Below are 99,650 nucleotides of genomic sequence, written 5' to 3' on the forward strand. Positions count from 1 at the left end.
CACATCTGATGGCAAGAGGCCCGAAGGTCCCCCTCTTTGGTCTTGCGACGTTATGCGGTATTAGCTACCGTTTCCAGTAGTTATCCCCCTCCATCAGGCAGTTTCCCAGACATTACTCACCCGTCCGCCGCTCGTCACCCAGAGAGCAAGCTCTCCTGTGCTACCGCTCGACTTGCATGTGTTAGGCCTGCCGCCAGCGTTCAATCTGAGCCATGATCAAACTCTTCAATTTAAGTTTGATGTTCGTGAATTAAACTTCGTAATGAATTACGTATGTTCACTCAGAGACTTGGTATTCATTTATTGTCCGAAGACATTAAGAATCCATGTCACTTTGAGTGCCCACACAGATTGTCTGATAAATTGTTAAAGAGCAGTTGCAACGCGGCGTTAAGCTCACCGTTGCGAGGTCCCGTATATTACGTTTTCCTCATTCAGAGTCAAGTGATTATTTTCGCTTTTCTCTGCCGGCGTTCATCTCTGAACCCCGCTAACCCGGCGGCCTGTAAGCCGTTGTTCCGTGTCAGTGGAGGCGCATTATAGGGAGTTCTCAGACGTTGACAACCCCTCTTTTAAAAAAAACTTTCAACCGTCTCTTTTTTGCTCAAAACCGTGCTACAGCGCCAGTTTTTCGAGCGTTTCAAAGCCATAACGGCGTAAAACGGGTAAAAGTTGCTCAGTCTCTTTCGTGATGGCCATACAAAACGCGATATTCGCATCGGTAGATTTCGCATCCGGCGCTTCATGCTCCAGCAACCAGGCCGTACGACGGGCAATAGCCGCACCGGAATCCACAAGGCGTGTCCCCTCCGGCAGCACCTCCAGTAGCTCTTCCTGTAATAGCGGGAAGTGAGTACAACCCAGCACAACGGTATCCGGAGGTTCGGGCATCCGCAGCCACGGACGTAGAATACGACGCAGCTCCTCGAGTGATACCGCCTTGCCATGCAGCTTCGCTTCAGCCATCTCCACCAGCTCAGCCGAACCCAGCATCGCTATCTGGCATTCGTTTGCAAAACGGTCGATCAGCTCGCGGGTATAAGGACGCTTTACCGTACCTCGCGTGGCCAGCAAGCCCACAATGCCGTTCGCCGTCAGACGCGCGGCAGGCTTTATTGCAGGAACGACGCCCACAACCGGGAACTGGAATTTTTCACGCAGGGCGGGAAGAGAAACGGTGCTCGCCGTATTACAGGCGATGACGGCCAGCGCAAGGGGATAGCGCTTTTGTACCGCAGTGACGATTTCCACCACACGCTCAACAATAAAATCTTCGCTCTTTTCCCCGTACGGGAAAGCGACGTTATCGAAGGCGTAGATGTAATGGAGATCCGGCAGAAGATGCCGAATCTCATCATAGACCGAAAGCCCACCGACGCCGGAATCAAACACCAGCACGGTGGGACGCGGATTAGAAGGTGTAGCTGCCAGACAAGGTGTATTCCCGTCCTGCAGTTTGGTAGCCATAAACTGTCTCGTAATCTTTATCGAACAGATTGGCTATTTTACCACGAACTGTGAGATGTGAGGTGACAGGATACGAAACTGCGACATCCCACAGACTGACACCGCCCATTTTCACGCGTTCTGACGAATAGGTGTCTGGATCAATCGCGACATCATAGCGGGTGCCCAGATAACGATAGGCAAGGTTCCAGTCGAGATCCCATACCTGCCAGTCAAGCTGGTACTTAACCTGCTGTTTAGAACGGCGGGCCAGTACTTCGTTGGTTTTGGCATTACGCGGGTCGACATAATCATAGGAAATCTGATGTCCGACCGGGCCAGTATCGAACTGTGCCGTCGCTTCCACACCTTTAATACGTGCTTCGTCAACGTTGTAGTAACGATACGTATGCGGATCGCTGCTAATAAGATTATCAATGTCATTGCGATAACCGGTGATACGCCAGTTGACCGGTCCCGTCAGGCCTTCAAAGCCCCCTTCCCACTGCTTACTCTCCTCCGGTTTAAGGTCCGGATTACCGTAAGAGGCACTGTGGATTTGGCTCATGGTCGGTGCTTTAAAAGCGGTACCGTAGGAGGCAATGACGCGATAGCCCTCCACAAACTCCCACGCTGCGCTGGTTTGCCACGTGCCATGGTTGCCGAAGTTAGAGTTATCGTCATTACGCGCCGCCGCTTCCAGCGTCACGCTGCTGAACTGCTGCATCGCCGAAACAAAGACGCCGGTATTGCGTTGCTCGTAACCTTTCTCCAGATAGCCCGTTCCAGCCTGGGTCTTCTGCTTTTGCCAGTCCAGACCTGCGCCAATGTTGCCGTGACCGACTTCTACGGTGTTGAGCCATTGGGTGGTGTACTGCTTCACGTCATCCATGGTGGCGGAATCAGCGTAACGCCCTTTCTTCGGATCATAGTTCTGATCTTTACTGCGACCGTAACCCGCCACCAGCTGTGACTGGAAAATCCCCCGGTTGTAACGCAGACCGGTATCCCAGTTCTGGCTGTAGAGCTGGCGAGTATCAGGTCGTCCATCCACCATAAAGTTGGCGTCGTAGTGATCGTAACCGTCATACGCGGTGCGGTTGTCATAACCAAAGCCACGGAAGAAGCCGCTCACGCTGTCGGTAATCTGCTGTTCCACGGAGCCGTACAGCGATTTACTCATAAAGCCATCGCGGTCAGGCTGGCGCGGCGCATCTTTTGCAGCGATGTCAAAACCCCGGGTATAGGTGTAGTTACCGGCCATGGTGATTTTGGTTTTATCCAGCACCTGCTGGAAGGCGCCATCATAGGTCTGGTAACCCTTAGAGCCAACACCCGCTGAGATTTCTGCACCCGGCTTATCACGTCCGGTAATGATGTTAATCACGCCACCAATCGCGTCGGAGCCATACAGGGCTGAACGCGGACCACGGATGTACTCAATACGCTGAATCAGCGAGGTCGGGATTTGGCTCAGATCGGGAACGTTGCTGATCCCGGCGTTATTCAAAGGAATACCGTCAACCAGCACCAGCACATGGCGAGATTCCGTTCCGCGAATAAAAGTCGAAGAGTTCGAGCCCATTCCACCGCTTTGCGCGATATCCACGCCTGGCAGACGTGACATGATTTCCACCACGCTCTTTGCCTGCCAGCGCTCAATGTCTTCACGCGTCACGACGGACGTCGGTGCCAGAACAGTTTTTGCCGGTTGTTCAAAACGATTTGCCGTCACCACCAACGAGTCGGCGCTGTCCTGCGCCCAGCCCGAAAATGCCGTGACGGACAACGCCGTCAACAGCGATACTTTTTTAATCATTGTTAAAGCATCCACAATATAAGAAGGATGCCGCAGGCCTCATCGATAGCACGCGATGATGAAACCAAATGCGACGTGATCCCGGCAGGTCTTCGGGCTAGGTGGCTATATAAGGATGAAGACTTCCCATTTACACAGTGTCTACAACGCTCATCCCGCCAGTCTTTACCGCTGCGCGTCAGCTCCAGATTTACACTGGATTCCCTTTTCACTCTCAGGAGACCGGAAACAGAATGCTACAATTAGACACGTATGGATGTCCAGACAGCTATTGGCCATTAAATCTGGACATCCCCTGAACAATGCCTACAATCGCCGCGTAATTCTTTATCACTCAGGACGCATCATGACCCCAGAACACCTCCCGACAGAACAGTACGACGCGCAGCTGGCAGAGAAAGTTGTCCGCCTGCAAAGTATGATGACGCCTTTCAACGCGCCCGTTCCCGAGGTGTTCCGCTCTCCTGTCAGCCACTACCGCATGCGCGCCGAGTTCCGCATCTGGCACGACGGTGACGACCTGTACCACATCATTTTCGATCAGCAGACAAAGTCCCGTATCCGCGTGGACAGCTTTCCGGCGGCGAGCGAGCTCATTAACCAGTTAATGACGCTGATAATGGACGGTGTGCGTAACAATCCGGTACTGCGTAACAAGCTTTTCCAGATTGACTACCTGACCACGCAAAGCAATCAGGCGATTGTCTCTCTCCTGTATCACAAAGCGCTTAACGACGAGTGGCGCGAGCAGGCGGAAGCGCTGCGCGATGCGCTGCGCGCGCAGAACATCAACGTTCACCTGATTGGCCGCGCGACCAAAACCAAAATCATGCTGGATCAGGACTACATCGACGAGCGCCTGCCGGTAGCGGGTAGAGAGATGGTTTACCGTCAGGTCGAGAACAGCTTCACCCAGCCGAACGCCGCGATGAACGTGCAGATGCTGGAGTGGGCGCTGAAGGCGACGGAAGGGTCAACGGGCGATCTGCTTGAGCTCTACTGCGGTAACGGCAACTTCTCGCTGGCGCTGGCGCGTAACTTCGATCGCGTGCTGGCAACGGAAATCGCCAAGCCGTCGGTGGCCGCCGCGCAGTACAACATTGCCGCCAACCATATCGACAACGTGCAGATCATTCGCATGGCCGCTGAAGAGTTTACCCAGGCCATGAATGGCGTTCGCCAGTTTAACCGCCTGGAAGGTATCGATCTGAAGAGCTACCAGTGTGAGACGATTTTTGTCGACCCGCCGCGCAGTGGCCTGGACAGCGAAACAGAGAAGATGGTGCAGGCGTACCCGCGTATTTTGTACATCTCCTGTAACCCGGAGACGCTGTGCAAGAATCTCGAAACATTAGGCCAGACGCACAGTATTGAACGTCTGGCGCTGTTCGATCAGTTCCCGTATACGCACCATATGGAGTGCGGTGTACTCCTCACGGCGAAGTAATATGGCCTTGTAGGGCAGGTAAGCGAAGTGCCACCTGCCAAAAAAGCCGGATGACGCTTCGCTTATCCGGCCTACAATGACAAAACCCTTTACTCTGGTAACTGGCTCTTACGGCTACGCATGCGCGAGCCAATCCAGAACACCAGCGCCACAGACAGTACCGCAGGGAAGAAGTTAGAGCCGATATCCGGATATTCCGCGCGAACCACGGTGCTGTACAGCAATACGCCCAGAATAAAGCAGGCGGCGGCCAGCCCCGGTAACCCCACCGGCATGGTGCGGTTCAGGTAGCGTTGATGCAGGCAATAAACCGTCAGCACCAGCGCAATAAGCGGGAAAATCGAAAACGGCACGATTGAGCTAAAAATAGCGGCAAACGTACCATTAATGGATAAGCCAGCGATCAATGCCAGCAACAGCGTCCCTTTATCCTGACCTGACTGTTTCATTACTCACCTTCACTCTTCGGTTTGATGTGCCAGTTTCTCTTGTTCACGGCGATACCAGTAGTACGCGCCTTTGGAGATCATCCTGAGCTGTAATACCAGTCGCTCTTCGAGCTGCTTGCGTTGTTCAATGCTGACATCCAGCGCTTCGGCACCCGCGCTGAATACAATCGTCACCATCGCCTCGGCCTGTGCTTCAGTAAACGCACGCGGCATATGGTTTTCGAGTTCAAGATAGTCGGCAAGTTCCGCGATGAAGTGCTGAATTTCGCGCGCGACGGCGGCACGAAACGCTGCCGAGGTGCCCGAACGCTCGCGCAGAAGCAGACGAAACGCGTTGGGATTGTTGCCGATAAATTCCATAAAGGTCGACACGGAGGTGCGGATCACGCTGCCCCCTTTGGCGATACGCTGACGCGCCTGGCGCATCAGCTGACGCAGCATCAGGCCGCTCTCGTCGACCATGGTCAGGCCCAGTTCATCCACATCACGGAAGTGACGATAGAAGGACGTTGGCGCAATCCCGGCCTCGCGTGCGACTTCGCGCAGGCTCAAACTGGCAAAACTCCGCTCGGCACTCAGTTGACTGAATGCGGCTTCCACCAGCGAACGCCGGGTTTTCTCTTTTTGTTGTGCTCTTACGCCCATCACGATAGTTGAATCCTTCCAAAGGCCTGATGGCACTATACCAGAGAATAAAATTAATCTGTTTGCCTGGCTTTGTGAATGATTGTTTACGTGCGGTTTGTGCTCCACTGCCGGAAAAAAGCACAACGATAATTGGGTTACTCTGGCAATGATGTTATGATTCTGTTGCTTTTATGTATAAGAACAGGTAAGCCTTGCCATGCCACATTCCTACGATTACGACGCAATAGTTATTGGTTCCGGCCCCGGCGGCGAAGGCGCTGCTATGGGTCTGGTGAAACAGGGAGCCAGAGTAGCGGTCATCGAGCGCTACCATAATGTCGGCGGCGGTTGCACCCACTGGGGCACCATCCCTTCGAAAGCCCTCCGCCACGCCGTTAGCCGCATTATCGAATTTAACCAGAACCCTCTTTACAGCGACCATTCCCGACTTCTTCGTTCATCTTTTGCCGACATCCTGAATCACGCGGATACCGTCATTAACCAGCAGACGCGTATGCGTCAGGGGTTTTATGAGCGTAACCACTGCGAAATTTTGCAGGGCAACGCGCATTTTGTGGATGAACACACCCTGGCACTCGAATGCCACGACGGGTCGGTTGAAACTATTACCGCTGAAAAATTTGTGATTGCCTGCGGTTCACGCCCATACCATCCGGCCGACGTGGACTTCTCGCACCCGCGCGTCTACGACAGCGATTCGATTCTGAGCCTGCACCATGAACCCCGCCACGTCATTATCTATGGCGCAGGAGTTATTGGCTGCGAATATGCGTCGATCTTCCGCGGAATGGACGTCAAAGTTGACCTGATCAACACCCGCGACCGCCTGCTGGCGTTCCTCGATCAGGAAATGTCAGATTCGCTCTCCTACCACTTCTGGAACAGCGGCGTGGTCATTCGCCACAACGAAGAGTACGAGAAGATCGAAGGCTGTGACGACGGGGTGATCATGCACCTGAAGTCCGGCAAGAAGCTGAAAGCAGACTGCCTGCTGTACGCCAACGGCCGAACCGGCAACACCGATTCCCTGCAGCTGGAAAATATCGGACTTGAGACCGACAGCCGCGGTCAGCTGAAGGTCAACAGCATGTATCAGACCGCCCTGCCACACGTTTACGCGGTCGGCGACGTGATTGGCTACCCAAGCCTGGCCTCAGCCGCTTACGACCAGGGACGCATTGCCGCACAGGCGCTGGTAAAAGGCGAAGCGACGGCGCATCTGATTGAAGATATCCCGACGGGCATCTACACCATCCCGGAAATCAGTTCCGTAGGGAAAACCGAGCAGCAGCTGACGTCTATGAAGGTGCCTTACGAGGTGGGTCGTGCGCAGTTTAAACATCTGGCGCGGGCGCAAATCGTGGGGATGAGCGTGGGAACGCTGAAGATCCTGTTCCACCGCGAGACGAAAGAGATCCTCGGGATTCACTGCTTTGGTGAACGCGCCGCGGAAATCATTCATATCGGACAGGCGATAATGGAGCAGAAAGGTGGTGGTAACACCATTGAGTACTTCGTTAACACCACCTTTAACTACCCGACCATGGCGGAAGCCTACCGGGTAGCGGCACTAAACGGCCTGAACCGCCTGTTTTAACGCGCTGTCGAAATGGCCATCCATCGAACCACGGATGGCCTCTGCCAGCTGCTCATAGCGGCTGCGCAGCGGTGAACCCGGACGATATACCAGGCCGATAGTGCGACGCGGCTCCGGCTTGATGCACGGCAAATAGACCACGCCATCACGCTTACGCTCGCGCGGCACGGCCAGCGCAGGCAGCAGCGTTATACCGCTTCCCGCCGCGACCATGTTACGCAGCGTTTCCAGGCTGGTTGCGCGGAAATGGGTATCCTCATCCGCACCCGCTTCGAAGCAGAAGCCCATCGCCTGGTCGCGCAGGCAGTGGCCATCTTCCAGCATCAGCAGCTTTTCACCCGCCAGATCGGCCATCGGCACGCGATCGCGGTTCGCCCACGGGTGATCTTCATAGATCGCCAGCATCATCGGCTCATCGAACAGCGGCACTTCAATAAAGGCTTCACTCTCTTTTACCAGTGCCAGAATGGCGCAGTCGAGCTTGCCGCTATCTAACTGCGCCAGCAGCTGATGGGTTTGCGCTTCGTGCAGGTACATTTCGAGTTTCGGGAACGTCTGGTGCAGCATCGGAATGATGTGCGGCAACAGGTACGGGCCAACGGTTGGGATCAGGCCAATATGCAGCGGGCCGGACATCGCCTCCCCCTGCTGGCTTGCCATTTCCTTGAGCACTTTGACCTCGCGCAGCACGGTGCGCGCCTGATCCACCAGCAGAAGACCTGCCTGTGTGAACAGAACCTTACGACTGGTGCGCTCCAGCAGCATCACGCCCAGCTCGTCTTCCAGCTTGCGGATCTGGCCACTCAGCGTGGGCTGGCTGACGTGACAGGAATCTGCCGCGCGGCGAAAGTGACGATGCTCGGCTAACGCTACCAGGTATTCAAGATCACGAATATTCATTATTCATCCTCCGTCGCCACGATAGTTCATGGCGATAGATAGCATAGCAACGAACGATTATCCCTATCAAGCATTCTGTTGAATAATACACCACATAGACGAGGCGGCACGTGTTTGACCCTTGACGTCCCCGCACCGTCAGCGAGTTTCTCTCAAAACTCGAACAACTAAAGCCAACGTGAACTTTTGCGGACCCCGTGGTCCGCTTTTTTTTGCGTAAAAAAGCCCGGCGCTAAGCCAGGCTCCGTTTTTCTCCCTCTCCCTGTGGGAGAGGGCCGGGGTGAGGGCACCAGCCCGCACGGTTCAAACCAGCCGGTTTTTCGCATCCGCAATCGCCTGCGCCACCTGCTTCGGCGACACGCCGCCTTTCGCGGCACGCTTGTCCAGACAGGACTGCAGCGCCAGAATCGGATACACATCATCCCCGATAACCGCGCTGAACTTCTGCAGATCGGCCAGCGCCAGATCCTCCAGCGGTTTACCCTGACGAATGGCTTCCACAACCGCTTCACCGACAATATGGTGCGCTTCACGGAACGGTACGCCCTTCGCCACCAGATAATCCGCCAGTTCGGTAGAGTTCGCATAGCCCTGCTGCGCCGCTTCCTGGCAGCGCGGACGTTTCACCTGAATGCCGTCCAGCACAAGCGCGCCCATATGCAGACAGTCCAGCCAGGTGTCGAGCGCGTCGAACAGCCCCTCTTTGTCTTCCTGCATGTCTTTGTTGTACGCCAGCGGCAGCCCTTTCAGGGTCATCATCATGCCGGTCAGCGCACCCTGCACGCGACCACATTTGCCGCGGATCAGCTCGAGCGCGTCCGGGTTTTTCTTCTGCGGCATCAGGGATGAACCTGAGGTCACGCGGTCGGACAGCTCGACGAAGCCCGCTTCACCGGAGTTAAAGAAGATCAGGTCTTCGGCAAAGCGCGAGAGGTGAACCATCCCGATAGACGCATTGGAGAGCAGCTCCAGCACGTGGTCGCGGTCGGAGACGCTATCCAGGCTGTTACGGGTGGCGGAGGCAAAGCCCAGCCAGCCTGCCAGTTGTTCACGGTCGATTTCATACGCCGTACCCGCCAGCGCGCCGCTGCCCAGCGGGCTGACGTCCAGACGTTTCAGGGTATCCTGCAGACGGCTTTCGTCACGCGCCAGCATCTCTACGTAGGCCAGACACCAGTGCGCAAAGGTCACCGGCTGCGCGCGCTGCAGGTGGGTATAACCCGGCATCACCGCGTCCTGGTTGTTCTGCGCGGTTTCCACCAGCGCGCTCTGCAGCTGACGGTTGGCCGCCAGCAGTTCGCTAACGGTATCTTTACACCACAGCTTCAGGTCGGTGGCGACCTGATCGTTACGGCTGCGCCCGGTGTGCAGCTTTTTACCCAGCTGGCCGACTTTGTCGATCAGTTTGCCTTCCACCCAGCTGTGAATATCTTCGGCATCGCTCTGCAGGATTTGCTGCGGATCCAGACGCACCTCTTCCAGCAGATTGTTCAGCGCTTCTTCCAGCTGTAACTGTTCGTCTGCGGTCAGTACGCCTACCGTTACCAGCGCTTTGGACCAGGCCACAGAGCCGACAATATCCTGTTCGGCCAGGCGGTAGTCGAAGCGCAAAGAGTCGTTGAACTGTTTGAACCGCTGATCCGCTGCCTGTGTAAAACGCCCACCCCAAAGTGCCATAACATGCTTCCTTAATATCTTTGAATTTCATTGCCCGGTGGCGCTGCGCTTACCGGGCCTACAAAACATTAAATCGATTACGCTAAAATACGCGTGCCAATCGGCGTGCCGTTAAACAGCGCCGGAAGCTGCTCCGCGTGACGCCATGAGGCGATATCCACCGGGCGGCCCAGCGTGCGTGCCGCATCCAGCGCGGCGTTCACTTTGACGATCATGCCGTCGGTGATGATGCCCTGAGCAATCAGCTGCTCGGCTTTCTCAGCCGTCATTTCCGCAATGCGCTGGCCTTTACCGTCCAGAATACCGCTCACGTCGGAAAGCAGGATCAGGTCCGCACCCAGCGTTGCCGCCAGCGCGGTCGCCGCCTGGTCAGCGTTAACGTTCATCAGCTCGCCCTCTTCGGTCACGCCGATGGAGCTCACCACCGGCAGGAAACCGCCTTCCAACAGCGTGTTAATCAGCTTAGGCGAACCTGGCTGCGCCAGTCCAACATGACCGAGCGCTTCGTCGAGCTGGGTCACTTTTACGCTGTCGCCATCGCCCAGATAGAGGCCCACGGACGCAATATGGTGTTTCTTCGCCCACGCCAGCAGCGTTTTGTTCGCCGTACCCGCCAGCGCGCCGGTAATGATGTCAATCTGGTCAGCAGGCGTCACGCGCAGGCCGTTCTTCTTTTTCACCGGCAGGTTGAGCCCTTTCATCAACTCATCCACCACACAGCCACCGCCGTGCACAATCACCAGCGGACGTTGATGTGATTCGCGATAGTTCACCAGCGCGGTAAACAGACGCTCCAGCGCTTCTTCGCTGTCCAGCAGTACACCACCGAGTTTGATAATTAATGGGTTCATCATCACACCTTAAATAAGAGCCTGCGTTTCCGGGAAACCGAAACGAATATTTGCACACTGCATTGCCTGTGCGGCAGCGCCTTTCAGTAAGTTATCTTCTGCGGCCACCACGATGAGATGCTCACCCTGAACGGCAAAGCCGATATCGCAGAACGGCAGACCGACCACGTTTTTCAGCGCCGGCACGCCTTTGTCGTACAGGCGCACCAGCGGTTTATCCGCATACGCCTGCGTGAAGACCTCACTCACCTGCTCTTTGGTCACGCCCGGTTTCAGGCGGCAGGTGATGGTTTCGAGGATCCCACGCGGGAAGCTGCCCAGGTGCGGGGTGAAAATGACGTCCGCGCCCAGATGCGTCGTGATTTCAGGGTGATGACGGTGATTAAACACGCCATACGGCTGAAGGCTCACTTCGCAGAAGCTATTGGAGATCGCCGCCTTGCGTCCTGCACCGCTCACGCCGCTGGTGGCGTTGATCACCGGCCACTGGTTCAGATCCAGCAGACCCGCGTCGATCAGCGGCTTCAGGGAAAGCTGCGCCGCCGTCGGGTAGCAGCCCGGAACGGCAATCAGGTCCGCTTCTTTCAGTTTATCTGCGCTCCACTCCGCCAGGCCGTACACCGCTTTTTCAAGCAGATCCGGGTGCTGATGGGTGAAACCATAATATTTTTCGTAAAACGCGCCGTCGTTAACGCGGAACGCGCCGGAGAGGTCGAAGACCACGCAGCCGGCCGCCAGAAACTGCGGCGCCAGGTCGTGGCTGACCTCATGCGCGGTGGCTAAAAACACCACGTCGACGCCGTCGGTAAACTCGCTGATGTCAGACATGGGCTGCAGCGGCAGATCGACCAGGCCCTTAAGCTGCGGATGCAAATCGGAAATTAACTTTCCTGCATCATTGCTTTGCGCTGACACGGTCAAAGCGGTTATGGTCATATGTGGATGGCGATTCACGTAGCTTACAAGCTCTGCGCCCGCATAACCGCTAGCGCCTACAATCAGCGTATTCAACATCGGGTTCCTTTATGCTCAACGTTAATGTATTTTTATTCACATTTATTGCATGAATATTGATACTATCACGACCTAAGGTGTGTCAACAATGAAAATGAACTTACCGCCATTTATCGAGATCTACCGCGCCCTGATTGCCACACCGTCCATCAGCGCAACGGAAGAAGCGCTGGATCAGAGCAATGAGTCTTTAATCAATCTGCTGGCGGGTTGGTTTAGCGATCTTGGGTTTAACGTTGAGGTTCAGCCCGTCCCCGGCACTCGCCACAAATTTAACCTGCTCGCCAGCACCGGAACCGGTGCGGGCGGCCTGCTGCTGGCCGGTCATACCGACACCGTGCCGTTTGACGATGGCCGATGGACGCGCGATCCGTTCACCCTGACCGAGCACGACAACAAGCTCTACGGTCTGGGCACCGCCGACATGAAAGGCTTCTTCGCCTTTATCCTCGACGCGTTGCGTGACGTGGACGTGACGAAGCTGAAAAAACCGCTCTACATTCTGGCGACCGCTGATGAAGAGACCAGCATGGCGGGCGCGCGCTACTTCTCTGAAAACACGTCGATTCGCCCGGATTGCGCCATTATCGGTGAGCCGACGTCTCTGCAACCGATCCGCGCGCACAAAGGCCATATTTCTACCGCCGTGCGCGTGCTGGGCCAGTCCGGCCACTCCAGCGATCCGGCGCGCGGCGTGAACGCCATCGAGCTGATGCATGACGCCATCGGCCGCATCATGACCCTGCGCGACGATCTGAAAGAACGCTATCACTACGAGGCGTTCACCGTGCCGTATCCGACGCTGAACCTCGGCAGCCTGCACGGGGGTGATGCCTCCAACCGTATCTGCGCCTGCTGCGAACTGCACATGGATATCCGCCCGCTGCCGGGCATGACCCTGAGCGATCTTGACGGCCTGTTGAATGAGGCTCTGGCCCCGGTGAGCGAGCGCTGGCCGGGTCGCCTGACGGTCTCCGAACTGCATCCGCCGATCCCGGGTTATGAATGCCCGCCGGACCATCAGCTGGTTGAAGTTGTGGAAAAACTGCTCGGTGAGAAAACCGACGTGGTGAACTACTGCACCGAAGCGCCGTTTATTCAGACGCTGTGCCCTACCCTGGTCCTTGGCCCTGGCTCCATCAACCAGGCGCACCAGCCGGATGAATATCTGGAGACCCGCTTCATCAAGCCCACCCGCGAACTGATTACCCAGGTTGTGCATCACTTCTGCTGGCATTAAAAACTGCCCCTCACCCTAACCCTCTCCCCAAAGGGGAGAGGGAATTTGAACACCCTCTCCCCTTTGGGGAGAGGGCAGGGTGAGGGGAGTAAATCCCGCGATCTCCGTCACATTCCCATAAGCATCTCTTATCTGACGCAATGCGAATTAAATTTCGTAAATTGCCCGCATTTATTCGTTTGCTGAACCGTTTTCGCAGCAATTGACGACGGGGGTTTTACGTGGCTTTATAAAGGGAGATGACAAAATAATGTCCAGAAGATTTTCGCCTGGGCATAAACAAAAATGATGGGGTGACTGGGTTTTTATGAACGAACAATATTCCGCGTTGCGTAGTAATGTCAGTATGCTCGGCAAAGTGCTTGGAGATACCATCAAAGATGCGTTGGGGGAGAACATCCTCGACCGCGTTGAAACCATCCGCAAGCTGTCTAAATCTTCCCGCGCCGGTAACGAGGCCAGTCGTCAGGAGCTGCTCACCACCTTGCAGAACCTCTCTAACGATGAGCTGCTGCCCGTTGCACGCGCCTTCAGCCAGTTCCTGAACCTGGCCAACACCGCTGAGCAATACCACAGCATTTCGCCAAACGGCGAAGCGGCCAGCAACCCGGAAGTCATTGCCCGCACCCTTCGTAAACTGAAAGACCAGCCAGACCTCAACGAAGCCACCATCAAAAAAGCGGTGGAGTCGCTTTCACTGGAGTTGGTGCTGACCGCACACCCAACCGAAATTACCCGTCGCACCCTGATCCACAAAATGGTGGAAGTGAACAACTGCCTCAAGCAGTTGGATAACAAAGACATTGCCGACTACGAACGCAACCAGCTGATGCGCCGTCTGCGCCAGCTGATTGCCCAGTCCTGGCACACCGATGAAATTCGTAAGCATCGCCCCAGCCCGGTCGACGAAGCCAAATGGGGCTTTGCGGTGGTGGAAAACAGCCTGTGGGAAGGGGTGCCTAACTACCTGCGCGAGCTGAACGAGCAGCTGGAAGAGAACCTCGGCTACCGCCTGCCGGTCGATTTCGTGCCGGTGCGCTTCACCTCCTGGATGGGCGGTGACCGCGATGGCAACCCGAACGTGACCGCGGAAATCACCCGCCACGTCCTGCTGCTGAGCCGCTGGAAAGCGACCGATCTGTTCCTGAAAGATATTCAGGTATTGATCTCCGAGCTGTCGATGGTTGAAGCAACGCCGGAACTGCGCGCGCTCGCCGGCGAAGAAGGCGCCAGCGAGCCGTACCGTTTCCTGATGAAAAAGCTGCGTGGTCAGCTGATGGCCACTCAGGCCTGGCTGGAAGCACGCCTGAAAGGCCAGCGCCTGCCAAAACCAGAAGGCCTGCTCAGCCAGAACGGACAGCTCTGGGAGCCGCTTTACGCCTGTTATAAATCACTGCAGGCCTGCGGGATGGGTATCATCGCTAACGGCGAACTGCTCGACACCCTGCGTCGCGTGAAGTGTTTCGGCGTGCCGCTGGTGCGTATCGACGTACGTCAGGAAAGTACCCGTCATACCGAAGCGCTGGGCGAGCTGACCCGCTATCTCGGCATCGGCGATTATGAAAGCTGGTCCGAAGCTGACAAGCAGGCGTTCCTGATCCGCGAGCTGAACTCGAAGCGCCCTCTGCTGCCGCGCAACTGGGAGCCAAGCAACGAAACCCGCGAAGTGCTCAACACCTGTAAAGCGATCGTTGATGCGCCGAAAGGATCGGTGGCCGCCTATGTGATCTCCATGGCGAAGACCCCGTCCGACGTGCTTGGCGTTCACCTTCTGCTGAAAGAAGCGGGAATCGACTACGCCCTGCCGGTCGCCCCGCTGTTTGAGACCCTCGACGACCTGAACAACGCCAACGACGTGATGAGCCAGCTGTTGAACATCGACTGGTACCGCGGCTTTATTCAGGGCAAACAGATGGTGATGATTGGCTATTCCGACTCCGCGAAAGACGCGGGCGTGATGGCGGCATCCTGGGCGCAATATCAGGCGCAGGACGCACTGATCAAAACCTGCGAGAAAGCCGGTATTGAACTGACCCTGTTCCACGGACGCGGCGGTTCAATTGGCCGTGGCGGCGCACCGGCGCACGCAGCGCTGCTGTCGCAGCCGCCGGGAAGCCTGAAAGGCGGCCTGCGCGTCACCGAGCAGGGCGAGATGATCCGCTTCAAATACGGCCTGCCGGAAGTGACCATCAGCAGCCTGTCGCTCTATACCAGCGCGATCCTGGAAGCCAACCTGCTGCCACCGCCGGAGCCGAAAGCCTCCTGGTGCCATATCATGGACGAGCTGTCGGCTATCTCCTGCGATCTGTACCGCGGCTACGTGCGTGAAAACAAAGATTTCGTCCCTTACTTCCGCTCAGCCACCCCTGAGCAGGAGCTGGGTAAACTGCCGCTGGGCTCACGTCCTGCGAAGCGTCGCCCAACCGGTGGCGTAGAGTCTCTGCGCGCGATCCCGTGGATCTTTGCCTGGACGCAGAACCGCCTGATGCTGCCCGCCTGGCTGGGTGCCGGTGCTGCGCTGCAAAAAGTGGTGGAAGACGGCAAACAGAACGAACTGGAAACCATGTGCCGCGACTGGCCATTCTTCTCTACCCGTCTGGGAATGCTGGAGATGGTCTTCTCGAAAGCTGACCTGTGGCTGGCGGAATACTACGACCAGCGTCTGGTGAAACCTGAACTGTGGGCGCTGGGTAAAGAGCTGCGCGAACTGCTGGAAGGCGACATCAAAGTGGTGCTGGACATCGCCAACGACTCACATCTGATGGCGGACCTGCCGTGGATTGCAGAGTCTATTCAGCTGCGTAACATTTACACCGACCCGCTGAACGTCCTGCAGGCAGAACTTCTGCACCGTTCGCGTCTGGCGGAAGAAGAAGGGAAAGAACCGGATCCGCGCGTTGAACAGGCGCTGATGGTGACGATTGCGGGCGTTGCGGCGGGTATGCGTAACACCGGCTAATGCTTTATGCCCGGCGGCGCTGCGCTTGCACGGGCCTACGTTAAGTAGGCCAGGTAAGCGTTAGCGCCACCCGGCAATACCCTGGTATCCACCATGCACCACGACATTACCCGCATCCTGACGGACCTGATCAACAGCACAACGCCGCTGCGTCAGGTGCATTTTGCAAACCCAGCGACCTCAGCCCCCGAACTTGCCTTGCAGGTCGATTTTCCGCGTCTGGAGATTGTGATCGAAGGTTCGATGAAAGACCAGGCTGCCTGCGTTTTACAGCAGGGTGATGTTTTATACGTCCCGGCTGGCGGCTGGAATAATCCACAATGGCAAGCCCCCGCAACAACGCTGAGCATCCTGTTTGGCAAACAGCAGCTTGGGTTTAGCCTTTTGCACTGGGACGGTGTAGACGTTCGTAACCTGGCGAAGCAGCACGTTGCCCGCCGCGGTCCGCGCATTGGCTCGCTTCTCTTACAGACGCTCCATGAAATGCAGATGCAACCGCACGAGCAGCAAACCGCGCGGCTGATTATCGCCAGCCTGCTTAGCCACAGCGTCGACCTGCTGGGGAGTCAGATCCAAACCGCCTCCCGCAGTCGGGCTCTGTTTGAAGCGATTCGGGTCTATATTGACGAACACTTCGCCACTCCGCTTACCCGGGAATCCGTCGCGCAGGCGTTTTATATCTCCCCAAACTACCTGTCGCATCTGTTCCAGAAAACGGGCGCAGTGGGTTTCAATGAATACCTGACGCATACCCGGCTTGAACACGCGCGCCAGCTGTTGAAAGGGTATGATTTAAAAGTGAAAGAGGTGGCGCATGCCTGCGGATTTGTCGACAGCAACTACTTCTGCCGGTTATTTCGCAAGAACACGGAGCGTTCGCCGTCAGAATACCGTCGCCAGTATCACAGTCAGCTCACCGGAAAGGCAGCTAGTCCAGAATGACCTGAGTATGCTGCGGAGCGGATAGCATTTTACGCACCGCTCCCATCACCTTTTGTGGGTCACGTAAAAAGGCGTTAATACCGCACTTCACGTAGCGCGTATGCTCGAAACGTTCACTGCCCGCCAGTTCGATATCAGTAATGAGCAATACGACATCGGCACGCCGGATGTCCTCTTCCGTAAGCTCGCTCTCAACGCCCAGCGCTCCCTGCGTCTCGATGTTAACGCTCCACTTCTCCTGCTGGCAGAGCTTTTCCAGCCGTTCGGCAGCCATATAGGTATGTGCGACGCCACTGACGCACGCGGTCACCGCCACCAGATGACGTCCCGCTATCACTGTCATGTTCAGCCTCCCAGGGTAACATTGAAACCTTCGAGCTCGGCCAGTAGACGCATCGCTGACACCTCATCTTCTGTCGGCGGGCTCGCTTGCCGCATTCCCCACTTCTGCCCCAGCAGGCGGTATTTTGGCTCCCCATACTGATGGAAGGGCAATAAATGCAGCTGCCGTATTCCTGAAGGTAGCAGGAAAGCCAGCACGCGCGCCATGTTCGTTTCGTTAAGCGTATAGCCAGGAATAAGCGGGACGCGGGGAATCACGTTTATCCCGTCAGCCACCAGCTGACGGAAATTATCCAGTACTCTGGGAAGATTCATTGCCACAATTGATTGGGCCAGCGCCGTGTCCATGATCTTCAAATCAAACAGCACTTCATCACACTGGCGCGCCAGCGGCATTAGTCGGGACAACGGCGCATCGCCTGCCGTTTCGATGGCCGTATGCACGCCGAAACGACGCAACCTCTGTAGAAACTTTGTCGCGAAAGGCGCCTGCAGCAACACTTCCCCGCCCGAAAGCGTCACCCCGCCTCCCGAGGAACGAAAGAAGACATCGTCTTTCATTACCTCGTTTTCCAGCTCATCCAGGGTCACATCTCTTCCGATATGCCCGAAGGCACCGGACGGACATTCATCTGCGTCCCGCAGGCAGGGAACACAGTGCAGGCATTTACTTTCCCGACGCACCGTTTCGATTTTCGGCGAGATCGACTCCGGATTCGCGCACCACGGACAGCGGTGAGGGCAGCCTTTAAAAAAAACTACCGTGCGGATGCCGCGTCCGTCATTTAATGAGTAGCGCTGGATATTGAAAATACGCGCCACGTCGACGCGCGTTTCAACCACGTCACAGCTGATGCGCTGTGCGGCGGATAATGTCATCCTGGATCTCCTTCGATAGCTCAACAAAGAAGGCGCTGTAGCCTGCAACGCGTACCACCAGCCCGGCAAAATCCTGCGGACGCTGTTGCGCTTCACGCAGTGTTTCCGCATTCACCACGTTGAACTGGATATGCTGCAACTTAAGCTGGGTGAAGGCGCGAAGGAAATCCGCCAGCTTTTGCAGCCCGGCATCGCCTTCCAGCGTCGCAGGGGTGAATTTAACGTTTAGCAGCGTGCCATTAGATAACAGATAGTTATCCAGCTTACTTACCGATTTCAGTACCGCCGTCGGACCCTGCATATCTTGTCCAAGCATCGGCGAAAGCCCACCGTCTGCCAGTTGTTCCCCGGCAAAACGGCCATCGGGCGTTGCCCCCACCACCGCCCCCAGCGGCACGTGTGCCGATACGGTATAAGAACCCGGGGTGAACTGCCCGCCGCGCGGGTTGCGGTATTTTTCGACCTCTTTACAGTAGTGGCGCAGCAGTTCAGCGCTGATGTTGTCGACATCATCGATATCATTGCCGTATTTTTCGAAGCGATTGATCAACCGGGCGCGGATTTTTTTGCCCTCAGGCGTAGCAAAGTTAGCGTTTAACACGGCTAACAGCGCGTCAAAACTTAAGCGCTGCTGTTCAAAGACCAGCCCTTTCAGGGCGTGCAGCGAGTCGCTCAAATTCGCTATCCCGATGCCCTGCACGCCGGAAAAGTTATAGCGCGCGCCACCGTCGGTGATGTCTTTCCCTGATGCTAAGCAATCGCTGATAAAAGAAGAGAGCAATGGCACCGGAGCCCAGTCACGATGGCCGATATCGCAGATATTGCTCCCCTCAACCATCAGCGCAATGTAGTGATTAATTTTGGCGCGAATATGCTCCAGCAAGCCTTCATAACTCAGCGCTACGTTGCCTTCGTTCTCCTGCATCGCGATTTCCATCACCTTCAGCAGGTTAAACATCGCGATATCGTGCAGACCGTAGGTTTTACCCGGAATTGACAGCTCTACACAGCCAACCACCGCGTAGTCGCGCGCATCTTCCAGCGACACTCCCCTGTTGAGGAAGGCAGGCACCACCACTTCATCGTTAAAGATCTGCGGGATGCCGGTACCCAGGCGGATCGTCTCCGCCGTTTTAAGCAGGAAGGGCCGGTCGATAAGTTCGTTAACCCGCACGCCGAGGTTCGGTTGAGGAAGCTGAACGCTCTGGTAAGCATCCAGACACAGGAAGGAGAGCACGTTAACCGCGCTACGCCCGCTCTCCGTCAGGCCGCCCAATAGTGCGGTATACCCGGTCGGGAACCCGGCAAAATAGCGGGCGCTGCTGGTGGAGCGTAAAAGCACCACGTCATTGCACTTCACCCACAGCGATTCCAGAATCTCTTTCAGGAACGCGGGTTCTTCGCCCTGTGAGAGCGAGGCCTGATAAAAGGGCAGCATGTACTGGTCAAAGCGCCCGATGGAGAGCGAGCTGGCGTTAGATTCATACTGCAAAATGACGTTCATGTACCAGAAGAGCTGACACGCCTGCCAGAACGTTTGCGGCTTATGCTGCGCGTTGTGGCGCGAGATTTCTGCCATCTTCCGTAATTCTTCACGCCGTGAAGCTTCATCACAGACGGTAGCAAGGGTTTCAGCCAGCGCGGCGTAGCGCAGAATATGACGCTGGGACGCTTCAAGCAGAATCAGTGCGGCGGCATAGAACGTGTTCTGCGCATCGCGGGCGCAGTGTTCGCGCAATTCCTCCACCAGCACACCCAGGCCGTTATTGAGCAGGCGCGGATAATCAATAATGATATGCCCCTGCCCTTTGTCCGTTTGGTTGACGCTGAAAATTTGCGTCCCCACAGCGGCTTTCACCTCATCCGTCATCTGGCTGTTAATGAAATCCTTCATCGACCGTTTTTCCCAGTAGGGATACAGCACGTCACGGTAGATCTGCTTATCCTCATCGCTGATTTCAAAGCGATCCTGCGGACGCGTGGCAAACTGGTCCAGCTCCTTAAGCAGCCAGTAGGGATCCATCTCAGGAGACATAATGCCCGCACGCGGTTTAACGGTCCGGTTTCCGGCAATCAGTTCCTCATCACGAATCGCGATGTTCACATGGTCAAGAATGTACGCCGTGGCTTTTGCACGCCTGAGGATAACCGGTTCGCCCTCCGTCTGCTTATGGCTGGCGGTATAGAGCAAAGCACGCTCAAGCGAGATTTCACGTGGGCTGGCAAAAAGTGCGTCTTTCAAACGCTGGGTACGATTCGTCATGAGGGAACTCCTGTAACGGAAAACGAGCCCGCCCCGAAGGGCGGGAGAGCGTCAGGCGGTTTGCGCCAGGTGGGCATCAATTTTGTTCATGATGGCGTCAGCGCGTTTCACCGCGTCGCTGATGTTGACGCGCACGATGGTTTTCCCGGTAAAACGTTCTTCGAACTTAATGCCAATATCTTTGGTCAGGATCACCATATCCGCTGCGGCGATATCCTCAGCATTCAGTTCGTTCTCAAGACCAATCGACCCCTGCGTTTCAACCTTCACTTCCCAGCCTTTGGCTTTAGCGGCGCTTTCCAGCGCTTCGGCCGCCATGTAGGTATGAGCAACGCCTGACGGGCATGCGGTTACTGCGATAATTCGGGCCATGTTCTCTTCCTCACTCAGTTAATTTCGAAATCCAGATCCAGGTCGTCCTCTTTTTCATCGACCTGTTTTGCATTCTTGCGGGCAATACTCTTCAGCACGTTGACGCTAATGGCAGTCACCACAGCCCCTAAGGCAACCGCCGCGATGTAGCCCAGTTTGCCCTCCACCACAGGGAGAACGATAAGCCCGCCCCATCCGGCATAACATTGCGCGCCCATCACGGCAGCCGTCACTGCGCCGCACGCGGATCCCAGCATGATGGAGGGAATGACACGCAGAGGGTCGGCTGCGGCGAACGGAATGGCCCCTTCGGTGACCCCCACGCAGCCCATCACTAATGCAGCCTTGCCCGCTTCGCGCTCTTCACCGGTAAAATTCTTGCGATTAATCAACGTCGCCAGGCCTAAGCCCAGAGGAGGCACGCAGATGCCTACCGCCGCAATCGCCACCACGGTGTAGACGCCCTGAGCAACGCAGATCAGCATGAAGGCATAGGCGACTTTATTAATCGGGCCGCCCATGTCGAAGGCCAGCATCAACCCCATGATGATGGCCAGCACGACGATGCTGCCCTGCTGCATCCCTTGCAGCCACTGGGTTAAGCCCGTCGTCAACGCACCAACAGGTTCGCCCAGACCCCACATCATGATGCCCGCGGTAACAAAGGTGCCGATGATAGGGATGATGAAGATAGGCATGACGGAGCGCAGGACTTTCGGGACCGGCAGTTTTTTCAGATACCAGACCACAATCCCGCCGAGGATCCCGGCAATAATGGCGCCGAAGAAACCCGCACCGAAGCTGTTACCAACCCACGCGGCAATAGCACAGGGAGCAAGCGCGGCGCGCTCGGCAATGGAGTAGCCAATATAGGCGGCCAGGAAAGGCACCATCAGCGTTAACCCCGCCACGCCGATATCGAATAGCTTTTTGAGGTTGGGATCGGTTGCGGCATCCGGTACCGCGCCCTTGCCGTACAGCATGACTGAAACCGCCAGCAAAATACCGCCCGCGACCACGAACGGGATCATGTGCGACACCCCGGTCATCAGATGCTGCCGCGTGTTCTTGAGAATATGCACCAACTCTTTCATATGTCGCTCCAGGCCTAAAACCATAAAGATGTTGTGGCAAACAATAGGCAATCAGGAAGACGGCGGACAGGAGACAAAAAGGCCATTTACTGGATTTTTGTAATGTCGAAATGAAAATGCGATCCGCCTCGACATTTCGAAGCACTCCGGCGCTAAGCAAAAATTAATAACCTGTGAGTCAAATCTCACTTTTCGCGTGATATTACATTTATCCAGTGTTTGGCATATTTGTCACATGGCGCGCATCATCACCACGCTCGTATGCTGTTCCCCAATGAATGTTGATTGCTTTCAGGAGTGTGTATGGCTCTGGTAGTGGAATTTACCTGTGAATTACCCAACGGGGTTCACGCGCGTCCGGCAAGTCATGTGGAGACGCTGTGCAATACGTTTATCTCACAGATCGAATGGCATAATCTGCGCACCGACCGAAAAGGGAATGCCAAGAGCGCACTGGCACTTATTGGCACCGACACGCTGGCAGGCGACGCCTGTCGTCTGGTGATCCACGGTGAAGATGAGCAGAGCGCCCATCAACAGCTGGAACAATGGCTCCGGGAAGAGTTTCCACACTGTGATGCGACGCTCGCAGAAGCCATCAATATTGAGCGCGATCCGCTGCCAGAATCCCTCGCGCGCCTTAATCCAACGCTTTTCCGCGCCCTGCCCGTTTGCAGCGGTAGCGCCCAGGGCGTGTTGACCTTGCTGACCTCGCTGGATCTCAATGCACTGACGGATTTACCCGACGCGAAAAACGTGGAAGAAGAGCAGTCAGCGCTGGATAGCGGCCTCACCCTGCTGGTGAAAAATATTGAGCTGCGCGCGCTGGACAGCGACAGCACCGCCAGCGCCATTCTTGAAGCCCATCGTTCGCTGGCTACGGATACCTCTTTGCGCCAGCATCTTCTTGCGGGCGTAAGCCAGGGGCTAAGCTGTGCGCAAGCGACAATCGCCACAGCCAACCATTTCTGCGATACGTTCTCTCGTTCCAGCAGCAGCTACTTACGGGAACGTGCGCTGGATGTGCGCGATGTCTGCTATCAACTTTTACAACAGATTTATGGTGAACAACGCTTCCCCGCACCGGGACAGCTCACTCAACAGAGTGTTTGTCTGGCTGATGATCTTACGCCCGGCCAGTTCCTGGAACTCGATAAAACCTTACTTAAGGGGCTGCTGTTAAAAAGCGGCGGAACCACCTCGCACACCGTCATTCTTGCACGTTCCTTTAATATTCCGACGCTGGTGGGCGTCGACAGTGAAAGCCTGCTGCAGTGGCGCAATAAATCCGTATTTATTGATGGAAATGCCGGTGCGGTCGTGGTCAACGCCAGCGATGCGGTGGCACGCTACTACCGCCAGGAAGCACGAGTACAACAGACACTACGCGAGCAGCAGCGTATCTGGCTCGATCGGGAAGCCAGAACCGCCGATGGCCTGCGCGTTGAGATTGCCGCGAACATCGCCCACGCGGTGGAAGCGCAGGCAGCATTCGGGAACGGCGCCGAGGGCGTTGGCCTGTTTCGCACCGAAATGCTGTATATGGACCGCAGCAGCGCACCCGGTGAAAACGAGCTGTACAACATTTTCTGTCAGGCGCTGGAGAGTGCAAACGGGCGCAGCATTATCGTGCGCACCATGGATATCGGCGGCGATAAGCCGGTGGCGTACCTGAATATCCCGGCCGAAAACAACCCGTTCCTCGGCTACCGCGCCGTACGCATTTACGAAGAGTATGCAGCGCTTTTCACCACCCAGCTTCGGGCGATCCTGCGCGCCTCTGCTCACGGCAGCCTGAAGATCATGATCCCGATGATCTCTTCTATGGAAGAGATCCTGTGGGTGAAAGAGAAACTTGCCGAAGCGAAACAGCAGCTCCGGGCTGAACATATTCCATTTGATGAAAAAATCCCGCTCGGCATCATGCTGGAAGTGCCTTCGGTAATGTTCATCATCGATCAGTGCTGTGAAGAGATTGATTTCTTTAGCATCGGCAGCAATGACCTGACGCAATATCTGCTGGCCGTCGACCGCGACAACGCCAAAGTCACACGCCACTACAACAGCCTGAACCCAGCCTTCCTGCGGGCGCTGGATTACGCGGTGCAAGCCGTCCATCGCCAGGGGAAATGGATTGGCCTGTGCGGCGAACTGGGTGCAAAAGGTTCGGTGCTGCCATTGCTGGTGGGTCTGGGTTTGGACGAACTGAGCATGGGGTCGCCCGCCATTCCGGCAACCAAAGCGCGTCTGGCACAGCTTGATAGCCGCGCCTGCCTCCAGCTGCTGAACCAGGCCATGGCGTGCCGCACCTCGCTTGAAGTGGAACACCTGCTGGCACAGTTCCGCATGAATCAGCAGGACACGCCGTTGGTCACACCTCGCTGTATTTCGCTGGACAATGACTGGAACAGTAAAGAAGAGGTCATGAAAGGGATGACCGATAACCTGCTGCTCGCCGGACGTTGCCGCTACCCCCGCAAGCTGGAGGCCGATCTGTGGGCGCGCGAAGCCGTATTCTCTACCGGTCTTGGCTTCAGCTTCGCCATTCCGCACAGCAAGTCTGAGCACATTGAGCAATCCACCATCAGCGTCGCACGCCTGAAATCGCCGGTCATGTGGGGCGATGAAGAAGCGCAATTCATCATCATGCTGACGCTGAATAAACACGCCGCGGGAGATCAGCATATGCGTATTTTCTCCCGTCTGGCACGCCGCATCATGCATGACGATTTCCGCAGCGCGCTGGTCAACGCCAGCTCAGAAGAGGCCATCGCCTCCCTGCTGCAACACGAATTAGAACTCTGAAACGAGGAAGAGTAATGGAACTGTATCTGGATACCGCCAACGTGGCGGAAGTTGAACGTCTGGCGCGCATCTTTCCTATTGCGGGCGTCACCACCAACCCGAGCATCATCGCCGCCAGCCGCGAATCCATCTGGGACGTGCTGCCGCGTCTGCAAAAAGCCATCGGACCGGAAGGCACGCTGTTTGCTCAAACCATGAGCCGCGATGCCGAAGGCATGGTGGCGGAAGCCAAACGTTTGAGTAACGCCATACCGGACATCGTGGTGAAAATCCCTGTCACGGCTGAGGGCCTTACCGCGATCAAGGCGTTGAAAAAAGAGGGGATAACCACGCTGGGGACCGCCGTTTATAGCGCTGCACAGGGCTTGCTCGCCGCACTCGCAGGGGCGAAATATGTCGCGCCGTACGTAAACCGCGTTGATGCGCAGGGCGGTGACGGCATTCGCATGGTGCAGGAGCTGCAGTCTCTGCTGGAACTGCACGCGCCGGAAAGCAAGGTGCTGGCCGCCAGCTTCAAAACGCCGCGTCAGGCGCTGGACTGTCTGTTGGCGGGATGCGAGGCAATCACGCTTCCCTTAGACGTAGCGCAACACATGCTCGGCACGCCAGCGGTAGAGTCAGCCATAGAGAAGTTTGAGCAGGACTGGAAAAACGCGTTTGGTAACCTCAACCTCTAAGGGAGAACTGTTATGGACCGTATCATTCAATCGCCGGGGAAATATATCCAGGGCGCTGATGTGCTTACCCGTCTCGGCGACTACCTGAAACCCCTGGCCAATCGCTGGCTGGTGGTCGGCGATAAATTTGTGCTGGGTTTTGCCGAAGAGACCCTGCGTCAGAGTTTTAAAAAAGCCGAACTGCATGCCGAAATCGCGCCGTTTGGTGGTGAATGTTCACAAAATGAAATCGATCGCCTGAAAAAGCTGGCCGACAGCGCCGACTGCCTGGCAGTGCTGGGCATTGGCGGCGGTAAAACGCTGGATACCGCCAAAGCGCTGGCCCATTTCATGGACGTACCCGTCGCTATTGCGCCAACTATCGCCTCCACCGATGCGCCATGCAGCGCCCTTTCCGTCATTTACACCGACAGCGGTGAGTTCGATCGCTACCTGATGCTGCCTCACAACCCGAACATGGTTATCGTCGATACCAAAGTGGTAGCGGGTGCGCCGGCACGTCTGCTGGCCGCCGGGATTGGCGATGCGCTGGCGACGTGGTTTGAAGCACGCGCCTGCTCGCGCAGCGGTGCGACCACCATGGCGGGCGGCAAATGTACGCAGGCAGCACTCGCGCTGGCCGAGCTGTGCTACAACACGCTGGTTGAAGAGGGTGAAAAAGCCATGCTGGCGGCGGAACAGCATGTGGTTACACCGGCGCTGGAACGCATTATCGAAGCCAACACCTATCTCAGCGGCGTAGGCTTTGAAAGCGGCGGGCTGGCGGCAGCACACGCTATTCATAACGGCATGACGGCGGTGCCGGACGCGCATCACTTCTATCACGGCGAAAAAGTGGCGTTTGGTACGCTGACGCAGCTGGTACTGGAAAACGCGCCGGTAGAAGAAATAGAGACCGTCGCCGCGCTTTGTCACAGCGTTGGGCTGCCGATCACCCTGGCACAGCTGAACATCAAAGAGGATATTCCGGCCAAAATGCGTCTGATCGCGGAAGCCTCCTGTGCCGAAGGAGAAACCATCCACAACATGCCCGGCGGCGTAACGCCGGATCAGGTCTATGCGGCACTGCTGGTAGCCGACCAGTATGGGCAGCGGTTCCTGCAGGAGTGGGAGTAAATAGCGTGAATAAAAATCCCCGCATCAGCGGGGATTTTTTTGCCCGTAGGCCGGGTAAGCGTTAGCGCCACCCGGCACAAGGGTTACTGCAGATCAAACCGGTCCAGATCCATCACCTTCGCCCATGCGGCAACGAAGTCGCGGACAAACTTCTCATGCGCATCATCGCTGGCGTAAACCTCTGCCAGCGCACGCAGGACGGCGTTCGAACCGAAGACCAGATCGGCGCGGGTGGCGGTATATTTCACTTCACCGCTGGCGCGATCGCTTCCGGCAAACAGCTCATTGGATTCGTCGGTCGCCTTCCACTGCGTGTTCATGTCCAGCAGGTTCACGAAGAAATCGTTGCTCAGCACGCCCTCGCGGTCGGTGAACACGCCATTCTTGCTGCCATCAAAGTTGGCACCCAGCACGCGCAGGCCGCCGATCAGCACCGTCAGCTCCGGCGCGGTCAGCGTCAGCTGCTGGGCTTTGTCGATCAGCAGTGACTCCGTGGTGGACACATCCACCTGCGCACGGTAGTTGCGGAAACCATCGGCAACCGGTTCGAGCAGGTTAAACATCTCGATATCCGTCTGATCCTGACGCGCATCCACGCGGCCTGGGGCGAACGGTACGGTGACGTACACGCCTGCGGCTTTTGCGGCCTGCTCAACGCCTACCACGCCCGCCAGCACGATGATATCGGCCAGTGAGGCTTTGTTGGTGGTGCGCTGAATAGCTTCCAGAGCCGGCAACGCGCGAACCGCCGCGGCGTTCACATCCCAGTCGCGCTGAGGCGCCAGCGCCAGACGCGCGCCGTTAGCGCCGCCACGCTTATCGCCACCGCGGAAGGTTGAAGCTGACGCCCAGGCAACGGAAACCAGTTCGCTCACGGACAGACCAGAGGCCGCAATTTCCGCCTTCAGGCTTTCAATGTCTTCTTTCGACGGATTGAACACCGCCTGCGGCAGCGGGTCCTGCCAAATCAGATCTTCTTTCGGCACTTCCGGGCCAAGGTAACGCGATTTTGGCCCCATATCACGGTGGGTCAGTTTGAACCACGCGCGCGCGAAGGCTTCGTTGAAGGCCTGCGGGTCGTTCAGGAAGCGGCGGGAAATTTTCTCGAATTCCGGGTCAAAACGCAGCGTCAGGTCGGTGACCAGCATGGTAGGTTTGCGTTTTTTCGACGGGTCGAACGGATCGGGCATGATTTCCGGTGCATCTACGGCTTCAAACTGAATCGCCCCTGCCGGGCTGCGGGTCTGCACCCATTCGTATTTGAACAGGTTTTCGAAGAAGTAGTTGCTCCACTGCGTCGGGGTTTGTGACCAGATGACTTCCAGACCGGAGGTAATGGCATCAGCACCCACGCCCGTGCCGAGCGTGCTCGCCCAGCCCAGGCCCTGCGCTTCAATTGGTGAGGCTTCCGGGTCGGTACCCACGTGGGTGGCTTCACCCGCGCCGTGAGTCTTACCGAGGGTGTGGCCGCCTGCAATCAGCGCGACGGTCTCTTCATCGTTCATGCCCATGTTGCCGAAGGTCGCGCGAATCGCTGCCGCCGCTGACAGCGGTTCACCGCTGGCGTTTGGCCCTTCCGGGTTCACGTAGATCAGGCCCATTTCGGTGGCGGCCAGAGGACGCTTCGCCAGCGCTTCCGGATCGCGGTGGGTCAGCCAGGCTTTTTCATCACCCCAGTTTACGTCCAGATCCGGTTCCCAGACGTCTTCACGCCCGGCACCGAAACCAAAGGTGCGGAAGCCGGAGTTCTCCAGCGCCACGTTACCCGCGAGGATAAACAGGTCAGCCCAGGAAATTTTTTGTCCGTATTTTTGCTTGATGGGCCACAGCAGACGGCGCGCCTTATCCAGGCTCACGTTATCCGGCCAGGAGTTCAGCGGCGCAAAGCGCTGTTGACCGCGTCCTGCGCCACCGCGTCCGTCAACGGAGCGATAGGTACCCGCGCCATGCCAGGCCATACGGATAAACAGGCCCGCATAGCTGCCCCAGTCGGCAGGCCACCACGGTTGGGAGTCGGTTAAAAGTGCTTTGAGATCGCCTTTCAGCGCGGAGTAATCAAGCTTGCTAAATTCTTTGCGGTAGTCAAAGTCTTCACCCAGCGGGTTCGAACGATTGGAATGTTGGTTAAGAAGATCGATGCGGAGTTGTTTTGGCCACCAGTCGCGGCTGCCTGTACCTGCGCCCGCGCTGTGATCGACGCCGCCCTGATGGAACGGGCATTTGCCGACTGATGCCGCTTTATTGGTTTCGTCTGACGTGCTCATCGCTATGCTCCCTTTTACAGTGTTACCGTTACGATATACGCCCTTGTTGATAAGGTATAGTTGAGATAACCCACAGATTCGATAGTTAAATCCGTTTAATTTCTCATGGAAAATACATGAGTTTTGTACGTCAAAGGCAGCATTGCTGATATGGCAGGAAAATAAAACCCTTATAAATCAAAAAACCCTCCGAAGAGGGCTCTTTTTTGTTACACGCCTGGTCTAACGCCGAGCGTGTGGCATATGGCGTAACTCATCTCAGCACGGTTCAGCGTGTAGAAGTGGAAATCCTTCACCCCTTCACGACTTAAGATCTTCACCATGTCCATCGCGATATTTGCGCCCACCAGCTTGCGTGTTTCCGGGTCATCGTCCAGCCCCTCGTACATTTTAGACATCCAGAGAGGAATACGCACATTGGTCATATCAGCAAATTTCTTCGCCTGTTTGAAGTTAGAGACCGGCAGAATACCCGGGATAATTTCAACGTCGATGCCCGCGGAGACGCAGCGGTCACGGAAGCGCAGATAGCTTTCCACATCAAAGAAGAACTGAGTAATGGCGCGGTTTGCGCCGGCATCCACCTTACGCTTGAGGTTAAGCAGATCGGCCTGAGCGCTTTTCGCTTCCGGATGCACTTCAGGATAAGCGGCCACGGAGATATCAAAGTCCGCCACCCCCTTCAACAGCCCCACCAGATCGGCGGCATACATGTCCGGCTTACCGCTCCCAGGAGGCAGGTCACCGCGCAATGCGACAATATGACGGATACCGTTATTCCAGTAATCCTGGGCGATGGCGCGCAGCTCGTCGCGGGTGGCGTCGATACAGGTGAGGTGCGGGGCCGCTTCGAGACCGGTGCGATCTTTGATGCCTTTAATGATGCTGTGCGTACGGTCACGCTCGCCGGAGTTCGCACCGTAGGTCACGGAGACAAACTTCGGTTTCAGGCTGCTGAGACGATCGATAGAGCTCCAAAGGGTTTGCTCCATTTCACTGGTGCGCGGCGGGAAAAATTCAAAAGAGACGTTAATCTGGCCGTTTACTTCGGCCAGGCTCTGATTCAGTGCTTCCCGCTGGTTGGCGTGAAAAAAGCTCATACCTTACCTCTATCAATCGCGTGTCATTGTCTGTTGTGTTGTGAACTTCTATACGTTTAGACGTCCAGATGTAAAAATGACGGAAAAGCGGAGGGACGTCAATAGAAATAATCAACAATAACGGTGAGGTTTGCTCAGGGAATATGAGAAAAATTCAAGATGAGGGTGAGTGCGGTCTGATGCCCTCACCCTAACCCTCTCCCACAGGGAGAGGGAAATGCAGATGTTACAGCAGCTTAGCCAGACGGTTGATGTCGGACTGGATGGCCCCGGCGGTGACATCGCGCCCCGCGCCCGGACCGCGGATCACCAGCGGGTTATCGCGGTACCAGCGGCTTTCGATGGCGAAGACGTTATCGCACGGCAGCAGCGCCGCCAGCGGATGTTCAGGACGCACCGCCTCGACACCGACTCGCGCTTTTCCGTTGGCCTCGAAACGCGCCACGTAGCGCAGCACCAGCCCCATCTCGTTCGCCGCTTCCAGACGCTGCACCATTTGCTCGTTAAGCTCTTCTCCATTTTCAAAGAAATGGTCCACAGAACCTTCTTCACAGCCGGCAGGCACCAGCGATTCGACGCGTACGGAATCCGGTTCGATGTCATAACCGGCTTCACGCGCCAGGATCACCAGCTTGCGCATCACGTCTTTACCGGAGAGATCAACGCGCGGATCGGGTTCCGTTAAGCCCTGCTGCCACGCCTGATCCACCAGGTCGGTGAACGGAACGGTGCCGTCAAACTGCAGGAACAGCCAGGAGAGCGTGCCGGAGAAGATACCACTCAGCGCCAGAATGCTGTCGCCGCTTTCAATCAGGTCACGCACGGTGTGGTTAACCGGCAGGCCAGCCCCTACCGTGGCGTTATAAAGCCAGTGGCGCCCCGTTTTTTCAAACGCGTCGTGGATCTGGCGGTATTTATCGGTACTGCTCGCCCCCGCCAGCTTGTTCGCGCTGATAACGTGGAAACCGTGGCTGGCGAAATCAAGGTACTGATCGGCAAGCTGCTCGCTGGCGGTCACGTCCAGCACTACCAGGTCATCGTAAGGGTGCGCGCGCATCCACAGGAACAGCGACTCTTCATCCTGCTCTACGGCTTCATCATTAAAGAAGGCAAGCGCGCGGCTGGCGTCCAGCCCTTCGTAGTTCAGCAGGCTGCGGCGGCTGTCCACGACGCCCGCGAGAATGAATTCGAATCCGGTACGCGCCGAGAGCGTGACCTGTTCGCGGGCGAACAGCTCCAGCCAGCGGGAACCGATGTTGCCTTTACCAAACAGCACCAGGCCGATGCGCTTTTCCGCGCGGAACAGGGAGGTATGCAGACCCTGAATCAGGCTTTCGGTTGGCCCTTTGCGCAGAACTGCCACCAGGCTGATACCCTCTTCCGACTGCCAGGTGAACTCCACCGGCTGGCCTTTCAGCTGCTGCCAGAAGCGGTGGCAGTGCAGTGGGTTACGGGTGACGCCCGCGCCCACCATCGCCACCAGCGCCAGCCCCTGACGCAGGCGAAGCTCGCCCGGCAGGCCCGCTTCATCCAGAATTTTCAGGGCACTGTCCGCCACTTCAGCGGTATAGCAGAACTGCAGCAGCTGGCGGTCATTGTGAACGCCAACGGCCAGCGGGCGCACCTGAGCACGCTTTAACACCAGGTCGATCTCTTTATGCGCCAGTTTGAAGTCCTGGCCCGCAGGCACCTGGAACTCAATCAGGCAGATGTCGTCGTGGCTGGTGACAATACGCGCGCCCGTACCGGAGGCCAGCACGCGTTCAATACGGGTAGAGCCTTGATCCGGGGTGTAGCTGCAGCGCAGCTGGAGGTCGATATCGCTGCCGGAAACCGGCTGCAGCGTACGCGCGTGCAGTACCGGCGCCGCCAGACGCGCCAGCTCGCTGGCTTCGTCGAGACGCAGCAGCGGCAGCAGACAGGCATCTTTCACTTTACGCGGGTCGGCGCTGTAAACACCGGCCACGTCGCTCCAGATGGTGACGCGGGACACGCCCGCCAGGGCACCGATTTGCGTTGCCGAGTAGTCGGAGCCGTTACGGCCCAGCAGCACGGTTTCACCCGCGTTGCTACGGCTGATAAAGCCGGTGACGACAATACGTTTGCCCGGATGCTGCACCAGCAGCTGTTGCAGCAGCGGATAGGACAACCCTTCATCCACCTGCGGCTGCGCGGCGCGTTCGGCGCGCAGGAAATCACGCGCATCGAGCCAGGCCGCCTCCACGCCCAGGTGTTGCAGCACCGCGGCCATCAGGCGCGCGGACCACACTTCACCGTGGCCCACCACTTCGGCATACACCGCATCGGTGATCCCGCTGTCCAGCAGGGCGGCCAGACGCTCAAGGTCATGGGTAAAGGCACTGATCAGCCCGTCCGCCACGTCCGCAGGCAGCAGGCCGGCAATCAGCTCGCTCTGGTAACGGCGTAAGGACTGTTGCACCTGATGCGCAGAAAGGCGATCGGTCTGGCTCAGTTTCAGCCAGCTAATCAACTGGTTGGTGGTGCTGCCCGCCGCCGAGACAACCATCATGTCACCCGGCTGTGAATATTCCGTCATGATCCCTGCGACACGCAGGTAACATTTCACATCAGCAAGACTACTACCACCAAACTTGTGCAGCTGACGACCCTTCGCCCCTGCCTGCGCTATCACACTCATGATTACCCCTTGGCTGCGATCCGGAAGCCATTTTCCAGATCGGCAATTAAATCTTCAGAATCTTCAATACCGGTTGAGATCCGCAGCAGCGTCTCAGAAATCCCGGCGGCGGCACGTGCTTCCGGTGCCATACCTGCGTGCGTCATGGTCGCGGCGTGGGAGATCAAGCTTTCAACCCCACCTAAGGATTCCGCCAGCGTAAACAATGACAGCCCGCTCAGGAAGCGACGCAGCGTTTGCTCGTCACCGTCCAGTTCAAAACTTAACATCGCGCCAAACCCTTTCTGCTGGCGCGCGGCAATTTCGTGCCCCTGATTTTCCGGTAGCGACGGGTGATAGAGCTTCTTCACCAGCGGCTGGTCTTTCAGGAAATCGACAATCGCCTGGGCATTGCGTTGCGCCACTTCCATGCGCGGCGACAGCGTGCGGATGCCGCGCAACAGCAGATAGCTGTCGAAGGCACCCGCGGTGACGCCAATATTATTGGCCCACCATGCCAGTTCGGTGACAACGTCGGGATCTTTGGCAATCACCACGCCCGCTACCACATCAGAATGGCCGTTCAGATATTTAGTGCATGAATGCAATACCAGATCGGCACCCAGTGCGAGTGGGTTCTGAAGGGCCGGACTGAGGAACGTATTATCCACTACACTTATCGCTCCCGCATCCCTTGCGAGCTGACAAATTTTCGCAATATCGACAACGCGCAACAATGGATTGCTTGGACTTTCCACCAGAACCAGCTTTGGCTTCTCTGCCAGCGCCTGTTTCAGCGCCTGTTCATCGTTTTGATCGACAAACAGTACGCGATAGCAGCCGCGTTTTGCCAGGCTATCAAACAGGCGATAGCTGCCGCCGTAGCAATCGTGCGGCGCAACCAGCAGGTCACCTGGTTTCAGGAACACGGTGGTCACCAGGTGAATGGCGGACATCCCCGTATTGGTTAATACGGCGCCTGCGCCACCTTCCAGCTCGGCCAGCGCGCGCTGGGTCACGTCACGCGTAGGGTTGCCACGACGCGAGTAATCATGCGCGCGGGGTTCATTAAATCCGGTGAAGTTGTAGGTACTGGAAAGATGAATGGGCGGGACAACGCAGCCGTACTGCTCGTCATCATTTAATCCGCTACGCACTGCGATAGTGGCCTGTTTACGCGTCATGGTGAGGGCTTCCTGGCGAATGAGGTGAAAAGTCAGGCACCAGAGTAAACATTGAAAGTATGGACGTCAATACATCTGGACATCTAAACCTCTTTGCGTATAGATTGAGCAATGCGCAAATAGCCGTTAAAATTATATGCTTTAGTGCACGCTGCAGCGGCAATATCCGTGCCACGGTATCGTCTCTACGGTAAACTAGGCAAGATTGCGGTTCAAAACGAGTGGTTACAGGTTTTGCACCTTTAGATAAATGACTGAGAGGATTAAAGGTATCTCATGGCTGAATGGAGCGGCGAATATATCAGCCCATACGCTGAGCACGGTAAGAAGAGTGAACAAGTAAAAAAAATTACGGTTTCTATTCCTCTGAAGGTGTTGAAGATCCTCACCGATGAACGTACGCGTCGTCAGGTGAACAACCTGCGCCACGCAACCAACAGCGAGCTGCTGTGCGAAGCGTTTCTGCATGCGTTTACCGGTCAACCGTTGCCGAACGATGAAGATCTGCGTAAAGAACGCAGTGATGAAATCCCGGAAGAGGCGAAGGTGATCATGCGTGAACTGGGTATTGACCCGGAGACGTGGGAATACTGAGAAGCGGATACAAAAAAGGCACCTTGCGGTGCCTTTTTTTCGGGAAACTTATTTAGCGCCCGGGATGCTGAAACGCTTGTTGAAGCGGTCAACACGGCCACCGGTTGCAACATCACGCTGCTTACCAGTGTAGAACGGGTGGCATTTGCCGCACACGTCCAGGTTCAGATCGTGACCCACGGTAGAGCGGATCTGGATAGAGTTACCGCAAGAACAGTTTGCAGTAATCATTTCGTATTTCGGGTGAATATCTTTTTTCATGGGAGAACCTCAGTTAAGGCCGCGTCGCTCTTCCAGCCCTAACGCCAGACACCACGCGATGTTGATTGTAAGTTCTTTGGCGTAAAGTACACCAAAGGCGGCGAATCATACAGAATTTGACCAACGTATGCAAACTGATCCGCACGCCGCATTCACTAATGTGTATACTAACGCGCCACTTTTCAAGTCAGGAAGATTCGATGCCCGTCGCTCACGTTGCCCTGCCCGTTCCGCTTCCCCGCACCTTTGACTACCTGCTGCCCGACAGCATGAGCGCCAAAGCGGGCTGTCGCGTGACCGTGCCGTTTGGCAAACAGCAGCGCGTGGGAATTGTTGTCTCCGTCAGCGATCGAAGCGAACTGCCGCTCAATGAACTGAAGTCGGTGGTTGAGGTGCTCGACAGCGAGCCCGTTTATTCCACCAGCACCTGGCGACTGCTGCTGTGGGCGGCGGATTATTATCATCACCCCATTGGCGACGTCCTGTTCCACGCCCTGCCCATCATGCTGCGCCAGGGCAAAAGCGCCAGCCATGCGCCGATGTGGTACTGGTTTGCTACGGAAGATGGACAGGCCGTCGACATTAACAGCCTCAAGCGCTCACAGAAACAGCAGCAGGCCCTGGCGGCGCTGCGTCAGGGGAAAATCTGGCGGCATCAGATCGACGAACTTGAAGTCAGCGAAACGGCGCTACAGGCATTAAGAAAGAAAGGGTTGAGCGACCTGGCAAGCGAAGCGCCTGCCCTTTACGACTGGCGCGAGAGTTTCTCCGTTTCAGGGGATCGCCTGCGTCTGAATACCGAACAGGCCACCGCCGTGGGCGCGATTCATAGCGCCTCCGATCATTTCTCCGCCTGGCTGCTGGCGGGCGTGACGGGCTCCGGCAAGACGGAAGTCTACCTGAGCGTGCTGGAAAACGTGCTTGCGCAGGGCAAACAGGCGCTGGTGATGGTGCCGGAAATTGGCCTGACGCCGCAAACCATCGCCCGCTTTCGCGAACGCTTTAACGCGCCGGTTGAGGTGCTGCACTCCGGCCTGAACGACAGCGAACGCCTCAGCGCCTGGCTGAAAGCGAAAAACGGCGAAGCGGCGATTGTGATCGGCACCCGCTCGTCGCTGTTTACGCCGTTTAAAAATCTTGGCGTTATCGTGATCGACGAAGAACACGACAGCTCCTATAAACAGCAGGAAGGCTGGCGCTATCACGCCCGCGATCTGGCTGTTTATCGCGCCCACAGCGAGCAAATTCCTATTATTCTCGGCTCCGCCACGCCTGCGCTCGAAACGCTGCACAACGTGCGCCAGCGTAAATACCATATGCTGCGCCTGACGCGTCGCGCGGGGAATGCCCGTCCGGCCATTCAGCACGTACTGGATCTGAAAGGTCAGCAGGTCCAGGCCGGGCTTGCGCCTGCACTGATTACCCGCATGCGCCAGCACCTGCAGGCGGGCAATCAGGTGATCCTGTTTCTTAACCGTCGCGGATTTGCACCTGCCCTGCTGTGCCACGACTGCGGATGGATTGCCGAGTGCCCGCGCTGTGACCACTACTATACCTTCCACCAGGCCCAGCGGCATTTACGCTGCCACCACTGCGACAGCCAGCGTCCGGTGCCGCGCCAGTGTCCGTCATGTGGCTCAACGCATATCGTGCCGGTGGGGCTGGGAACGGAACAGCTGGAACAGGCCCTTGCGCCCTTCTTCCCCGACGTGCCCCTGTCCCGCATCGACCGGGACACCACCAGCCGCAAAGGCGCGCTGGAACAGCAGCTGGCGGAAGTGCATCGCGGCGGCGCACGCATCCTGATTGGCACTCAGATGCTGGCAAAAGGCCACCACTTCCCGGACGTGACGCTGGTCGCCCTGCTGGACGTGGACGGCGCGCTGTTCTCGGCAGATTTCCGTTCAGCCGAGCGCTTCGCTCAGCTTTATACCCAGGTGGCAGGGCGCGCCGGGCGTGCCGGTAAACAGGGCGAAGTGGTATTGCAAACGCACCACCCGGAGCACCCGCTGCTGCAAACCCTTCTGCACAAAGGCTATGACGCCTTTGCCGAGCAGGCGCTGGCCGAACGCCAGACCATGCAGTTGCCGCCGTGGACCAGCCACGTCATCATCCGCGCGGAAGACCACAACAACCAGCAGGCGCCGCTTTTCCTGCAGCAACTGAGAAACCTCCTGCAGGCCAGCCCGCTGGTGGATAATCAGCTGTGGATTTTGGGCCCGGTGCCGGCACTCGCACCAAAACGCGGCGGACGTTTTCGCTGGCAAATTTTGCTCCAGCACCCCTCTCGCGTTCGTCTTCAGCACATCGTCAGCGGCGCGCTGGTGCTGATTAACACCCTGCCCGAGGCGAGAAAAGTGAAGTGGGTACTGGACGTCGATCCCATTGAAGGCTGAAGCTGGATCGAAAAATTTAACGCTCCTCACACTTTTTATGAAAATTCTGTAACCGATTCCATTAACTATCTGTAAAAATGGTGATGTCAGAAGTTCGGTGTTCAGGCGAGGAGAAGACGTTGAAGTCCAGGAAAGAGGTTGCACCGGCGACCATGAAAGACGTTGCCCAGAAAGCGCAGGTCTCTACGGCAACGGTATCCCGCGCATTAATGAACCCGGATAAAGTCTCCCAGGCGACCCGTAACCGAGTGGAGCAGGCTGCGCTTGAAGTGGGCTATTTCCCACAGGCGATGGGGCGTAACGTCAAACGCAATGAGTCGCGCACCATCCTGGTGATTGTACCGGACATCTGTGACCCTTTCTTCAGCGAGATTATCCGCGGTATTGAAGTCACCGCAGCGGAACAGGGTTACCTGGTGCTGATTGGCGACTGTGCTCACCAGAACCAGCAGGAAAAAACCTTCATCGATCTCATTATCACCAAACAGATCGACGGCATGCTGCTGCTTGGCTCTCGCCTGCCGTTTGATGCCAGCATTGAAGAGCAGCGTAATTTACCGCCGATGGTCATGGCCAACGAGTTTGCGCCAGAGCTGGAGCTGCCGACGGTCCACATTGATAACCTCACCGCCGCATTCAACGCCGTAAACTATCTCCAGGAACTGGGGCATAAGCGTATTGGCTGTATTGCCGGACCGGAAGAGATGCCGCTGTGTCACTACCGCTTACAGGGCTACGTTCAGGCGCTGCGCCGTACCGGCGTCACCGTCGATCCGCACTACATTGCGCGCGGTGATTTTACCTTCGCTGCGGGTGGACAGGCGCTGGAGAAACTTCTGGACCTGCCTGAGCCGCCAACCGCCGTATTTTGTCACAGCGACGTGATGGCGCTGGGTGCATTATCGTATGCCAAACGCCGCGGCCTTCGCATACCGAAAGATTTATCGATCATCGGATTCGATAATATTTCGCTTTCGGAGTTTTGCGATCCGCCGCTCTCAACGGTCGCTCAGCCGCGCTATCAAATCGGCCGCGAAGCGATGCTTCTGCTGCTGGATCAGCTTCACGGTCAAACAGTTAGCAGCGGCTCGCGGTTGCTGGACTGCGAACTGATTGTTCGCGGCACGACCCAGGCATTGACTTAAAGTAAACGTCTTTCGGATACCCTTATCTGGTCAAAGCCCCGCCGCTTAAGTAACATGGCGGGCTGACGAACGAATAAATACAGCGAAACGATAGTGGCACAACGAGATTATGTACGTCGCGGCCAGCCGGCACCTTCGCGACGCAAAAAGAGTAGCTCAAGGAAAAAGCAACGTAACCTGCCTGCTGTCTCGCCAGCAATGGTCGCTATTGCTGCGGCTGTAGTCGTCGCCTTTATTGGTGGCCTGTACTTTATCACGCACCATAAAAAAGAAGAGTCTGAGGCGCTTCAGGCCAGTAAAGTCGCCGGAAACGGCCTTCCTCCGAAGCCTGAAGAGCGCTGGCGCTATATCAAAGAGCTGGAAAGCCGTCAGCCTGGGGTACGTGCGCCAACCGAACCTTCTGCGGGTGGTGAAGTACAGAATGCGAATCAGCTGACGGATGAACAGCGTCAGCTGCTGGCACAAATGCAGGCCGATATGCGCCAGCAGCCTACGCAGCTGAACGAAGTGCCGTGGAATGAACAGACGCCGGCGCAGCGCCAGCAAACGCTGCAGCGACGTCAGGCACAACAGCAGATTCAGCAGCAACAGCAGCAACAGCAGCAACAGCAGCAGTGGGCGCAAACCCAGCCGGTGCAGCAGCCTAAAACGCAGCCGCGGGTAACGGAACAGCCATACCAGCAGCAGACGCGTACGGTGCAGTCTCAGCCTGTCCAACAGCAGCCGAAAACGCAGCCGCAGAAACAGGCGGCTCAGCCGTATCAGGATCTGCTCCAGACGCCAGCGCATACCACCGCGCAGCAGCCGAAAACGCAGCAGGCCGCGCCGGTCACCAAAGAGACCGAAGCGCCGAAGCAGACGGCCGAGAAAAAAGATGAGCGCCGCTGGATGGTACAGTGCGGTTCGTTCAAAGGTGCCGAGCAGGCGGAAACGGTACGTGCTCAGCTGGCCTTTGAAGGGTTTGATTCGCGTATTACCACCAATAACGGCTGGAATCGCGTGGTGATTGGTCCGGTCAAAGGCAAAGAAAATGCCGATGGCACCATTTCGCGCTTGAAAGTCGCCGGCCACACAAACTGCATTCGACTCGCCTCCGGGGGTTGAAACCCCCGAAATCCCCCCCATCTATCATTTAATTCAGCCCTGAGCACAGGCTCAGGGCTTCTGTTTCCCGATTCTGTAACCAGGGGGTCTGCTCGTGACAACAATAGTAAGTGTACGCCGTAACGGCCATGTGGTAATCGCCGGTGATGGCCAGGCCACGCTGGGTAATACCGTCATGAAAGGCAACGTGAAGAAAGTGCGCCGTCTCTACAACGACAAAGTGATCGCCGGTTTTGCAGGCGGCACGGCGGATGCCTTCACGCTGTTTGAACTGTTTGAACGCAAACTGGAAATGCACCAGGGTCATCTGGTGAAAGCTGCCGTTGAGCTGGCGAAAGACTGGCGTACCGACCGCATGCTGCGCAAGCTCGAAGCGCTGCTGGCGGTAGCCGATGAGACCGCATCGCTTATCATCACCGGTAACGGTGACGTGATTCAGCCGGAAAATGACCTGATTGCCATCGGCTCTGGCGGCCCTTATGCCCAGGCTGCAGCCCGCGCGCTGTTGGAAAATACCGACATGAACGCGCGTGATATCGCGGTGAAGGCGTTGGATATTGCAGGTGATATCTGCATCTATACCAACCACAACCACACCATCGAAGAATTGACCTCCAAAGCGTAAGGATCTCCCATGTCTGAAATGACCCCACGCGAAATTGTCAGCGAACTGAACAAACACATTATCGGCCAGGATAACGCCAAGCGCTCCGTGGCTATCGCCCTGCGTAACCGCTGGCGTCGTATGCAGCTTGACGAAGAGCTGCGCCACGAAGTCACGCCGAAGAACATTCTGATGATCGGCCCGACCGGCGTCGGTAAAACCGAAATCGCCCGTCGTCTGGCGAAGCTGGCCAACGCGCCGTTCATCAAAGTTGAAGCCACCAAGTTCACCGAAGTGGGCTACGTGGGTAAAGAAGTGGACTCCATCATCCGCGATCTGACCGACTCGGCGATCAAAATGGTGCGCGTCCAGGCGATCGAGAAAAACCGCTATCGCGCGGAAGAGATGGCCGAAGAGCGTATTCTCGACGTGCTGATCCCACCGGCAAAAAACAACTGGGGCCAGGCAGAACAGCAGGCGGAACCGTCCGCTGCGCGTCAGGCGTTCCGCAAGAAGCTGCGTGAAGGCCAGCTGGACGACAAAGAGATTGAGATCGATCTCGCTGCCGCACCAATGGGTGTGGAAATCATGGCGCCTCCGGGCATGGAAGAAATGACCAGCCAGCTGCAGTCCATGTTCCAGAACCTGGGCGGCCAGAAGCAGAAAGCGCGTAAGCTGAAAATTAAAGACGCAATGAAGCTGCTGATTGAAGAAGAAGCCGCGAAGCTGGTGAACCCGGAAGAGCTGAAGCAGGACGCTATCGACGCGGTTGAGCAGCACGGTATCGTGTTTATCGACGAAATCGACAAAATTTGTAAGCGCGGTGGCAACAGCTCCGGCCCGGATGTGTCCCGCGAAGGCGTTCAGCGCGACCTGCTGCCGCTGGTTGAAGGCTGCACCGTCTCCACCAAGCACGGCATGGTGAAAACGGACCACATCCTGTTTATCGCATCAGGTGCCTTCCAGGTTGCCAGCCCGTCGGATCTGATCCCGGAACTGCAGGGCCGTCTGCCTATCCGCGTTGAGCTGCAGGCGCTGACCACCGAAGATTTCGAACGTATCCTGACTGAGCCAAACGCCTCTGCTACCGTACAGTACAAAGCGCTGATGGCGACCGAAGGCGTGAACCTCGAGTTCACCGAAGACGGTATCAAACGTATTGCCCAGGCTGCATGGCAGGTGAACGAAACCACCGAAAACATCGGTGCGCGTCGTCTGCATACCGTGCTGGAACGCCTGGTCGAAGATATCTCTTACGACGCGAGCGACCTGAACGGTCAAACCGTTACCATTGACGCAGAATATGTGAGTAAACATCTGGATGCGTTAGTGGCAGATGAAGATCTGAGCCGTTTTATCCTATAATCGCGGTTACTGGATTCTCATCACGTTTAATGGGGGCTAATGCCCCCATTTTTATTGGCTAAATACTTATGACTGACATCAGCCGTACTCAGGCGTGGCTCGAAAGTCTGCGCCCTAAAACACTTCCTCTGGCCTTTGCCGCGATTATCGTCGGCACCGCCCTTGCCTGGTGGCAGGGTTATTTTGATCCGCTGGTCGCCGCGCTGGCATTGATTACCGCCGGCCTGCTGCAAATCCTCTCCAATCTCGCCAATGACTACGGTGACGCGGTAAAAGGCAGCGACAAGCCGGACCGCATAGGGCCACTGCGCGGAATGCAGAAAGGGGTGATTACCCAGGCGCAGATGAAGCGCGCGCTGATTATCACCGTGGTGTTGATCTGCGCATCCGGCCTGGCGCTGGTGACGGTGGCGTCTAAGACTCCCAGCGATTTCATTGGCTTCCTGGTGCTGGGTTTACTGGCCATTATCGCGGCCATCACCTACACCGTCGGCACGCGACCTTACGGTTATATTGGGCTCGGTGATATCTCCGTACTGGTTTTCTTCGGCTGGCTGAGCGTGATGGGAAGCTGGTACCTGCAGGCGCATACGGTGATCCCTGCCCTGTTCCTGCCCGCGACCGCCTGCGGCCTGCTGGCAACGGCGGTGCTCAACATCAACAACCTGCGCGACATCGACAGCGATCGCGAGAATGGCAAAAATACCCTGGCCGTGCGTCTGGGGCCGGTGAATGCGCGCCGCTATCATGCCTGCCTGCTCACTGGCGCGCTGGTTTGCCTGGCGCTGTTTAACCTGATTTCGTTGCAGAGCGTGTGGGGCTGGCTGTTTGTGCTTGCCGCGCCGCTGCTGATTAAGCAGGCCCGCTTTGTGATGCGTGAACGTAGCCCGTCCGCCATGCCGCCGATGCTGGAGCGCACGGTAAAAGGCGCGCTGCTGACTAACCTGTTGTTCGTCATCGGGATTGTATTAAGCCAGACGCTCAGTTAGCTGACAAATATCAATTAACAATTGATGATTTTGCCAACAACGCATTTCGCACGATATACTGAACACATTCGCAGCAACTGAGCGTTAAACCTATGAAATACGATACCTCCGAGCTTTGTGACATCTACCAGGAAGATGTCAACGTCGTTGAACCGCTGTTCTCCAACTTTGGTGGGCGGTCGTCGTTTGGCGGACAGATCGTCACGGTGAAATGTTTCGAGGACAACGGGTTGCTGTACGATCTGCTCGAACAGAACGGCCGCGGCCGCGTACTGGTGGTCGATGGCGGCGGTTCCGTGCGCCGTGCATTGATTGATGCTGAGTTGGCCGGCATTGCCGTCCAGAATGAATGGGAAGGCCTTGTGGTGTACGGCTCCGTGCGCCAGGTGGACGATCTGGAAGACCTGGATATCGGGATTCAGGCCATCGCGGCCATACCGGTAGGGGCGGCGGGTGACGGCATCGGCGAAAGCGACGTGCGCGTTAACTTCGGCGGCGTGACCTTCTTCTCCGGCGACCATCTCTACGCCGATAATACCGGCATTATCCTTTCCGAAGATCCGCTGGATATCGAGTAGTAAAACCGTAAGCGTGAACCATAAAAAAACCGCCAGCAGCAATGTGGCGGTTTTTTTTGTCCCTCGGGATTCGCGGTCCGTTGGGAAGTTTTGCAACCTTTAACCAGGATTTTTATCTTACCCTGGTTCAAATCTCAGGTAACCCCATCGACCCTTTATAAATTCCTAATTAACTATTAAAACCTTAACTACGCTGCTGCTGCTCATTATGATGCATCGTCCCTTTCCGCCATCTCGCACATGGGCATCGGTCCAGGGAAAGGTGTATTCACAACCGTAAAGCAACCTTTAACCGGGCTTGTGTCCACCGACTTATCACCGGTGGTGAACGGTGGAGCGGTTAGCTGCAGGGACCGCATAATGAAACGCTATTTATGTATCGCGTTCATTGTCGCCAGCGTACTCGTTGTAAAGAGTGATGAACCGAATGTGTTCGTTGCTTTTGCTATGACAGCGCAGGACAAGTAGCGTTAAGGCCGCCTCTGGCGGCCTTTTTTATAACTGGCATAAAAAAAGCCGGGTAGCGGCATCGCCTTACCCGGCCTGTTCAGTTCATCCCAATGGGAATCAGACTTCTTCCATACGTCCCAGCAGCGCCTGCAGGCGATCCTGCCAGCCGTTCTGCTGTTCGCGCAGCTGGTTGTTTTCGCGCTCCAGTTCTTCACGGCCGTGCTGCGCGTTCTGAACTTCCTGCGCCAGGCTGTTGTTCTTCTCTTTCAGCTCTTCAATTTCCATCTGCAGCAGGGTGATGGTGTCAATCGCCTGCTGTACTTTCGATTCCAGTTTCTCAAACACTTCTAAAGACATGATGCTACCTCTCCTGAATTGCAAGGCGACGCTTTAACATAAACGCGCACGACATATACCGTCGATTGTATGGAGCGCGGCGCTCTGTGTCCAGCGACACACCGCGCAGATCGCGGTTTGCAACACTTTTAGGTCTGGTCCTGGTGCGTTCGCGTCATATACCCCTAAATTGTTAACTGATTCGTTAATGAAATGATTCAGCTCACATTCCTGTACCGATCCTGCACTGCTGCAAAAATGTGCTTTATGGCGCGAAAACGCTCATTTTATTGACGCAGACCACACATTTTGATTTCGATATTTCTCGTTTTTGCTCGTTAACGATAAATTAACACTATGTCTACAGGGCATCGTGGCTGTCACGGGCGGCCATGCTAACAATAAACATCAATTTCTTCAGGATTCCGATTATGAGTCAGACATCAACCTTAAAAGGCCAGTGCATTGCCGAGTTCCTTGGTACCGGGTTGTTGATATTCTTCGGAGTGGGCTGTGTCGCTGCACTGAAAGTGGCGGGTGCCAGTTTTGGTCAGTGGGAAATCAGTATCATCTGGGGTCTGGGCGTGGCGATGGCCATCTACCTGACCGCAGGGGTGTCTGGTGCACATCTTAACCCGGCGGTGACAATCGCACTGTGGCTGTTCGCGTGCTTCGACGGACGCAAAGTTGTTCCTTTCATTCTTTCTCAGTTTGCCGGCGCGTTTTGCGCAGCGGCGTTAGTTTACGGGCTTTATTACAATCTTTTCATCGACTTCGAACAGACGCATCATATGGTACGCGGCAGCGTCGAAAGTCTGGATCTGGCAGGCATCTTCTCAACCTACCCAAACCCGCATATCAATTTTGTGCAGGCGTTCGCAGTTGAAATGGTGATTACCGCTATTCTGATGGGCGTTATCCTGGCGCTGACCGACGACGGAAACGGCATTCCGCGCGGCCCGCTGGCCCCCCTGCTGATTGGCCTGCTGATTGCTGTGATTGGCGCCTCCATGGGCCCGCTGACCGGCTTCGCGATGAACCCGGCACGTGATATCGGACCAAAAGCGTTCGCCTTTATCGCAGGCTGGGGCGACGTCGCCTTCACCGGCGGCAAAGACATTCCTTACTTCCTGGTACCGCTGTTTGCGCCGGTTGTCGGGGCTGCGCTGGGTGCGTTTAGCTACCGCAAATTAATTGGTCGCCATTTACCGTGCGACACCTGTGTGGAAGAGGAGAAGGAAACGACTTCTACCGCACAACAAAAAGCTTCGCTGTAATCTGACTACGGGACACATACCATGACCGAAAAAAAATATATCGTTGCGCTCGACCAGGGCACTACCAGCTCCCGCGCTGTCGTAATGGATCATGACGCGAACATCGTCAGCGTGTCACAGCGCGAATTTGAGCAAATTTATCCTCGTCCAGGCTGGGTAGAACACGACCCGATGGAGATCTGGGCGTCACAAAGCTCCACGCTGGTCGAAGTGCTGGCGAAAGCCGATATCAGTTCCGACGAGATTGCCGCGATTGGTATCACTAACCAGCGTGAAACGACGATTGTCTGGGAACGTGAAACCGGTAAGCCTATTTACAACGCCATCGTCTGGCAGTGCCGCCGTACCTCTGAGATCTGCGAACAGCTTAAGCGCGACGGCATGGAAGAGTACGTGCGCAGCGCCACCGGCCTGGTGGTTGACCCGTATTTCTCCGGCACCAAAGTGAAATGGATCCTCGACCATGTGGAAGGTTCACGCGAGCGTGCTAAACGCGGCGAGCTGCTGTTCGGTACCGTTGACACCTGGCTTATCTGGAAGATGACCCAGGGACGCGTTCACGTCACCGACTACACCAACGCCTCGCGCACCATGCTGTTCAACATCAACACCCTGGAGTGGGATGACAAGATGCTGGACGCGCTGGATATCCCACGCGCGATGCTGCCTGAAGTGCGCAAGTCTTCAGAAGTGTACGGTCAGACCAACATCGGCGGTAAAGGCGGCACCCGTATTCCTATCGCCGGTATCGCCGGTGACCAGCAGGCGGCGCTGTTCGGCCAGCTATGCGTCAAAGAAGGGATGGCGAAGAACACCTACGGCACCGGCTGCTTTATGCTGATGAACACCGGCGAGAAAGCGGTGAAATCAGAAAACGGCCTGCTGACTACCATCGCCTGCGGCCCGCGCGGCGAAGTGAACTATGCCCTGGAAGGTGCGGTGTTCATGGCCGGCGCGTCTATCCAGTGGCTGCGCGACGAGATGAAGCTGATCAGCGATGCGTTCGATTCCGAGTACTTCGCGACCAAAGTGAAAGACACCAACGGCGTGTACGTGGTACCTGCGTTCACCGGTCTGGGCGCACCGTACTGGGATCCGTATGCACGCGGCGCGATTTTCGGCCTGACGCGCGGTGTGAACTCTAACCACATTATTCGCGCCACCCTGGAATCCATCGCCTACCAGACGCGCGACGTGCTGGAAGCGATGCAGGCTGACTCCGGCATTCGTCTGCACGCCCTGCGCGTGGACGGCGGTGCGGTCGCGAATAACTTCCTGATGCAGTTCCAGTCCGACATTCTGGGCACTCGCGTTGAGCGTCCTGAAGTGCGTGAAGTGACGGCGCTGGGCGCGGCGTATCTTGCCGGTCTGGCGGTAGGCTTCTGGCAGAACCTGGACGAGCTGCAGGAAAAAGCGGTGATCGAACGCGAATTCCGCCCGGGCATTGAAACCACCGAGCGTAACTTCCGCTACAGCGGCTGGAAGAAAGCGGTGAAACGCGCCCTGGCGTGGGAAGAGCACGACGAGTAAGCCCCCCAAAGGGGAGAGGGGACTTAAAACCCCCCTCCCCACTCTGTGATAAACTTCGTGCAATTCCTTTTGATTGCACGAGTACCTCATGAAACGTGAACTTGCTATCGAGTTTTCCCGCGTCACCGAAGCGGCCGCCCTTGCAGGCTATAAATGGCTGGGTCGTGGCGACAAAAATACCGCAGACGGCGCAGCCGTCCATGCCATGCGCATTGTCCTTAACCAGGTCAACATCGACGGCACCATCGTGATCGGCGAAGGCGAGATCGACGAAGCGCCAATGCTCTATATTGGTGAAAAAGTCGGTACCGGCAAAGGCGATGCCGTGGATATCGCCGTCGACCCGATCGAAGGTACGCGCATGACGGCAATGGGTCAGGCCAATGCCCTGGCAGTGCTGGCCGTGGGCGATAAGGGCTGCTTCCTTAACGCGCCGGATATGTACATGGAAAAGCTGATTGTCGGGCCTGGCGCAAAGGGCGCAATCGACCTCAGCCTGCCGCTGGAAGAGAATCTGCACAACATCGCCAAAGCCCTGGGCAAACCCCTTAGCGAACTGACCGTGACGATTCTGGCCAAACCGCGCCACGACGCCACCATCGCGCAGATGCAAAAGCTCGGCGTGCGCGTGTTTGCTATTCCTGACGGTGACGTTGCCGCCTCAATCCTGACCTGCATGCCGGACAGCGAAGTAGACGTGCTTTACGGCATCGGCGGCGCGCCGGAAGGTGTCGTCTCTGCGGCAGTGATCCGCGCGCTGGACGGCGACATGCAGGCCCGTCTGCTCCCCCGCCATGAGGTGAAAGGCGACAGCGAAGAGAACCGCCGTATCGGAGAAAACGAGCTGGCGCGCTGCGAAGCGATGGGCATCGAGGCCAATAAAGTGCTGGCTCTGGACGAGATGGCCCGTAGCGACAACGTTGTCTTCTCCGCGACCGGCATCACCAAAGGCGATCTGCTGGACGGTATCACCCGCAAGGGCAATATGGCGACCACCGAAACGCTGCTGATCCGCGGTAAATCGCGGACCATTCGCCGCATCCAGTCTATCCACTATCTCGACCGCAAAGACCCGGACGTACAGACGCACATTCTGTAAAACCGTTTGATCGATAGAGCTTTCCGGCCCTGACGGGCTGGAAATTGTCACCACAAGTACGGAAGATAGAACAGAGAAACAGCACAGGAGAAGATCATGGCGGACTGGGTAACAGGTAAAGTCACGAAAATAGAGTTCTGGACCGATACGCTATTTAGTCTCACCGTCCATGCTCCCGTCCACCCGTTTAAAGCCGGGCAATTCGCCAAGCTGGGGCTGGATGTCGACGGCGAGCGCGTGCAGCGCGCCTACTCTTACGTTAACGCGCCTGATAACCCGGATCTCGAGTTCTATCTGGTCACCGTTCCGGACGGTAAGCTCAGCCCGCGTCTTGCCGCCCTCAAGCCCGGCGACGACGTGCAAATTGTGAGTGAAGCGGCAGGCTTCTTTGTGCTCGAAGAGATCCCTGATTGTGACACGCTCTGGATGCTGGCAACCGGCACGGCCATCGGCCCTTATCTCTCTATTTTGCAGTACGGCAAAGATCTGGAGCGCTTTAAAAACATCGTGCTGGTGCACGCTGCGCGCTACGCTGCAGACCTGAGCTACCTGCCGCAGATGCAGGCGCTGGAACAGCAGTACGGCGGAAAGTTAAAGATTCAGACGGTGGTCAGCCGCGAAACCGTAGCAGGAGCGCTTACCGGTCGCGTGCCGGCGTTAATTGAGAGTGGAGCCCTGGAAGACGCGGTGGGTTTGCCGCTGAACGCTGAAACCAGCCACGTCATGCTGTGTGGCAATCCGCAGATGGTTCGCGACACGCAGCAGCTTCTGAAGGATACCCGGCAGATGACGAAACATCTTCGCCGCCGGCCGGGCCATATGACCGCCGAACACTACTGGTGATCAGCGGTACTTCACCTCAACGGTATCTTTACCGTATTTGTTTTCGCTCTGGGTGCCAATAAACGCGCCCAGATCGACAATCATCATCACGAAGATGACCGACGGCAGCAGCCTGCCCACGACCCACGGCAGGATGGACGGCAGCATCGCCCAGTTTCCCGCCACCAGCATCCACGCCAGAATAATCAGAAATGCCCACGCGCCGGAACGTCCGCGATCGTGCAGCCGTTTCACGACGACAGCCGCCGTTGGCCATAGCAGACAGACCAGCGCGAAGGCCGCCGTTTGCGTGCTTAGCCATGCGTTATAGGCAACGAAAAACAGAAGCAGCATGGCGACAATCCACGTCACCATCCAGATCCAGAAATCACGGCGTCCAATACGCCCTTTGAACGAAAACAGCCACTGCTGTATGGTCATGTAAGGTTCCTTATTATCGTATAGCGCGCATTTTACCCTGGAGTTGTGACCTTTTGACAAGCCGACCAGATATCGTTTTAATCATGAGCACTTACGGCCAGGGGCAATGTTGATGAAAAGTTCGGCACGTTCTCTCTTCCTGTGTTTAGCGCTGCTCAGCGTGGGTTATCCCCTGCACGCCGCCGAAAGCACTGCCCCGACCACAGCTCCGTATCTGCTGGCGGGCGCGCCGTCGTTCGATCAGTCCATTAGCCAGTTTCGTGAAACCTTCAATCAGGCCAACCCTACGCTGCCGCTGGATGAGTTTCGTGCCATCGATGGCCCCCGCGACACGCCTACCCTGACCCGTGCGGCAAGCAAGATTAACGAGAATTTGTATGCCTCCACGGCGCTGGAGCGCGGGACGTTAAAAATCAAAAGCATGCAAATCACCTGGCTGCCAATACAGGGGCCAGAGCAGAAAGCCGCTAAGGCGAAAGCGCTGGAGTACATGAGCGCGGTATTGCAGGCCTTTACTCCGGCACTGACGAAAAAACAAAGTCAGCAAAAGCTGCAAAAACTCCTTACCGCCGGGAAAAACAAGCGTTACTACGCCGATACCGAAGGCGCGATCCGCTATGTTGTAGCGGACAACGGCGAAAAAGGACTGACCTTCGCTGTTGAACCGATTAAGCTGGCACTATCTGACACTCTCGACGGGGCGAATTAATGACAAAAAGCAAAGCCTTTCGAGGGAAAATCTCTATACTGATTCACAGACCATGCTGCCCGACAGGGTGGCCATATTCCTTAATTCGCTTATTGAGCGTGGAGAATTGAAATGCGACATCCTTTAGTGATGGGTAACTGGAAACTGAACGGCAGCCGCCACATGGTAAACGAACTGGTTGCGAACCTGCGTAAAGAGCTGGCTGGCGTGACGGGCTGCGCGGTTGCTATCGCTCCGCCGGATATGTACCTGGATCTGGCTAAACACGCCGCTGACGGCAGCCACATCATTCTGGGCGCGCAGAACGTTGACGTTAACCTGTCTGGCGCGTTCACCGGTGAAACCTCCGCTGAAATGCTGAAAGATATCGGCGCGAAATACATCATCATCGGCCACTCCGAGCGTCGCACCTATCACAAAGAATCTGACGAGTTCATCGCGAAGAAATTCGCCGTGCTGAAAGAGCAGGGTCTGATCCCGGTTCTGTGCATCGGTGAAACCGAAGCTGAAAACGAAGCGGGCAAAACCGAAGAAGTGTGCGCACGTCAGATCGACGCTGTGCTGAAAACCCAGGGCGCGGCAGCGTTCGAAGGCGCGGTAATCGCTTACGAGCCAGTCTGGGCGATCGGTACCGGCAAATCAGCAACCCCTGCGCAGGCTCAGGCGGTTCACAAATTCATCCGTGACCACATTGCGAAAGCCGACGCCAAAGTCGCTGAGCAAGTGATCATCCAGTACGGCGGTTCCGTAAACGCCTCCAACGCTGCTGAGCTGTTCACCCAGCCAGACATCGATGGCGCGCTGGTTGGCGGTGCATCCCTGAAAGCGGACGCTTTCGCGGTGATCGTTAAAGCGGCAGAAGCGGCTAAACAGGCGTAATTGCCTTTGTGGCGGGTGGCGCTTGCGCTTACCCGCCCTACAAAAACGCTACAACTTACCTAACACGCTAAACCACAGATAATCCAGCGGCAGCAGCACCAGATAAGTTGCCACCGCCAGCGCCAGACAAAGCACCATCCCCGCCCTTGCAGGCACCTTCCCGAGCCCCATCGCCACCACAATCGGCGACGCCTGATACGGCAGCAGCGGCGTAGAATAGCCCAGCACCTGAATCATGATCACCGACAGCAGCGGGAAGCCGGTCGCGTCCGAGAAGCTCTGCGCCAGGGTGGTGTAAAGCGCCGGCACGCCGTTGGCGGTCATAATGAAGTTGAGTGCGGTGGTAATACCGGTCAGCGCCAGGAAACTGGTGAACGGTCGGTCTGCATTCAGCGGCATAATGCGGAGCAACGCCTCGCCCACCGCCGTTCCGATACCGGTTTGGGTCACGACGATCGCCAGCCCCAAAATACCGGCAACGTAGATACAGGTGCGCATATTCACCCCCGCAGAAAACTCCTCCCCGGTGATAAAACCTATACGCGGCAGCATAACGATGACCGACGCCGCCAGCCCCGTCCACGCGGGTCCCACGCCGTGCCAGCTCTCCGTCACCCACATCCCCAGCACCACCGCCAGCAGCCAGGCGAGACGCTTTTCGTCCCGCCCCATAGGCTCAGACGGCGCCTGTTCCTTCGGCGGTTTCGGGCTACCGGGAAATAGCCAGCAGATCAGGCCAATCAGGATCAGACCTTTGAGAATGCCCAGCACCGGCGTGTGCAGCAGCAGATACGGGACATAGTTCAGATGGATGCCGTACGAGCCTTCCGCCGCACCGCTCATCACCAGATTAGGGACGTTAGCGGGCAGAATCGTCGCCGAAAGCTGGAAAGTCCCAAACCCTACCGCCAGCGCCAGACCAAACCAGGCGCGGGAGCCGTCGGCGATACCGGCGCGTTTTGCCATCGCCGCGACAATCGGCATCAGCAGCGCAATACGTCCCATGTTCGACGGCATCACAAACGCCAGCGCATAGCTCAGCAGCACCACGCTCGCTACCATTAATACCCAGGAGTCGGTGAGCTTTGACGACAGCGCCCGGGCGGCCCTGTCCGCCAGTCCGGTTTTACGGATCGCCACGCCGAGCACAAAGCCGCTGAATACCAGCCAGAAAGCCGACGAGGCAAAACCGCCGAAGATGACCTCCGGCGGGGCGATTCTGGCGGTCATCGCCGCCGTGAAGAACAGCAGCGCGGTTATGAATTCCGGCAATAGCGACGTCGCCCACAGAACGATGGTGACGCCAACGATCAGTGAGGGTAGCAGCAGAGGATACGTTAACCAGAGCGACATACCTGTCTCCTGTAGAATTTTTCAGCAAGTCTACGGTGACAGGCAGCCCGAGTAAACGCGATTTATGGTGGGGTTACTTCAGGATAGCGCATTGATGATCCTGCAATTCCTCTGCCGACGCGCGGTTGAGCATCAACAGATTGCGCTCGGTCGCCAGCAACACAAACGAGCCATCCGACTGCTGCGCCATCGCCAGGGCAAAGCGCCCCATATGGTCGCGCGCTTCCGGCAGCTCTTCAGCCAGCATTATGAACGGGCTGCGCTGCACCAGTTCATTTTCCGTCACCCGGCGAGCAAGATACTCATGTCCTTCCAGCCCTCCGGGAAGAGGCAGCCACTGGGTGCTGATTTCTCCCTGTGCCGCGTTGAGCTTCTCGCGCACGTCCGGGCGCAGGCAGGAGATATGAATATGGAAATGGTTCTGCGTGCGCCCTGTCGGCGAGTTAATCGTCAGCGAAATGGCGCTGTCAGGCACCTCGGAGCCGCGCTTCAGGGTCATAAAGCTGCGCGACTGCCAGGCCAGCCAGAAAAAGTTCGGAGTATGAGATTCGGTCAAAAGCGGGCTTTCGGTGCCGTTGATGCGGTAGGTTGGCATCAGCAGGTACTGCAGCGGCCCGTTGCGATCTTTAAACACCACGTAGCCTGCGTCCGTTTTCACCTGCGCACACGGTGCCGGGTTACGGTTCTGGATCTGATTCGGCACACACTGGTCGAGAACGATATGTCGCAACGCATTCGGATTACCCGCTTTCATCCAGTACACACCGCCAGCTGCCAGGGCGATGACAATGAGGAGCAATAAGATAATTTTTTTCACAACGCGTTCCCTGTTTTCAATAGAGGCAAAAGAGTAACGCAAAATGATGACCAAATAAAAAACCCGGCGGATTTCTCACGCCGGGTCACCGTGTCATGGGCTAATGAGTTAGCGCTGGCTGATCTGGTCGAAGGTGCCGCCGTTAGAGAAGTGCTCTTTCTGCGCTTTGGTCCAGCCACCGAACTCGTCATCAATGGTGAAGAGTTTCAGTTTAGGGAATACGCTTTCGTATTTCTTCGCAACGGCCGGATCGCGTGGACGATAGAAGTTTTTCGCCGCAATTTCCTGGCCTTCTGGCGAGTACAGATACTTCAGGTAGGCTTCCGCCACCGCTTTGGTATCTTTCTTCTCAACCACTTTATCGACCACGGAGACGGTTGGCTCAGCCAGAATTGATTCGCTTGGGGTCACGATCTCGAATTTGTCTTTACCCAGTTCGTTAGTGGCCAGCAGGGCTTCGTTTTCCCATGCGATCAGCACGTCGCCAATCCCACGCTCGACGAAGGTGTTGGTGGCGCCACGCGCGCCGGAGTCCAGCACCTCAACGTTTTTATACAGCGCTTTCACGAATTCCTGCGCTTTGGCCTGGTCGCCATTGTTATGGTGCAGCGCGTAGCCCCATGCGCCCAGGTAGTTCCAGCGAGCGCCGCCAGAGCTTTTCGGGTTAGGCGTGATGACTGATACGCCCGGCTTAATCAGGTCATTCCAGTCATGGATCTGTTTAGGGTTGCCTTTACGTACCAGGAAAACGATGGTCGAGGTGTATGGCGCGGAGTTATCCGGCAGGCGTTTGATCCAGTTTTTGTCGATACGGCCACGCTCGGCGATCGCGTCAACATCGTAGGCCAGCGCCAGGGTCACCACGTCGGCTTCAATCCCGTTGATAACGGAGGTCGCCTGCTTGCCAGAACCACCGTGAGACTGGCGAACCACGACGTTGTCGCCGGTTTCCTGTTTCCAGTGTGCTGCAAACGCTTTGTTGTATTGCTCGTACAGTTCACGCGTCGGGTCGTATGACACGTTCAGTAACTGGATGTCCTTAGCCAGAACGCTGGTCGATGCCAGCAATAATGTTAAACCCACGCCCCATTTATTCATCGCCCAGCTCTCTTGTGTAGTGTTTTGATGAATGCAGCGTGCCAGAAAGCGAATCGAGGATTAAAGAATAAAAAAAGATTGGCTATAACGTAGTGGAATAAAAAAGCGTGTACACATAAAAAAGCCGGGTGGCGGCTTCGCCTTACCCGGCCTACGAACCGTGCTTTTGTAGGCCCGGTAAGCGCAGCGCCACCGGGCAAAAAACGCCGATCAGTACAGTTTTTTCGCGCAGTCCAGCCAGTCACCTTTGAACGGACGCTTCATGTTTTCAATCGCATCGATGATGTCATGGTGAACCAGTTTTTCGTTCTGAATACCGACGCAGCGGCCGCCGTGACCCTGCAGCAGCAGATCGATAGCGTACGCGCCCATACGGGACGCCAGAATACGGTCGTAAGGGCCTGGGGAACCGCCACGCTGGATGTGACCCAATACGGTCGCGCGGGTTTCGCGTTTGGTTTCGGCTTCGATGTACTTCGCCAGCTCGTCAACGTCACAGATGTGCTCGGTGATAGCCACGATCGCGTGTTTTTTACCTTTCGCGATGCCCGCTTTGATTTCAGCCACCAGATCTTCACGGCTAAATTCGACTTCTGGCACGACGATAAATTCGCAACCGCCCGCAATGGCTGCCGCCAGCGTCAGGTCGCCGCAGTAACGGCCCATCACTTCAACGATAGAGATACGCTGGTGAGAAGACGAGGTGTCACGCAGACGGTCAATCGCTTCAACAACGGTACCCAGCGCGGTAAAGAAGCCGATAGTGTAGTCAGTACCTTTGATGTCGTTGTCGATGGTGCCCGGCAGACCGATGCACGGGAAACCCATTTCGGTCAGACGTTTTGCACCCATGTACGAGCCGTCACCACCGATAACCACCAGGGCGTCCAGGCCGCGTTTCTTCATGTTTTCGATAGCCACTTCACGAACGTGTTCATCACGGAATTCCGGGAAGCGCGCAGAACCGAGGAAAGTACCGCCACGGTTGATCATGTCAGACACGCTGTAACGGTCGAGCTGAACCATACGATCTTCATACAGGCCCAGATAACCGTCATAAACGCCAAAAACTTCCAGGCCTTCCGTCAGCGCTGCACGGACAACACCACGAATTGCCGCGTTCATGCCCGGCGCATCACCGCCGCTTGTCAACACACCGATTTTCTTAATCATGACTACCTCTGAACTTAGGAATGCAAAATTGAAATCTGTTGCCGGAAGAAACTTATCGACCAACGAATACTGCAAATAGTATATCAATCCCTTCCAGCTGAATTGATTCAGGTCAGACCAAATGGCGGTAATTTATACACAAAATGCTGGCCTGGCTCACTTTTTTACAACGAATTACGAAAGCCCAACATGACCGGGTACAACCGAGCAGGGATCCTGGTGAATGATGACGTCTGAACCAGGAAAACGCTGCAAAATCGCCTGCTCGACCTGCTCAGCTATCACGTGAGCCTGAACCAGTGGCAGGTTGTCTTCCATTTCAATGTGAATCTGAATAAAGCGGGTCGGCCCTGACTGCCGCGTTCGAAGATCGTGTGCACCGCTGACGCCGGGCCAGGAGGTCACGATAGAAAAAATTTCATTACGTTCTGAGTCCGGGAGGGCGCGGTCAAGCAGTGATTGCACCGCTTCATACCCCATCCGCAGGGCGCTATATAAAATATAGATACCAATCCCTAACGCAAACAACGCATCGGCCCGATGCCAGCCATACCAAGCCAGACCGAGCGCAATAAGAATAGCCCCATTCATCATAACATCAGATTGATAATGAAGCATATCTGCCCGTACAGCCTGACTTTGCGTTTTGCGCACAACCCAGCGCTGGAACGTTACCAGAACAAGTGTGCATATAAGCGCGACAATCGTCACAACGACGCCGACGCCGGGATCGTTCATCGGTGTCGGTGAGACGAGATGCTGAATGCCGGTGAGAAACAAGAACAGCGCAGAACCGGATATAAACATACTTTGCGCCAGCGCGGCCAGCGACTCCGCTTTACCGTGCCCAAAGGTGTGCTCTTCATCCGCTGGCTGCAGCGAGTAACGCACCACCAGCAGGTTGGTCAGCGAGGCGGCAATATCCACCAGCGAGTCCACCAGCGCCGCCAGAATACTGACCGAACCGGTATACCACCACGCGAAAACTTTGATGACCAGCAAGCACGACGCCATTACCGTCGCGGCCATGGCGGCCCGGTTTACCAGTCTTCCATAGGATTGATTCATAAACGCTCCTGTCATGTCATGCCGCTAGTATAACGGAAGCATGTGGAGTCGAAGGATGAATAAACGGTTAACAAATCAGAATGCGGGGCAAAAAAAACCCCCACATCATGTGGGGGAAGACAGGGATGGTGTCTATGGCAAGGAAAACAGGGTTTACTGGTTACTACGGGTACTGCTATTGCTACTGAAAAACGTCGTTTCTGAGCTTCGCTGCATCCGTGCAACCTCACGCAGCTGGTCCATTCGCTGCTGATGTCTGGTGTTCAAAACCGCTTGCTGCTCGGGCGTTAGCAGGTGGAACATCTGGTTGCGGACCTTCGCCATTTCGACCTGGCGGGCAACCTGTTCCTGTGCCATTTTTTCGGCCTGAGCGCGTACAGCGCTTTCGTCAAAATTTTCTGCGGTGACAAGGCGATGCATTGTCTCCATTTCGCTAACATTAACAGGGGGCTGGTCGTGTCTCGCCCTCTGCATCAGATCTCGCATCTGTTGACGCTGATGTTCGGTTAAACTTATGCCGTCAAACATATGGCTTTGGCTGCTGTTCTGCGTTGCGCCCTCTTGTAAGGGACTGTTATCGCTGATGATAGCTTCAGCAGCCTGGCTAAACGCACTGAACGCCAGCGTTGAGGCCATGACGGCAGCGGTAACTTTGCGCATCACTTGCTCCCAAAATCTTTCGTGTCGCGATTCAACGAGAGACAGTCTACGATTCAGGCTGCAAACATGCGTCAGGGGGTGTAAAACAACGTAAAGTCATGGATTAGACAGCCTTGATGTCGTAATTTCTGCCTCGGAGGTATTTAAACAATGAATAAAATCCTGTTAGTTGATGATGACCGAGAGCTCACATCCCTTTTAAAGGAGTTGCTCGACATGGAAGGTTTCAACGTCCTGGTTGCCCATGATGGCGAGCAGGCGCTGAGTCTCCTTGACGACAGCATCGATTTACTTTTGCTCGACGTGATGATGCCGAAGAAAAACGGCATTGATACGTTGAAAGAGCTTCGCCAGACACACCAGACTCCCGTTATCATGCTGACCGCACGCGGCAGCGAACTCGATCGCGTACTCGGCCTTGAGCTGGGCGCAGATGACTATTTACCGAAGCCGTTTAACGACCGCGAACTGGTCGCCCGTATTCGCGCGATCCTGCGTCGTTCCCACTGGAGCGAGCAGCAGCAGAATACCGACAACAGCTCACCTACCCTTGAAGTCGACTCACTGAGCCTGAACCCGGGCCGTCAGGAAGCGAGCTTTGATGGCCAGACGCTGGAACTCACCGGCACGGAGTTCACCCTGCTGTATCTGCTGGCACAGCACCTCGGCCAAGTGGTCTCGCGTGAGCATTTAAGTCAGGAAGTGTTGGGCAAGCGTCTGACCCCGTTTGACCGCGCCATCGACATGCACATCTCTAACCTGCGCCGTAAGCTGCCGGAGCGTAAAGACGGTCACCCATGGTTTAAAACCCTGCGTGGTCGCGGTTATCTGATGGTTTCCGCTTCATGATAGGAAGCTTAACCGCCCGCATCTTCGCCATCTTCTGGCTGACGCTGGCACTGGTTTTAATGCTCGTACTGATGTTGCCAAAACTCGACTCACGCCAGATGACGGAGCTTCTCGACAGCGAGCAACGTCAGGGCGTGATGATCGAGCAACACGTGGAAGCCGAGCTGGCAAACGACCCGCCGAACGATTTAATGTGGTGGCGCAGATTATTTCGCGCTATCGACAAGTGGGCGCCGCCCGGACAACGCCTGCTGCTGGTGACCAGCGAAGGCCGCGTCATTGGGGCCGATCGCAATGAAATGCAGATTATCCGCAACTTCATTGGCCAGGCGGATAACGCCGATCATCCCCAGAAGAAGAAATATGGCCGCGTAGAAATGGTAGGGCCTTTCTCCGTCAGAGACGGAGAGGATAATTATCAGCTCTACCTGATCCGTCCGGCGAGCAACTCCCAGTCTGATTTTATCAACCTGCTGTTTGACCGCCCTCTCCTGCTGCTGATTGTCACCATGCTGGTCAGCTCGCCGCTGCTGTTATGGCTGGCGTGGAGCCTGGCAAAACCGGCGCGTAAGCTGAAAAATGCCGCCGATGAAGTGGCGCAGGGTAACCTGCGACAACACCCTGAACTGGAAGCCGGACCGCAGGAATTCCTTGCCGCCGGGACCAGTTTTAACCAGATGGTGAGCGCTCTCGATCGCATGATGACCGCACAGCAACGTCTGCTGTCGGATATCTCGCACGAACTGCGTACCCCGCTTACACGCCTGCAGCTTGGCACCGCGCTGCTGCGCCGCCGCAGCGGTGAGAGCAAAGAGCTGGAGCGTATTGAAACAGAAGCTCACCGCCTGGACAGCATGATCAACGACCTGCTGGTCATGTCGCGTAATCAGCAGAAAAACGCGCTGGTCAGCGAAACGGTGAAAGCCAATCACCTGTGGCACGAGGTGCTGGACAACGCGGCGTTCGAAGCGGAACAGATGGGTAAATCCTTCACCGTCAACTTCCCACCGGGTCCATGGCCGCTGTACGGTAACCCCAACACGCTGGAAAGCGCGCTGGAGAATATCGTGCGTAACGCCCTGCGCTACTCGCACACGAAGATTGAGGTGGCGTTCTCGGTGGATAAAGACGGGATCACCGTCATTGTCGACGACGACGGTCCTGGCGTCAGCCCGGAAGACCGCGAGCAGATTTTCCGTCCGTTCTATCGTACCGATGAGGCGCGCGACCGGGAATCGGGGGGTACGGGGCTGGGCCTGGCGATTGTGGAAACCGCCATGCAGCAGCACCGTGGCTGGGTGAAAGCCGATGACAGTCCGCTGGGTGGATTGCGATTGACCCTCTGGCTGCCGCTGTACAAACGTTCATAACGCCCTGTCCCCGGCGTTTGCCGGGGACAGCTGACCTTATACCTCCGCGGTGACTGCCGCGCGGTTCTGCTTTTTGATCCGTTTCACCAGCAGCGTTGAGCAGACGAATCCCATCAGGCTGAACGCGATCATCACGCTAAAAACATAGTTGTAGCCTGCGATACCGGTGTGGGTATCCAGCAGCCAGCCATAAAGCGTGTAAGCAAACATGGCGGGCATGTAACCGATGATGCAGCCAAACGCCATTGCCGAGCCGGCATACTCACGCGGAGTGCCAATCTCATCCATCGGCGCGAAGAAAATGGCGCGCTGCGAGAAAATAATCGCCCCAAAACCTAAGGTTGCCGCCATCCCGATATAGACGTTCATCGATTGGTGGGGTAGCTGCATAAAGACAATCATCGCCGCGGCGGCAATCAGGAAGGTCCACTTCAGGTAGACAGTAGGCGATTTTGCCACTTTATCCGCCAGGAAACCGCCCACCGGTCCCCCCACCATTTTCAGGGCATACTGGTTGATAATGCCGTAGGCTCCCACCAGCGCAACCGGAAGCATATAGATATCTTTGAGGAAAGGGATAAAGTATGTCAGCCCGCAGTAGGCAGCGTACACGAAGAAAATGCCAAACGCGACTAGCCAGACGTTGGCGCAGGAGAGGATATGTTTGATCCCCTTGAGCACCTCCATGTTGGCACTCCCCTTTTCGCTGCCTTTGACCTTGTCGTCATCGACAATGAAGTAGGTGATCACCCCTGCGACCAGGGTAATCAGCGTGTAGTATAACAGCCCCGCCTGCATGCCCGCTTTGCCTTCCCCGAAGTGCACAAAGACGAACAGTGCCCCGGAGGCAACAACCACGTCCACCACGCCGCGGCCAGCCTCAAGAAAGCCAAACATACGCCCCTGTTCCTCCTGCGTACCCAGCAGACGCACCGCTTTCAGCAATACTGGCCAGTAAACTACGTCAGCGAAAAAGGCCATCGCCGCAAAACAGAGCAGATACCCGGTAAATGACGGCAGCGTGGATAAGTAGAGGCCGCACAATCCCACGCCGATTAAACCAAACGGCAGCAGTATTTTTTTAGAGTAACGATCGGCAATATACAGAGAGAGGAACAGGCCCGTTGTCTGGACAATAGTATATACCGTAAAGCTTAAACCAATTTGGGTATTGGTTAATCCCCAGTCATTTTGCATAGGTACATAAAAGACATCTTTCATACTGGAAAGTTTGAATATCGTCCCGCCGCCTAAAATCAAAAAGCAGAGTCGTGCCCATTTATTCATGAACATAATTAACACCCTTAGCGTAGGTTGAGAAAACGTTCTCAATCAGAAAATGAATGCAATAATCCTCAGCCAGCTCAAAATGAAATGGCCTTCATGTTGACGTTCTTTTTTAACGATCTAAATACTAGTCAGGTTGTTATAAATTTTTGACACACGTTACGTATATACTGAATTTGAGAAAGGGCGTGATGTTTTTCCTCCGCAAGACGGGCATCTACCATCGTGCTGTCGGGCAATGGGGTATAGCTCGCATTTCGCCACGGTATCCAGGGGTTATTCCCTTCATCGTCGAAACGGAACGCAGGAGCATAATATTCCACCTCTTCTTCTAAGCCAAAAGAGGTGACCTGGGGTTGCTCATCACCTAAAAGTAGTAATCTTTTTAGCATCTCCTCCACAGGTAGATCACCGTATCCGGTACGACAGGCTTCATGTCCCCAACCTTTCCCCTCGTTAATAATCCGCGCATCTTTAATATGCACCTGGGTAATCAAGGGGGCCATAACCTCTAATGCCGCCAGCGGCTCTTCGTTGGCATTAATCATATTGCCAAAGTCGAACAGGATGGAGAGGTTTTTCATCCCGCTGTTTTTCACCAGCGTCACCAGTTCATGACCCTGTAAATCTTCATGTTGTTCAATAGTAAAACTCAGGCCGCAATCGTCATAACGAGATAAATACGCAATATCACTGGCAATTTTATCGAGCACGTCTTTCAGATACCCTTCATAACGCGGGTAGAAGCGCACCGAGGTCGCTCCCGTCGCCAGGGCGATACGGATCGCATCATCCAGCGTCGCTTTATCCGAAGCGCTGGTTTCAATATGAATATCCAGATGATAGCCTTGCGCTTTTTCTTTAAACGTGCGTAACTGTTGGTCATTTAATTTTTGCAGGGATTGCGTTTCACCGTCTTCGACATGAATTTTTACCCCTTTTAATTTCTGCTGATACGCTATATCTAACAAATCACCCGGCAATACGCGTTCATAGCGCATATTTAAATGAAACGCGTAGGCGTGCAGATAGAGAGGTATATTTCTCGCACGTTCTGCCAGCCGCACTTTATCAATATTTTTCATTTTCTTCTCATTCATCATGAATAACGAGTTCCACTGATTCAAGGCGCCAGTATTCAAAATCGACCTGCACCACTTTTTTATCCCGTGTCGCTCGGTGTTTTTCCACCAAAATTCCGTAAGTATTCGGTGCCACACCCAGTTCTTTGCAGGCCAGCTCCGGCATATTGACCGGTTTGAAGATCATCTCTTTAATGGTTAAGGTATGACCGAATTCATCTTCCCAGACGCTGGCAAACGACTGGTTTTCCAGTTTATGGATATATCCCGGCGCGGTTTCTGCATCAATATATGACTCGTGGTAAAAAACCTTATGTTCATCGAGCCCACACCATCCTGTTACCCGATAGCAATTCTCAGACGCGGGAAACACCCTCTCAACCTGATGCGGTACGCTCTCCATGCTCTCACGGGATAAATAGCCCCAGGAGGGATTTCGCCCCTGGGCACGGGCTTCCGCATTAAAACTGGAGAGGGATTTTGGGTTATAGATAAAGCGCTTAGCAGAAATAAACCAGCCGCTGCGGTTCTTTCTAAATATCCGTGCACCCACCTCCAGCTCAATCAGCACCTGCCGTAAGGTCATGCGTTTGGCATCCAGCAGTTCGCACAACTCGCGCTCAGACGGTAGCTTCGAGCCAGCCGGTAAGTTTTGTTCACTCAGCCAGCGTTCAAAACGTTCCCTGAGCACATCCACGTAGTTTTTTTCTTTCATCCCACACCATCTGGTTTAAACCAATTTGATCATAAGATATTTGAGCCGGAAGAATTCTCAAGTGTTTTTACATGGCCAACACTTTTTTTGTGGGCCATGTATCAGGAATGAAGCAAGGAAAGGTTGAGTACGGTGTAAAAGAAGGGAGCATCCCCCGTTAGCACGGGGGAGACGAACGAAAGAGAAACCTATTTACCCCATAACCGACGGGCATTGTCTTCAATTTTGTTACTGAGCCGCCGTTTTTGCATGGTGCGCGTCCAGCTGGTCGACAACCCCGCCGCCGACAGCAGGCGGTGATACTGTTCGTCATCAAACGGCATATGCCAGGCAATGGCGCAGGCGTCATAAACAGACACATCGCTCAGGCGTGATGCCAGCTCAAGCGGTGCGTCCGCTGAAACCTGCCCAGCCAGCACCACACGGTACAGCCAGCCGGTTTTACCCGCGTTTTGCATCTGAGCCGACATGTCATGAATGCTGAAATGGTAGTTGAGCTTGAAGCACGGCGAGCGCGGCTGCGTCACCTGAATCAGGGCATCGCCCCAGCGGTAAATATCACCGATAAAGACGTTTTGCTCGGTCAGCCCTTCGGTCGAGAGGTTCTCACCGAACGCGGGCGCGACAAACAGATCCGCCTGTTCGGGGAATTCGACTTTCCAGTGCTGATAGTGCTCGCGCGGGTAGTGGCACAGCGCGCGCTCGGGCCCGCCGTGGATTTTCTTTTCGGCCTGCTCGTCACCCGCCAGCCCGAGGTCGGTAAGCGTCAGCTCACCGTCGACCTGAATTTTAGCGATGGCGCTCGGGCGACTGCCGTCGTACTCCCTTACCTTGCCTGTAAACACGTTCACCGGGTAATGCATTGCTGCCTCCATTACGCAGATACAAAAAAAGCGAGTCATAAGACTCGCTTCTCACAGGCGTCAACGCAACCTTATTTTTTAGCGGCGAAACGTGCTGCAGCTTCGTCCCAGTTCACCACGTCCCAGAAGGCTTTGATGTAGTCCGGGCGACGGTTCTGGAATTTCAGGTAGTAAGCGTGTTCCCACACGTCCAGACCCAGGATTGGGAAGCCCGATGCGCCAGAGATCGCTTCACCCATCAGCGGGGAGTCCTGGTTAGCAGTAGAAACCACCGCCAGTTTGTCACCTTTCAGAACCAGCCACGCCCAGCCAGAGCCGAAACGAGTAGCCGCGGCTTTTTCGAACTCCGCTTTGAAGTTGTCCACGGAACCGAAGTCGCGCTCGATAGCCGCTTTCAGGTCGCCCTGCAGGGTGGTACCGGTTTTCAGGCCTTTCCAGAACAGGCTGTGGTTAGCGTGGCCGCCAGCGTTGTTACGCAGAACGGTTTTCTTGTCCGCTGGCAGCTGGTCCAGCTTGGTGATCAGCTCTTCAACAGGCAGGTTAGCGAACTCTGGCAGGCTTTCCAGCGCGGCGTTCGCGTTGTTCACATAGGTCTGATGGTGTTTAGTGTGATGGATTTCCATCGTCTGCTTGTCGAAATGCGGTTCCAGTGCGTCGTAGGCATACGGCAGGGATGGCAGTGTATAACTCATAATCCTCTCCATTATTGTCGGGCGGCACAGCTGTTAATGCCGCGTAAGCAGTTGGTTCATTATAGTTAATTAAATGATATTGAAAATGATTATCAATGCCGTAGTTTTTATAAGGTTATTCACATTCTGACAAAAGCCAAAATGGGTAATTCACTCAGGAGGTTAACGGAAGATGCTGCCGCGAAGACGACAGCATTGTCGGGTTAGTTTTGTTCCGCCACCAGCAGCGCGTAAGTGTCTGGCTCCAGGGCTTTAAAGATGTGCGGCTGGTCGGCGGGATAACAAATGTAATCCCCTGCGCCGAGCTCTTCCGCCGCGTCAAGCAGGCCAACCAGCGCCCGACCTTGCGTCACAATAATATGTTCAACCGAGCCCGGCGGATGCGGCTGTGAAATACGGTCTGCACCCGGCTGGGTCATCAGAAGATAAACATCGCGGCGCGCGCCGGGGGGGCATGCGGCCAGTAAAATAGCCTCGTAATTAGCCTGTCCGGCGACCACTTTCGTCCCTTCACCGCGGCGGATCACCTGTGTGGTCGGCAACTGCGGCTCAAGCAGGCGGGCGAAAGGAATATCCAGCGCCACGCAAAGCGACCACAGCGTTTCCAGGCTAGGGTTACCGTTGCCGGACTCCAGCTGGGAAAGGGTGGATTTTGCGATCCCGGCACGGCGGGCAATTTCCGCCAGTGAAAGCCCGGTTCGCAGGCGTTCTCGCACCAGACTTTTGGCGATCAGGCTGATCGGCTGCGTCATATAACGGCCTCTTGTTCTATAAAACGAACGAATCGTTCGTCTTGAAAATCAGTTTCGTTGCGTTCATTATAATGGATACACGTTCGATATGGCTAAAATTGTATGAAGCATCATCTCTCTTGCCTGAAAGGCGACACCATAAAAGCAATTATCCTGGTCTGCCTCGCGGTGGGCGTGGTGGGGATGTCCTACGGCTCCCTGGCGATGGCCTATGGTTTCCCGGTCTGGGTACCGTTTGTACTCTCCATCACCGTACTCGCGGGCGCGTCAGAGTTTATGTTTATCGGCATTGTGGCAAGCGGCGGTAACCCGCTGGCGGCCGCAGCCGCGGGGTTGCTGGTCAACGCGCGGCACGTGCCGTTTGGCGTGACGGTGCGTGAACTGGTAGGCAAGCGCGGTCTGAGCCTGTTGGGCTGCCACATTATGAACGACGAAAGCGTGGTGTTTGGCCTGTCGCAAAAAACCGCCGAGCAGCGGAAGGCCGCCTACTGGCTGTGCGGCTTAGGCGTCGCCATTGTCTGGCCGCTCGGCGCGCTGCTGGGTGCAATGGTTGGCAAACTGTTACCTGACCCGGAGACCATCGGCCTGGACGCGGTATTTCCGGCCATATTGCTGGCGCTGGTGGTTCCCGCATTTAAAAACCGTACCACGCTAATCCGCGCCTGCAGCGGGGCCGCGCTTTCACTGGCTGCCGTACCGTTTGCCCCGGTAGGATTACCGGTGCTGCTCTCTTTACTGGGTCTTGCTGCGAGGAAAAAATAATGGGAAATATGACGTTTTTTATTCTCGGCATCGCCATTTTGTCTGCGGGAACGTACCTGATGCGTCTTGGCGGGGCGAAACTGGGCAGCAGGCTGGCACTGTCAGAACGCTCTCAGGCGCTGCTTTCGGACGCGGCAACAGTGCTGCTGTTTTCCGTGGCGCTGGCGACCACGTTTTATGAGGGCGAACATTTCGCAGGAATGGCGCGCGTGCTGGGCGTGGCGTTTGCGGTGTTTTTGGCCTGGCGGAAAATGCCGTTAATTGTGGTGATCGTGGCGGCGGCAGTGGTAACCGCGCTGCTGCGCGTGGCTGGCATAAACTAAAAAAGCGCCCCGGGGGCGCTCTTTCGACGGTGTGACAGCTTATTTCGTCAGTTCAGCGGTCATGTGTACGCGGTTACCTGAGAACGCCTGGGTAATTTTGTAAGATGACGCGCCGGCTTCCTGAGCCTGAGCCGCGATTTTCGCTTCTGCGCCGTCAATGGTTGACGCGGTTGCGGTCACGGTCTGAGCAGCGAAAGAACCGAAAGAAGTAGCCAGAGCGATTACAGCGACAAAAGTTTTGATGCTTTTCATAATATAAACCCTTTCATTAAGTTGTTTAGGTAAGGCACCGTGCCTTGATGAGATAAATACTAGACCTCATCATGAACAACTAAAAGCGGAAGGATTTGCTATTATCATTCAAAATTATTGATTAAGAATTAATCGCTGTGGATGGGTATAAATGGTTGCCCTTCCCGGCTTGCAGAAGCCCACCAGCGTCAGGTTACAGCGCTCCGCCACCTCCACCGCCAGCGTCGTTGCGGCTGAGACCGCAAACAGAATTTCCACACCGCACATCGCGGATTTTTGCACCATCTCGTAGCTGGCCCGGCTGGAAACGAGAGCCGCCCCCTGCTTCCAGACGTCACTTTCACGCGCCCGGCGCCCCAGCAGCTTATCCAGCGCCACATGGCGGCCAACGTCCTCATGCCCACCGGCAATCTCTCCCGACGGCAACACCCATGCCGCCGCGTGCGTACAGCCGCTCAGCTGGCCGATGGGCTGTACATCGTTCAGGTGCTCAAGCGCATGGTCGAGGTGAGCCAGATTAAAGGTCTGAGTAAACGACAATGGCGCAACGGGTTTACCAATATCATTGAGTTGCTCAACGCCACAGACGCCACAGCCGGTACGCCCGGCCAGCGCGCGGCGGCGCTCTTTCAGCCCCATAAAGCGGCGGCTGGAGAGTTCGATTTGCACTTCGAGACCGTTGCAGGCCTGCACCACGTCCATGCCGTAGATGTCTTGCGGATGCTCGATGATGCCTTCCGAGAGGGAAAAACCGATGGCGAACAGCTCAAGATCTTTTGGCGAAGCCATCATCACGACATGCGAGATACCGTTGTAAACGAGCGCAACGGGCACCTCTTCCGCCAGAAAATCCGGCGTGGCATGGGTGATGTGGGGCGGTCTGTGTACCGACAGTTCCACAATGCCCGCAGGCAGTGGTGACGAGTGGGGAGCACGGTTTTGTTTAGACACAGCGGTATTCCTGAACAACCACGGAGGTGAGCCTGCTATTGCAGCATAATCCACAGGCGTTACGCATAGTATGGATCAACTTTTCGACAACCATTCTCCTACTCATTTAGCAGGGGTGCAACCTGCCACCGGCTACACCGCTTTAACATGCAGAGCTGTTAATGTGATCAATATCACACTTTATAATCAACATGGTGATAATACGTTCACTTTGTATTAACGCCATTAGAACAGCGGTACCGACAATGTGGTATTCTGATGATATCCCTCGTGGAATTGAGGGATTAACGCAAATTTTTCTCCTTTGCGGTCATTCTTCAACCGCGAAGTCAAAACTACATATGTAAGCAATGTCGAAACAAGGAGTGACCCATGCAGGTCAGCAGAAGGCAGTTCTTTAAGATCTGCGCTGGCGGTATGGCAGGCACCACGGCAGCGGCACTGGGCTTTGCGCCCGGCGTAGCGCTGGCGGAAACGCGGCAGTATAAACTGCTGCGCACCCGTGAAACCCGTAATACCTGTACGTACTGCTCTGTCGGTTGCGGGCTGTTAATGTATAGCCTCGGCGACGGTGCTAAAAACGCCAAAGCGTCTATTTTCCATATCGAAGGCGACCCGGATCATCCGGTCAACCGCGGCGCATTGTGCCCGAAAGGGGCCGGTCTGGTGGACTTTATCCACTCCGAAAGCCGCCTCAAATTCCCTGAATATCGCGCGCCTGGCTCCGACAAATGGCAGCAAATCAGCTGGGAAGAGGCGTTTGATCGCATCGCAAAACACATTAAAGAAGACCGCGATGCCAACTTTGTTGAGAAGAACGCCGACGGCGTTACGGTCAACCGCTGGCTCTCCACCGGGATGCTGTGTGCCTCTGCTTCCAGCAACGAAACCGGTTATTTAACCCAGAAATTTACGCGCGCACTCGGTATGCTCGCGGTCGACAACCAGGCGCGTGTCTGACACGGACCAACGGTAGCAAGTCTTGCTCCAACATTTGGTCGCGGTGCGATGACCAACCACTGGGTCGACATCAAGAACGCCAACCTCATTGTGGTGATGGGCGGTAACGCCGCTGAAGCGCACCCTGTCGGGTTCCGCTGGGCGATGGAAGCCAAAATCCACAACGGTGCGAAACTGATTGTGATCGATCCCCGCTTTACGCGTACTGCGTCAGTGGCGGATTTCTACACCCCTATTCGTTCAGGTACTGACATCACTTTCCTGTCAGGCGTACTGCTGTACCTGATGACCAACGAAAAATACAACCGCGAATACACCGAAGCCTATACCAACGCCAGCCTGATCGTGCGTGAGGATTACCACTTCGAAGATGGCCTGTTCAGCGGTTACGACGCCGAAAAACGCAAATACGATAAAACCAGCTGGAACTACGAGCTGGATGAGAAAGGCTTTGCGAAGCGCGACACCACCCTGCAACACCCGCGCTGCGTGTGGAACCTGCTGAAAGAGCACGTCTCCCGCTACACGCCGGAGGTTGTCGAAAACATCTGTGGTACGCCGAAGGCGGACTTCCTGAAGGTGTGCGAGCTGATCGCCGAAACCAGCGCGAAGGACAAAACCGCGTCGTTCCTGTACGCCCTCGGCTGGACGCAGCACTCCATCGGCGCGCAGAATATCCGTACCATGGCGATGGTTCAGCTCCTGCTCGGCAACATGGGGATGGCAGGCGGCGGCGTGAACGCCCTGCGCGGTCACTCCAACATTCAGGGTCTGACCGACCTCGGCCTGCTGTCTCAAAGCCTGCCGGGTTACATGAACCTGCCAAGCGAGAAACAGACCGACCTGCAAACCTACCTGAAGGCCAGCACGCCTAAACCGCTGCTTGAAGGCCAGGTGAACTACTGGGGCAACTATCCGAAGTTCTTCGTCTCCATGATGAAAGCGTTCTTCGGCGATAAAGCGACGGCGGAAAACAGCTGGGGCTTTGACTGGCTGCCGAAGTGGGACAAAGGCTACGACGTGCTGCAGTATTTCGAGATGATGCACCAGGGCAAAGTGAACGGCTATCTGTGCCAGGGCTTTAACCCGGTGGCCTCGTTCCCGAACAAGAACAAGGTTGTTGAGTCTCTGTCGAAGCTGAAGTTCCTGGTGACGATTGACCCGCTCAATACCGAAACCTCAACCTTCTGGCAGAACCACGGTGAATCGAACGACGTCGATCCGTCGAAGATTCAGACCGAAGTGTTCCGTCTGCCGTCAACCTGCTTCGCGGAAGAGAACGGGTCTATCGTTAACTCCGGACGCTGGCTGCAGTGGCACTGGAAAGGCGCTGACGCCCCGGGCATCGCCATGAACGACGGCGAGATCCTGGCCGGTATCTTCTTGCGCCTGCGTAAGATGTACGCGGCAGAAGGCGGCGCGAACCCGGAACCGGTCCTGAACATGACCTGGAACTACTCGACGCCGGAAAACCCTGCGCCAGAAGAAGTGGCGATGGAGAGCAACGGTAAGGCGCTGGCGGACGTTATCGACCCGGCCACCGGTACCGTGCTGGCGAAGAAAGGCGATCAGCTCAGCACCTTCGCGCACCTGCGCGATGACGGCACGACCTCCAGCGGCTGCTGGATCTTTGCCGGTAGCTGGACGCCGAAGGGCAACCAGATGGCCAACCGCGATAACGCCGATCCGTCGGGCCTCGGCAATACGCTGGGCTGGGCATGGGCATGGCCGCTTAACCGCCGCATCCTCTATAACCGCGCATCCGCTGACCCGCAGGGCAACCCGTGGGATCCGAAGCGTCAGCTTCTGAAGTGGGACGGTGCGAAATGGGGCGGCGTGGATATTCCGGACTACAGCACTGCCGCACCGGGCAGCGACGTTGGGCCGTTTATCATGCAGCCTGAAGGGATGGGACGCCTGTTTGCTATCGATAAGATGGCGGAAGGTCCGTTCCCGGAACACTACGAGCCGTTTGAGACGCCGCTGGGCACCAACCCGCTGCACCCGAACGTGGTCTCTAACCCGGCAGCCCGTATCTTTAAGGGCGATTTCGAAGCGCTGGGTAAAAAAGACAAGTTCCCGTACGTGGGTACCACCTACCGTCTGACCGAGCACTTCCACTACTGGACCAAGCACGCGCTGCTTAACGCCATCGCGCAGCCGGAACAGTTTGTGGAGATCGGCGAGAAGCTGGCGAACAAGCTCGGGATTGCCCATGGCGATACCGTGAAGGTCTCCTCTAACCGCGGCTACATTAAGGCCAAGGCGGTGGTGACCAAGCGTATTCGCACGCTGAACGTTCACGGTCAGCAGGTGGATACCATCGGTATTCCGATTCACTGGGGCTATGAGGGCGTGGCGAAGAAAGGGTTCATTGCGAACACCCTGACGCCGTTCGTCGGCGATGCGAACACGCAGACGCCGGAGTTTAAGGCCTTCCTCGTGAACGTGGAAAAGGTGTAACGGAGACGACTTATGGCTTATCAATCTCAAGACATTATCCGTCGTTCCGCGACTAATGGTTTCACGCCCGCGCCTCAGGCGCGGGACCACCAGCAGGAAGTGGCGAAGCTTATCGACGTGACCACCTGTATCGGCTGTAAAGCCTGTCAGGTGGCGTGTTCAGAGTGGAACGATCTGCGTGACGAAGTGGGTCACAACGTCGGGGTGTACGACAACCCGGCGGACCTGACCGCCAAGTCCTGGACGGTGATGCGTTTCTCGGAAGTGGAGCAGAACGACAAACTGGAATGGCTTATCCGCAAAGACGGCTGTATGCACTGTGCGGATCCGGGCTGCCTGAAGGCATGTCCGTCAGAAGGGGCTATCATTCAGTATGCCAACGGCATCGTCGACTTCCAGTCCGAACAGTGCATCGGCTGCGGCTACTGCATCGCGGGCTGTCCGTTCGACGTACCGCGCCTGAACCCGGAAGACAACCGCGTCTACAAATGCACCCTGTGCGTGGACCGCGTTACCGTCGGCCAGGAGCCTGCATGCGTGAAGACCTGCCCAACCGGCGCAATCCACTTTGGCTCCAAAGAGGATATGAAAACGCTGGCGGCAGAGCGCGTGGGCGAGCTGAAGACCCGTGGTTACGACAACGCGGGCCTGTACGATCCGGCCGGGGTTGGCGGTACGCACGTGATGTACGTGCTGCACCACGCCGACAAGCCGAATCTGTATCACGGTCTGCCGGAGAACCCGGAAATCAGCGCTACCGTGAAGTTCTGGAAAGGCATCTGGAAACCGCTGGCAGCGGTGGGCTTTGCTGCCACCTTCGCAGCGAGCATCTTCCACTACGTCGGCGTCGGTCCGAACCGCGCGGAAGAGGAAGACGACAACCTGCATGAAGAGAAAGACGAGGTGCGCAAATGAAAAAACGTGACACCATCGTGCGCTACACCGCGCCGGAACGCATCAACCACTGGGTCACCGCCTTCTGCTTCATGCTGGCGGCGATAAGCGGGCTGGGGTTCTTCTTCCCGTCCTTCAACTGGCTGATGCAGATCATGGGGACACCACAGCTGGCGCGCATCCTGCACCCGTTTGTGGGCGTCATCATGTTCGCGTCGTTCATCATTATGTTTTTCCGCTACTGGCACCATAACCTAATCAATCGGGATGATATCTTTTGGGCGAAGAATATTCGTAAGATCGTCGTCAACGAGGAAGTGGGTGACACCGGGCGTTATAACTTCGGCCAGAAATGCGTATTCTGGGCGGCGATTATCTTCCTGGTCCTGTTGCTGGTGAGCGGCGTGATCATCTGGCGTCCGTACTTTGCGCCTGCTTTCTCAATCCCGGTGATCCGATTCGCGCTGATGCTGCATTCATTTGCCGCAGTGGCGTTAATTGTGGTTATCATGGTGCATATCTACGCCGCCCTTTGGGTGAAAGGCACCATTACCGCGATGGTGGAAGGATGGGTAACCAGTACGTGGGCGAAGAAGCATCACCCGCGCTGGTACCGTGAAGTCCGCCAGAAACAGGAAAAGTCATCTGAATGAGTATTCGCATAATCCCGCAAGATGAGCTGGGGTCGAGCGAGAAACGCACGGCGGATTATATTCCGCCGTTGTTATTCCCCAGACTCAAGAACCTCTATAACCGCCGCGCAGAGCGTCTGCGCGAGCTGGCAGAGAACAACCCGCTGGGCGATTTTCTGCGTTTTGCCGCGCTGGTCGCCCACGCGCAGGAAGTGGTGCTGTACGATCACCCGCTGCAAATGGATCTGACCGCGCGCATCAAAGAAGCCAACGCGCAGGGCAAGCCACCGCTGGACATTCACGTCCTGCCGCGCGACAAGCACTGGCAAAAGCTGCTGCATTCGCTCATTGCCGAGCTGAAGCCGGAGATGAGCGGTACCGCGCTGGCGGTCATTGAAAATCTGGAAAAAGCGTCCGAACAAGAGCTGGAAGAGATGGCGAGCGCGCTGTTTGCCTCTGACTTCTCGCTGGTGAGCAGCGATAAAGCGCCGTTTATCTGGGCTGCCCTGTCGCTCTACTGGGCGCAAATGGCAAGCCTGATCCCGGGCAAAGCGCGCGCCGAATACGGCGAAGCGCGCCAGTTCTGCCCGGTCTGCGGCTCCATGCCGGTATCGAGCATGGTGCAAATCGGCACCACGCAGGGGCTGCGCTACCTGCACTGCAACCTGTGTGAAACCGAGTGGCACGTGGTGCGCATCAAGTGCAGCAACTGCGAGCAGACCCGCGATCTGAACTACTGGTCGCTGGAAAATGAAGACGCGGCGGTGAAAGCCGAAAGCTGCGGCGACTGCGGCACTTACCTGAAGATTCTGTATCAGGAAAAAGACCCGAAAGTCGAAGCGGTGGCCGACGATCTTGCCTCGCTGATTCTGGACGCGAAAATGGAGCAGGAGGGCTTTGCCCGCAGCTCGATCAACCCGTTCCTGTTCCCGGGTGAAGGGGAGTAATTCCCTGTGACAGTGCCGGGCAGCGCGTGCTTGCCCGGCCTACAGCTGGTACGGTGAAACAACCCCAGGAATGCCCTGAAAGTCTTTGGTATTCCGGGTGATTAACGGGCAATTTCTGCTTTGGGCAGTCGCTAAAATAATGGCATCCGGCAGTTTCATGCCATGCTTCTCACGGAGCACGACGCTTCTTTCAGCGATCTCTCGGGTTACATCGATAATCTCAAATGCGCCCATTACCGACGCTGTTTTCGCTTCGTGGCCATGTTTGCGTGCCCCCACCATGACTTCCATCCATGTGATTAGACTGATTGACCGGTGCGACGCTGTGTTTTCGATCGTATTTGCTGCCTCGACGCGATTGTTGAAAAGGTCGATCAGGATATTGGTATCAAAAACCGCCATGTGTTCCATAGCTACCACTCCTCACGCAGCTTGCGTTCATACTCTAAACCGTCTTCTTGCTGGTTCCCCCACAGACCAAGCGCATCACGGATAACGGATGAGCTTTGCTGATCGAGATACTGCTCAATTGCTTCACGCAGTAATTCGGCACGAGGTTGGTTGCGCAGCTGCTTGAGGTTATCGAGACGTTGAATAACGTCATCCGACAAATCGATCAGAATTCTGCCCATGTTAAGCTCCGCCAGTAAACTCATATATCACCTCAGTATATCATTATTGTCTATTTTCAAGGCAACATACACTTTCTCTCAGTAGGGTTAAAGCCCCAGCCAATAGTTTGCCTTCTGTTTGCGGGCTGCTTTCCAGATTGTTATCCGCAACAATATTCTTGTTTTCTTTTGAATCAAACCAGGCTATAAAACTGTTCATCCATACAGTAAAAGGGAATTTTCATGGCGCTGGAACAGGGTATTGCACAACTGGTTCAGGGATTTATCGCTGCGGGTCGGCCCTCGTCACGTCGCCAGAGCATTGAGGTGCGACGAGCAGGCTATATTGCCAGCACGGGGCTTGCCGGGGAGACAGAAACGCGCGTTCAGGTGGAGACGCTTGTTCTTGAGGGTCTTACCATTCGGGTATTTTCACCTCTCAATGCACCTGAAATATTGCCTGCTGCCATCTACTACCACGGCGGATGCTTTATCAGCGGCGGCTTTGATACCCATGACAACCAACTCCGTCAGTTAGCCTGCTACGGCAATTGTCGGGTGATTGCGATTCAGTACAGGCTGGCGCCGGAGCATACTTTCCCCGCCGCACATGACGATGCGGAAAGAGGTGCTGAGCTGGTATGGCAATATGCGGACAAATTAGGCGTCGACAGGAACCGGCTCACCCTTTGTGGAGACAGCGCGGGGGGACATCTTGCGCTGGTAACGTCATTGCGGCTCAACGCGAAAGGGCGATGGAAACCCGCACAGCTTATTCTTATCTACCCCATGCTCGACGCCACCGCCAGTTTTGAAAGCTATGCCCTCAATGGCACGGATTACGTTATCACCCGGGATACTCTGCTCAGCGGGTATGAAATGTATCTCGCAGAAACTGACCGTCAGCATCCCGAAGCGAGCCCGATGTGGCGCGATGATTTTTACGGGCTTCCGCCAGTGCACATCATTACCGCAGAGTACGATCCGCTGTGCGATGAGGGAGAAATGTTGTATCAGCATCTGACTGAGCAGGGTGTGAAGTGTACCGCTCAGCGCTGGCTGGGCGTCATCCATGGCTTCTTTCAGCTTGGCGGCATCAGCCAGTCAGCGCGAGATGTTATGCGGGATATCGCCGGGCGAATTCAGCACGCCCGGTAAGAGTGAACAGGAGATTACTCCTCCTCGTTCCCACCCTCTTCATACGCGCCGAAGGGCTTCGCCGGAAGAACGATATAGGTGCCTTCAAACACCGCGCCCGGTGTTTTATCGCCAAACAGTTCAACCTGCATTTGGACGCGAGCCTTGCGGCCACGTGCCAGACGGTCCAGATCGCCGCCCAGTGACCCCAGATCGGCCACCGCGCTCGGCTTGCCGCTGATCGGTGCACTATAGCGGATGTGAGCATCGGCCAGAATGATGGTGCCGCCCAGATGGCGCTCGCGCAGCATCAGCCAGATCAGTCCCCAGCCGGTGAGCGTGGCCAGTGAGAACAGGCTGCCGGCAAACAGCGTGTGGTGCGGGTTCTGATTGCCGGTTTCCGGCATGGTGGTAATAAATTTTTGTCCGGTGTACTGCTGTATGCGCACGCCCATTTTTTCACTGAGCGGAATGTGCTGATACCAGGCCTGCTGGAGCTGTCCGCACCAGTCGGCGCGATGCAGAATATCGTCCAGCGTGGCGATGGGTTTGATCATCAAAAAATGACGAATCGGCGTGGTTTGCGGGGTCGTGATTTCCCCCTGATTCACAAAACCGAGTTTAGCGAAGAACTCAACGGCATCTTCGCGGGCGCTACAGGTGACGCGCTTAACGCCTTCCTGACGGGCGACGGATTCCAGGGTCATCGCCATTAGCGTACCCAGACCTTTGTCCTGCACGGAGGGATGAACCGCCATAAAGCGAATAGACGCTTCGTTATCGGCGTTGATATACAAACGCCCGACGGCGACGAGGTTACCCTCTTCGTCCATCACCATCTGATGGTGGGCCATCGCGTCCCAGGCGTCGCGTTCAGAGCCTTTTGGCTGATGCAGTGGCTTGCGCAGCATTTCCCAGCGGAACTGGTAATAAGCGTCTAACTCTTCTTCCGTTTGCGGTACTCGAAGGTGATACATAGCTGTACTCTCTCTTGTTACCCGCGGCCATGCCGTAAGTATGCTCATACCTGGAGCCAGAATGTGACGGGGCCATCGTTCACCAGCGACACCTGCATATCTGCAGCGAATCGTCCGGTTTGCGTATTCATTTCCTGCTGGCGACAACGCTCAACAAAGTACTCGTAAAGTGCTTCTGCACGATCCGGCGCGGCGCCTTTAGAGAAACTCGGGCGCATGCCGCGCTCGGTATCCGCTGCCAGCGTAAACTGGGAAACCACCAGCACGCTGCCGCCTGCCTGCTGAACGTTCAGGTTCATCTTGCCTTCCGCATCGCTGAAAATACGGTAGCCCAGCACGCGCTCACATAAGCGGTTGGCTTTTTGTTCGTCGTCATCCTTTTCGACACCTAACAACACCAAAAGTCCTGGGCCAATTTCACCCGTCACCTCTCCCTCCACGGTGACGCTGGCACGGGTTACGCGCTGTATCAATGCAATCATGGTTGGTCTGCTTCTTGTTGTTTTTCAGCTGCTGCTGCTTTTTTAAGTTCGCGGTATACACCGAGAGTGACAGTTATTTCGGCACCAAGCAAGACGATACACCAGGTCCAGTAGACCCAGACAAATAAAATGGGGATCACCGCCAGCACGCCATAAATCAGCTGATAGGACGGAAACATGGTGATGTAGAGGGCAAACCCTTTCTTACCGAGCTCAAAGAGCAACGCCGCCACCAGCGCCCCCACGACAGCATCACGGTTAGGCACGCGCGTGGTCGGTACGACGCTATAGAGCAGCCAGAACGAGAGCCACGACAGGATCAACGGAAAGATGCGAAGCGCATTATCAATTACGCCGTTTAACTCACTCGCCCAGCGCAAGGAGAGAAGATACGAACTGATCGCCAGGCTCGCCCCGGCCAGCAGCGGCCCCAGCGTGAGGATCATCCAGTATACGGCAAAGGAATAGACCTTTGGCCGCGCTTTTTTACTCCGCCAGATCGTGTTCAGCGCGTTATCAATGGCATACATCAACAACAGCGCCGTGACGATAAGACCGCACGCCCCCACTGCCGTCATCTTGCTGGAATTGGCAACAAACTGCTCAATGTAGTTCTGGATGACATCCCCGGTTGCAGGAATGAAATTCGCGAAGACAAAATGACGAAGCTGCAGGCTGACGTCCGCAAACATCGGAAAGGCGGAAAACAGGGCAAAAATGACCGCCACCAGCGGCACTAATGAGAGCAACGACACGTAGGCGAGGTTACCCGCCAGCGTGGTCATGTTGTCCTCATCAATGCGGTGCCAGAGCAGTTTCAGCCATGCCCTCAGCGGGCGAGTATGATGCGTGGCTTTTTGATGAACGGTTTTTAGCATAGCTGCTTCGCAAAGTAGTTTGGTATCGTCTCTTTTCCGGTCACCAGAATTGACGTTATACCTAACTGGTTAGCTCCCTCTATATTATCGGCGTTGTCGTCGAAAAAGACCGCATCGGCCGCGGTGAATCCCTCTGACTGCAGAACAGCCTGATAAATTCGCGCTTCAGGCTTACGCATCCCCATCTCCTGCGAAAGATAGATCTTGTCGGCCGCCGCCTTAACTTCAGGGTATTCCTCAGGCCAGAACGTCGTGTGCAGACGGTTGGTATTGGACAACACAACGACCCGATGGCCCTGCTCGCGAAGCTTATGCATTATGTCGATCACTTCAGGCCGGATGGCGACAAATACTGCCTGCCAGCCGTGTGAAAACTGCTCGTAGCTCAACGGTAGATCCATCTCCTGACAGAAACGTTCAGCGAATTCTTCATCACCGATCTCGCCGCGTTCATGCTGATGGAAGGTCTCGCCCATCGCGAAATTCTGCTTCAGTGTCGCCAGCGGAACGCGGCTAAAGTCGCTCCACGCACCCAGCACGCGATTAAAATCGATATCGACGATTACGTTTCCTAAATCAAAGATATAAAGCATGGTTATCTCCTGCTCGCCGTGGAGAGGTAACTGTAGCGGGAAAGATAAAGTTTGGCTATGCACGAGATTCAGCTGAGAGGGAGCAGTATGAAGAACAAAAATTTAGCCCGGGAAGATGATATTGGCTTTCGGGCGATAGGCTGGGATGAGTTTTATTTAAGTGCGTTTTTGCGAAGATATACGTTTTAGTTCATTTTGCAAAAAATTATAGAAAAACGCTTCCATAAGCTTTTTCTCATCACCATATTCCCCCAGTTTTTTCCATGGCAATCCCATTTCTCGCGGCTTTGCGAGAAATTGCAACAAGTTTACTTTACTTAAATTTACATTTAGATACAAATAGTCTATTTATCTTCTTTTTTATAATGCTAAGTTTACATTACTTTACACATGGAGCTGCACTTTCGTGAAGATTAAAAAGGGATACGTCCTCAGTGCCGTATTAATAGCAATACTCTGCGCATTCGCTATTTATTCATACAATGCCTACCAATTTAAAAAAGCCAGCAGAGATATTTTATATCAACTCTCTAGCCAATTAATTGTGAAGCAAGGGCTTGAACCAAAATCTTCAACCCACCTCGTTTTTGATACGTTATATATCGACGGAAACATATCCAAAGATGATGACAAAATCATTGTGGGACTTATCAAAAAAAACCTTATCCCTGTCAGAACAATATCGATAAACAGTGGTGGCGGCGATGTCGAAACTGCAATCAATATAGCACGAATTATTCATGATAAAGAAATTAACATTGAGGTCAGGCGATTATGCCTTTCTTCCTGTGCTAACTATCTTTTCCCAGCGGCAAAAAACAAAATCATCAACTATGGTTCGATTATTGGTTTCCATGGGTCGCCTAATTCTGATGACAATAAGTTAACAACTACGGTTAACGGAGAAATCAATACAGACACAACGATAACAGATCGCATTTTCTCAGAAATAAGAAAAACGGATAAAGCATTCTACAAAGATATAAATGTGTCATGGATGATGCCACTTTGCGGGCAAAAAGAAAATATTGGTGATCCAGACACAGGTCTGTCGACGTACAGCGAAAAGGATTTTACGCGTTTTGGCGTAAAAAACATTTCATTCACGGATGGTGAAATGGTATGGAAAAAGTCTATGGATATTATGGGTATACCTTTTGCTCACTATTGCAAGGAAAATTAATAATGCGTGAACTCAATGAAAGTGAATTAAGTAACGTCAGCGGTGCAGGAATGTGGGGTTCTATCGGTAGTGCGATTGGTGGGATGTTCGGTGGTGGTAGCGCTGGTTGTAATGGCAGCTATTCTCACACCAGCACCACTAACAAAGATGGTTCTCACTCTGAAAGCACATCCTTTAGCGGTGGTTGCTCGGTTAACGTTGGTGGTAAAAGCGGTGGTTCATCAAAAGGTAATGGTGGTTCGAAAAGTGGCGGTGGCCGCCAGGGTAATGATCACGGTAGACATTAATTCCTGAACCATTATAACTCATAGCCGCTGATATTTGGCGGCTATTTCCACCCCGCAGGAGGCCAGATATGTTTCGCAAGGAAGCTATTGAATATCAGAGTACCCGGTGGGAAGGGAAAGCCGTTCTTCTGCCGGGCATCCCTTTTGCTTTTATTATATTGCTCAGCATTTTTTTTATTGCTTCCATTTCTATTTTTATTACCAAAGGTTCCTACACCCGTCGCGTCATCGTTCACGGTGAAATAACCACTTTCCCTGGCTCGGTGAATATCTCTGCATCAATGCAGGGTACAGTCGTGCAGAGTTTTGTTAATGAAGGCGATCGCGTAAAAAAAGGTGACGCCCTCTTTCTCATTCATTCAGGTGTATCGACGCAATCAGGCCTGGTTGATGAGAATAAAAAAAAGGAGATCGCGCTACAGATAAAGAATATCAGCGTAATGATGGCAAATTTGAACTCTTCGAAAAACCGTACGCTCAACGCGCTGACGACTCAAAAAGATCATTATCAGTCCAGTTTTAATACCTCATCTGGGCTACTGGTGCAGGCTGAGCGGGAACTGCATCAGATTGAGAAGAACGTTAACGATTACCGTGGTTATCAGGAAAAAGGTCTGGTCACCAAAGACCAGATGAGCAGTCAAAACGCACTACTCTATCAACAGCAGAGCAATGTTTCTGACCTGGTCGCCAGAAAATCACAGGACCAGGTTCAGATCGATGCGCTCAATCAGCAAATCCAGTCCCAGAGCGCTGATTATGACCAACAGATTTACCAGCTTGAGCAAAAAATATACGAACTGCAAAAAGAAAAGTTAAATACAGAAGCGGAAGGTAATTATGTCATCGTGGCAACAGCCGATGGCTTAATCGACTCCATCAATACGGCGCAAGGTAAGATGATCGGCGCAGGCGATGTACTGGCGCGAGTTCAGCAGAATATCCATTCTCCATGCTATCTCGAAACCTGGGTTCCGGATGAAGTTCTTCCTTATCTGGCGATTGGCCAGCGCGTTAATGTTAGTTACGACGCCTTTCCTTATGAAAAATTTGGTCAGTTCAGGGCATCAATATCAGCAATATCCAGGCTTCCGGCATCGAAGCCAGAACTCCTGTCAAAGCAGACCATCGCACATGAATTCTATGACGATAAAAAGTCCTGGTACAAAATCATGATCAAACCTGACCTACAGTCTGTGCAAGTTCATGGAAAACAACTCTCACTGAGCCAGGGAGCCAAAGCGCAGATTTCTCTTTTCCTTGAAAAGAGACATATCTATGAGTGGTTATTATCGCCATTTTACGAAATGAAAATGAGCGTAACGGACGCAGGTAATGAATAATCTTTATACACTTGAGACGCTGCTGCGCAAGTTGGATCTGAAAATATTTAAACGCATCCCAGTTGTCTTTCAAACCGAAGCGTCCGAATGTGGCCTGGCCTGTCTTTCAATGATATGCAGTTTTTATGGCAAGCAGGTGGATCTACTGCAACTCCGGCAACAATTCAATTTGTCATCACGTGGGGTCAACCTCAATGCGATAAAAGCAATTGCCAGTGAACTGGAGATGTCGTCACGCGCATTGTCCGTGGACCTTCAGGAATTACATGACGTGCGTAAGCCCTGCATATTGCATTGGGATTTTAACCATTTTGTCGTACTGATTAAGGTCGATAAGAACAGCGCGGTGATCCACGACCCTGCGTTTGGACGACGGGTGATTAGCATGCCCGAATTGTCCCAACATTTTACTGGTGTTGTGCTTGAGGTATGGCCGGGAACCACTTTCTCAGTTCAAAAGAAGCAAAACAGGTTAAAAGCGACCACGTTATTAAAGAATATCAATGGACTGATAACTTCACTGACGAAGGTATTTTTCTTATCGCTGGTGATTGAGTTGATCAGCCTGCTAATGCCAGTGGGGACACAATTAGTCACGGATAATGTGATTGCATCCGGAGATTACGGTTTACTTAATATCATCTGTCTTGGGTTGTTTATTCTGATTCTGTTACGTTTGACGGTCAGTGTCATACGCTCCTGGACCACGCTGATACTGGGAACACTCATCGACGTCCAGTGGAGTTTTAGCCTCTTTTCTCACCTTATTAAGCTACCGACCACCTATTTTGAAAGACGCAAACTGGGGGACATTCAGTCTCGCTTCCACTCGCTTGATGTTATACGGGCCACTTTTACCACAGGTTTGACTGGTAGCATTATTGATACGCTAATGCTCATGGGTTTGCTGGTAATGATGTTTTTATACAACCTGCAGCTCAGCATGATAGTGGTCTCTTTTACCGCAATATACACCTTCATTCGGTTTGCTACCTATCGATACTATCGCCAGCTATCCGAAGAAGAGTTAATCAAGGAAGCACGCCTTAATTCTTATTTTATGGAAACCCTGTACGGTATCGCGACGATTAAGATTCAGGGGATGACTGACCTGAGAATCAATAACTGGTTTAATCTTTTTTCAGATAAGGTCAATACAGGCATTCGTTTGACGCGAATGGATCTTTTCTTTGGTGGCGTCGTCTCTTTTATCGCCGCCTGCGACCAAATTGTTATCCTGTGGGTTAGCGGCAGGCTGATGATGGATAGTCATTTAACCATCGGTATGTTTATCGCATTTAACACCTTCAGGAGTCAGTTCTATGACCGAATAAATGCCCTGATCAACTTTATCATTCAGCTGAAGATCATCAACTTACACAATGAACGCGTTGCCGATATTGCGCTGCAGGAAGCATCTTCTTCAACGGCCACCAGCCCGCTGCGTTTACCACACGGAGCCTTAACGCTCGAAACTCAGGATCTGACTTACCGTTATGATAACCATGCGGACCCTATCTTCAGCAAACTGAATCTGACCATTCATGCCGGAGAGAGTATTGCTATTACGGGCGTATCGGGTTCAGGTAAAAGCACCTTGATGAAAGTGTTGTGCGGTTTATTCGAACCGTCGAACGGCTGCGTCCGAATTAATGGCATTGATATTAAGCAACTTGGTTTCGAGCATTATGCTGAACGCATTGCCTGTATCATGCAGGAAGATAAGCTGTTTTCAGGCTCAATCAAAGAGAATATCGCCGGTTTTCGGCCTGACATTGACGAGCAGTGGATGGTGCAATGCGCTATCGCAAGCCATATTCATAATGACATTTTAAAGCTACCAATGGGTTACGAGACACTGATTGGTGAACTTGGGGAAGGGTTGTCCGGCGGTCAAAAACAGCGGATTTATATTGCCCGGGCATTATACCGCAAACCGGGTATCTTATTCATGGACGAGGCGACCAGCCACCTTGATAAAACCAGTGAAAGTCAGGTCAATCAGTCTATACAGGAGATGAACATCACCAGGATTATTATCGCGCATCGCGAAACCACGATTTCATCGGCAGATCGGGTGTTCGTGATAAATGGAGCAGAGTTACCCTAATCCGTGAATTTCGCAGGAAAGAGATAGCTTCGGGACATAACGCCCCAGGTAATGAAGAATTCTGGCGATCATCGAATAAAAAAGCCGCAGAGAGATCAGCGGCTTTTTAGTTGCCGGGTGGCGCTCACGCTTACCCGGCCTACGGATTGACCGTATTAGTCTTCTTTCGCACCGCGCATAGCACGTTTACGATCGTTCTCGGTCAGGTGACGTTTACGGATACGAATTGACTGTGGAGTCACTTCTACCAGTTCGTCATCATCGATGAATTCCAGAGCCTGCTCCAGAGTCATCTTGATCGGTGGAACCAGAACCGTTGCTTCGTCAGTACCGGACGCACGCATGTTGGTCAGTTTCTTACCGGTCAGGCAGTTTACGGTCAGGTCGTTAGAACGACTGTGAATACCGATGATCTGGCCTTCATAAACTTCAGCACCGTGACCCAGGAACAGCTTACCGCGATCCTGCAGACCGAACAGCGCAAACGCAACCGCTTTACCCTGACCGTTGGAGATCAGCACGCCGTTGTTACGCTGGCCCACTTCGCCCGGACGAACGTCGTCGTAGTGGCTGAAGGTGGAGTACAGCAGACCGGTACCGGAGGTCATGGTCATGAACTCTGAACGGAAGCCGATCAGGCCACGGCTTGGGATCACGTAGTCGAGACGTACGCGGCCTTTGCCATCTGGATTCATGTTTTTCAGGTCGCCTTTACGCTCACCCAGAGCCTGCATCACAGAACCCTGGTGCTGCTCTTCAACGTCCAGCGTCACGTTTTCGAACGGCTCTTGTTTACGGCCGTCGATTTCGCGGAAGATTACTTTCGGACGGGAAACCGCCATTTCGAAACCTTCACGACGCATGTTTTCGATCAGAACAGACAGGTGCAGCTCACCACGACCCGAAACGCGGAATGCATCAGCGTCTTCGGTTTCTTCAACGCGCAGCGCAACGTTGTGCACCAGCTCTTTGTTCAGGCGGTCAAGGATCTGACGAGAGGTAACGAACTTACCTTCTTTACCACAGAACGGAGAGGTGTTGACGTTGAAGAACATGGATACGGTTGGTTCATCAACGGACAGGGCTGGCAGCGCTTCGACGTTCTGCGGATCGCAGATGGTGTCGGAGATGTTCAGTTCACCCAGACCGGTGATAGCGATAATGTCGCCCGCTTCAGCGATGTCGCTCTCGATACGCTCAAGACCCAGGTGAGTCAGTACTTTACCAACTTTACCGTTACGGGTTTTGCCTTCGCTATCGATGATAGTAACCTGCTGGTTAGGCTTCACTTTACCGCGCTTGATACGACCAATGCCGATTACGCCAACGTAGTTGTTGTAGTCGAGCTGAGAGATCTGCATCTGCAGGGTACCGTCGAGATCGACGTTTGGCGCAGGAACACGGTCAACAATCGCCTGATACAGCGGGGTCATGTCTTCAGCCATGTCTTCGTGGTCCAGACCTGCGATACCGTTCAGCGCAGAGGCGTAAACGATAGGGAAGTCCAGCTGCTCGTCGGTCGCGTCGAGGTTAACGAACAGGTCGAAGACCTGGTCAACAACCCAGTCAGGACGCGCGCCAGGGCGGTCAACTTTGTTGATAACAACGATTGGCTTCAGACCATGGGCAAAAGCTTTTTTGGTCACGAAGCGCGTCTGTGGCATTGGGCCATCCATTGCGTCAACGACCAGCAGAACGGAGTCTACCATGGACATTACACGTTCAACTTCACCACCGAAGTCGGCGTGCCCTGGGGTATCAACGATGTTGATACGGTAGTCATTCCATTTAATCGCGGTGTTTTTCGCGAGGATGGTAATCCCACGCTCTTTCTCCAAATCGTTGGAGTCCATCACGCGTTCTTGGGTTTCGGCACGCGCATCAAACGTACCGGATTGCTGCAGCAGCTTGTCAACCAGGGTAGTTTTACCATGGTCTACGTGCGCGATGATGGCGATGTTACGCAAATTTTCGATCACAACTTTGCCTCAGGCATTTAGAAATAGCGCGTTATTGTACACGGATTAATCGCACTACAAAACAGGATCACAAACATCCCCCGCAAACAAGTCATGCAGGGATGCTTTGTGATCGCTTTCACGGAGCGGTAAAAGGGCTCTTTAACGTAAATTGCACCAATATGGTGCTCAATGTTCACATTGAAGCACTATACTGGTGCAACAAATCCATCGTGGTGCAGCCCTTTTGCACTATGGTGCGCATGATAACGCCTTTTTGGGGTGTTTTAAAAGTTGGCACAGATTTCGCTTTATAAAAAATACATGGCACCAGCCAGTACAAACAGAAATTGAAGACCTCGTTACCACGACGACAATGACCAATCTGGAGAGTTAAGTATGTCCGCTGAACACGTTTTGACGATGCTGAACGAACATGAAGTGAAGTTTGTTGATCTGCGCTTCACCGATACCAAAGGTAAAGAACAGCACGTCACAATCCCTGCTCATCAGGTGAACGCCGAATTCTTCGAAGAAGGCAAAATGTTTGACGGCTCCTCCATTGGTGGCTGGAAAGGCATTAACGAATCCGACATGGTTCTGATGCCGGACGCGACCACTGCGCTCATTGACCCGTTCTTCGAAGAACCAACCCTGATCATCCGTTGCGACATCCTCGAGCCAGGCACGCTGCAGGGCTACGACCGTGACCCACGTTCTATCGCAAAACGTGCTGAAGAGTACCTGCGTTCTACCGGCATCGCAGACACCGTTCTGTTCGGACCAGAGCCAGAGTTCTTCCTGTTTGACGACATCCGTTTCGGCGCTTCAATTTCTGGTTCCCACGTGGCTATCGATGACATCGAAGGTGCATGGAACTCTTCCACCAAATACGAAGGTGGTAACAAAGGTCACCGTCCTGGCGTGAAAGGCGGTTACTTCCCGGTTCCTCCGGTCGATTCTTCACAGGACATCCGTTCTACCATGTGTATGATCATGGAAGAGATGGGCCTGGTTGTTGAAGCGCACCACCACGAAGTGGCGACTGCTGGCCAGAACGAAATCGCTACCCGCTTTAACACCATGACCAAGAAAGCGGATGAGATTCAGATTTACAAATACGTTGTGCACAACGTTGCGCACCGTTTCGGTAAAACCGCGACCTTCATGCCAAAACCAATGTTTGGCGATAACGGTTCCGGTATGCACTGCCACATGTCTCTGTCCAAGAACGGTACCAACCTGTTCTCTGGCGACAAATATGCCGGTCTGTCCGAGCAGGCGCTGCACTACATCGGTGGTGTTATCAAACACGCTAAAGCGATCAACGCCCTGGCGAACCCAACCACTAACTCCTACAAGCGTCTGGTCCCGGGCTACGAAGCGCCAGTGATGCTGGCCTACTCTGCACGTAACCGTTCTGCTTCTATCCGTATTCCGGTGGTGGCGTCTCCTAAAGCACGTCGTATCGAAGTGCGCTTCCCGGATCCAGCGGCTAACCCATACCTGTGCTTCGCAGCACTGCTGATGGCCGGTCTGGACGGTATTAAGAATAAGATCCACCCGGGCGAAGCGATGGACAAAAACCTGTACGACCTGCCGCCAGAAGAAGCGAAAGAGATCCCACAGGTTGCTGGCTCTCTGGAAGAAGCCCTGCAGGCGCTGGACGCAGACCGCGAGTTCCTGACTGCGGGTGGTGTGTTCACTGATGAAGCGATTGACGCTTACATCGCCCTGCGTATTGAAGAGAACGACCGTGTGCGTATGACGCCACACCCGGTTGAGTTCGAGCTGTACTACAGCGTTTAATAAAGTTGTTTTACCCGGCGTGACAAGCGCCGGGGGTAGTTGCCGTGGAAACTTTTAGCCCATCTCCGGATGGGCTTTTTTCTCCACCAACAACCTGATCTCACGCGCTATTTACGCCGAAAACGCTATACTGCACTAAAACAGTGCAACAACTCCAGGAGACTGCTGAATGGCAACTGGCACGCTGCCCGATGCTGGGCAGATCCTCAATTCTTTGATTAACAGCATTTTGCTGGTCGATGACGAGCTGGCCGTTCATTACGCCAACCCGGCGGCGCAGCAGCTGCTCGCCCAAAGCGCACGTAAACTGTTCGGCACCCCGCTTCCTGAACTCCTGAGCTATTTTTCGCTGAATATTGGCCTGATGCAGGAAAGTTTGCAGGCTGGCCAGGGGTTTACCGATAACGAAGTGACGCTGGTGATCGACGGGCGCTCGCACATTCTGTCGCTGACCGCGCAGCGTCTTCCCGATGGGATGATCCTGCTGGAAATGGCGCCGATGGATAATCAGCGTCGACTGAGCCAGGAGCAGCTTCAGCATGCGCAGCAAATTGCCGCCCGTGACCTGGTACGCGGTCTGGCGCATGAAATCAAAAACCCGTTGGGTGGATTACGCGGCGCGGCGCAGCTTCTGACCAAGGCACTCCCCGATCCCGCGCTGGCGGAGTACACCAACGTCATCATTGAGCAGGCGGACCGTCTGCGAAATCTGGTAGACCGTCTTCTTGGTCCGCAGCAGCCGGGAATGCACGTCACTGAAAGCATCCATAAAGTGGCTGAACGGGTGGTGAAGCTCGTCTCAATGGAGCTGCCGGAGAACGTCACGCTGGTACGTGATTACGACCCAAGCCTGCCGGAACTGGCCCATGATCCGGACCAGATTGAGCAGGTCCTGTTGAATATTGTGCGTAATGCCCTGCAGGCGCTGGGGCCTGAAGGGGGGGAGATTATTTTACGCACCCGCACCGCCTTCCAGCTCACGTTACACGGCGTGCGCTACCGGCTGGCGGCCCGAATCGACGTTGAGGATAACGGGCCCGGCATTCCATCGCATCTGCAGGATACCCTGTTCTACCCGATGGTAAGCGGTCGCGAAGGCGGAACCGGCCTGGGCTTATCCATTGCCCGCAGTTTGATCGATCAACACTCCGGGAAAATTGAATTTACCAGTTGGCCGGGACATACCGAGTTTTCGGTTTTCCTGCCGATTAAAAAATAAAGGTGACGTTTATGCAACGAGGGATAGTCTGGGTAGTCGATGACGATAGCTCCATCCGTTGGGTGCTTGAACGCGCGCTCACAGGGGCAGGATTAAGCTGCACGACGTTTGAGAGCGGCAACGAAGTGCTCGATGCACTCACCACCAAAACGCCGGATGTTCTGCTTTCGGATATTCGTATGCCGGGCATGGACGGGCTGGCGCTGTTAAAGCAGATAAAACAACGCCACCCTATGCTTCCGGTCATCATAATGACCGCGCACTCCGATCTGGATGCCGCAGTGAGCGCCTATCAGCAAGGGGCGTTCGATTACCTGCCCAAACCGTTTGATATTGACGAAGCGGTGGCGCTGGTTGAGCGCGCGATTAGCCATTATCAGGAGCAGCAACAGCCGCGCCACGCACCCGATTTTGGGCCAACGACAGACATCATCGGCGAAGCGCCGGCGATGCAGGACGTGTTTCGCATTATCGGTCGTCTGTCCCGCTCGTCCATCAGCGTCTTGATTAACGGCGAATCGGGAACCGGTAAAGAGCTTGTGGCGCATGCATTGCATCGCCACAGCCCGCGGGCAAAAGCGCCGTTTATCGCTTTGAATATGGCGGCGATCCCGAAGGATTTGATTGAGTCCGAACTGTTCGGCCATGAAAAAGGGGCATTTACCGGCGCTAATACCATTCGTCAGGGGCGTTTCGAACAGGCTGACGGTGGCACGCTGTTCCTGGACGAAATTGGCGATATGCCGCTGGATGTCCAGACCCGCCTGCTGCGCGTGCTGGCCGACGGACAGTTTTACCGCGTGGGCGGCTATGCGCCGGTGAAGGTAGACGTGCGCATTATTGCCGCGACCCACCAGAACCTGGAGCAACGCGTGCAGGAAGGAAAATTCCGCGAGGATTTATTCCATCGCCTGAACGTCATTCGCGTTCATCTGCCGCCGCTGCGTGAGCGTCGGGAAGATATTCCCCGCCTGGCGCGTCATTTTCTGCAGGTGGCCGCCCGCGAGCTGGGTGTGGAAGCCAAGCAGCTTCACCCGGAAACCGATGCCGCTCTGACGCGTCTGGCGTGGCCGGGCAACGTGCGTCAGTTGGAAAACACCTGCCGTTGGTTAACCGTGATGGCCGCCGGGCAGGAAGTGCTGATTCAGGATTTACCCGCTGAGCTGTTTGAAGCGACCGCGCCTGAAAGCACTACCGGGCACGCGCTGCCGGACAGCTGGGCGACGCTGCTGGCGCAGTGGGCCGACCGCGCGTTGCGTTCCGGTCATCAAAACCTGCTGTCTGAAGCTCAGCCAGAGATGGAGCGTACGCTGTTAACTACCGCGCTTCGTCATACGCAGGGTCACAAGCAGGAAGCCGCTCGCCTGTTGGGATGGGGACGTAATACCCTGACGCGCAAGCTTAAAGAGCTGGGAATGGAGTGATCGTCCCCGTAGTGTAAAGGTTATTAATTGAGCGCAAATCGCCGTTATTTTGCGCTTTACTGTTCCGATGAGTTTTGTATGATCGTGCCCGGAAATTGGGGGTGAACATCATGCTGGAAACAATCGTGAATATGCTCTCTAGCGGAGCCGCTGAAAGCCACACGCCACAAACCGCCGTTGCGGCTATGTTGTGTGCGGCGCTGGTTGGGCTGTTTAGCTAGCGGGGTTGAACGTAAAAGCCGGGTGGCGGCTTCGCCTTACCCGGCCTACGTTTGCGCTTTTGCGGCTTAAATCACCCGCGAGAACTGCTGCAGTCGCGCTTTCTGACGCAGATACGCGTCGAAGCACATGCAGATATTACGGATCAACAGACGCCCTTTCGGCGTGACCTCAATCGCGCTCTCCGACACATCCACCAGCCCGTCTTTCGCCAGCGGCGCCAGAAGCTTCAGGTCTTCTGCGAAATAATCACTGAAGTTCAGCTCCCACTGCGCTTCCACGTCGCTGAAATCGAGACGGAAGTTGCAGATAAGCGCCTTAATCACATCGCGACGGACACAGTCATCGCGCGTTAATGCAATGCCGCGCCACAGCGCGTTGCCCGTCTCATCAACCTGCTGGTAATACAGCTTCAGTTCTTTCTGGTTTTGCGCGTAGCAGTCGCCAATCATGCTGATGGCGGAGACGCCCATTCCCAGCAAATCGGTATCGCCCTGGGTCGTGTAGCCCTGGAAGTTGCGGTGCAGGACCCCTTCGCGCTGAGCTACCGCCAGTTCGTCATCCGGACGGGCAAAGTGATCCATCCCGATAAACTGATAGCCGGTTTCGGTCAGCGAGGTGATCGTTTCCTGCAGGATATCCAGCTTCTGCTGGGCAGAAGGCAGATCGGCATCTTTGATTTTGCGCTGGGCAGCAAACAGCGTCGGCAGATGCGCGTAGTTAAAGACGCTCAGGCGGTCCGGGTTGAGTTCGGCCACGCGCTTCAGGGTGAAGGCGAAGCTTTCCGGCGTTTGCTTTGGCAGGCCGTAAATCAGGTCAATATTGGTTGAGGTGAAGCCAATCTCACGCGCGTGATTGAGTAAGGCAAAGATAAATTCTTCGTCCTGCTCGCGATTCACCAGACGCTGAACCTCTTTATTGAAATCCTGCACGCCCATGCTCAGACGATTGAAGCCTTCGGCGCGTAAGTGATCCAGTACATCCAGCTCAATTTCACGCGGATCGACTTCGATCGAGATTTCAGCGTCAGCGTTAAAACTGAAATTGCCGCGCAGCAGGGTCATCAGGCGGCTTATTTGCGCTTTATTTAGATAGGTTGGCGTGCCGCCGCCCCAGTGAAGCTGACTGACGTGACGACCAGCAAACAGCGGCGCGCGATGCACAATTTCTTGTTCGAGCGCATCAAGGTACTGGTCGGCTTTATGCTGCTGACGGGTCACGATTTTATTGCAGCCGCAGAAGTAACACAGCTTATGGCAGAACGGAATATGGACGTAGAGAGACAGCGGACGCTCAGGATAGCGCGCGACAGCCTGCTGGAAATCACGCTCTCCGAAGGCATCGGAGAACTCCAGCGCGGTGGGGTATGACGTATAACGCGGCCCGGAATAGTTATATTTCTGGATTAGGGCCAAATCCCAGTCGATAGTTGGTGCTGACATGCTCACTCCTTCCGTTGGTGTCGCGTTCGTATACGGCGGCCCGTTCTGGCCCCATCGCGGGCCATCACTCGGGTGCGCAGCCACTTCTGTCGCCGCGACAACCGCCGTAGTTTAACGAATAACCACACCAGATAACATATAACCGGAAGGGTTATAAGCAGGACTATCGTGCCTGCCGGGTGCAAATGTTAGTTTCCACCCTTCAGAAGACGCATCATATCTTCCTGCTTTTCGTCTTCTTCTTCGTCGTCTTCGTCATCGTAAGACAGGCCCAGCTTCTGCATCAGCTCGTCGATGCGATCCAGTTTGGCATCCACCCATGACTGCTCTTCGGCGGTCAGGGTTTCACCCTCTTCAAGACGTTCCAGCAGCGCGTCCAGGCGCTCATCGTTCTCCAGCAAATCCAGCTCAGCCTGCGGTGAAAGCATAGGTTTCTCGCTCTTTGGTTTGTGCTGCTTAGTGACCGGGGTGTCTGTCACGCCCAGTGGAATGGGAGTTTTACTGCCGATACGAGGATCTTTCTGCTGTTTGCCTTTTGCAGAAGCGCCCGCTGCACCACCACCGTTGGCACGGCTACCCGCAGCATGACCGCGATGTTTTTTGTCGCGTTTGCGATCGCGCGCTTCCTGGTTCAGTTCTTCGCGCGTTTTGCGGCGTGCTTTTGCAGGGCGTTTCGCGCCCGCAGCGGAGGTTGGTTTTTTCATGATGTTTTATCTTTAAGTCGTTTTCTTCAGTATAGAATTGCGGCGAAATCTAGCAGAAAGCAAGCAAAGAAAAAAGGCGACAGAGCAATCTGTCGCCTTTTTTCCTGACTCACAACCCTTAGCGGGTCAGACATTCCGTGTTTGCCAACAACAAACCCTGTTTATCCCTTGGCTAATACCGTCCGTGATACGGTTCCCTTTCCTGTTTAAACGCCTCCAGGCGCTGGTCATCCTGACAATCCTGCGTCTTCGCCTCCTGGCGCTCCTGACCCTAATCCTTAAGTCGATATCCTGTTGGCTTCCTCGCCCTGACGCACACTTTACCTTGTTCCGTTAAACTAACAAGCAACGAAACGGTACAAAAAGGGATTTTCAGACAATTACCCGGAAATAAGATTATGATTTAAAACAGTTTGGCTTTTTTGACGCCTGCGAATTCTCTGAAATCTCCCATAGCATCTCTGGCCGATCTCTCACACCGGTTGGGGCATTCGCCTACAAGTCCTGGCAATCAGAAAAGCCTTTTGCCTGCATTCAGGTATAATCCCCCTCAGATTACGATTTTGGAGACGACCACGTGACTACCTGGAACTACCAACAGACGCATTTTGTCACCAGTGCGCCCGATATTCGCCACCTCCCTTCTGATACCGGTATTGAAGTGGCCTTTGCTGGCCGCTCCAATGCGGGGAAGTCCAGCGCCCTGAATACGCTGACCAATCAGAAGAGCCTGGCGCGTACCTCAAAAACACCTGGCCGTACCCAGCTCATCAACCTGTTTGAAGTCGCAGAGGGCAAACGCCTGGTCGACTTACCGGGCTACGGTTACGCGCAGGTACCGGAAGAGATGAAAATCAAGTGGCAGCGTGCGCTGGGGGAATACCTGGAAAAACGCCTGTGCCTGAAAGGTCTGGTGGTGCTGATGGATATTCGCCATCCCCTGAAAGATCTGGATCAGCAGATGATCGACTGGGCTGTGGCAAGCGATATCGCCGTGCTGGTGCTGCTGACGAAAGCCGATAAGCTGGCAAGCGGCGCGCGCAAAGCGCAGGTGAATATGGTTCGCGAAGCGGTGCTGGCGTTCAACGGTGACGTGCAGGTTGAGCCGTTCTCCTCGCTGAAAAAGCAGGGTGTGGACAAGCTGCGTCAGAAGCTCGACACCTGGTTTAGCGAGCTGGAACCCGCGACGGAAGCGGAAGAAGAGTAATACCGAGCGCGGCCATGGCCGCGTTTTTTTTGCCTGAATTTTTCTTTGCCGCAATAAAAAACGCCCCAGTCATTACTGACTGGGGCGGCTAAAATATTCAGCCAAATCCGATTACGTGAAGTAAAAGGTCTGAAAGATAGAACATCTTACCTCTGTACCCTACGCCGATAACTCTACCCCTTTTTGTGCTGCAGAAAAAGCACTTTTTGTAGTTTTTTTTCATTCTTTACATAGGGAATTCTAATGATCGTCACAAAACGCGCGTTGTTATGTTGCAAACTTACATAAAAGGCGCGTTATGCGAAGAACCGTTAGTGAGCCTGATCCCAGTTTTCACCACTTCCCACTTCCACCAGCAACGGCACGTCAAGCGTCATGCTGCTTTCCATCAGTTCGTGGATCTTCTTCGACACGGCGTCGAGGTCGTCTTTGTGCACTTCAAATACCAGTTCATCGTGTACCTGCATGATCATTTTCACGCGAGGCTTCTCTTTTTCCAGCCAGGCATCAACGGCGATCATTGCACGCTTAATAATGTCCGCCGCGGTACCCTGCATCGGGGCGTTGATCGCCGCACGCTCTGCGCCAGCGCGACGTGCCGCGTTGCTGGATTTGATGTCAGGTAAATAGAGACGGCGACCATCAAGGGTTTCGACATAACCTTTCTCCTTCGCCTGCGCGCGGGTGCGTTCCATATATTCCAGCACCCCCGGATAACGCTCGAAGTAGAGATCCATATACTTCTGCGACTCTTTACGCGGAATGTTGAGCTGGCGCGAAAGCCCGAATGCACTCATGCCGTAAATCAGACCGAAGTTGATCGCCTTAGCGCTGCGGCGCTGTTCGTTGGTCACGCTGTCCAGCGGCAAACCGAAGACTTCTGCCGCGGTTGCCCGGTGGATATCCTTCCCTTCGGCAAATGCGCTCAACAGGCCTTTGTCACGGGACAGGTGCGCCATAATGCGCAGTTCGATTTGCGAGTAGTCCGCCGAGACAATCAGATAATCCTCTGGAGCGATGAAAGCCTGGCGAATACGACGGCCTTCTTCGTTACGTACCGGGATGTTCTGCAGGTTGGGATCGGTAGACGAGAGTCGACCGGTCGCCGCGACAGCCTGATGGTATGAGGTATGCACGCGGCCCGTTTTCGGGTTGATCATCAGCGGGAGCTTATCAGTGTAGGTAGACTTCAGCTTCGCGAGACCACGGTACTCCAGAATCACTTTCGGCAGCGGATAATCCAGCGCCAGCTCTTCCAGCACCTCTTCAGAGGTTGACGGCGCGCCGCCAGGGGTTTTCTTCAGAGGCTTGATGCCCTGCTTTTCAAACAGGATGGTTTGCAGCTGCTTCGGTGAAGAGAGGTTAAACGGCTCGCCTGCAAGCTCATGCGCTTTTTGCTCCAGCTCGGTCAGGCGCTGCGCCAGCTCCCCGGAGTGGTTATGCAGCACCGTTGGGTCTATTTTCACGCCGTTACGTTCAATGCGTGACAGCACGGGCACCAGCGGCATCTCGATATGCTGGAACACGTTCAGCGGACCTTCGTGCTTCTGCAGTTTTGGCCACATCTTCAGGTGCAGCTGCAGCGTGACGTCAGCGTCTTCCGCCGCGTAGCGTCCTGCCTCTTCGAGAGCAATCTGGTTAAAGGTGAGCTGATTTTTCCCTTTGCCGGCAATCTCTTCAAACGTAATGGTTTTGTGCTTGAGCCAGCGGTCAGATAAGGAATCCATATCATGGCGACCCGCGACGCTGTCCAGAATGTAGGATTCGAGCATGGTGTCGAAGGCGATCCCGCGCAGTTCAATGCCGTAGTTTTGCAGAATGCCGCGGTCGTACTTGAGGTTTTGCCCAACCTTAAGCGCCTTTTCGTCTTCCAGGATCGGCTTCAGCAGCTCAAGCACGCGTTCACGGGAGAGCTGCTCCGGCGCATCCAGGTAATCGTGCGCAACGGGAACATAGGCCGCATAACCAGGCTCTGTCGCAAATGACAGGCCTACCATATTGGCAGAAATGTTATCGAGACTGTCCGTTTCGGTGTCAAAGGCGAAGACCGGCGCTTTTTTCAGTTTCTCGATCCAGGCGATCAGCTGCGATTCTTCAAGAAGGGTTTCGTAGTTGTCGAAGGTAAGCACCACGGCTTCTTCTTCCGCCTGCTCTTCTGCGTCAACGACAATCGTCTCCTTCGGCTTTGCAGCAGGTTTCGCCCCTTTTGCCTGCAGCCACTTGCCGGCTTCCACGTCAGTGATCCAGCGCTTAAATTCGTATTTCTTAAACAGGCTCAGCAGATCGTCAGCGGAAGGCTGTTGCACTTCCAGCTGCTCACAGCCCAGCTCCAGTTCGACATCGGTTTTGATGGTTGCCAGCTTATAAGAGAGATAAGCCACCTCTTTGTTCTCTTCCAGCTTCCCGGCCATGGTTTTTGCACCACGGAAGGAGAGCCCGGCGATTTTGTCTGATTCGGCGTAGAGCGTATCCAGCCCGCCCAGCCCCTGAAGCAGCGCCTGCGCGGTTTTCTCACCGACGCCGGGAACACCAGGGATGTTATCCGAGGAGTCGCCCATCAACGCGAGGAAGTCGATAATCAGCTCAGGCGGCACGCCATACTTAGTGACCACTTCTTCTGGCCCCAAAATGGTGTTGGTCATGGTGTTAATCAGGGTGATACCTGGCGTTACCAGCTGCGCCATATCTTTATCACCGGTGCTGATCAGCACAGGACGCCCCATTTTTTCTGCTTCACGCGCCAGCGTGCCGATGACGTCATCGGCTTCAACGCCGGAGACGGCTAGCAGCGGCAGCCCCATCGCTTTTACCATGGCGTGCAGCGGCTCAATCTGCGCACGCAGATCGTCAGGCATTGGCGGACGGTGGGATTTGTAATGCTCAAACAGCTCATCGCGGAAGGTTTTACCTTTCGCATCAAAGACGACGGCCGCATGGGTTGGCTGATACTGAAGGATCAGGCTGCGCAGCATGTTCAGCACGCCATACATTGCGCCGGTGGGTTCCCCTGCGCTATTGGTCAGAGGAGGAAACGCATGGTATGCCCGATACAGGTAAGAAGAGCCATCGACGAGAATAAGAGGGTTTTCTGGGATCTGAACCATAATGTCCGTGCCTTTAATCAATTTATGGGTAAAGGATGCCACAGAAGGATGAAAACATCAGTTATTAGCGCCAGATACAGGAAAAGATTTTGCGATCGTGAGGATCGCTCGCAAAAATCAAACTGTGGATAAGTTTGTGTATATTTTCACTTCATATGAATAACAGACGCAAAAAACACATATGAGGTAATATTTAGATCTTAATTATCATGCTGTTATGTTGTCAGATCTTATCTATATGGCCAACTGATGGCAATTTAGTCTATGTGGATATAAGCCTTGATTCGCGCAGAACCCCAGAGAAATCTGCTGCGCCAGGGTAAAAGCCGCCAAATCATCATGTGAAAGCGCCATTCATTTGTCTGTTTTCTGGTAAAATCAGCGCCCAGCGTCGACTAGTCGGTCGCTCACTTACAGCTAACTATTTAAAAAAGCTCATCATGTCGAGATTGCTCGCTGCAATAACATTACTGCTAAGCATCATTTTAACTATTCTGGTGACGATCGCCTGTTCCGTGCCGATCATTCTCGCCGGGATCATTAAACTGCTGCTGCCTGTACCCGTGGTGTGGCGAGCCGTGTCCGCATTTTGTAACTTCATGATGTATTGCTGGTGCGAAGGGCTGGCGATCCTGTTGTGCCTTAACCCGCATCTGAAGTGGGATGTCAAAGGGCTGGAGAGTCTCAACAAAAAGAACTGGTACCTGCTGATCTGCAATCACCACAGCTGGGCGGACATCGTGGTGTTATGCGTGCTTTTTCGCAAACACATCCCGATGAACAAATACTTCCTGAAACAGCAGCTCGCCTGGGTGCCTTTTATCGGGCTGGCCTGCTGGGCGCTCGATATGCCGTTTATGAAACGCTATTCGCGCAGCTATTTGATTCGTCATCCGGAACGTCGCGGTAAGGATGTGGAGACCACGCGCCGTTCCTGTGAAAAGTTTCGTGCACATCCTACGACCATCGTGAACTTTGTTGAAGGTTCCCGGTTTACGGAAGAGAAGCGCCAGCAAACTCGCTCTCCTTATCAGCATCTCTTGCCGCCGAAAGCGGCGGGGATTGCGATGGCGCTTAACGTGCTGGGAGCACAGTTCGATAAACTTCTTAACGTCACGCTCTGCTATCCGGAAAACGACAGGACGCCGTTCTTCGATATGCTCAGCGGCAAACTGACGCGCATTGTCGTGCACGTCGACCTGGTTCCGATTGACGCTGAACTGCACGGTGATTACGTAAACGATAAGAACTTCAAACGTCGTTTCCAGCAGTGGCTTAATACGCTCTGGAAAGAGAAAGACGAACAGATAGACAAGATAAAATCTTCATACAAAAACGCCGGTCAGTGACCGGCGTTTTTACATCAACGAAATTACTTCTTCTCAACCAGGTATTTCACGGTATCTGCATACTGCTGTACGAAAATATCCATGCTGCTGGTGTCCATGCCCTGCATGTTCAGCTGGTATTTGCCGTTAACAAACATCGCCGGAACGCCCTGAAGCTGGAGATCAGCAGCCGCTTTTTCCTGCTGGGCAACCAGTGATTTCACCACGAAGCTGTTCCATGCGGCATCGTACTCTTCACCTTTCACGCCCGCATCAACGAACACTTTACGGATATCCGCAGTGGTCTGAACGGTCTGGGTTTTCTGTACGGCTTCAAACATTGGCGAAGTGATCTTATCTTCCACGCCCAGTGCCATCGCCACCGCCCATGCCTGAGTCAGGTCTTTACCCAATGGGCCCAGGAACTCAACGTGGTACTTGGTCATTTTGGTGCCTTCCGGCAGCTTTTTCTTCACGTTGTCAGAAACATGCAGCACCTGCTCGAACTGATAGCAGTGTGGGCAATAGAACGAGAAGAACTCCAGAACCTGTGGCTCGCCAGCGACCGGCTTGTCCAGCGTGATGTACTGTTTGCCGTCGGTAAACTGCGCAGCAGAAGCGCTAAATGCCAGAATCATACCTGCCAGCGCCAGCCAAATTTTTTTCATGATTAACTCTCTCCTGGGTGTGTCCAATTAATACATCGGCGTTAATTGCAGAGGGGGCTCCTGAAGAACCTTAACCTGCTCAGTAAATGTTGATATCTGGCTACGCCAGTAATCCTCTCCGGTAAGCCACGGGAAATTTCGGGGAAATGCCGGATCGTCCCAACGCCTGATTAACCATGCGAGATAATAAACAAAACGCATCGCACGTAAAGGCTCAATCAGGGCAATTTCGTCTGAATTAAACGGGCTAAATTCTTCATAAGCTTCAATAATGGTTTCAAGCTGCATGCGTTGCTCGGCTTTGTCGCCATTGAGCAGCATCCACAGGTCCTGAACCGCTGGCCCCATACGCGCATCATCGAGATCGACAAACAGCGGGCCATCACGCCAGAGAATATTCCCGGCGTGACAATCGCCATGCAGGCGCAGAACGGAAATATCATCGCGCCAGCAGGTTTTCACTGCAGCAATAAGCTTATCGGTGGCGTTGAGGAAATCATCCTTTAGCGCAGCGGGGATCATTGCAGACGTTTCGAATAGTTCGCGCGGTTCAAGGAGGTATTCCTGAATCCCCATCGTTGGACGGGCAATAAAGGCTTTTTTGCGTCCCGTCTGGTGGATACGCCCAAGATAGCGGGCAACCCATTCCATCTGATCGATATTATCCGCTTCAAACTGACGACCACCCAGGCTTGGGAATACTGCGTAGTAATACCCTTCGTGCGTGAGGAGCGTTTGGTTATTGAATTTTAGCGGTGCGGCAACGGGAACATCGTCATCCAGCAGATCGTGAGCAAACTGATGCTCTTCCTGAATTTGTTCTGCGGACCAACGTTCAGGACGATAGAACTTTACGACGAAGCGCTGACGATCCTCGTCCTGAAATTGATAGACGCGGTTTTCGTAGCTGTTTAATGGGGTTAGCCCGGAATCCACCCGAATACCCTGTTCAAACAGGGCATCCATAATGGTGTCCGGGTGTAATGTCTGGAAAGTAAAAGCCTGGTCGTTCATCCGATCATCCGGAAATTATACGAATGATTCAGGATATCATCTTGTGGCGATTTCGGTGCCGCCGCTTACAAGCTTTTACTCTTTAATTACGCCTCGGGCGCGCAATAATGCGGTCTTAAAATCTTCCTCATAATCTTTCTGAATACCAGGAATAACAGCATCTTTGGCGGAGTCGCGCATTTTAAGGTGGTAGATCAGGATGTCGTCAGAAAGGTCTGCCAGATCGCCGTCAAAACCTGACTCTTTCGCCAGTTTCTGTAAAAATTGCATCAGATTTAGCTCTGGCTCTTTTTGCCAGGCGGGCTGGAGGAGTTCAATAACTTCATTCAGACGTTTACATTTCATGGTGGTGCTCCTTTCATTTAGAGTGACACGTTAGCAGGGTCAATCCCACAATAAAAGAGGCGATATTCGTGAATGTTAGCCAGGAAATCATCGGGGTCGTTCTGGCAGGCGGCAGAGCAACGCGAATGGGCGGTAAAGATAAGGGGCTTCAGCTTCTTAATGGAAAACCCTTGTGGCAGCATGTCGCCGATACGCTCGCCGGCCAGGTGACGGCAATGACCATCAGCGCGAACAGGCATATCGACACTTACCGGCGCAGCGGATACGCCGTTTATCAGGATAGCCTTGAGAATTACCCGGGCCCGCTGGCCGGTATGCTTTCGGTCATGCAACAGTCGCACGGAGAGTGGTTTATCTTCTGCCCTTGCGATACGCCGTTTATTCCCTCCGGTCTCGTCGAGCGTCTGCTCCTGCTTCGTGGTACAGCACCTGTGGTTTGGGTACATGACGGCGAGCGTGACCATCCTGCTATCGCGTTGATGCATCGTTCGCTAGCGCCTGCTCTGCAGAGCTATCTGGCTGCGGGAGAGCGCAGGGTGATGGTCTTCATGCGTGAGTCTGGCGGCCATTCCGTTGATTTTAGCGATGTGAAATCAGCGTTTGTGAACGTGAACACGCATGAAGATTTGCAGATGATGCAGGAGAAAAAATGATACCTCTTTTAGCCATTTCCGCATGGAGTGGGACCGGGAAAACCACGCTGCTGAAAAAGCTGATACCCGCGCTGTGTGCCAGAGGCCTTCGTCCTGGATTGATTAAGCATAGTCATCACAACATGGATATCGATACGCCAGGAAAAGACAGCTATGAGCTGCGTAAGGCCGGAGCAGCACAAACGATGGTAGCAAGTCCTCAGCGCTGGGCGTTAATGACAGAAACGCCGGACGAGGCGCCGCTGGATCTCGCTTATCTGGTCAGTCGGATGGATCATTCCACCCTGGATCTGGTGCTGATTGAAGGATTTAAGCATGAGGCAGTGCCTAAGATCCTGCTGTTCAGAAACGATGCCGGGCATGATTTCAGCGAGTTAACGCTGGATGAGCATGTGATTGCGGTGGCCAGTGATATGGTATTGCCACTTGAGGTTCCGGTGCTGGACTTAAATGATGTGGATGGGATTGCGGGCTTTATTGTGACGTGGAGTGCGGTCTGACGTGCCGGGTGGCGGCTTTGCCTTACCCGGCCTGCCGTTTTTTTGGCGCATAAACGCAAAAAGGCCATCCTTTCGGATGGCCTCTTCACTTGTTTGATGCCTGGCAGTTCCCTACTCTCACATGGGGAGACCCCACACTACCATCGGCGCTACGGCGTTTCACTTCTGAGTTCGGCATGGGGTCAGGTGG

91 protein-coding genes, 2 rRNA genes and 1 riboswitch are annotated in these 99,650 nt (G+C 54.9%); of the genes, 43 read left to right on the plus strand and 50 right to left on the minus strand.

From position 1 onward, the window contains the following. The 3 genes from AC0TNG_RS01205 to btuB all read right to left on the minus strand — a co-directional run. Positions 1–232 (minus strand): 16S ribosomal RNA (locus AC0TNG_RS01205); the annotation flags it as partial. 383 nt (positions 233–615) lie between these two features. Further along, a complete protein-coding gene (murI, locus tag AC0TNG_RS01210) occupies positions 616–1,467 on the minus strand; it encodes a glutamate racemase (RefSeq protein WP_048989427.1) in 852 nt (283 codons plus the stop codon). Then, positions 1,412–3,265 (minus strand): TonB-dependent vitamin B12 receptor BtuB, encoded by a 1,854-nt coding sequence (btuB, locus tag AC0TNG_RS01215; RefSeq protein ID WP_473701776.1) that lies wholly within the window; start codon positions 3,263–3,265, stop codon positions 1,412–1,414. Before btuB ends, murI begins: the two co-directional genes overlap by 56 nt. A gap of 66 nt (positions 3,266–3,331) precedes the next feature. Further along, positions 3,332–3,507, minus strand: a riboswitch (cobalamin riboswitch). A 104-nt stretch (positions 3,508–3,611) separates the two neighbouring features. On the opposite strand from btuB, the gene trmA reads away from it, so the two are divergent. After that, on the plus strand, positions 3,612–4,712 hold the full coding sequence (trmA, locus tag AC0TNG_RS01220) for a tRNA (uridine(54)-C5)-methyltransferase TrmA (protein WP_473701775.1): 1,101 nt from the start codon (positions 3,612–3,614) through the stop codon (positions 4,710–4,712). A gap of 89 nt (positions 4,713–4,801) precedes the next feature. Here the strand turns inward: trmA and AC0TNG_RS01225 are convergent, their stop codons facing one another. Together AC0TNG_RS01225 and fabR are read right to left on the minus strand one after the other, a co-directional pair. Next, positions 4,802–5,161, minus strand: a complete 360-nt coding sequence (locus AC0TNG_RS01225) for a YijD family membrane protein (RefSeq protein ID WP_008501783.1) — start codon at positions 5,159–5,161, stop codon at positions 4,802–4,804. Between the two features lie 9 nt (positions 5,162–5,170). Next, a complete protein-coding gene (gene fabR / locus AC0TNG_RS01230) occupies positions 5,171–5,809 on the minus strand; it encodes an HTH-type transcriptional repressor FabR (RefSeq protein ID WP_008501784.1) in 639 nt (212 codons plus the stop codon). A gap of 196 nt (positions 5,810–6,005) precedes the next feature. Here fabR and sthA point away from each other — a divergent pair, with 196 nt between their 5' ends. Next, positions 6,006–7,406, plus strand: a complete 1,401-nt coding sequence (gene sthA, locus AC0TNG_RS01235; RefSeq protein WP_008501785.1) for a Si-specific NAD(P)(+) transhydrogenase — start codon at positions 6,006–6,008, stop codon at positions 7,404–7,406. Here sthA and oxyR read toward each other — a convergent pair. The 4 genes from oxyR to argC all read right to left on the minus strand — a co-directional run bounded on the left by oxyR (position 7,380) and on the right by argC (position 11,848). Beyond that, positions 7,380–8,306 carry a DNA-binding transcriptional regulator OxyR gene (gene oxyR, locus AC0TNG_RS01240; RefSeq protein ID WP_023333839.1) on the minus strand — a complete coding sequence of 309 codons (927 nt, stop codon included), beginning with the start codon at positions 8,304–8,306 and terminating at the stop codon, positions 7,380–7,382. The genes sthA and oxyR overlap by 27 nt on opposite strands. A 303-nt stretch (positions 8,307–8,609) precedes the next feature. Next, positions 8,610–9,983 carry an argininosuccinate lyase gene (argH, locus tag AC0TNG_RS01245; RefSeq protein WP_061716300.1) on the minus strand — a complete coding sequence of 458 codons (1,374 nt, stop codon included), beginning with the start codon at positions 9,981–9,983 and terminating at the stop codon, positions 8,610–8,612. A 77-nt stretch (positions 9,984–10,060) separates the two neighbouring features. Beyond that, on the minus strand, positions 10,061–10,837 hold the full coding sequence (argB, locus tag AC0TNG_RS01250) for an acetylglutamate kinase (protein WP_155858022.1): 777 nt from the start codon (positions 10,835–10,837) through the stop codon (positions 10,061–10,063). 6 nt (positions 10,838–10,843) lie between these two features. Beyond that, positions 10,844–11,848 (minus strand): N-acetyl-gamma-glutamyl-phosphate reductase, encoded by a 1,005-nt coding sequence (gene argC, locus AC0TNG_RS01255; RefSeq protein ID WP_024909174.1) that lies wholly within the window; start codon positions 11,846–11,848, stop codon positions 10,844–10,846. Positions 11,849–11,936: 88 nt separating this feature from the next. Between argC and argE the strand changes: the two genes are divergently transcribed. The 3 genes from argE to AC0TNG_RS01270 all read left to right on the plus strand — a co-directional run bounded on the left by argE (position 11,937) and on the right by AC0TNG_RS01270 (position 16,989). Beyond that, entirely contained in the window at positions 11,937–13,088 is a 1,152-nt protein-coding gene (gene argE, locus AC0TNG_RS01260; RefSeq protein ID WP_008501790.1) for an acetylornithine deacetylase, read from the plus strand. 307 nt (positions 13,089–13,395) lie between these two features. Further along, entirely contained in the window at positions 13,396–16,047 is a 2,652-nt protein-coding gene (ppc, locus tag AC0TNG_RS01265) for a phosphoenolpyruvate carboxylase (RefSeq protein WP_463727433.1), read from the plus strand. Between the two features lie 93 nt (positions 16,048–16,140). Further along, entirely contained in the window at positions 16,141–16,989 is an 849-nt protein-coding gene (locus AC0TNG_RS01270) for a helix-turn-helix transcriptional regulator (RefSeq protein WP_473712441.1), read from the plus strand. Here AC0TNG_RS01270 and AC0TNG_RS01275 read toward each other — a convergent pair. From AC0TNG_RS01275 to AC0TNG_RS01295, 5 genes are read right to left on the minus strand one after another with little or no spacing between them, the layout of a single operon-like run. Continuing rightward, the gene (locus AC0TNG_RS01275) at positions 16,976–17,332 is read right to left on the minus strand and encodes a PTS fructose-like transporter subunit IIB (RefSeq protein ID WP_024909177.1); all 357 of its coding nucleotides are present in this window, start codon (positions 17,330–17,332) and stop codon (positions 16,976–16,978) included. The two genes, AC0TNG_RS01270 and AC0TNG_RS01275, sit on opposite strands and share 14 nt — an antisense overlap. 2 nt (positions 17,333–17,334) lie before the next feature. After that, positions 17,335–18,210 carry a [formate-C-acetyltransferase]-activating enzyme gene (locus AC0TNG_RS01280; RefSeq protein ID WP_267217757.1) on the minus strand — a complete coding sequence of 292 codons (876 nt, stop codon included), beginning with the start codon at positions 18,208–18,210 and terminating at the stop codon, positions 17,335–17,337. Further along, positions 18,176–20,473 (minus strand): formate C-acetyltransferase, encoded by a 2,298-nt coding sequence (locus AC0TNG_RS01285; RefSeq protein WP_473712440.1) that lies wholly within the window; start codon positions 20,471–20,473, stop codon positions 18,176–18,178. The genes AC0TNG_RS01280 and AC0TNG_RS01285 overlap by 35 nt, the downstream gene beginning before the upstream one ends. Positions 20,474–20,524: 51 nt before the next feature. Continuing rightward, positions 20,525–20,845, minus strand: a complete 321-nt coding sequence (locus AC0TNG_RS01290; protein WP_024909180.1) for a PTS fructose-like transporter subunit IIB — start codon at positions 20,843–20,845, stop codon at positions 20,525–20,527. Positions 20,846–20,859: 14 nt separating this feature from the next. After that, positions 20,860–21,939 (minus strand): PTS fructose transporter subunit EIIC, encoded by a 1,080-nt coding sequence (locus tag AC0TNG_RS01295; RefSeq protein WP_267217759.1) that lies wholly within the window; start codon positions 21,937–21,939, stop codon positions 20,860–20,862. 303 nt (positions 21,940–22,242) lie between these two features. On the opposite strand from AC0TNG_RS01295, the gene ptsP reads away from it, so the two are divergent. Genes ptsP through gldA form a run of 3 tightly spaced genes read left to right on the plus strand, consistent with a single transcriptional unit; the run spans position 22,243 to position 26,537 of the window. Further along, on the plus strand, positions 22,243–24,744 hold the full coding sequence (gene ptsP, locus AC0TNG_RS01300) for a phosphoenolpyruvate--protein phosphotransferase (protein WP_473712439.1): 2,502 nt from the start codon (positions 22,243–22,245) through the stop codon (positions 24,742–24,744). Positions 24,745–24,758: 14 nt separating this feature from the next. Then, positions 24,759–25,421, plus strand: coding sequence for a fructose-6-phosphate aldolase (gene fsa / locus AC0TNG_RS01305; RefSeq protein ID WP_208763348.1), 663 nt, complete (start codon positions 24,759–24,761; stop codon positions 25,419–25,421). 12 nt (positions 25,422–25,433) lie between these two features. Continuing rightward, the gene (gene gldA, locus AC0TNG_RS01310) at positions 25,434–26,537 is read left to right on the plus strand and encodes a bifunctional L-1,2-propanediol dehydrogenase/glycerol dehydrogenase (RefSeq protein WP_008501794.1); all 1,104 of its coding nucleotides are present in this window, start codon (positions 25,434–25,436) and stop codon (positions 26,535–26,537) included. Between the two features lie 83 nt (positions 26,538–26,620). Here gldA and katG read toward each other — a convergent pair whose 3' ends face one another. The 4 genes from katG to metB form a co-directional block, all read right to left on the minus strand. Further along, positions 26,621–28,801 (minus strand): catalase/peroxidase HPI, encoded by a 2,181-nt coding sequence (gene katG / locus AC0TNG_RS01315; protein ID WP_090420868.1) that lies wholly within the window; start codon positions 28,799–28,801, stop codon positions 26,621–26,623. 209 nt (positions 28,802–29,010) lie between these two features. Continuing rightward, complete coding sequence (gene metF / locus AC0TNG_RS01320; RefSeq protein WP_024909186.1) at positions 29,011–29,901, minus strand: methylenetetrahydrofolate reductase; 891 nt, start codon at positions 29,899–29,901, stop codon at positions 29,011–29,013. A gap of 226 nt (positions 29,902–30,127) precedes the next feature. Continuing rightward, positions 30,128–32,560 carry a bifunctional aspartate kinase/homoserine dehydrogenase II gene (locus AC0TNG_RS01325; protein WP_024909187.1) on the minus strand — a complete coding sequence of 811 codons (2,433 nt, stop codon included), beginning with the start codon at positions 32,558–32,560 and terminating at the stop codon, positions 30,128–30,130. A 2-nt stretch (positions 32,561–32,562) separates the two neighbouring features. Further along, a complete protein-coding gene (gene metB, locus AC0TNG_RS01330) occupies positions 32,563–33,723 on the minus strand; it encodes a cystathionine gamma-synthase (protein WP_024909188.1) in 1,161 nt (386 codons plus the stop codon). A gap of 276 nt (positions 33,724–33,999) precedes the next feature. On the opposite strand from metB, the gene metJ reads away from it, so the two are divergent. Next, positions 34,000–34,317 (plus strand): met regulon transcriptional regulator MetJ, encoded by a 318-nt coding sequence (gene metJ, locus AC0TNG_RS01335; RefSeq protein WP_015966498.1) that lies wholly within the window; start codon positions 34,000–34,002, stop codon positions 34,315–34,317. 48 nt (positions 34,318–34,365) lie between these two features. On the opposite strand, the gene rpmE is transcribed toward metJ, so the two are convergent. After that, a complete protein-coding gene (gene rpmE / locus AC0TNG_RS01340) occupies positions 34,366–34,578 on the minus strand; it encodes a 50S ribosomal protein L31 (RefSeq protein WP_003862040.1) in 213 nt (70 codons plus the stop codon). Positions 34,579–34,778: 200 nt separating this feature from the next. Between rpmE and priA the strand changes: the two genes are divergently transcribed. The 7 genes from priA to rraA all read left to right on the plus strand — a co-directional run bounded on the left by priA (position 34,779) and on the right by rraA (position 42,759). Beyond that, positions 34,779–36,974: a primosomal protein N' gene (gene priA / locus AC0TNG_RS01345; protein ID WP_061716297.1), complete on the plus strand. Its 2,196-nt coding sequence runs from the start codon at positions 34,779–34,781 to the stop codon at positions 36,972–36,974. A 119-nt stretch (positions 36,975–37,093) separates the two neighbouring features. Then, positions 37,094–38,119, plus strand: a complete 1,026-nt coding sequence (gene cytR, locus AC0TNG_RS01350; protein ID WP_023309683.1) for a DNA-binding transcriptional regulator CytR — start codon at positions 37,094–37,096, stop codon at positions 38,117–38,119. A gap of 93 nt (positions 38,120–38,212) precedes the next feature. Further along, the gene (gene ftsN / locus AC0TNG_RS01355) at positions 38,213–39,223 is read left to right on the plus strand and encodes a cell division protein FtsN (protein ID WP_473712438.1); all 1,011 of its coding nucleotides are present in this window, start codon (positions 38,213–38,215) and stop codon (positions 39,221–39,223) included. Between the two features lie 94 nt (positions 39,224–39,317). Beyond that, positions 39,318–39,848: an ATP-dependent protease subunit HslV gene (hslV, locus tag AC0TNG_RS01360; RefSeq protein WP_008501802.1), complete on the plus strand. Its 531-nt coding sequence runs from the start codon at positions 39,318–39,320 to the stop codon at positions 39,846–39,848. Positions 39,849–39,857: 9 nt separating this feature from the next. Beyond that, positions 39,858–41,192, plus strand: coding sequence for an HslU--HslV peptidase ATPase subunit (gene hslU / locus AC0TNG_RS01365; RefSeq protein ID WP_023309685.1), 1,335 nt, complete (start codon positions 39,858–39,860; stop codon positions 41,190–41,192). A 68-nt stretch (positions 41,193–41,260) separates the two neighbouring features. Next, the gene (gene menA / locus AC0TNG_RS01370; RefSeq protein ID WP_248166378.1) at positions 41,261–42,181 is read left to right on the plus strand and encodes a 1,4-dihydroxy-2-naphthoate polyprenyltransferase; all 921 of its coding nucleotides are present in this window, start codon (positions 41,261–41,263) and stop codon (positions 42,179–42,181) included. A gap of 92 nt (positions 42,182–42,273) precedes the next feature. Further along, the gene (gene rraA / locus AC0TNG_RS01375; RefSeq protein ID WP_023309687.1) at positions 42,274–42,759 is read left to right on the plus strand and encodes a ribonuclease E activity regulator RraA; all 486 of its coding nucleotides are present in this window, start codon (positions 42,274–42,276) and stop codon (positions 42,757–42,759) included. A 567-nt stretch (positions 42,760–43,326) separates the two neighbouring features. Here rraA and zapB read toward each other — a convergent pair. After that, entirely contained in the window at positions 43,327–43,566 is a 240-nt protein-coding gene (gene zapB, locus AC0TNG_RS01380) for a septal ring assembly protein ZapB (protein ID WP_010436935.1), read from the minus strand. A 410-nt stretch (positions 43,567–43,976) separates the two neighbouring features. On the opposite strand from zapB, the gene AC0TNG_RS01385 reads away from it, so the two are divergent. The 4 genes from AC0TNG_RS01385 to fpr all read left to right on the plus strand — a co-directional run bounded on the left by AC0TNG_RS01385 (position 43,977) and on the right by fpr (position 48,294). Next, positions 43,977–44,822, plus strand: coding sequence for an MIP/aquaporin family protein (locus tag AC0TNG_RS01385; RefSeq protein WP_014885705.1), 846 nt, complete (start codon positions 43,977–43,979; stop codon positions 44,820–44,822). Positions 44,823–44,843: 21 nt separating this feature from the next. Then, a complete protein-coding gene (glpK, locus tag AC0TNG_RS01390; RefSeq protein ID WP_014885706.1) occupies positions 44,844–46,352 on the plus strand; it encodes a glycerol kinase GlpK in 1,509 nt (502 codons plus the stop codon). Positions 46,353–46,440: 88 nt separating this feature from the next. Beyond that, positions 46,441–47,451, plus strand: coding sequence for a class II fructose-bisphosphatase (gene glpX, locus AC0TNG_RS01395; RefSeq protein ID WP_032662725.1), 1,011 nt, complete (start codon positions 46,441–46,443; stop codon positions 47,449–47,451). A 96-nt stretch (positions 47,452–47,547) separates the two neighbouring features. Beyond that, on the plus strand, positions 47,548–48,294 hold the full coding sequence (gene fpr / locus AC0TNG_RS01400) for a ferredoxin--NADP(+) reductase (RefSeq protein WP_473712437.1): 747 nt from the start codon (positions 47,548–47,550) through the stop codon (positions 48,292–48,294). On the opposite strand, the gene AC0TNG_RS01405 is transcribed toward fpr, so the two are convergent. Further along, positions 48,295–48,714, minus strand: coding sequence for a DUF805 domain-containing protein (locus AC0TNG_RS01405; RefSeq protein ID WP_023333860.1), 420 nt, complete (start codon positions 48,712–48,714; stop codon positions 48,295–48,297). Between the two features lie 112 nt (positions 48,715–48,826). On the opposite strand from AC0TNG_RS01405, the gene AC0TNG_RS01410 reads away from it, so the two are divergent. Both AC0TNG_RS01410 and tpiA read left to right on the plus strand, forming a co-directional pair. Continuing rightward, on the plus strand, positions 48,827–49,423 hold the full coding sequence (locus AC0TNG_RS01410) for a DUF1454 family protein (protein ID WP_061716292.1): 597 nt from the start codon (positions 48,827–48,829) through the stop codon (positions 49,421–49,423). A gap of 111 nt (positions 49,424–49,534) precedes the next feature. Next, the gene (tpiA, locus tag AC0TNG_RS01415; RefSeq protein ID WP_014172206.1) at positions 49,535–50,302 is read left to right on the plus strand and encodes a triose-phosphate isomerase; all 768 of its coding nucleotides are present in this window, start codon (positions 49,535–49,537) and stop codon (positions 50,300–50,302) included. A 48-nt stretch (positions 50,303–50,350) separates the two neighbouring features. Here tpiA and AC0TNG_RS01420 read toward each other — a convergent pair whose 3' ends face one another. The 6 genes from AC0TNG_RS01420 to cpxP all read right to left on the minus strand — a co-directional run bounded on the left by AC0TNG_RS01420 (position 50,351) and on the right by cpxP (position 56,471). Further along, entirely contained in the window at positions 50,351–51,655 is a 1,305-nt protein-coding gene (locus AC0TNG_RS01420) for an SLC13 family permease (RefSeq protein WP_032648461.1), read from the minus strand. A 73-nt stretch (positions 51,656–51,728) separates the two neighbouring features. Then, the gene (locus AC0TNG_RS01425; protein WP_024909197.1) at positions 51,729–52,472 is read right to left on the minus strand and encodes a CDP-diacylglycerol diphosphatase; all 744 of its coding nucleotides are present in this window, start codon (positions 52,470–52,472) and stop codon (positions 51,729–51,731) included. Positions 52,473–52,580: 108 nt separating this feature from the next. After that, positions 52,581–53,570, minus strand: coding sequence for a sulfate ABC transporter substrate-binding protein (locus AC0TNG_RS01430; protein WP_024909198.1), 990 nt, complete (start codon positions 53,568–53,570; stop codon positions 52,581–52,583). Between the two features lie 210 nt (positions 53,571–53,780). Then, a complete protein-coding gene (gene pfkA, locus AC0TNG_RS01435; RefSeq protein ID WP_023309696.1) occupies positions 53,781–54,743 on the minus strand; it encodes a 6-phosphofructokinase in 963 nt (320 codons plus the stop codon). Between the two features lie 174 nt (positions 54,744–54,917). Further along, the gene (gene fieF, locus AC0TNG_RS01440; protein ID WP_024909199.1) at positions 54,918–55,811 is read right to left on the minus strand and encodes a CDF family cation-efflux transporter FieF; all 894 of its coding nucleotides are present in this window, start codon (positions 55,809–55,811) and stop codon (positions 54,918–54,920) included. A 153-nt stretch (positions 55,812–55,964) separates the two neighbouring features. Further along, entirely contained in the window at positions 55,965–56,471 is a 507-nt protein-coding gene (cpxP, locus tag AC0TNG_RS01445; RefSeq protein WP_024909200.1) for a cell-envelope stress modulator CpxP, read from the minus strand. 150 nt (positions 56,472–56,621) lie between these two features. On the opposite strand from cpxP, the gene cpxR reads away from it, so the two are divergent. Then, complete coding sequence (cpxR, locus tag AC0TNG_RS01450; RefSeq protein ID WP_006179159.1) at positions 56,622–57,320, plus strand: envelope stress response regulator transcription factor CpxR; 699 nt, start codon at positions 56,622–56,624, stop codon at positions 57,318–57,320. Next, on the plus strand, positions 57,317–58,690 hold the full coding sequence (cpxA, locus tag AC0TNG_RS01455; RefSeq protein WP_023309731.1) for an envelope stress sensor histidine kinase CpxA: 1,374 nt from the start codon (positions 57,317–57,319) through the stop codon (positions 58,688–58,690). The genes cpxR and cpxA overlap by 4 nt, the downstream gene beginning before the upstream one ends. 36 nt (positions 58,691–58,726) lie before the next feature. Here cpxA and AC0TNG_RS01460 read toward each other — a convergent pair whose 3' ends face one another. The 6 genes from AC0TNG_RS01460 to AC0TNG_RS01485 form a co-directional block, all read right to left on the minus strand. Further along, complete coding sequence (locus tag AC0TNG_RS01460; protein WP_024909201.1) at positions 58,727–59,977, minus strand: MFS transporter; 1,251 nt, start codon at positions 59,975–59,977, stop codon at positions 58,727–58,729. A 131-nt stretch (positions 59,978–60,108) separates the two neighbouring features. Beyond that, positions 60,109–61,062: a sugar phosphate isomerase/epimerase family protein gene (locus tag AC0TNG_RS01465; RefSeq protein ID WP_061716302.1), complete on the minus strand. Its 954-nt coding sequence runs from the start codon at positions 61,060–61,062 to the stop codon at positions 60,109–60,111. Positions 61,063–61,069: 7 nt separating this feature from the next. Continuing rightward, the gene (locus AC0TNG_RS01470) at positions 61,070–61,774 is read right to left on the minus strand and encodes a UTRA domain-containing protein (RefSeq protein ID WP_048989393.1); all 705 of its coding nucleotides are present in this window, start codon (positions 61,772–61,774) and stop codon (positions 61,070–61,072) included. A gap of 188 nt (positions 61,775–61,962) precedes the next feature. After that, positions 61,963–62,637, minus strand: coding sequence for a 6-hydroxyaminopurine reductase (gene yiiM / locus AC0TNG_RS01475; protein ID WP_473712435.1), 675 nt, complete (start codon positions 62,635–62,637; stop codon positions 61,963–61,965). A gap of 71 nt (positions 62,638–62,708) precedes the next feature. After that, positions 62,709–63,329 carry a superoxide dismutase [Mn] gene (sodA, locus tag AC0TNG_RS01480; protein WP_003861999.1) on the minus strand — a complete coding sequence of 207 codons (621 nt, stop codon included), beginning with the start codon at positions 63,327–63,329 and terminating at the stop codon, positions 62,709–62,711. Between the two features lie 203 nt (positions 63,330–63,532). Next, on the minus strand, positions 63,533–64,081 hold the full coding sequence (locus AC0TNG_RS01485) for a helix-turn-helix domain-containing protein (protein ID WP_023309744.1): 549 nt from the start codon (positions 64,079–64,081) through the stop codon (positions 63,533–63,535). Positions 64,082–64,183: 102 nt separating this feature from the next. Between AC0TNG_RS01485 and AC0TNG_RS01490 the strand changes: the two genes are divergently transcribed. Continuing rightward, positions 64,184–64,843, plus strand: coding sequence for an AzlC family ABC transporter permease (locus tag AC0TNG_RS01490; protein WP_023333870.1), 660 nt, complete (start codon positions 64,184–64,186; stop codon positions 64,841–64,843). Then, positions 64,843–65,166, plus strand: coding sequence for an AzlD domain-containing protein (locus tag AC0TNG_RS01495; protein ID WP_024909205.1), 324 nt, complete (start codon positions 64,843–64,845; stop codon positions 65,164–65,166). The genes AC0TNG_RS01490 and AC0TNG_RS01495 overlap by 1 nt, the downstream gene beginning before the upstream one ends. A gap of 39 nt (positions 65,167–65,205) precedes the next feature. On the opposite strand, the gene AC0TNG_RS01500 is transcribed toward AC0TNG_RS01495, so the two are convergent. Next, a complete protein-coding gene (locus AC0TNG_RS01500; RefSeq protein WP_023309747.1) occupies positions 65,206–65,418 on the minus strand; it encodes a YdgH/BhsA/McbA family protein in 213 nt (70 codons plus the stop codon). Between the two features lie 114 nt (positions 65,419–65,532). Beyond that, positions 65,533–66,369: a formate dehydrogenase accessory sulfurtransferase FdhD gene (fdhD, locus tag AC0TNG_RS01505; RefSeq protein WP_061716289.1), complete on the minus strand. Its 837-nt coding sequence runs from the start codon at positions 66,367–66,369 to the stop codon at positions 65,533–65,535. 372 nt (positions 66,370–66,741) lie between these two features. On the opposite strand from fdhD, the gene fdnG reads away from it, so the two are divergent. From fdnG to fdhE, 4 genes are read left to right on the plus strand one after another with little or no spacing between them, the layout of a single operon-like run. Beyond that, positions 66,742–69,792: a formate dehydrogenase-N subunit alpha gene (gene fdnG / locus AC0TNG_RS01510; RefSeq protein ID WP_155267946.1), complete on the plus strand. Its 3,051-nt coding sequence runs from the start codon at positions 66,742–66,744 to the stop codon at positions 69,790–69,792. A 12-nt stretch (positions 69,793–69,804) separates the two neighbouring features. Continuing rightward, positions 69,805–70,707 (plus strand): formate dehydrogenase subunit beta, encoded by a 903-nt coding sequence (gene fdxH, locus AC0TNG_RS01515; RefSeq protein WP_008501831.1) that lies wholly within the window; start codon positions 69,805–69,807, stop codon positions 70,705–70,707. Beyond that, positions 70,704–71,339 carry a formate dehydrogenase cytochrome b556 subunit gene (gene fdoI, locus AC0TNG_RS01520; RefSeq protein ID WP_014172232.1) on the plus strand — a complete coding sequence of 212 codons (636 nt, stop codon included), beginning with the start codon at positions 70,704–70,706 and terminating at the stop codon, positions 71,337–71,339. Before fdxH ends, fdoI begins: the two co-directional genes overlap by 4 nt. Beyond that, complete coding sequence (fdhE, locus tag AC0TNG_RS01525; RefSeq protein WP_008501833.1) at positions 71,336–72,265, plus strand: formate dehydrogenase accessory protein FdhE; 930 nt, start codon at positions 71,336–71,338, stop codon at positions 72,263–72,265. Before fdoI ends, fdhE begins: the two co-directional genes overlap by 4 nt. A gap of 39 nt (positions 72,266–72,304) precedes the next feature. On the opposite strand, the gene AC0TNG_RS01530 is transcribed toward fdhE, so the two are convergent. Continuing rightward, positions 72,305–72,676, minus strand: a complete 372-nt coding sequence (locus AC0TNG_RS01530; RefSeq protein WP_032648446.1) for a type II toxin-antitoxin system VapC family toxin — start codon at positions 72,674–72,676, stop codon at positions 72,305–72,307. A gap of 2 nt (positions 72,677–72,678) precedes the next feature. Continuing rightward, positions 72,679–72,921, minus strand: a complete 243-nt coding sequence (locus AC0TNG_RS01535; RefSeq protein WP_045909092.1) for a ribbon-helix-helix protein, CopG family — start codon at positions 72,919–72,921, stop codon at positions 72,679–72,681. Between the two features lie 198 nt (positions 72,922–73,119). On the opposite strand from AC0TNG_RS01535, the gene AC0TNG_RS01540 reads away from it, so the two are divergent. Continuing rightward, entirely contained in the window at positions 73,120–74,034 is a 915-nt protein-coding gene (locus AC0TNG_RS01540) for an alpha/beta hydrolase (RefSeq protein ID WP_090420834.1), read from the plus strand. Between the two features lie 14 nt (positions 74,035–74,048). Here the strand turns inward: AC0TNG_RS01540 and fabY are convergent, their stop codons facing one another. Genes fabY through yihX form a run of 4 tightly spaced genes read right to left on the minus strand, consistent with a single transcriptional unit; the run spans position 74,049 to position 76,943 of the window. Continuing rightward, positions 74,049–74,990 (minus strand): fatty acid biosynthesis protein FabY, encoded by a 942-nt coding sequence (fabY, locus tag AC0TNG_RS01545; protein WP_023309755.1) that lies wholly within the window; start codon positions 74,988–74,990, stop codon positions 74,049–74,051. A gap of 44 nt (positions 74,991–75,034) precedes the next feature. Further along, positions 75,035–75,472: a D-aminoacyl-tRNA deacylase gene (gene dtd / locus AC0TNG_RS01550; RefSeq protein ID WP_008501836.1), complete on the minus strand. Its 438-nt coding sequence runs from the start codon at positions 75,470–75,472 to the stop codon at positions 75,035–75,037. Next, positions 75,469–76,350, minus strand: a complete 882-nt coding sequence (locus AC0TNG_RS01555; protein WP_061716286.1) for a virulence factor BrkB family protein — start codon at positions 76,348–76,350, stop codon at positions 75,469–75,471. Before AC0TNG_RS01555 ends, dtd begins: the two co-directional genes overlap by 4 nt. Next, positions 76,344–76,943, minus strand: a complete 600-nt coding sequence (yihX, locus tag AC0TNG_RS01560) for a glucose-1-phosphatase (RefSeq protein ID WP_090420827.1) — start codon at positions 76,941–76,943, stop codon at positions 76,344–76,346. The genes AC0TNG_RS01555 and yihX overlap by 7 nt, the downstream gene beginning before the upstream one ends. Before the next feature lie 406 nt (positions 76,944–77,349). Between yihX and AC0TNG_RS01565 the strand changes: the two genes are divergently transcribed. From AC0TNG_RS01565 to AC0TNG_RS01580, 4 genes are all read left to right on the plus strand, one after another. Next, a complete protein-coding gene (locus tag AC0TNG_RS01565) occupies positions 77,350–78,126 on the plus strand; it encodes a hypothetical protein (RefSeq protein ID WP_267215801.1) in 777 nt (258 codons plus the stop codon). Between the two features lie 2 nt (positions 78,127–78,128). After that, a complete protein-coding gene (locus AC0TNG_RS01570) occupies positions 78,129–78,413 on the plus strand; it encodes a hypothetical protein (protein ID WP_023309759.1) in 285 nt (94 codons plus the stop codon). A 68-nt stretch (positions 78,414–78,481) separates the two neighbouring features. Then, positions 78,482–79,756 carry an HlyD family secretion protein gene (locus AC0TNG_RS01575; protein WP_473712434.1) on the plus strand — a complete coding sequence of 425 codons (1,275 nt, stop codon included), beginning with the start codon at positions 78,482–78,484 and terminating at the stop codon, positions 79,754–79,756. Beyond that, complete coding sequence (locus tag AC0TNG_RS01580) at positions 79,749–81,866, plus strand: peptidase domain-containing ABC transporter (protein ID WP_090420824.1); 2,118 nt, start codon at positions 79,749–79,751, stop codon at positions 81,864–81,866. The genes AC0TNG_RS01575 and AC0TNG_RS01580 overlap by 8 nt, the downstream gene beginning before the upstream one ends. A gap of 155 nt (positions 81,867–82,021) precedes the next feature. Here AC0TNG_RS01580 and typA read toward each other — a convergent pair whose 3' ends face one another. Further along, positions 82,022–83,845 carry a ribosome-dependent GTPase TypA gene (gene typA, locus AC0TNG_RS01585; RefSeq protein ID WP_023331638.1) on the minus strand — a complete coding sequence of 608 codons (1,824 nt, stop codon included), beginning with the start codon at positions 83,843–83,845 and terminating at the stop codon, positions 82,022–82,024. Between the two features lie 378 nt (positions 83,846–84,223). Here typA and glnA point away from each other — a divergent pair, with 378 nt between their 5' ends. From glnA to AC0TNG_RS01605, 4 genes are all read left to right on the plus strand, one after another. Then, positions 84,224–85,633 (plus strand): glutamate--ammonia ligase, encoded by a 1,410-nt coding sequence (gene glnA / locus AC0TNG_RS01590; RefSeq protein ID WP_024909217.1) that lies wholly within the window; start codon positions 84,224–84,226, stop codon positions 85,631–85,633. Between the two features lie 169 nt (positions 85,634–85,802). Continuing rightward, the gene (glnL, locus tag AC0TNG_RS01595) at positions 85,803–86,852 is read left to right on the plus strand and encodes a nitrogen regulation protein NR(II) (RefSeq protein ID WP_023333897.1); all 1,050 of its coding nucleotides are present in this window, start codon (positions 85,803–85,805) and stop codon (positions 86,850–86,852) included. An 11-nt stretch (positions 86,853–86,863) separates the two neighbouring features. Further along, positions 86,864–88,276: a nitrogen regulation protein NR(I) gene (glnG, locus tag AC0TNG_RS01600; RefSeq protein WP_463727418.1), complete on the plus strand. Its 1,413-nt coding sequence runs from the start codon at positions 86,864–86,866 to the stop codon at positions 88,274–88,276. A 110-nt stretch (positions 88,277–88,386) separates the two neighbouring features. After that, positions 88,387–88,497, plus strand: a complete 111-nt coding sequence (locus tag AC0TNG_RS01605; RefSeq protein ID WP_023333898.1) for a YshB family small membrane protein — start codon at positions 88,387–88,389, stop codon at positions 88,495–88,497. Positions 88,498–88,563: 66 nt separating this feature from the next. Here AC0TNG_RS01605 and hemN read toward each other — a convergent pair whose 3' ends face one another. Then, positions 88,564–89,937, minus strand: a complete 1,374-nt coding sequence (gene hemN, locus AC0TNG_RS01610; RefSeq protein ID WP_048989735.1) for an oxygen-independent coproporphyrinogen III oxidase — start codon at positions 89,935–89,937, stop codon at positions 88,564–88,566. Positions 89,938–90,125: 188 nt separating this feature from the next. Continuing rightward, positions 90,126–90,641 carry a Der GTPase-activating protein YihI gene (gene yihI / locus AC0TNG_RS01615; RefSeq protein ID WP_014885763.1) on the minus strand — a complete coding sequence of 172 codons (516 nt, stop codon included), beginning with the start codon at positions 90,639–90,641 and terminating at the stop codon, positions 90,126–90,128. A 577-nt stretch (positions 90,642–91,218) separates the two neighbouring features. Between yihI and yihA the strand changes: the two genes are divergently transcribed. Next, positions 91,219–91,848, plus strand: coding sequence for a ribosome biogenesis GTP-binding protein YihA/YsxC (yihA, locus tag AC0TNG_RS01620; RefSeq protein WP_023309768.1), 630 nt, complete (start codon positions 91,219–91,221; stop codon positions 91,846–91,848). Positions 91,849–91,945: 97 nt separating this feature from the next. Here the strand turns inward: yihA and spfP are convergent, their stop codons facing one another. Further along, a complete protein-coding gene (spfP, locus tag AC0TNG_RS01625) occupies positions 91,946–91,993 on the minus strand; it encodes a small protein SpfP (protein ID WP_071892919.1) in 48 nt (15 codons plus the stop codon). A gap of 166 nt (positions 91,994–92,159) precedes the next feature. Further along, a complete protein-coding gene (gene polA, locus AC0TNG_RS01630; RefSeq protein ID WP_473712433.1) occupies positions 92,160–94,952 on the minus strand; it encodes a DNA polymerase I in 2,793 nt (930 codons plus the stop codon). Positions 94,953–95,392: 440 nt separating this feature from the next. Between polA and AC0TNG_RS01635 the strand changes: the two genes are divergently transcribed. After that, positions 95,393–96,301: an acyltransferase gene (locus tag AC0TNG_RS01635; protein WP_024909221.1), complete on the plus strand. Its 909-nt coding sequence runs from the start codon at positions 95,393–95,395 to the stop codon at positions 96,299–96,301. Positions 96,302–96,324: 23 nt separating this feature from the next. On the opposite strand, the gene dsbA is transcribed toward AC0TNG_RS01635, so the two are convergent. The 3 genes from dsbA to AC0TNG_RS01650 all read right to left on the minus strand — a co-directional run bounded on the left by dsbA (position 96,325) and on the right by AC0TNG_RS01650 (position 98,307). Continuing rightward, the gene (gene dsbA / locus AC0TNG_RS01640; RefSeq protein WP_045285687.1) at positions 96,325–96,948 is read right to left on the minus strand and encodes a thiol:disulfide interchange protein DsbA; all 624 of its coding nucleotides are present in this window, start codon (positions 96,946–96,948) and stop codon (positions 96,325–96,327) included. 27 nt (positions 96,949–96,975) lie between these two features. After that, positions 96,976–97,962, minus strand: a complete 987-nt coding sequence (locus AC0TNG_RS01645) for a serine/threonine protein kinase (protein ID WP_024909223.1) — start codon at positions 97,960–97,962, stop codon at positions 96,976–96,978. 75 nt (positions 97,963–98,037) lie between these two features. After that, positions 98,038–98,307: a YihD family protein gene (locus AC0TNG_RS01650; RefSeq protein WP_008501866.1), complete on the minus strand. Its 270-nt coding sequence runs from the start codon at positions 98,305–98,307 to the stop codon at positions 98,038–98,040. 68 nt (positions 98,308–98,375) lie between these two features. Between AC0TNG_RS01650 and mobA the strand changes: the two genes are divergently transcribed. Beyond that, positions 98,376–98,960, plus strand: coding sequence for a molybdenum cofactor guanylyltransferase MobA (mobA, locus tag AC0TNG_RS01655; protein ID WP_473712432.1), 585 nt, complete (start codon positions 98,376–98,378; stop codon positions 98,958–98,960). Beyond that, positions 98,957–99,460 (plus strand): molybdopterin-guanine dinucleotide biosynthesis protein MobB, encoded by a 504-nt coding sequence (gene mobB, locus AC0TNG_RS01660; protein WP_248273411.1) that lies wholly within the window; start codon positions 98,957–98,959, stop codon positions 99,458–99,460. Before mobA ends, mobB begins: the two co-directional genes overlap by 4 nt. A 98-nt stretch (positions 99,461–99,558) precedes the next feature. Here the strand turns inward: mobB and rrf are convergent. Further along, a 5S ribosomal RNA gene (rrf, locus tag AC0TNG_RS01665) occupies positions 99,559–99,650 on the minus strand; the annotation flags it as partial.

This window comes from Enterobacter sp. PL_is514 (genome assembly GCF_055816715.1).

Coding starts and splice junctions, on each gene's coding strand:
- murI (WP_048989427.1), bottom strand. CDS start 1,467: ATGGCTACCAAACTGCAGGACGGGAATACACCTTGTCTGGCAGCTACA.
- btuB (WP_473701776.1), bottom strand. CDS start 3,265: ATGATTAAAAAAGTATCGCTGTTGACGGCGTTGTCCGTCACGGCATTT.
- trmA (WP_473701775.1), top strand. CDS start 3,612: ATGACCCCAGAACACCTCCCGACAGAACAGTACGACGCGCAGCTGGCA.
- AC0TNG_RS01225 (WP_008501783.1), bottom strand. CDS start 5,161: ATGAAACAGTCAGGTCAGGATAAAGGGACGCTGTTGCTGGCATTGATC.
- sthA (WP_008501785.1), top strand. CDS start 6,006: ATGCCACATTCCTACGATTACGACGCAATAGTTATTGGTTCCGGCCCC.
- oxyR (WP_023333839.1), bottom strand. CDS start 8,306: ATGAATATTCGTGATCTTGAATACCTGGTAGCGTTAGCCGAGCATCGT.
- argH (WP_061716300.1), bottom strand. CDS start 9,983: ATGGCACTTTGGGGTGGGCGTTTTACACAGGCAGCGGATCAGCGGTTC.
- argB (WP_155858022.1), bottom strand. CDS start 10,837: ATGATGAACCCATTAATTATCAAACTCGGTGGTGTACTGCTGGACAGC.
- argC (WP_024909174.1), bottom strand. CDS start 11,848: ATGTTGAATACGCTGATTGTAGGCGCTAGCGGTTATGCGGGCGCAGAG.
- argE (WP_008501790.1), top strand. CDS start 11,937: ATGAAAATGAACTTACCGCCATTTATCGAGATCTACCGCGCCCTGATT.
- ppc (WP_463727433.1), top strand. CDS start 13,396: ATGAACGAACAATATTCCGCGTTGCGTAGTAATGTCAGTATGCTCGGC.
- AC0TNG_RS01270 (WP_473712441.1), top strand. CDS start 16,141: ATGCACCACGACATTACCCGCATCCTGACGGACCTGATCAACAGCACA.
- AC0TNG_RS01275 (WP_024909177.1), bottom strand. CDS start 17,332: ATGACAGTGATAGCGGGACGTCATCTGGTGGCGGTGACCGCGTGCGTC.
- AC0TNG_RS01280 (WP_267217757.1), bottom strand. CDS start 18,210: ATGACATTATCCGCCGCACAGCGCATCAGCTGTGACGTGGTTGAAACG.
- AC0TNG_RS01285 (WP_473712440.1), bottom strand. CDS start 20,473: ATGACGAATCGTACCCAGCGTTTGAAAGACGCACTTTTTGCCAGCCCA.
- AC0TNG_RS01290 (WP_024909180.1), bottom strand. CDS start 20,845: ATGGCCCGAATTATCGCAGTAACCGCATGCCCGTCAGGCGTTGCTCAT.
- AC0TNG_RS01295 (WP_267217759.1), bottom strand. CDS start 21,939: ATGAAAGAGTTGGTGCATATTCTCAAGAACACGCGGCAGCATCTGATG.
- ptsP (WP_473712439.1), top strand. CDS start 22,243: ATGGCTCTGGTAGTGGAATTTACCTGTGAATTACCCAACGGGGTTCAC.
- fsa (WP_208763348.1), top strand. CDS start 24,759: ATGGAACTGTATCTGGATACCGCCAACGTGGCGGAAGTTGAACGTCTG.
- gldA (WP_008501794.1), top strand. CDS start 25,434: ATGGACCGTATCATTCAATCGCCGGGGAAATATATCCAGGGCGCTGAT.
- katG (WP_090420868.1), bottom strand. CDS start 28,801: ATGAGCACGTCAGACGAAACCAATAAAGCGGCATCAGTCGGCAAATGC.
- metF (WP_024909186.1), bottom strand. CDS start 29,901: ATGAGCTTTTTTCACGCCAACCAGCGGGAAGCACTGAATCAGAGCCTG.
- AC0TNG_RS01325 (WP_024909187.1), bottom strand. CDS start 32,560: ATGAGTGTGATAGCGCAGGCAGGGGCGAAGGGTCGTCAGCTGCACAAG.
- metB (WP_024909188.1), bottom strand. CDS start 33,723: ATGACGCGTAAACAGGCCACTATCGCAGTGCGTAGCGGATTAAATGAT.
- metJ (WP_015966498.1), top strand. CDS start 34,000: ATGGCTGAATGGAGCGGCGAATATATCAGCCCATACGCTGAGCACGGT.
- rpmE (WP_003862040.1), bottom strand. CDS start 34,578: ATGAAAAAAGATATTCACCCGAAATACGAAATGATTACTGCAAACTGT.
- priA (WP_061716297.1), top strand. CDS start 34,779: ATGCCCGTCGCTCACGTTGCCCTGCCCGTTCCGCTTCCCCGCACCTTT.
- hslU (WP_023309685.1), top strand. CDS start 39,858: ATGTCTGAAATGACCCCACGCGAAATTGTCAGCGAACTGAACAAACAC.
- menA (WP_248166378.1), top strand. CDS start 41,261: ATGACTGACATCAGCCGTACTCAGGCGTGGCTCGAAAGTCTGCGCCCT.
- rraA (WP_023309687.1), top strand. CDS start 42,274: ATGAAATACGATACCTCCGAGCTTTGTGACATCTACCAGGAAGATGTC.
- zapB (WP_010436935.1), bottom strand. CDS start 43,566: ATGTCTTTAGAAGTGTTTGAGAAACTGGAATCGAAAGTACAGCAGGCG.
- AC0TNG_RS01385 (WP_014885705.1), top strand. CDS start 43,977: ATGAGTCAGACATCAACCTTAAAAGGCCAGTGCATTGCCGAGTTCCTT.
- glpK (WP_014885706.1), top strand. CDS start 44,844: ATGACCGAAAAAAAATATATCGTTGCGCTCGACCAGGGCACTACCAGC.
- glpX (WP_032662725.1), top strand. CDS start 46,441: ATGAAACGTGAACTTGCTATCGAGTTTTCCCGCGTCACCGAAGCGGCC.
- fpr (WP_473712437.1), top strand. CDS start 47,548: ATGGCGGACTGGGTAACAGGTAAAGTCACGAAAATAGAGTTCTGGACC.
- AC0TNG_RS01405 (WP_023333860.1), bottom strand. CDS start 48,714: ATGACCATACAGCAGTGGCTGTTTTCGTTCAAAGGGCGTATTGGACGC.
- AC0TNG_RS01410 (WP_061716292.1), top strand. CDS start 48,827: ATGAAAAGTTCGGCACGTTCTCTCTTCCTGTGTTTAGCGCTGCTCAGC.
- tpiA (WP_014172206.1), top strand. CDS start 49,535: ATGCGACATCCTTTAGTGATGGGTAACTGGAAACTGAACGGCAGCCGC.
- AC0TNG_RS01420 (WP_032648461.1), bottom strand. CDS start 51,655: ATGTCGCTCTGGTTAACGTATCCTCTGCTGCTACCCTCACTGATCGTT.
- AC0TNG_RS01430 (WP_024909198.1), bottom strand. CDS start 53,570: ATGAATAAATGGGGCGTGGGTTTAACATTATTGCTGGCATCGACCAGC.
- pfkA (WP_023309696.1), bottom strand. CDS start 54,743: ATGATTAAGAAAATCGGTGTGTTGACAAGCGGCGGTGATGCGCCGGGC.
- fieF (WP_024909199.1), bottom strand. CDS start 55,811: ATGAATCAATCCTATGGAAGACTGGTAAACCGGGCCGCCATGGCCGCG.
- cpxP (WP_024909200.1), bottom strand. CDS start 56,471: ATGCGCAAAGTTACCGCTGCCGTCATGGCCTCAACGCTGGCGTTCAGT.
- cpxR (WP_006179159.1), top strand. CDS start 56,622: ATGAATAAAATCCTGTTAGTTGATGATGACCGAGAGCTCACATCCCTT.
- cpxA (WP_023309731.1), top strand. CDS start 57,317: ATGATAGGAAGCTTAACCGCCCGCATCTTCGCCATCTTCTGGCTGACG.
- AC0TNG_RS01460 (WP_024909201.1), bottom strand. CDS start 59,977: ATGAATAAATGGGCACGACTCTGCTTTTTGATTTTAGGCGGCGGGACG.
- AC0TNG_RS01465 (WP_061716302.1), bottom strand. CDS start 61,062: ATGAAAAATATTGATAAAGTGCGGCTGGCAGAACGTGCGAGAAATATA.
- AC0TNG_RS01470 (WP_048989393.1), bottom strand. CDS start 61,774: ATGAAAGAAAAAAACTACGTGGATGTGCTCAGGGAACGTTTTGAACGC.
- yiiM (WP_473712435.1), bottom strand. CDS start 62,637: ATGCATTACCCGGTGAACGTGTTTACAGGCAAGGTAAGGGAGTACGAC.
- sodA (WP_003861999.1), bottom strand. CDS start 63,329: ATGAGTTATACACTGCCATCCCTGCCGTATGCCTACGACGCACTGGAA.
- AC0TNG_RS01485 (WP_023309744.1), bottom strand. CDS start 64,081: ATGACGCAGCCGATCAGCCTGATCGCCAAAAGTCTGGTGCGAGAACGC.
- AC0TNG_RS01490 (WP_023333870.1), top strand. CDS start 64,184: ATGAAGCATCATCTCTCTTGCCTGAAAGGCGACACCATAAAAGCAATT.
- AC0TNG_RS01495 (WP_024909205.1), top strand. CDS start 64,843: ATGGGAAATATGACGTTTTTTATTCTCGGCATCGCCATTTTGTCTGCG.
- AC0TNG_RS01500 (WP_023309747.1), bottom strand. CDS start 65,418: ATGAAAAGCATCAAAACTTTTGTCGCTGTAATCGCTCTGGCTACTTCT.
- fdxH (WP_008501831.1), top strand. CDS start 69,805: ATGGCTTATCAATCTCAAGACATTATCCGTCGTTCCGCGACTAATGGT.
- fdoI (WP_014172232.1), top strand. CDS start 70,704: ATGAAAAAACGTGACACCATCGTGCGCTACACCGCGCCGGAACGCATC.
- fdhE (WP_008501833.1), top strand. CDS start 71,336: ATGAGTATTCGCATAATCCCGCAAGATGAGCTGGGGTCGAGCGAGAAA.
- AC0TNG_RS01530 (WP_032648446.1), bottom strand. CDS start 72,676: ATGGAACACATGGCGGTTTTTGATACCAATATCCTGATCGACCTTTTC.
- AC0TNG_RS01535 (WP_045909092.1), bottom strand. CDS start 72,921: ATGAGTTTACTGGCGGAGCTTAACATGGGCAGAATTCTGATCGATTTG.
- AC0TNG_RS01540 (WP_090420834.1), top strand. CDS start 73,120: ATGGCGCTGGAACAGGGTATTGCACAACTGGTTCAGGGATTTATCGCT.
- fabY (WP_023309755.1), bottom strand. CDS start 74,990: ATGTATCACCTTCGAGTACCGCAAACGGAAGAAGAGTTAGACGCTTAT.
- dtd (WP_008501836.1), bottom strand. CDS start 75,472: ATGATTGCATTGATACAGCGCGTAACCCGTGCCAGCGTCACCGTGGAG.
- AC0TNG_RS01555 (WP_061716286.1), bottom strand. CDS start 76,350: ATGCTAAAAACCGTTCATCAAAAAGCCACGCATCATACTCGCCCGCTG.
- yihX (WP_090420827.1), bottom strand. CDS start 76,943: ATGCTTTATATCTTTGATTTAGGAAACGTAATCGTCGATATCGATTTT.
- AC0TNG_RS01570 (WP_023309759.1), top strand. CDS start 78,129: ATGCGTGAACTCAATGAAAGTGAATTAAGTAACGTCAGCGGTGCAGGA.
- AC0TNG_RS01575 (WP_473712434.1), top strand. CDS start 78,482: ATGTTTCGCAAGGAAGCTATTGAATATCAGAGTACCCGGTGGGAAGGG.
- AC0TNG_RS01580 (WP_090420824.1), top strand. CDS start 79,749: ATGAATAATCTTTATACACTTGAGACGCTGCTGCGCAAGTTGGATCTG.
- glnA (WP_024909217.1), top strand. CDS start 84,224: ATGTCCGCTGAACACGTTTTGACGATGCTGAACGAACATGAAGTGAAG.
- glnL (WP_023333897.1), top strand. CDS start 85,803: ATGGCAACTGGCACGCTGCCCGATGCTGGGCAGATCCTCAATTCTTTG.
- glnG (WP_463727418.1), top strand. CDS start 86,864: ATGCAACGAGGGATAGTCTGGGTAGTCGATGACGATAGCTCCATCCGT.
- AC0TNG_RS01605 (WP_023333898.1), top strand. CDS start 88,387: ATGCTGGAAACAATCGTGAATATGCTCTCTAGCGGAGCCGCTGAAAGC.
- hemN (WP_048989735.1), bottom strand. CDS start 89,937: ATGTCAGCACCAACTATCGACTGGGATTTGGCCCTAATCCAGAAATAT.
- yihI (WP_014885763.1), bottom strand. CDS start 90,641: ATGAAAAAACCAACCTCCGCTGCGGGCGCGAAACGCCCTGCAAAAGCA.
- polA (WP_473712433.1), bottom strand. CDS start 94,952: ATGGTTCAGATCCCAGAAAACCCTCTTATTCTCGTCGATGGCTCTTCT.
- AC0TNG_RS01635 (WP_024909221.1), top strand. CDS start 95,393: ATGTCGAGATTGCTCGCTGCAATAACATTACTGCTAAGCATCATTTTA.
- dsbA (WP_045285687.1), bottom strand. CDS start 96,948: ATGAAAAAAATTTGGCTGGCGCTGGCAGGTATGATTCTGGCATTTAGC.
- AC0TNG_RS01645 (WP_024909223.1), bottom strand. CDS start 97,962: ATGAACGACCAGGCTTTTACTTTCCAGACATTACACCCGGACACCATT.
- AC0TNG_RS01650 (WP_008501866.1), bottom strand. CDS start 98,307: ATGAAATGTAAACGTCTGAATGAAGTTATTGAACTCCTCCAGCCCGCC.
- mobB (WP_248273411.1), top strand. CDS start 98,957: ATGATACCTCTTTTAGCCATTTCCGCATGGAGTGGGACCGGGAAAACC.